The organism is Streptomyces sp. SP17BM10 (assembly GCF_036322405.1).
Classification (GTDB): Bacteria; Actinomycetota; Actinomycetes; order Streptomycetales; family Streptomycetaceae; genus Kitasatospora.
This window is the reverse complement of sequence record NZ_JAQYXB010000675.1, coordinates 164,408-274,760: the sequence shown is the minus strand read 5'-3', so window position 1 is coordinate 274,760 and position 110,353 is coordinate 164,408. Positions and strand designations below refer to the sequence as shown.

At 74.7% G+C, this 110,353-nt stretch carries 104 protein-coding genes and 2 pseudogenes (2 of these 106 cut by a window edge); 67 read left to right on the top strand and 39 right to left on the bottom strand.

Features of this window, described 5'->3' with window-relative positions; translation table 11 throughout:
• A protein-coding gene (locus tag PUR71_RS37045) for an AfsR/SARP family transcriptional regulator (protein WP_329931650.1) crosses the window boundary here: on the bottom strand, nt 1-509 show its 5' end (the start). It extends 2,374 nt beyond the left edge of the window; the window shows 509 of its 2,883 coding nt (coding positions 1-509); the start codon lies at nt 507-509; its stop codon lies off the left edge, out of view.
• A 269-nt stretch (nt 510-778) separates the two neighbouring features.
• Here PUR71_RS37045 and PUR71_RS37040 point away from each other — a divergent pair, with 269 nt between their 5' ends.
• Nucleotides 779-3,529: an AfsR/SARP family transcriptional regulator gene (locus tag PUR71_RS37040; RefSeq protein WP_329931649.1), complete on the top strand. Its 2,751-nt coding sequence runs from the start codon at nt 779-781 to the stop codon at nt 3,527-3,529.
• A gap of 297 nt (nt 3,530-3,826) precedes the next feature.
• On the top strand, nt 3,827-6,214 hold the full coding sequence (locus tag PUR71_RS37035; protein ID WP_329931648.1) for an ATP-binding protein: 2,388 nt from the start codon (nt 3,827-3,829) through the stop codon (nt 6,212-6,214).
• A gap of 77 nt (nt 6,215-6,291) precedes the next feature.
• Here PUR71_RS37035 and PUR71_RS37030 read toward each other — a convergent pair whose 3' ends face one another.
• Complete coding sequence (locus tag PUR71_RS37030; RefSeq protein ID WP_329931647.1) at nt 6,292-7,566, bottom strand: serine hydrolase domain-containing protein; 1,275 nt, start codon at nt 7,564-7,566, stop codon at nt 6,292-6,294.
• Between the two features lie 357 nt (nt 7,567-7,923).
• Between PUR71_RS37030 and PUR71_RS37025 the strand changes: the two genes are divergently transcribed.
• The 3 genes from PUR71_RS37025 (at nt 7,924) to PUR71_RS37015 (ending at nt 10,741) form a co-directional block, all read left to right on the top strand.
• Nucleotides 7,924-8,931, top strand: a complete 1,008-nt coding sequence (locus PUR71_RS37025) for a phospholipase D-like domain-containing protein (RefSeq protein ID WP_329931646.1) — start codon at nt 7,924-7,926, stop codon at nt 8,929-8,931.
• Between the two features lie 154 nt (nt 8,932-9,085).
• Nucleotides 9,086-10,000: an alkaline phosphatase family protein gene (locus PUR71_RS37020; RefSeq protein ID WP_443077705.1), complete on the top strand. Its 915-nt coding sequence runs from the start codon at nt 9,086-9,088 to the stop codon at nt 9,998-10,000.
• Between the two features lie 150 nt (nt 10,001-10,150).
• Entirely contained in the window at nt 10,151-10,741 is a 591-nt protein-coding gene (locus PUR71_RS37015) for a hypothetical protein (protein WP_329931645.1), read from the top strand.
• Between the two features lie 9 nt (nt 10,742-10,750).
• Here PUR71_RS37015 and PUR71_RS37010 read toward each other — a convergent pair whose 3' ends face one another.
• Nucleotides 10,751-11,824, bottom strand: a complete 1,074-nt coding sequence (locus tag PUR71_RS37010) for a hypothetical protein (protein WP_329931644.1) — start codon at nt 11,822-11,824, stop codon at nt 10,751-10,753.
• Nucleotides 11,825-12,025: 201 nt separating this feature from the next.
• Here PUR71_RS37010 and PUR71_RS37005 point away from each other — a divergent pair, with 201 nt between their 5' ends.
• Nucleotides 12,026-12,472 (top strand): hypothetical protein, encoded by a 447-nt coding sequence (locus PUR71_RS37005; protein WP_329931643.1) that lies wholly within the window; start codon nt 12,026-12,028, stop codon nt 12,470-12,472.
• A 103-nt stretch (nt 12,473-12,575) separates the two neighbouring features.
• Here the strand turns inward: PUR71_RS37005 and PUR71_RS37000 are convergent, their stop codons facing one another.
• The gene (locus PUR71_RS37000; protein ID WP_329931642.1) at nt 12,576-13,538 is read right to left on the bottom strand and encodes an alpha/beta hydrolase; all 963 of its coding nucleotides are present in this window, start codon (nt 13,536-13,538) and stop codon (nt 12,576-12,578) included.
• Nucleotides 13,539-13,604: 66 nt separating this feature from the next.
• On the opposite strand from PUR71_RS37000, the gene PUR71_RS36995 reads away from it, so the two are divergent.
• Nucleotides 13,605-14,114 (top strand): hypothetical protein, encoded by a 510-nt coding sequence (locus tag PUR71_RS36995; protein WP_329931641.1) that lies wholly within the window; start codon nt 13,605-13,607, stop codon nt 14,112-14,114.
• Nucleotides 14,115-14,183: 69 nt separating this feature from the next.
• Here the strand turns inward: PUR71_RS36995 and PUR71_RS36990 are convergent, their stop codons facing one another.
• Complete coding sequence (locus PUR71_RS36990) at nt 14,184-14,681, bottom strand: signal peptide protein (protein ID WP_329931640.1); 498 nt, start codon at nt 14,679-14,681, stop codon at nt 14,184-14,186.
• Between the two features lie 239 nt (nt 14,682-14,920).
• On the opposite strand from PUR71_RS36990, the gene PUR71_RS36985 reads away from it, so the two are divergent.
• The 4 genes from PUR71_RS36985 to PUR71_RS36970 all read left to right on the top strand — a co-directional run bounded on the left by PUR71_RS36985 (nt 14,921) and on the right by PUR71_RS36970 (nt 18,220).
• On the top strand, nt 14,921-15,736 hold the full coding sequence (locus tag PUR71_RS36985; protein ID WP_329931639.1) for a hypothetical protein: 816 nt from the start codon (nt 14,921-14,923) through the stop codon (nt 15,734-15,736).
• A gap of 76 nt (nt 15,737-15,812) precedes the next feature.
• Nucleotides 15,813-16,568, top strand: coding sequence for a YcnI family copper-binding membrane protein (locus tag PUR71_RS36980; protein WP_329931638.1), 756 nt, complete (start codon nt 15,813-15,815; stop codon nt 16,566-16,568).
• Between the two features lie 102 nt (nt 16,569-16,670).
• Nucleotides 16,671-17,294, top strand: coding sequence for a TetR/AcrR family transcriptional regulator (locus tag PUR71_RS36975; protein ID WP_329931637.1), 624 nt, complete (start codon nt 16,671-16,673; stop codon nt 17,292-17,294).
• 116 nt (nt 17,295-17,410) lie between these two features.
• On the top strand, nt 17,411-18,220 hold the full coding sequence (locus PUR71_RS36970) for a class II aldolase/adducin family protein (RefSeq protein ID WP_329931636.1): 810 nt from the start codon (nt 17,411-17,413) through the stop codon (nt 18,218-18,220).
• A gap of 104 nt (nt 18,221-18,324) precedes the next feature.
• Here the strand turns inward: PUR71_RS36970 and PUR71_RS36965 are convergent, their stop codons facing one another.
• On the bottom strand, nt 18,325-18,795 hold the full coding sequence (locus PUR71_RS36965) for a nuclear transport factor 2 family protein (protein ID WP_329931635.1): 471 nt from the start codon (nt 18,793-18,795) through the stop codon (nt 18,325-18,327).
• A gap of 100 nt (nt 18,796-18,895) precedes the next feature.
• On the opposite strand from PUR71_RS36965, the gene PUR71_RS36960 reads away from it, so the two are divergent.
• Nucleotides 18,896-19,471, top strand: coding sequence for a TetR/AcrR family transcriptional regulator (locus PUR71_RS36960; RefSeq protein ID WP_329931634.1), 576 nt, complete (start codon nt 18,896-18,898; stop codon nt 19,469-19,471).
• An 86-nt stretch (nt 19,472-19,557) separates the two neighbouring features.
• On the opposite strand, the gene PUR71_RS36955 is transcribed toward PUR71_RS36960, so the two are convergent.
• From PUR71_RS36955 to PUR71_RS36945, 3 genes are all read right to left on the bottom strand, one after another.
• On the bottom strand, nt 19,558-21,411 hold the full coding sequence (locus PUR71_RS36955) for a phospholipase C (protein WP_329931633.1): 1,854 nt from the start codon (nt 21,409-21,411) through the stop codon (nt 19,558-19,560).
• A gap of 306 nt (nt 21,412-21,717) precedes the next feature.
• Entirely contained in the window at nt 21,718-22,977 is a 1,260-nt protein-coding gene (locus tag PUR71_RS36950; RefSeq protein ID WP_329931632.1) for an ROK family protein, read from the bottom strand.
• 132 nt (nt 22,978-23,109) lie between these two features.
• Nucleotides 23,110-23,988, bottom strand: a complete 879-nt coding sequence (locus PUR71_RS36945) for a chitosanase (protein ID WP_329931631.1) — start codon at nt 23,986-23,988, stop codon at nt 23,110-23,112.
• A gap of 254 nt (nt 23,989-24,242) precedes the next feature.
• Here PUR71_RS36945 and PUR71_RS36940 point away from each other — a divergent pair, with 254 nt between their 5' ends.
• Complete coding sequence (locus PUR71_RS36940) at nt 24,243-24,674, top strand: ribonuclease domain-containing protein (protein WP_329931630.1); 432 nt, start codon at nt 24,243-24,245, stop codon at nt 24,672-24,674.
• Between the two features lie 110 nt (nt 24,675-24,784).
• Nucleotides 24,785-25,000: a hypothetical protein gene (locus PUR71_RS36935; RefSeq protein ID WP_329931629.1), complete on the top strand. Its 216-nt coding sequence runs from the start codon at nt 24,785-24,787 to the stop codon at nt 24,998-25,000.
• A 3-nt stretch (nt 25,001-25,003) separates the two neighbouring features.
• On the opposite strand, the gene PUR71_RS36930 is transcribed toward PUR71_RS36935, so the two are convergent.
• Nucleotides 25,004-26,290, bottom strand: a complete 1,287-nt coding sequence (locus tag PUR71_RS36930) for a DUF5685 family protein (protein ID WP_329931628.1) — start codon at nt 26,288-26,290, stop codon at nt 25,004-25,006.
• 486 nt (nt 26,291-26,776) lie between these two features.
• Here PUR71_RS36930 and PUR71_RS36925 point away from each other — a divergent pair, with 486 nt between their 5' ends.
• The 3 genes from PUR71_RS36925 (at nt 26,777) to PUR71_RS36915 (ending at nt 29,766) form a co-directional block, all read left to right on the top strand.
• On the top strand, nt 26,777-27,340 hold the full coding sequence (locus PUR71_RS36925; protein WP_329931627.1) for a helix-turn-helix domain-containing protein: 564 nt from the start codon (nt 26,777-26,779) through the stop codon (nt 27,338-27,340).
• Nucleotides 27,337-28,836 (top strand): MFS transporter, encoded by a 1,500-nt coding sequence (locus PUR71_RS36920; RefSeq protein WP_329931626.1) that lies wholly within the window; start codon nt 27,337-27,339, stop codon nt 28,834-28,836. The genes PUR71_RS36925 and PUR71_RS36920 overlap by 4 nt, the downstream gene beginning before the upstream one ends.
• A 243-nt stretch (nt 28,837-29,079) precedes the next feature.
• Nucleotides 29,080-29,766: an alpha/beta fold hydrolase gene (locus PUR71_RS36915; RefSeq protein WP_329931625.1), complete on the top strand. Its 687-nt coding sequence runs from the start codon at nt 29,080-29,082 to the stop codon at nt 29,764-29,766.
• Nucleotides 29,767-29,784: 18 nt separating this feature from the next.
• Here the strand turns inward: PUR71_RS36915 and PUR71_RS36910 are convergent, their stop codons facing one another.
• The 3 genes from PUR71_RS36910 to PUR71_RS36900 all read right to left on the bottom strand — a co-directional run bounded on the left by PUR71_RS36910 (nt 29,785) and on the right by PUR71_RS36900 (nt 33,365).
• Nucleotides 29,785-31,011 (bottom strand): sensor histidine kinase, encoded by a 1,227-nt coding sequence (locus PUR71_RS36910; RefSeq protein WP_329931624.1) that lies wholly within the window; start codon nt 31,009-31,011, stop codon nt 29,785-29,787.
• A 35-nt stretch (nt 31,012-31,046) separates the two neighbouring features.
• Entirely contained in the window at nt 31,047-31,619 is a 573-nt protein-coding gene (locus tag PUR71_RS36905; protein WP_329931623.1) for a hypothetical protein, read from the bottom strand.
• A gap of 291 nt (nt 31,620-31,910) precedes the next feature.
• Complete coding sequence (locus PUR71_RS36900) at nt 31,911-33,365, bottom strand: DUF2252 domain-containing protein (protein WP_329931622.1); 1,455 nt, start codon at nt 33,363-33,365, stop codon at nt 31,911-31,913.
• Nucleotides 33,366-33,474: 109 nt separating this feature from the next.
• On the opposite strand from PUR71_RS36900, the gene PUR71_RS36895 reads away from it, so the two are divergent.
• Nucleotides 33,475-33,891, top strand: a complete 417-nt coding sequence (locus PUR71_RS36895) for a DUF2809 domain-containing protein (protein ID WP_329931621.1) — start codon at nt 33,475-33,477, stop codon at nt 33,889-33,891.
• Between the two features lie 7 nt (nt 33,892-33,898).
• Here PUR71_RS36895 and PUR71_RS36890 read toward each other — a convergent pair whose 3' ends face one another.
• Nucleotides 33,899-34,681, bottom strand: a complete 783-nt coding sequence (locus PUR71_RS36890; protein WP_329931620.1) for an SGNH/GDSL hydrolase family protein — start codon at nt 34,679-34,681, stop codon at nt 33,899-33,901.
• Nucleotides 34,682-34,887: 206 nt separating this feature from the next.
• Between PUR71_RS36890 and PUR71_RS36885 the strand changes: the two genes are divergently transcribed.
• Nucleotides 34,888-35,841: a 4Fe-4S domain-containing protein gene (locus tag PUR71_RS36885; RefSeq protein WP_329931619.1), complete on the top strand. Its 954-nt coding sequence runs from the start codon at nt 34,888-34,890 to the stop codon at nt 35,839-35,841.
• Nucleotides 35,842-36,007: 166 nt separating this feature from the next.
• Nucleotides 36,008-36,835, top strand: a complete 828-nt coding sequence (gene ddaH / locus PUR71_RS36880) for a dimethylargininase (protein WP_329931618.1) — start codon at nt 36,008-36,010, stop codon at nt 36,833-36,835.
• Here ddaH and PUR71_RS36875 read toward each other — a convergent pair.
• The 5 genes from PUR71_RS36875 to PUR71_RS36855 form a co-directional block, all read right to left on the bottom strand.
• Nucleotides 36,822-37,484: a LutC/YkgG family protein gene (locus PUR71_RS36875; RefSeq protein ID WP_329931617.1), complete on the bottom strand. Its 663-nt coding sequence runs from the start codon at nt 37,482-37,484 to the stop codon at nt 36,822-36,824. The two genes, ddaH and PUR71_RS36875, sit on opposite strands and share 14 nt — an antisense overlap.
• Nucleotides 37,481-38,905 (bottom strand): lactate utilization protein B, encoded by a 1,425-nt coding sequence (locus PUR71_RS36870; protein ID WP_329931820.1) that lies wholly within the window; start codon nt 38,903-38,905, stop codon nt 37,481-37,483. The genes PUR71_RS36875 and PUR71_RS36870 overlap by 4 nt, the downstream gene beginning before the upstream one ends.
• Before the next feature lie 17 nt (nt 38,906-38,922).
• Nucleotides 38,923-39,684, bottom strand: a complete 762-nt coding sequence (locus tag PUR71_RS36865) for a (Fe-S)-binding protein (RefSeq protein ID WP_329931616.1) — start codon at nt 39,682-39,684, stop codon at nt 38,923-38,925.
• A 115-nt stretch (nt 39,685-39,799) separates the two neighbouring features.
• On the bottom strand, nt 39,800-40,984 hold the full coding sequence (locus tag PUR71_RS36860) for a globin domain-containing protein (RefSeq protein ID WP_329931615.1): 1,185 nt from the start codon (nt 40,982-40,984) through the stop codon (nt 39,800-39,802).
• A 90-nt stretch (nt 40,985-41,074) separates the two neighbouring features.
• The gene (locus tag PUR71_RS36855; protein WP_329931614.1) at nt 41,075-41,518 is read right to left on the bottom strand and encodes an RrF2 family transcriptional regulator; all 444 of its coding nucleotides are present in this window, start codon (nt 41,516-41,518) and stop codon (nt 41,075-41,077) included.
• A 301-nt stretch (nt 41,519-41,819) separates the two neighbouring features.
• Between PUR71_RS36855 and PUR71_RS36850 the strand changes: the two genes are divergently transcribed.
• The 3 genes from PUR71_RS36850 (at nt 41,820) to PUR71_RS36840 (ending at nt 45,334) form a co-directional block, all read left to right on the top strand.
• Nucleotides 41,820-43,469 carry a YVTN family beta-propeller repeat protein gene (locus PUR71_RS36850; RefSeq protein ID WP_329931613.1) on the top strand — a complete coding sequence of 550 codons (1,650 nt, stop codon included), beginning with the start codon at nt 41,820-41,822 and terminating at the stop codon, nt 43,467-43,469.
• 93 nt (nt 43,470-43,562) lie between these two features.
• Entirely contained in the window at nt 43,563-44,198 is a 636-nt protein-coding gene (locus PUR71_RS36845; RefSeq protein WP_329931612.1) for a helix-turn-helix transcriptional regulator, read from the top strand.
• Nucleotides 44,199-44,203: 5 nt separating this feature from the next.
• Nucleotides 44,204-45,334 carry an aminotransferase class I/II-fold pyridoxal phosphate-dependent enzyme gene (locus tag PUR71_RS36840; protein WP_329931611.1) on the top strand — a complete coding sequence of 377 codons (1,131 nt, stop codon included), beginning with the start codon at nt 44,204-44,206 and terminating at the stop codon, nt 45,332-45,334.
• 76 nt (nt 45,335-45,410) lie between these two features.
• Here the strand turns inward: PUR71_RS36840 and PUR71_RS36835 are convergent, their stop codons facing one another.
• Nucleotides 45,411-45,833 carry a hypothetical protein gene (locus PUR71_RS36835; protein WP_329931610.1) on the bottom strand — a complete coding sequence of 141 codons (423 nt, stop codon included), beginning with the start codon at nt 45,831-45,833 and terminating at the stop codon, nt 45,411-45,413.
• 298 nt (nt 45,834-46,131) lie between these two features.
• On the opposite strand from PUR71_RS36835, the gene PUR71_RS36830 reads away from it, so the two are divergent.
• From PUR71_RS36830 to PUR71_RS36820, 3 genes are all read left to right on the top strand, one after another.
• The gene (locus PUR71_RS36830) at nt 46,132-46,893 is read left to right on the top strand and encodes a serine/threonine protein kinase (RefSeq protein WP_329931609.1); all 762 of its coding nucleotides are present in this window, start codon (nt 46,132-46,134) and stop codon (nt 46,891-46,893) included.
• Nucleotides 46,890-48,371, top strand: coding sequence for a serine/threonine-protein kinase (locus PUR71_RS36825; RefSeq protein WP_329931608.1), 1,482 nt, complete (start codon nt 46,890-46,892; stop codon nt 48,369-48,371). The genes PUR71_RS36830 and PUR71_RS36825 overlap by 4 nt, the downstream gene beginning before the upstream one ends.
• Before the next feature lie 120 nt (nt 48,372-48,491).
• Complete coding sequence (locus PUR71_RS36820) at nt 48,492-49,595, top strand: calcium:proton antiporter (protein WP_329931607.1); 1,104 nt, start codon at nt 48,492-48,494, stop codon at nt 49,593-49,595.
• An 87-nt stretch (nt 49,596-49,682) separates the two neighbouring features.
• Here PUR71_RS36820 and PUR71_RS36815 read toward each other — a convergent pair whose 3' ends face one another.
• The gene (locus PUR71_RS36815; RefSeq protein WP_329931606.1) at nt 49,683-50,717 is read right to left on the bottom strand and encodes an LPXTG cell wall anchor domain-containing protein; all 1,035 of its coding nucleotides are present in this window, start codon (nt 50,715-50,717) and stop codon (nt 49,683-49,685) included.
• Nucleotides 50,718-51,165: 448 nt separating this feature from the next.
• On the opposite strand from PUR71_RS36815, the gene PUR71_RS36810 reads away from it, so the two are divergent.
• From PUR71_RS36810 to PUR71_RS36800, 3 genes are all read left to right on the top strand, one after another.
• Nucleotides 51,166-52,104, top strand: coding sequence for an ABC transporter substrate-binding protein (locus PUR71_RS36810; RefSeq protein ID WP_329931605.1), 939 nt, complete (start codon nt 51,166-51,168; stop codon nt 52,102-52,104).
• Nucleotides 52,105-52,245: 141 nt separating this feature from the next.
• Complete coding sequence (locus PUR71_RS36805) at nt 52,246-53,565, top strand: geranylgeranyl reductase family protein (RefSeq protein ID WP_329931604.1); 1,320 nt, start codon at nt 52,246-52,248, stop codon at nt 53,563-53,565.
• Nucleotides 53,566-53,679: 114 nt separating this feature from the next.
• Nucleotides 53,680-54,327: a TNT domain-containing protein gene (locus PUR71_RS36800; RefSeq protein ID WP_329931603.1), complete on the top strand. Its 648-nt coding sequence runs from the start codon at nt 53,680-53,682 to the stop codon at nt 54,325-54,327.
• Between the two features lie 226 nt (nt 54,328-54,553).
• On the opposite strand, the pseudogene PUR71_RS36795 reads toward PUR71_RS36800, so the two are convergent.
• A pseudogene (locus PUR71_RS36795) lies at nt 54,554-54,784 on the bottom strand (GNAT family N-acetyltransferase); the annotation flags it as partial.
• Nucleotides 54,785-54,966: 182 nt separating this feature from the next.
• Between PUR71_RS36795 and PUR71_RS36790 the strand changes: the two are divergent.
• Nucleotides 54,967-55,545 carry a GNAT family N-acetyltransferase gene (locus tag PUR71_RS36790; RefSeq protein WP_329931602.1) on the top strand — a complete coding sequence of 193 codons (579 nt, stop codon included), beginning with the start codon at nt 54,967-54,969 and terminating at the stop codon, nt 55,543-55,545.
• A gap of 151 nt (nt 55,546-55,696) precedes the next feature.
• Here the strand turns inward: PUR71_RS36790 and PUR71_RS36785 are convergent, their stop codons facing one another.
• A complete protein-coding gene (locus PUR71_RS36785; RefSeq protein WP_329931601.1) occupies nt 55,697-56,716 on the bottom strand; it encodes a hypothetical protein in 1,020 nt (339 codons plus the stop codon).
• Nucleotides 56,717-56,951: 235 nt separating this feature from the next.
• Here PUR71_RS36785 and PUR71_RS36780 point away from each other — a divergent pair, with 235 nt between their 5' ends.
• The 4 genes from PUR71_RS36780 to PUR71_RS36765 all read left to right on the top strand — a co-directional run bounded on the left by PUR71_RS36780 (nt 56,952) and on the right by PUR71_RS36765 (nt 58,739).
• Nucleotides 56,952-57,395 (top strand): HAD family hydrolase, encoded by a 444-nt coding sequence (locus PUR71_RS36780; RefSeq protein ID WP_329931600.1) that lies wholly within the window; start codon nt 56,952-56,954, stop codon nt 57,393-57,395.
• A gap of 67 nt (nt 57,396-57,462) precedes the next feature.
• The gene (locus PUR71_RS36775; protein ID WP_329931599.1) at nt 57,463-57,855 is read left to right on the top strand and encodes a hypothetical protein; all 393 of its coding nucleotides are present in this window, start codon (nt 57,463-57,465) and stop codon (nt 57,853-57,855) included.
• On the top strand, nt 57,855-58,154 hold the full coding sequence (locus tag PUR71_RS36770) for a PRC-barrel domain containing protein (protein ID WP_329931598.1): 300 nt from the start codon (nt 57,855-57,857) through the stop codon (nt 58,152-58,154). The genes PUR71_RS36775 and PUR71_RS36770 overlap by 1 nt, the downstream gene beginning before the upstream one ends.
• 3 nt (nt 58,155-58,157) lie before the next feature.
• A complete protein-coding gene (locus PUR71_RS36765) occupies nt 58,158-58,739 on the top strand; it encodes a type 1 glutamine amidotransferase domain-containing protein (RefSeq protein ID WP_329931597.1) in 582 nt (193 codons plus the stop codon).
• Nucleotides 58,740-58,764: 25 nt separating this feature from the next.
• Here PUR71_RS36765 and PUR71_RS36760 read toward each other — a convergent pair whose 3' ends face one another.
• Both PUR71_RS36760 and ligD read right to left on the bottom strand, forming a co-directional pair.
• On the bottom strand, nt 58,765-59,616 hold the full coding sequence (locus tag PUR71_RS36760; RefSeq protein WP_329931819.1) for an ATP-dependent DNA ligase: 852 nt from the start codon (nt 59,614-59,616) through the stop codon (nt 58,765-58,767).
• A 54-nt stretch (nt 59,617-59,670) separates the two neighbouring features.
• Nucleotides 59,671-60,549: pseudogene (gene ligD, locus PUR71_RS36755) on the bottom strand (non-homologous end-joining DNA ligase); the annotation flags it as partial.
• Between the two features lie 162 nt (nt 60,550-60,711).
• Between ligD and PUR71_RS36750 the strand changes: the two are divergent.
• Nucleotides 60,712-61,725 (top strand): helix-turn-helix domain-containing protein, encoded by a 1,014-nt coding sequence (locus tag PUR71_RS36750; RefSeq protein ID WP_329931596.1) that lies wholly within the window; start codon nt 60,712-60,714, stop codon nt 61,723-61,725.
• A 33-nt stretch (nt 61,726-61,758) separates the two neighbouring features.
• Here the strand turns inward: PUR71_RS36750 and PUR71_RS36745 are convergent, their stop codons facing one another.
• Both PUR71_RS36745 and PUR71_RS36740 read right to left on the bottom strand, forming a co-directional pair.
• On the bottom strand, nt 61,759-62,193 hold the full coding sequence (locus tag PUR71_RS36745) for a VOC family protein (RefSeq protein WP_329931595.1): 435 nt from the start codon (nt 62,191-62,193) through the stop codon (nt 61,759-61,761).
• A gap of 38 nt (nt 62,194-62,231) precedes the next feature.
• Entirely contained in the window at nt 62,232-63,131 is a 900-nt protein-coding gene (locus PUR71_RS36740) for an AraC family transcriptional regulator (protein WP_329931594.1), read from the bottom strand.
• 159 nt (nt 63,132-63,290) lie between these two features.
• Between PUR71_RS36740 and PUR71_RS36735 the strand changes: the two genes are divergently transcribed.
• On the top strand, nt 63,291-63,725 hold the full coding sequence (locus PUR71_RS36735; RefSeq protein ID WP_329931593.1) for a CBS domain-containing protein: 435 nt from the start codon (nt 63,291-63,293) through the stop codon (nt 63,723-63,725).
• A 193-nt stretch (nt 63,726-63,918) separates the two neighbouring features.
• Here PUR71_RS36735 and PUR71_RS36730 read toward each other — a convergent pair whose 3' ends face one another.
• Nucleotides 63,919-64,542, bottom strand: coding sequence for a DinB family protein (locus tag PUR71_RS36730; protein ID WP_329931592.1), 624 nt, complete (start codon nt 64,540-64,542; stop codon nt 63,919-63,921).
• A gap of 221 nt (nt 64,543-64,763) precedes the next feature.
• On the opposite strand from PUR71_RS36730, the gene PUR71_RS36725 reads away from it, so the two are divergent.
• A complete protein-coding gene (locus PUR71_RS36725) occupies nt 64,764-65,333 on the top strand; it encodes a hypothetical protein (RefSeq protein ID WP_329931591.1) in 570 nt (189 codons plus the stop codon).
• Nucleotides 65,334-65,394: 61 nt separating this feature from the next.
• On the opposite strand, the gene PUR71_RS36720 is transcribed toward PUR71_RS36725, so the two are convergent.
• Nucleotides 65,395-65,790 carry a transglycosylase family protein gene (locus PUR71_RS36720; protein ID WP_329931590.1) on the bottom strand — a complete coding sequence of 132 codons (396 nt, stop codon included), beginning with the start codon at nt 65,788-65,790 and terminating at the stop codon, nt 65,395-65,397.
• A 542-nt stretch (nt 65,791-66,332) separates the two neighbouring features.
• On the opposite strand from PUR71_RS36720, the gene PUR71_RS36715 reads away from it, so the two are divergent.
• The 15 genes from PUR71_RS36715 to PUR71_RS36645 all read left to right on the top strand — a co-directional run bounded on the left by PUR71_RS36715 (nt 66,333) and on the right by PUR71_RS36645 (nt 81,778).
• Nucleotides 66,333-66,845: a universal stress protein gene (locus tag PUR71_RS36715; protein WP_329931589.1), complete on the top strand. Its 513-nt coding sequence runs from the start codon at nt 66,333-66,335 to the stop codon at nt 66,843-66,845.
• Nucleotides 66,846-66,903: 58 nt separating this feature from the next.
• Nucleotides 66,904-67,440: a hypothetical protein gene (locus tag PUR71_RS36710; RefSeq protein WP_329931588.1), complete on the top strand. Its 537-nt coding sequence runs from the start codon at nt 66,904-66,906 to the stop codon at nt 67,438-67,440.
• 51 nt (nt 67,441-67,491) lie between these two features.
• Nucleotides 67,492-69,000, top strand: coding sequence for a MocR-like pyridoxine biosynthesis transcription factor PdxR (pdxR, locus tag PUR71_RS36705; RefSeq protein ID WP_329931587.1), 1,509 nt, complete (start codon nt 67,492-67,494; stop codon nt 68,998-69,000).
• A 196-nt stretch (nt 69,001-69,196) separates the two neighbouring features.
• The gene (locus PUR71_RS36700; protein ID WP_329931586.1) at nt 69,197-69,706 is read left to right on the top strand and encodes a hypothetical protein; all 510 of its coding nucleotides are present in this window, start codon (nt 69,197-69,199) and stop codon (nt 69,704-69,706) included.
• A gap of 198 nt (nt 69,707-69,904) precedes the next feature.
• On the top strand, nt 69,905-70,714 hold the full coding sequence (locus PUR71_RS36695; protein WP_329931585.1) for a DUF1963 domain-containing protein: 810 nt from the start codon (nt 69,905-69,907) through the stop codon (nt 70,712-70,714).
• Between the two features lie 382 nt (nt 70,715-71,096).
• Entirely contained in the window at nt 71,097-72,503 is a 1,407-nt protein-coding gene (locus tag PUR71_RS36690) for a family 2B encapsulin nanocompartment shell protein (protein ID WP_329931584.1), read from the top strand.
• 972 nt (nt 72,504-73,475) lie between these two features.
• Nucleotides 73,476-73,724, top strand: coding sequence for a hypothetical protein (locus tag PUR71_RS36685; protein ID WP_329931583.1), 249 nt, complete (start codon nt 73,476-73,478; stop codon nt 73,722-73,724).
• 118 nt (nt 73,725-73,842) lie between these two features.
• Nucleotides 73,843-74,616: a bestrophin-like domain gene (locus tag PUR71_RS36680; protein ID WP_329931582.1), complete on the top strand. Its 774-nt coding sequence runs from the start codon at nt 73,843-73,845 to the stop codon at nt 74,614-74,616.
• Nucleotides 74,617-74,880: 264 nt separating this feature from the next.
• Nucleotides 74,881-75,564 carry a class I SAM-dependent methyltransferase gene (locus PUR71_RS36675; protein WP_329931581.1) on the top strand — a complete coding sequence of 228 codons (684 nt, stop codon included), beginning with the start codon at nt 74,881-74,883 and terminating at the stop codon, nt 75,562-75,564.
• Nucleotides 75,561-76,232: a histidine phosphatase family protein gene (locus PUR71_RS36670; RefSeq protein ID WP_329931580.1), complete on the top strand. Its 672-nt coding sequence runs from the start codon at nt 75,561-75,563 to the stop codon at nt 76,230-76,232. Before PUR71_RS36675 ends, PUR71_RS36670 begins: the two co-directional genes overlap by 4 nt.
• A gap of 180 nt (nt 76,233-76,412) precedes the next feature.
• On the top strand, nt 76,413-77,450 hold the full coding sequence (locus PUR71_RS36665; protein ID WP_329931579.1) for a DUF5954 family protein: 1,038 nt from the start codon (nt 76,413-76,415) through the stop codon (nt 77,448-77,450).
• A 396-nt stretch (nt 77,451-77,846) separates the two neighbouring features.
• Complete coding sequence (locus PUR71_RS36660) at nt 77,847-78,554, top strand: hypothetical protein (protein ID WP_329931578.1); 708 nt, start codon at nt 77,847-77,849, stop codon at nt 78,552-78,554.
• A gap of 109 nt (nt 78,555-78,663) precedes the next feature.
• The gene (locus PUR71_RS36655; RefSeq protein ID WP_329931577.1) at nt 78,664-79,239 is read left to right on the top strand and encodes an ImmA/IrrE family metallo-endopeptidase; all 576 of its coding nucleotides are present in this window, start codon (nt 78,664-78,666) and stop codon (nt 79,237-79,239) included.
• An 11-nt stretch (nt 79,240-79,250) separates the two neighbouring features.
• Complete coding sequence (locus PUR71_RS36650) at nt 79,251-80,582, top strand: MAB_1171c family putative transporter (RefSeq protein WP_329931576.1); 1,332 nt, start codon at nt 79,251-79,253, stop codon at nt 80,580-80,582.
• Nucleotides 80,579-81,778: a cytochrome P450 family protein gene (locus PUR71_RS36645; RefSeq protein ID WP_329931575.1), complete on the top strand. Its 1,200-nt coding sequence runs from the start codon at nt 80,579-80,581 to the stop codon at nt 81,776-81,778. The genes PUR71_RS36650 and PUR71_RS36645 overlap by 4 nt, the downstream gene beginning before the upstream one ends.
• A gap of 83 nt (nt 81,779-81,861) precedes the next feature.
• On the opposite strand, the gene PUR71_RS36640 is transcribed toward PUR71_RS36645, so the two are convergent.
• Entirely contained in the window at nt 81,862-83,316 is a 1,455-nt protein-coding gene (locus PUR71_RS36640) for a lytic transglycosylase domain-containing protein (protein ID WP_329931574.1), read from the bottom strand.
• Between the two features lie 474 nt (nt 83,317-83,790).
• On the opposite strand from PUR71_RS36640, the gene PUR71_RS36635 reads away from it, so the two are divergent.
• Both PUR71_RS36635 and PUR71_RS36630 read left to right on the top strand, forming a co-directional pair.
• The gene (locus tag PUR71_RS36635) at nt 83,791-84,216 is read left to right on the top strand and encodes a hypothetical protein (RefSeq protein ID WP_329931573.1); all 426 of its coding nucleotides are present in this window, start codon (nt 83,791-83,793) and stop codon (nt 84,214-84,216) included.
• Nucleotides 84,217-84,234: 18 nt separating this feature from the next.
• On the top strand, nt 84,235-84,564 hold the full coding sequence (locus tag PUR71_RS36630) for a hypothetical protein (protein ID WP_329931572.1): 330 nt from the start codon (nt 84,235-84,237) through the stop codon (nt 84,562-84,564).
• A 24-nt stretch (nt 84,565-84,588) separates the two neighbouring features.
• Here PUR71_RS36630 and PUR71_RS36625 read toward each other — a convergent pair whose 3' ends face one another.
• Entirely contained in the window at nt 84,589-86,163 is a 1,575-nt protein-coding gene (locus PUR71_RS36625) for an alpha/beta hydrolase (RefSeq protein WP_329931571.1), read from the bottom strand.
• 269 nt (nt 86,164-86,432) lie between these two features.
• On the opposite strand from PUR71_RS36625, the gene PUR71_RS36620 reads away from it, so the two are divergent.
• Nucleotides 86,433-87,374 carry an NAD-dependent epimerase/dehydratase family protein gene (locus tag PUR71_RS36620; RefSeq protein ID WP_329931570.1) on the top strand — a complete coding sequence of 314 codons (942 nt, stop codon included), beginning with the start codon at nt 86,433-86,435 and terminating at the stop codon, nt 87,372-87,374.
• Here the strand turns inward: PUR71_RS36620 and PUR71_RS36615 are convergent.
• Nucleotides 87,364-88,194: a methyltransferase domain-containing protein gene (locus PUR71_RS36615; RefSeq protein ID WP_329931569.1), complete on the bottom strand. Its 831-nt coding sequence runs from the start codon at nt 88,192-88,194 to the stop codon at nt 87,364-87,366. The two genes, PUR71_RS36620 and PUR71_RS36615, sit on opposite strands and share 11 nt — an antisense overlap.
• Before the next feature lie 29 nt (nt 88,195-88,223).
• On the opposite strand from PUR71_RS36615, the gene pdxR (PUR71_RS36610) reads away from it, so the two are divergent.
• Nucleotides 88,224-89,696, top strand: coding sequence for a MocR-like pyridoxine biosynthesis transcription factor PdxR (gene pdxR, locus PUR71_RS36610; protein ID WP_329931568.1), 1,473 nt, complete (start codon nt 88,224-88,226; stop codon nt 89,694-89,696).
• A 203-nt stretch (nt 89,697-89,899) separates the two neighbouring features.
• Nucleotides 89,900-90,742 (top strand): SAM-dependent methyltransferase, encoded by an 843-nt coding sequence (locus tag PUR71_RS36605; RefSeq protein ID WP_329931567.1) that lies wholly within the window; start codon nt 89,900-89,902, stop codon nt 90,740-90,742.
• An 80-nt stretch (nt 90,743-90,822) separates the two neighbouring features.
• On the opposite strand, the gene PUR71_RS36600 is transcribed toward PUR71_RS36605, so the two are convergent.
• On the bottom strand, nt 90,823-92,763 hold the full coding sequence (locus PUR71_RS36600) for an autotransporter (protein ID WP_329931566.1): 1,941 nt from the start codon (nt 92,761-92,763) through the stop codon (nt 90,823-90,825).
• A gap of 389 nt (nt 92,764-93,152) precedes the next feature.
• Between PUR71_RS36600 and PUR71_RS36595 the strand changes: the two genes are divergently transcribed.
• The 3 genes from PUR71_RS36595 to PUR71_RS36585 all read left to right on the top strand — a co-directional run bounded on the left by PUR71_RS36595 (nt 93,153) and on the right by PUR71_RS36585 (nt 95,279).
• The gene (locus PUR71_RS36595) at nt 93,153-94,304 is read left to right on the top strand and encodes a glycoside hydrolase family 3 N-terminal domain-containing protein (RefSeq protein WP_329931565.1); all 1,152 of its coding nucleotides are present in this window, start codon (nt 93,153-93,155) and stop codon (nt 94,302-94,304) included.
• Between the two features lie 381 nt (nt 94,305-94,685).
• Nucleotides 94,686-95,033 (top strand): ArsR/SmtB family transcription factor, encoded by a 348-nt coding sequence (locus tag PUR71_RS36590; RefSeq protein WP_329931564.1) that lies wholly within the window; start codon nt 94,686-94,688, stop codon nt 95,031-95,033.
• Nucleotides 95,034-95,135: 102 nt separating this feature from the next.
• Nucleotides 95,136-95,279: a DUF6126 family protein gene (locus PUR71_RS36585; RefSeq protein ID WP_329931563.1), complete on the top strand. Its 144-nt coding sequence runs from the start codon at nt 95,136-95,138 to the stop codon at nt 95,277-95,279.
• 36 nt (nt 95,280-95,315) lie between these two features.
• On the opposite strand, the gene PUR71_RS36580 is transcribed toward PUR71_RS36585, so the two are convergent.
• Nucleotides 95,316-97,709, bottom strand: a complete 2,394-nt coding sequence (locus PUR71_RS36580) for a cytochrome P450 (RefSeq protein ID WP_329931562.1) — start codon at nt 97,707-97,709, stop codon at nt 95,316-95,318.
• Between the two features lie 711 nt (nt 97,710-98,420).
• Nucleotides 98,421-98,645, bottom strand: a complete 225-nt coding sequence (locus tag PUR71_RS36575) for a hypothetical protein (protein WP_329931561.1) — start codon at nt 98,643-98,645, stop codon at nt 98,421-98,423.
• 211 nt (nt 98,646-98,856) lie between these two features.
• On the opposite strand from PUR71_RS36575, the gene PUR71_RS36570 reads away from it, so the two are divergent.
• From PUR71_RS36570 to galE, 4 genes are all read left to right on the top strand, one after another.
• A complete protein-coding gene (locus PUR71_RS36570; RefSeq protein WP_329931560.1) occupies nt 98,857-99,297 on the top strand; it encodes a hypothetical protein in 441 nt (146 codons plus the stop codon).
• 183 nt (nt 99,298-99,480) lie between these two features.
• Nucleotides 99,481-101,703 carry an RICIN domain-containing protein gene (locus tag PUR71_RS36565; RefSeq protein ID WP_329931559.1) on the top strand — a complete coding sequence of 741 codons (2,223 nt, stop codon included), beginning with the start codon at nt 99,481-99,483 and terminating at the stop codon, nt 101,701-101,703.
• Nucleotides 101,704-101,807: 104 nt separating this feature from the next.
• Nucleotides 101,808-102,455, top strand: a complete 648-nt coding sequence (locus tag PUR71_RS36560; RefSeq protein ID WP_329931558.1) for a hypothetical protein — start codon at nt 101,808-101,810, stop codon at nt 102,453-102,455.
• A gap of 118 nt (nt 102,456-102,573) precedes the next feature.
• Nucleotides 102,574-103,596 carry a UDP-glucose 4-epimerase GalE gene (gene galE, locus PUR71_RS36555; protein WP_329931557.1) on the top strand — a complete coding sequence of 341 codons (1,023 nt, stop codon included), beginning with the start codon at nt 102,574-102,576 and terminating at the stop codon, nt 103,594-103,596.
• Nucleotides 103,597-103,638: 42 nt separating this feature from the next.
• On the opposite strand, the gene PUR71_RS36550 is transcribed toward galE, so the two are convergent.
• Together PUR71_RS36550 and PUR71_RS36545 are read right to left on the bottom strand one after the other, a co-directional pair.
• Nucleotides 103,639-104,313 carry a lytic transglycosylase domain-containing protein gene (locus PUR71_RS36550; RefSeq protein WP_443077704.1) on the bottom strand — a complete coding sequence of 225 codons (675 nt, stop codon included), beginning with the start codon at nt 104,311-104,313 and terminating at the stop codon, nt 103,639-103,641.
• 73 nt (nt 104,314-104,386) lie between these two features.
• Nucleotides 104,387-104,593 carry an antitoxin gene (locus PUR71_RS36545; RefSeq protein ID WP_329931556.1) on the bottom strand — a complete coding sequence of 69 codons (207 nt, stop codon included), beginning with the start codon at nt 104,591-104,593 and terminating at the stop codon, nt 104,387-104,389.
• Nucleotides 104,594-104,863: 270 nt separating this feature from the next.
• Here PUR71_RS36545 and PUR71_RS36540 point away from each other — a divergent pair, with 270 nt between their 5' ends.
• Together PUR71_RS36540 and PUR71_RS36535 are read left to right on the top strand one after the other, a co-directional pair.
• Nucleotides 104,864-105,487: a DUF6542 domain-containing protein gene (locus tag PUR71_RS36540; protein ID WP_329931555.1), complete on the top strand. Its 624-nt coding sequence runs from the start codon at nt 104,864-104,866 to the stop codon at nt 105,485-105,487.
• Nucleotides 105,480-107,072 (top strand): LCP family protein, encoded by a 1,593-nt coding sequence (locus PUR71_RS36535; RefSeq protein ID WP_329931554.1) that lies wholly within the window; start codon nt 105,480-105,482, stop codon nt 107,070-107,072. Before PUR71_RS36540 ends, PUR71_RS36535 begins: the two co-directional genes overlap by 8 nt.
• 149 nt (nt 107,073-107,221) lie before the next feature.
• Here PUR71_RS36535 and PUR71_RS36530 read toward each other — a convergent pair whose 3' ends face one another.
• The gene (locus PUR71_RS36530) at nt 107,222-108,487 is read right to left on the bottom strand and encodes a DUF6777 domain-containing protein (RefSeq protein ID WP_329931553.1); all 1,266 of its coding nucleotides are present in this window, start codon (nt 108,485-108,487) and stop codon (nt 107,222-107,224) included.
• Nucleotides 108,488-108,916: 429 nt separating this feature from the next.
• Here PUR71_RS36530 and PUR71_RS36525 point away from each other — a divergent pair, with 429 nt between their 5' ends.
• Nucleotides 108,917-110,266 carry a streptophobe family protein gene (locus tag PUR71_RS36525; RefSeq protein WP_329931552.1) on the top strand — a complete coding sequence of 450 codons (1,350 nt, stop codon included), beginning with the start codon at nt 108,917-108,919 and terminating at the stop codon, nt 110,264-110,266.
• Between the two features lie 12 nt (nt 110,267-110,278).
• Here PUR71_RS36525 and PUR71_RS36520 read toward each other — a convergent pair whose 3' ends face one another.
• Nucleotides 110,279-110,353, bottom strand: partial view of a DUF1304 domain-containing protein gene (locus PUR71_RS36520; protein ID WP_329931550.1) — the final stretch only. 300 nt of this gene lie beyond the right edge of the window; only the last 75 of its 375 coding nucleotides appear in the window; its start codon lies beyond the right edge, outside the window; it ends in the stop codon at nt 110,279-110,281.

The following is a 110,353-nucleotide window of genomic DNA, read 5'->3' as shown; positions in this document are numbered from 1 at the left end:
AGGGCCGCGGTCCGGGCCTGTTCCAGCTGGCCCGCGACGGTGCCGCGCAGCGCCGTGTCCGGCAGGTCGGCGAGCGCCGGACCGCGCCACAGCCGCAGCGCCTGCTCCAGCAGCGCGATCGCCTCGGCGAGCGCCGCACCGGCCTTGGGCGCGCTGGCGCCGGTCGCCTCGGCCAGCGCGGCGGCGCGGGCCGCCAGGTCGTCGAAGCGCAGCGCGTCCACGAGTTCGGCGGGCCCGGTCAACAGGTAGCCGGGTGCCCGGGTGTGGAGCACGAAGGGCCCGGCGGCGAGCAGCTTGCGCAGCGCGGCCACGTGTCCCTGGAGCGCCGCCCGCGCACTGGCCGGCGGCCAGTCGTCCCAGAGGAGTTCGCAGAAGGCGTCCACCCCGACGACCCGCCCCAGGTGCAGCGCGAGCAGTGCGAGCACGGCCCGCCGCTGCGCGCCCTGGAGCGCGACGAACCCGCCGCCCCCGGTCCCCAGCTCCACCGGACCGAGGAGTCGAATTCCCACGCGCCGCCCCACCTTGCCCCACGACTCCCGGGCCGGTCGGTCCCGGGGTGGAGCAGTGTAGTCAACGTGGGCGTCGCCCCGATCGCTCATCGAACGGGACCGGACGGATCCGAACCGAACCGGCCGAGAAGCGAACATGATGGCACGAACCGGCCGGAACTCGCACCGGTGCGGAGCCCGGCCCATCCGGCCTATCCTCGGACGACTCGATCCACCCGCAGACGATCCACCCGCCGGCGAACGAGCCGATCAGCCAGACGAGGGGCCGCATGCGCATCGACCTGCTCGGACCGGTCGCCGTCCGGCGCGACGACGGAACGCTCGTCACGCCCTCGGCGCCCAAGCGGCGCGCCCTGCTCAGCGCACTCGCCGTCCGGCTGAACCGGGTCGTGGCCACGGACGAACTGATCGAACTGGTCTGGGACGGCGCGGCGCCGCCCACCGCCCGCGCCGCGCTCCAGGGCCATGTCGCCGTGCTGCGCCAGGCGTTGGGGGAGGAGCAGACCGCGGACGGCGGCGGCGAGCGCCTCGCCCTCGGCACCCGCGACGCCGGCTACGTGCTCACCGGCGAGCCCGACCGGGTCGACCTGGTGCGCTTCGCCGGCCTCTGCGAACGCGCCGGGATCCTGCACCCGGACGGCCGGCACGGCTCGTTCGGCCCGTACCACCCGCAGGGCCCGGACGACGCTCCGGTCCCCGACGGCCCGCCCGCCGACCCGGCGCTCCCGCTGCTGCGCGCCGCCCTCGACCTGTTCCGCGGCCCCGCCCTCGCCGACTGCGGCTCAGCCCTGCTGCGCGAGCGCACCTCCCCGTACGTCACCGACCTGCGCCTGCTCGCCCTCGACCGGCTCGCCGACGGCCTGTGCCGCCAGGGCCGCGGCGGCGAGCTCGTCGCCGAGCTCACCGAGGCCGTCACGGCGCACCCCACCCGGCAGGGCCCGGCCGCCCGGCTCGTCACCTGCCTCGACCAGGCCGGCCGGCGCGAGGAGGCCGCGGTCTGGTACGGGCGGCTGGTCGCTCGCCTCGACGGCCCGCCCCACCCCGAGCTGCGCCGCGCCGGCGAGCGCCTGGCCCGCCCCAGTGCCACCGTGGCCCCGCCGCGCCCGAAGGCAATACCGTTCCAACTCCCGCCCGCCGACCGCCGGTTCGTCGGCCGCGCGGCCGACCTGCGCCGCCTCGACGACGCCCTCGCGCCGGCCCGCGGCGGGCGGCCCGTCCTCGTCACCGGCGCGGCCGGCGTCGGCAAGACGGCCCTCGTCCAGCACTGGGCGCACCGGGCTGCCGAGCGGTTCCCCGACGGCCTCCTCCACGCCGACCTCGACGGATTCGGCGAAGCCGGGCCCCGGGACCCGGCCGAGGTGCTCGCCGAGTTCCTCACCGCCCTCGGCGAACCGGCCGTCCCCACCGGGCTCGGCGAACGCGTCCAGCGCTACCGCGAGCTGCTGGCGGGGCGCCGGGTGCTGGTGCTCCTCGACGACGCCCGCTCCGCGGAGCAGGTGGCACCCCTTCTGCCGGCCCCGCCCGCCGGGCTCTCCGAGGATGTGTCCGTCACCGTCGTCACCAGTCGCCACCGCCTGCGGGACCTGGTCGTCCGCGAGGGCGCCGTCCCCCTGCCGGTCGACGCGCTCACCCCCGACGACGCGGCCGCCCTGCTCGCCCGCACCCTCGACCCCGCCCGGCTCGCCGCCGAACCCGCGGCCGCCGCCGAACTCGCCGAACGCTGCGACCGCCTGCCGCTCGCCCTGCGCCTCGCCGCCGCCCGGCTCGCCGCCCGCCCCGGCTGGGGCCTGGCCGACCTCGCCGCCGAACTCGCCGACGACCAGGCCGCCCTGGCCACCCTCACCGGCACCGGTCGCGGGCCGCTCGGCATGGCCGCCACCCTCGACCGGACCCACCGCGCGCTCGACCCCGCCACCGCCCGGCTGTTCACCCTCCTCGGCCTCCACCCCGGCAGCGAGATCGCCGCCGCCACCGCCGCCGCCCTCGGCGACCTGCCCGCCGCCGAGGCCCGCGCCCACCTGGCCCGCCTCGACGCCGTGCACCTCCTGGAGGAGCACGCCCCCGGCCGCTACGCCCGGCCCGCCCTGGTCGGCCGCTACGCCGCCCGGCAGGCCGCCGACCTCGGGTGTGACGAACGACTCGCCGCGCTCGACCGCCTGATCGACCACTACCTCGAGGCGACCGCCGCGAGGTCCGCCGAGGGCGGGGACGGCGCGGCCTGGTTCCGGCGCGAGGAGGGCGCCATCCGCGCCGTCGTGCTCTGCGCCGAACAGCACGGGCGGACGGCCGCGGCCTGGCAACTGGCCCACCGCGCCGCCGCGCTCTACGAACGCGCCGCCCACGGTCTCGTGGCCGGCGAAGGAGCCGAGCACGACCGCGCCCGGTGGCGTGCCACGACGGAGGCCGGTCTGCGCGCGGCCCGTGCCGCCGACGACCCGGAGGCCGTGGCCCGGCTCTCCACCGACCTCGCCGTCCTCCTCGTCGAGCGCGGCGCCCACCGCACCGCGGGCGAACACCTCGACCGGGCCGTCAGCGCCACCGCCGACCCGCTCCTGAGCCTGTGCTCCCGGGCGCGCGTCGCCCGCGCGCTGGCCCGCGCCGGACGGCACGACCGGGCCGTCCCGCTGTTCACCGACGTCGTCGCGGCCGCTCGCGCCCCCGAGACGGCGCACCTCCTCGCCGCCGCCCACATCGACCTGGCCGACGCCCTCGTCCTCGCCGGCTCCCCGGCCCAGGCCCTCGCCCACGCGGACGAGGCCGTTCGGCTCGCCGCCGCCCACACCGCCGACGCCGTCCGCGCCACCCACATCCGGGCCCGCGCGCTGCACGCCCTCGGCCGCGTCGGCCTGGCCCTCGACTGCGCCGAACTGGCCGTCGTCCTCGGCCGGACACTCGCCGACCCGGCGCTCCAGGCCGACTCGCACGCCCTGCTCGCCGACCTCCTGGCGACCCTGGGCCGCACCGGCGACGCCGCCGCCGCCCGCCACCGCGCGGACAGCCTGCTCTCGGGCGCCGCCTGAGCCTTCCCCGCCCCCGGGTTCCGCCTCTCCGCGCACTTCCGCCCATTCCAATTCCGCCCCCACGTAGTTCCGCCCCGACGCGAACAGGCAGAACTACCGGCAGTTCTGCCGCCGCCCCCGCGCGCCCGCCCGGCCGGGCGCCCGGTGGCCGTTCCGCCCCCGTCGGCCCTCGGCACACGCACTGACCAGCAGTGCCGTGGCACCGGGGCCGCGTGAAACCGTGCATACTTCTGCCTGCGTGTAGTGGTTGAGGCACAAACGGTGGCAGAAGTACGGGCGGGGTCAGGGGTGGGGTCGATGAGGGACGCGGTCGTCGAGGGCGAGGAGTTCTCCGGACTGCTGGCCGGGTACCGGGTGCGGGCGGGGCTGACGCAGGAGGAACTGGCGGAGCGCTCCGGCGTGAGCCTGCGGGCCCTCGGCGACATGGAGCGCGGCCGCACGCGCGGACCGCAGCGCCGCACCGTGCAGGCGCTCGCCTCGGCGCTGGGCCTCGGTGCGCCGGACGCCCTGGCCCTGGAGCGGGCCGCCCAGTCCGGACGCCCCCGCGGCACCCGCACGACGACCGTCCCCGTGCAGGCCGGCCCGTCCGCGGCCAAAGCCACCAGGGCCCCCGAGCCCGCATCCGCGGCCCCCGCGACCCCTGCGGCCCCCGCGACCCCTGCGGCCCCCGTGCTCCCCGGCGCCCTCGCCCTCCCCCGTGACATCGCCGACTTCACCGCCCGCGCGGACGCCCTCGCCCGCCTGGACGAGCTCGTACGGGACGACGACCCGGCCCACCCCCGGGTGCTGCTGGTCAGCGGTCAGCCGGGCCTGGGCAAGACCGCGTTCGCCCTGCACGCCGCCCACCGCCTGGCCGACCGGTTCCCCGACGGCCAGCTCTCGCTCGACCTCGCCGGCATGGCCCCGGCCCCGCTGGCCGCCCGGGACGCGCTCGGCCAGGTCCTGCGCGCGCTGGGCGTCGACGACGGGGCCGTCCCCGCCGGCACGGAGGAGCGGGCCGGACTCTTCCGGGCCCTGGTGCGCGAGCGCCGGCTCGTCCTCGTGCTGGACAACGCCGCCGACGAGGCGCAGGTCCGCCCGCTGTTGCCCGGCTCGGGCCCGGCCCTGACGATCGTCACCAGCCGCAACGCCCTGCCCGGCCTGGAGTCGGTGCACCGCCTGCGCCTGGACGCCCTCGCGCCCACCGAGGCGGCCGCGCTGCTCGCCCGGATCGCCGGCCGGGAAAGGATCGCCGCCGAACCGGACGCGGTGGCAGAACTCGCCCGCCTGTGCGGCTACTTGCCACTCGCACTGCGGATCGCCGGCCAGCGCCTGGTGGCGCGCGAGCAGCTGCCGGTGAGCCGCCTGGTGCGGCAGCTCGCGGCCGAGGAGAACAGGCTCGACCTGCTGGAGACGGGGGACCTCGCCGTCCGCCCGGCCTTCGCCCTGTCCTACCGCCGGTTGCCGGCCGAGTCCCAACTGGTGCTTCGCCGCTGCGCGTTGACCGCCGGGCCGGACTTCACGGCGGCCGTCGCCGCGATGTACGCGGGGCTGTCCGCGGTGCGCACCGAGCGCTGTCTGGAGGAGCTGACGGACGCCGGGCTGGTCCAGCTCACCACCCCGGAGCGCTACCGCCTGCACGACCTCGTCCGCCTGTACGCGGGGGAGCGGCTCACGGCCGACGAGAGCCCCGAGGAGGTGCGCGCCGCCGAACTGGCCGCGGCCGGGCGAGTGCTGGCTCGCGCGTCGGCGGCGGGTCTGCGGTTCGTGCCGGACAGCGACGGCGAGCTGCCGTCCGGTGACCCCGATCCGGCGACGGCCCCGGAGACGATCGCGGACGCGGCGCGCTGGCTGGAGGAGGAGCACCCGGAGTGGCTGGCCGCCATGCACCGCGCGGCCGGGGCGGGCCGGCACCGCGAGGTGGTGGACACCGCCGAGGCGATGCACTGGTTCTCGGACCGGTTGCTGAGCTGGGACATCTGGGGCGAGGTCTTCCAGCTGTCCGTCGACTCCGCGCGGGCCCTCGGCGACCGGCAGGCCGAGACCGTCCACCTGAACTACCTGGCCTGGACGTACGTCACCTGCCTGCACCGCTACCAGCGCGGCATCGAACTGGCCGGCGAGGGCCTGGAGCTGGCCCGCTCCCTGGGCGACCGCGAGCAGGAGGGCTGGGCGCTGACCTACCTCGGCAGCGGACTGCGCCGGCTGCACCGGCACCAGGAGGCCACCGACAGCTACCACCGGGCGGCCGACGCGTTCGCGTCCGTGGACAACCGGGCCGCCAGGATCGGACGGCTGGTCACGCTGCGCGGCGCCGCCAACTGCCTGCGCGACGCGGGCCGCGCGGAGGAGGCGGTGGAGTCCCGCCGGCTGGCGCTCGCGGGGGCGCTGGAACTGGTGGAGCGCTGGGAGACGCCGCTGATGCACTTCCTGGCGGGGATGACGGCCTACGAGCTGGGCCTCGACCGCGCGGCCCTCAAGCAGTGGCCGGCCGCCGAGAAGGCCCACCGCCAGGCGCTGACGCACTTCGAGACGATCGGCCGCCCGGACAGCATGACGAAGACGCTGACGGAGCTCGGCACGGCCCTGATCGAGCAGGGCCGCGCCGACGAGGCGCGTGAGCTCCTCACCGAAGCGCTCACGGACCTCAGCGCGGACGGCCGGCCAGGCCGTCGCCGGCCGGGTGCGGCGGCCGTCACGGGCTGAGGCCCGGCGCCCGTCACGGGCCGGGGCCCAGCGCCCGTCATCGCTCGGGCGCTGGGCCCGTCACCGCACGGCCTGCCTCAGATCCGGCTGTCCTCGACCGCCGGGATCGTCGTGTCGGTCGCGGCCGGGGCGGTGTCGCGCGGCACCGCCGAGCGGACGGTGGCCCGCGGCGAGGCGGCGGCCGGCTTCTTGCCGCAGAACGCCGGCTCCAGCGCGCCCATCAGGCCCTGCGTCACCGAGCCGTTGTTGGAGGCATTGGCGAACACGACGACCGTGCGGTGCCCGTCCGGCGTGGTGAACGACTGGGTCTGGTAGCCCTGGACGATGCCGCCGTGCCCGTACACGTCGCCGCAGCTGAGCGAGATGCGGCGCAGCCCGAGGCCGTAGGAGATCTTCGCGCTCGGGGTCGCGATCGCGGCCTCCATCTGGCGCAGCGAGTCGTCGGAGACGAGTCCGCCGGAGCTGCCCGCCATGAGAGCGGTCAGGAAGGTGTCGAGGTCCTCGGCGGAGGAGGTGACGCCGCCGGCGGCCCAGAGCCAGGAGGCGGTCTGCTCGGTGGAGTCGAGCAGCGGCTTGGTGCGGTCGTCGTTGGTGAGGTAGCCGGTGACGTGGGCGCCGCGGATCTTCGGGTCGGGGACGACGAAGGAGGTGTCGCGCAGGTCCAGCGGGTCGAGGATGCGCTCCTGGAGGACGTCGGCGTAAGGGCGGCCGGTGAGGTTCTCGACGGCGAGGCCCATGAGCACGAAGTCGGTGTTGGAGTACGCGTACTTGGTGCCCGGCGTGTACTGGATGCCGTGCTTGACGGACATCGCGACGAGGTCGGCCGGGGCGTAGACGTTGGTGCGGATGCGCGCCTCGAACGCGGCGGTGGTCTCCTCTCCGGGCTGCTCGAGGAGGTCGTTGGTGTGGTCGTAGATACCGGCCCGGTGCTCCATGACCTGGCGGCCGGTCATGGTCCAGCCGTCGGGCAGGGTGCCGGCCGGGAGGTAGTCGCGCAGCGGCTTGTCGAGGTCGATGAGGCCCTGCTCGGCGAGCTGCATGACCAGCACGGAGGCGAACATCTTGCTGTTGCTGCCGACCCGGAACCGCCAGCCGGCCTTCATCGGGGTGCCGTCGAGGGAGGCCTTGCCGACCGTCAGCGTCCGGTCGAGCGACGGGTCGCCGTGGTCGCGGACGACGGCGAAGGCGCCGGGCGCGCCCGCCTTCATGGTGGTCTGCAGGGCGGCGAGCACCGCGGCGGTGTCGGGTTCCGGCGCACTCGGGGTGCCCTGGTCGGCGGCGGCCTGGGCGGCGCCGGTCGCGATCAGGACGACACCGGCGGCGGCCACGGCCAGGGGACGTAGGAGCCTCATCTTCGCCATGTTCCTCTGTTCTCCGATCGGCTGACGCGGCGTCCGGCCGCGTCGTTCGAAGATCCACTATCGCTGTCCGGGGCCGCCGTCGCAATGTGAGCGATCGGTGAACGCGGTCGCCTCCACAATCCGTTTCCCGAACGGCGGTCAAGGTTTTACCTGCTGGGATCTACTCGCGTAAACCAAGGGGCCGCATGCTTGTTCGGCACACCTCAAGCACCGTCGAGCACCGTCGAGCTGCCCCGAGCGCACGTCCAGCACCGTCGAGCTGCCCCGAAGACCTCAAGCGCCCTGTGCGCACGTCCCACACGCCCGTGTGCCCCCACACCGTCCCCACCTCACCGACGTGGAGTCCGCATGCCCCTGTCCCGCATGCCCCTGCCCCGCACGGCCCGCCGCGCCTGCGCCGTCCTGCTGTCCGCCGCCGCGGTCGTGCCGATAGCCGGCACCGCCCAGGCCGACACCGTCGCCGGCACGTACGCGGCCGTGGTGTTCCCGGACCAGAACCACACCCTGGTCTACGACTTCATCGACTCGGCGACCAGGTCGGTCGACGTGACGATGTACGAGCTGCGCGACACCGCCGCGGTGAACGCCCTGATCGGCCGGCAGCGGGCGGGCGTCAAGGTGCGGGTGATCCTGGACGCCAGGCACACCTCGGTCAACGGCGCCGCCTACTCCGCGCTCAAGGCGGCGGGCGTCGGCGTGACGTACTCCTCGTCGGCGTACGTCTACACCCACCAGAAGACCGTCACCGTGGACGGCTCCAAGTCCCTCGTCCTGACCGGCAACCTGGACTCCACCTACTACTCGTCGAGCCGCGACTACGGCGTCTTCGACTCCGACGCCGACGACGTCGCCGCGATCGAGCAGGTCTTCGCCGCGGACTACGCGAAGACCTCGATCACCCCGCCGGACGGCGACAACCTGGTCTGGTCGCCCACCGACTCGCAGGACCGCCTGCTCGCGCTGATCAACGGCGCGCAGACCTCCCTCGACGTGCAGGAGCTGGAGTTCGGCGACCAGGCCCTGGTGGACGCCGTCGCCGCCGCCGCGAGCCGTGGCGTCACCGTGCGCGTGGTCGGCATGAACCCCGACTCGTACGGCAGCTACTTCGACGAGGTGACGACGGCCGGCGGCTCGATCGTCACGTACTCGTCCACCACGGGCCTGTACATCCACGCGAAGGCGATCGTCGCGGACCACGGCACGTCGACGGCCAAGGTGTTCGCCGGCTCGGAGAACTTCTCCGACAACTCGCTGAACAACAACCGCGAGCTGGGCCTGATCACCACCGACTCCGGCGTGCTGAACACGATCGAGTCGACCTTCGCGACCGACTTCGCCAACGGCCAGCCGTACTAGACCACGTCCGGCCGATCCGGCCGATCCGGCCACCCCGCACGTTCCGCACGTCCCGCAGCAGGAGCACAGAACAAACCGTAGGGCGGCCGCCCGGCCGCACCGCCGCCGGGCGGCCGCCCGCCGGACCCGTTCCCATCCCCCGTGAGGACCTGTCATGCCCGAGCTCGCCATGCCCCGCCCGCGCACCGGCCTGCGCACCCGCCCGCGTTCTCGCCGCACCGCGACCGCCGTCGCCTCGGCGACCACCCTCGTGGCCGCCTCCGCCGGACTGTGGGCGGCCACCGCGCCCGCCGCGCAGGCCGCCGCCCTGCCCGCCCCCGACCACGTGATCGTGGTCGTCATGGAGAACCACGCCTACACCCAGGTCATCGGCAGCAGCAGCGCGCCGTACATCAACTCCCTGGCCAAGGGCGGTGCGACGCTCACCCAGTCGTACGCGATCACGCACCCGAGCCAGCCGAACTACTACGCGCTGTTCTCCGGCTCGACGCAGGGCGTCACCGACGACAGCTGCGTGACCGTCGGCGGGCTCCAGGCGCCGAACCTCGCCTCCGAGCTGACCGCCGCCGGGAAGACGTGGGGCAGCTACAACGAGTCCCTGCCCGCGCAGGGCAGCACGGTGTGCAGCAGTGGCAACTACGCGCAGAAGCACAACCCGTGGTTCGGCTTCGGCAACGTCGCGCTGAACTCGGCCCGTACCTTCGGCCAGTTCCCGACCGACTACACGACCCTGCCGAAGGTGTCCTTCGTCGTGCCGAACCTGTGCAGCGACATGCACGACTGCTCGGTCAAGACCGGCGACACCTGGCTCATGACCAACCTCGGCGCCTACGCCACCTGGGCCGCGAGCCACAACAGCCTGCTGCTCGTCACCTTCGACGAGGACAACCGCCTGGCCGGCAACCGCATCCCCACCATCGTCTCCGGCGCCCACGTGGCTCCCGGCAGCACCACCGCCACCACCTACAACCACTACGACGTCCTGCGCACCCTGGAGGACCTGGCCGGGCTGACGACCCACGCGGGCAACGCGGCCAACGGCAACGACATCGCCGGCATCTGGAACTGACCATCCGTCCGGTTCGACGACAGGGGGCCGGCACCACGCGGTGCCGGCCCCCGTCCCCCCCCCGCACCCACAGCTGCCGCGCCCACGTGGGCCGTGAGCCGGGTGCCACCGACTTTCCTCGCCGAGGGCGGGCCGTGGTAAGCATGGCGCGTGCGCTTCGAATCCGTTCCGATGCCGCCGGCCGTCGAGGGCCGGCCCCGTGATGGGCGTGGGTATCCCGTCCCGGCGATCACTCCGTGGGAAGAGGGTGAGCCGCAGTTCGCGCTGACCGACTACGGCCGCAGCGCGAACTGCGCGCTGGAGCGGCGGTGCTCGGTGTGTGACGAGCTGATGCCGCAGGGGCCGGTGTGGCGGGTGGTCGGGGCTGCGGAGAGTGCGGCGATCGCGGAGGCGCTGGCCGCCGGGCGGCCGTACCGGAACCTCGCGCCGACGATGGAGGGGCCGGGGCACCGGGCGTGCATGCTGTACGCCTCGATGGTCTGCCCGTACCTGGCCCGGCCCAACGCCCGTCGGCGCACCACGGCGGACGGCGCCCCGGACGGTCTGACCGCGGCCGTCGTGCGGGGCACCGCGCGCGGTGGTACGGGTGCGGTGGTGGGGTACGGGGACTACGAGTACGGGGTCACCGCGACCCGGGTGCTGTTCCGCTTCCTCGACGTGGTCGAGTACCTCCCGCACGAGAACGCGGACGAGCACCTGCCCGAGCTGCGCGCCGAGTTGGCGCGCAGCTCGGCCGGCTGACGCCGTCGATCACGGCCGGAAGGCCGGCAGGCCCTTGAACGTCGAGACGGGGGTCGGGGCGGCCGAGCCGTCGGCGGGGAGGGTGCTGATCCCGTCCGGGGTGCGGACGGCGATGGTCTTCCCGTCCGGGGACCACGCGGGCTCCGTGTAGTCCGTGGTGGCCGACGGGGTGAGGTCCTTCTCCTTGCCCTGGTTCTCGGCGTCCTTCGAGAACAGGTGGTCGTGCCCGTTCACGGAGCGGACGAAGACGACCTGCTCGCCGTCGGGGGAGGGGGCCGGCTGCGAACCCTTGCCCAGGTCGCGGGTGTTGGGCCGGATGTAGTCGTCGTAGATGTACACCTCGCCGCCCGGGGTGTTGGCGTACGCGACCTGGCCGCGCTTGCCGCCCGCGTTCGACCAGGTGTTGCCGGTCTTGGGCGGCTGCGGGATGGGAGGGCCGCCGCCCTCGGAGCTGGCGGGCGTGAGCTCCTGGGGGGCGGTGCCGCCCTTGACGGGGACCGTCTGGAGGGTCAGGACGTTGCCCTTGGACGCGGAGAACACGATGTTGTTGAAGTGCTCCAGGAAGCCGGGGCTGTTCGTGACGCTCGGGCTCGGCTCGGCGTGCTGCCAGCTCGGGTGGGACCAGGTCACGCCGCCCGGGTTCTTGGCGAGGACGACCTTGTCGCTGCCGTCCGGGTTGGCGGTCACGAGGTCGCCGTCGCCGTTGATGAACGCGGCGTGCTTGCCGTCGGGGGACCACGCGAGGTCGCGCACGACGGTGCCGAAGTCGACGGTGGTGCCGTTCATCACGACGGTCTGGGTGCCCGTGCTGATGGTGAGGTGGTTGGCCGCGCTGGTGCCGTTGACCTCCTTGGCGCCGCCGGTGCTGCCGGTGCTCCCCGCGCCGCCGGAACCGCCCGTGCCGCCCGTGCCCGCGCCGCCGGTCCTGCCCGGCGCGGCCGTGCCGGGGGCGGCGGTGGGCTCGGGGCCGTTGCCCGTGTCGTTGGGACCGCAGGCGGAGACCAGAACGGTGCCGGCGGTGGTCATCAGGGCTATCGCGGCGACGGTGCCGAACCGGTTGCGGACTGCGGTGCGAACGGACATCTTCCAGGTCCCCCTCGTGCGTTGCTCGTTTACCAGGAGGAGCCTCGCAGCCGCAGGTCCGCGCCCCGTCGACGACGTGTCACAGCCGTGGAACAGCCCCACCGGCGGGGAACTCCGCGATATCGTCCTTGTCGGAACGCGGCGGGGCCGTGACGGCCTGCCACGTCCGACCGTCTGTCCGGACCGGGAGGGGAGACCGCGATGACCGCCGCCCGCAAGCCCGCCGAACTGCTCGAGTTCTCCGACGACCTGCACGTCGAGGACATCGACCCGCTGCGGACGTTCCTGGCCGCCAGACTGAGCGAGATCGTCGCGGCGCAACCCGACGGCAGTGACGCCCACTTCGCCGCCGAGCGCCTGGAGCAGATCACCTCGGCCGACTGCATCCAGCTCGCGGACCTCCTGGTGGCCTGGGAGATCGTGCTGGAGGAGGGGCGCACGGAGGAGCCGGGCGAGACCCAGCGGCTGCGCCAGGACGTGTCCATCTGGTGGGCGCGACTGTGCCGGACGGCCGACCGCTTCCGCGACCACCCGGACCACAATCCCCGGTGGCGCCGACTGGACTACATGAACCTCTGGCACGCCGAGTTGATGGCGAGCCTGACGGACGCGGCCGGCGGCGTGTACGGGGACGGCGCCCATCCCTGATTCCCACCCGGCCGCCCTGATCCACGCCCCGGCCCCCTGATCCAGGCCCCGGCCACCGCTGGTCCACGCCCCGGCCGGCCCGCGTCACGGCCGGCCCGCCGTTTCACCGCCCGAGGATCCGCCGCAGCCAGCGCGTCCGGGCGTCGAGGGCGTCCCGGCTGAGGGCCGCGTGCGGCGCGAGGGTGTCGAAGCCGTGGAACGCCCCCGGCCAGACGTGGAGTTCGGCCGCGCCGCCGGCCCGCCAGATCGCGTCGGCGTAGGCCACGGCCTCGTCCCGGAAGGTCTCGGCCGACCCGACCTCGACGTAGGCCGGGGGCAGGCCGGTGAGGTCGGTCGCGCGGGCCGGGGCGGCGTAGGGCGGCAGGTCTGCCGCTCCGCACCGCGCGCCGAGCACGGCCTGCCAGGCGGTGGCGTTGGAGGTGCGGTCCCAGGTGTCGCGGCCGGCCAGCTGATGGCTGGAGTGGGTGTCGCCGCGGTCGTCGAGCATCGGGCTGAGGAGTAGTTGGCCGATCGGCACCGGCCCGCCGCGGTCGCGGGTGAGCAGGGCGAGGGCCGCGGTGAGCCCGCCGCCCGCGCTCTTGCCGCCCAGGACGACGCGCTCGGCGTCGAGGCCGAGCGCGTCGGCGAGTTCGGTGAGGTGGAGGAGCCCGGCGTAGCAGTCCTCGACGGCCGCCGGGTACTGCGCGCCGGGTGCCAGACGGTACTCGGCGGAGACGACGGCGAGCCCGAGCGGTTCGGCCGTCTCGCGCAGCAGGCGGGGCAGGACGGACCACGCGTTGCCGGAGATCATCCCGCCGCCGTGCAGGTAGTAGAGGACGGGCAGCGGCCCGGCGAGCCCGGTGGGCCGGGCCGTCACCAGCCGAACCTCGGCGCCGTCCCACGCCACCGGCGCGCGCAGTTCGGTGACCTCGAACCGGCCGCCGTCCCGCAGCCGTTCGGCCGTCGGCCGGGGCCGGGAGGCGGCGTCCCGCGCCTGCCAGGCCGCGAGCCCGGCGGGTGTGAGCGGCTCCGGTGTGCCGACGGCCGCCAGCGCGGCGTGCAGCTCCGGGTCGAAGGCGACACCCATGAATGAACCCCCTCGTCGTGGTAACTTTTGTTACCCGGAAACGACTTCGTGAACTACGGTTGTCGCATGATGATGCCTGAGGTCACCCGAGAAGAACAGGCGGCACTCGACAAGGCGCTCTGCGACGCCCTGGACCCGCTGGCCACGGCCATCCGCGCCCGGCGGAGCGGGCTCGCACAGGACCGCATGTGGGACGCGGACCCGGCGGAGGTGGCGCTGTCCGTCCTCGCCGCGTGGAAGGTGGTGGACGGAGCGGTGAAGCGGCTGACGGCGACGGCGGCCGGCACCGCCGGTTCGTACGGGGCGAGTTACGAGCAGCTCGGCGCCGTGTGGGGCATCACCCGGCAGGGCGCGCGGAAGAAGTGGCCGGACGCCATCCGGCGCCCGGCGCAGGAGCAGGGCGTGCTCGAACTCTTCGGCGGGACGGCCAGGTTGGTCCAGGCGCCGGGCGGCGGCTGGGGCTGGACGGCGACGGGCGCCGACGGGGTGTCGGGCGCGGCGGAGGACGGGGCGCACCACGTGAGCGCGGAGGTGGCCGCCGCCCACGCGGGCGCCTTCCTCAGGGAGCACACCTGACCGCGGGGCGTAGGGCTGTCGGACGCCTCGGGCCGTGGGCCCCGGGTCGTGGACCCAGGGCCGTGGGCCTCAGGAGTACAGCGCGATCCGCGGTTCGACGGTGCCGTGGGCCGGTGCGAGGACCGTGAGCCGGTAGTGCTGGGTGAGCGTGTGGTGGCCGTGCAGGACGATCTTCGCGGAGGTGAGGCTGGTGAACAGCGTGCCGGTCTGGCTGCCGAGCGGCACGACCCGCCACCGCCCGTCGGAACCGAGCAGTTCGAGCCTGATGTCGGACGTGACGAGGAAGGGGCCCTGGTCGGGCGACTCGACGAGGACCTGCGGGGCCACCGTGCGGTCCGTCGGGGAGGGGTTGCGGTAGCTCACGGTGAACCGGTGCGGCGTGCGATCGCTCGGCAGCGGGCTGGTCGGCAGGTTCACGAAGCCGACCGGTGACGCGGTCGCCGTCGCCGCCGGCGGGGGAGCGGAGGCCACCGCCTGCCCGGGGGCGACGAACGCGATGGCCGGGAGGGCGGCGAGGGCGACGGCGGTCAGGACCGGGCCTCTGCGGGGGATCCTCCTGGTGGGCATGGCGCCTCCTTCGATCTCGACGGCACGCCCCGGTGACCGATGGGGATCCGCGGGTGCACGGACGGTCGCCGCACGGGCGGGCTGTACGTATCCACGGTGCACGCGAACGGCATCCGCCGCATCCGCCGGGGGCGCGACCTGCTGCGGAGGCCGTCGAAACCCGTGGGTCCGTGTCGCGATGTGCGGAGTTCGGACGAACCGGCCCGGCGCTCGGACGGCGGTGGCATGATGTCCCGGCCATGGCTGCCTCCCGACCCGAGGCGCTGCCGACACCGGTGCGCGCCGCCGCGCTCGACCTTCGTGTACTGAGGGCCCTGCCCTTCGCGACGGTCTGCGTCGTGCTGGCCGCGGCCGGGCACGGCTTCGCCTCCGGGAGCTCGATCGCACCGCGCGTGCTGGCGCTCGGTTGGGTGCTCACCGGTGCCTTGGCGGTGTTCGGCGCGCGGCGGGAACGCTCGGCGCGGGCGATCGTCGGGGGCTTGGCGGGCGCGCAAGGGGGCTTGCACGTGCTCTTCCACGCCGCCCAGGCCCCGCACGGCGCCCAGGCCTCGCACGCCGTCCCGCCGAGGGTCGACGCGGACGGCGTGCGAGGCATGCCCGGGATGAGCGGCATGCCCGGGATGAGCGGACACCCCGGCGCCGCGATGGCCCACGCCATGACGGGCGCCGGCGCAGTGGTTCCGCACCCGGCCGTCGCCGTGACGCACGTCGCCTTCTGGTGCCATGCGACGCTCCTCGGCCTCGGTCCGGCCATGCTCGCGGCGCACCTGGCCGCGACCGTCGCCGCCGGCTGGTGGCTGCGGTGCGGGGAGGCGGCCGTCTGGACGCTGGTCCGGCTCGCGGCCGGCACGGCCTCGGTCGCCGTGCGGGCCGGCGCCGGCCGACTCCGCGGCGTCCTGGCCCTGTTCGCGGCGCTTCGCGACGGGCTCGGCGGCCGGACTCCGGCAGGCGTCGTGCGTCGGGTGCCGGTGGACGGTTGGAGGGCGCGGGCGTGCTCTGCGCTGCTCCGGCACGTGGTGATCAGGCGTGGTCCGCCGGTGGGTGCGGCCGTCTGACGGGATGCTCCCGTCGTTCGTGGCCGTCCGCCCGCCCCTGACCACACCCATGCCTTCCCTGGAGAAGACACCACCGATGAGAGCCTCCTCCGCGATCCGCCTCGCCGCCGCCTCCGCCGTGGCCGCCACGGCCGTGCTGGCCGGCGCCACCGCGGCGTCCGCGCACGTCACCGTGCAGCCGTCCAGCGTGCCGAAGAACGCGACCGACCAGACCTTCGCGTTCCGGGTGCCCGACGAGGACGACAAGAACAGCACCGTGAAGGTCGAGATCGACTTCCCGGTCGACCACCCCGTCCCGTCCGCCCTGGTCGCGCCGGTACCGGGCTGGACCGACACGATCACGACCACCAAGCTCGCCACCCCGATCCACACCGACGACGGCGACATCACGGACGTGGTGCAGCGGATCGTCTGGACCGGCGGCCAGATCGCCCCCGGCCACTACCAGGACTTCACGGTCGACCTCGGCGCGCTGCCCGACGGCACGGACAAGGTCGTCTTCAAGGCGCTCCAGACCTACGGCGACGGGAGCATCGTCCGCTGGATCGAGGAGCCGCAGGACGGGCAGCCCGAGCCGAAGAACCCGGCCCCGGTGCTGCGCCTGACCGCGGCGACCGCCGCAGAGGCCGCGACGCCGGCCGCGGCACCGGCGGCACCGGCGGCACCGACAGCCCCGACGGCTCCGGCCGCTCCGGTGACTCCGGTGGCGGCGAAGGCGGCCACCAGCGACTCCACCGCCCGGGCGATCGGCATCGCGGGCGTCGTCCTCGGGGCCCTCGGCGTGGCCGCGGGCCTCCTGCTCGGCCGTCGCCGCCCGGGCCCGAGCGCCTGACCGTCACGGGCCGGTGCGGGCACTCCCGCCCGCGCCGGCCCACCGGTCGGCCCGCCCCGGTGATCGATACACTCGTGCATCCGATCCACTTCCGGAGGTCAGATGCCCAAGGGCACCACCAAGCGCCGCCCCGTGACCCGAGCCGCGCTGCTGGAGGCGGCGCTCGCGGTCTTCGCCGAGCACGGGTTCCAGGCCGCGACGATCGAGCAGGTCTGCACCCGGGCCGGCTACACCCGGGGCGCGTTCTACTCGAACTTCGGCAGCAAGGAGGAGCTCTTCCTCGCCCTGTTCGACCAGCACAGCCAGGAGATCCTCGACCGCCTCTCCGAGCTGGCCGACGCGCTGCCCGCCGGGGACTTCACCCTCGCCGAGTTCGCCGGGCGGATCGCCCGGATCGACCCCGCCGAGCGGGACTGGTACCTCGTGAGCACCGAGTTCACGCTCCTCGCGATCCGCGACCCGCAGGCCGGCTGGGTGCTCGCCCGCCACGACGCGCGGCTGCGGGCGGAGCTGGCCCGGGGCCTGACCGCCCAGCTGGAGCGGGTCGGGCTGCGCCTCACCGTGGACGCGGAGGAGCTGGCCCGGTTGCTGATCGCGATCCGCGAGGGCGGGCTGGCGCAGAGCTACGTCGAGCCCGACGTCCTGCCGCCCGGCGAGCTGGAACGCCGGTTCCTCGGGACGATCCTGGGCGCCGTGACGGAGGCGGCCGGGCCTGCGGCCAGCTGAGGGACTTTCCCGGAAAACGACTCCTCCACGGGTCCCATCCGATGCATCGACGTATCGGATACATGCTCGTATCATCTCGGGGGAAGGCACTCGCACCGCCACTCCGGGAGGACGCCATGACCACCCCGCTGCCCGACTCACTCGCCGCCGTCGTCGGCCCGATGCCGCAGGGCGTCACCTTCCCGCTGCCGCCGACCTTCGACTCCGTCGAGGCCGAGCGCCAGTACCGCAAGGAGCAACTGGCGGCCGGCTTCCGGCTGTTCGGCCGCTTCGGGTTCTCCGAGGGCGTCGCGGGCCACATCACCGTGCGCGACCCGGAGAACCCGCAGTGGTTCTGGGTCAACCCGTTCGGCATGAGCTTCGGCCAGATCAAGGCCTCCGACCTGATCCTCGTCGACCACGAGGGCAACCTGCTGCACGGCAGCCGCCCGGTCAACAAGGCCGCGTTCGTCATCCACTCCCAGGTGCACGCCGCCCGCCCCGACGCGATCGCCGCCGCGCACTCGCACTCCCTGCACGGCAAGGCCTTCTCCAGCCTCGGCATCCCGCTCGATCCGATCACCCAGGACGCCTGCGCCTTCTTCGAGGACCACGCCGTCTACAGCGACTACCGGGGCGTGGTCAACGAGCTGGAGGAGGGCAAGCGGATCGGCGCGGCCCTCGGCCCGCACAAGGCCGTCATCCTGCAGAACCACGGCCTGCTGACGGTCGGGCAGTCCGTCGCCGAGGCGGTCTGGTGGTTCGTCACCATGGAGCGCTCCTGCCAGGCGCAGCTGCTGGCGATGGCCGCCGGCACGCCCAGGCTGATCGACCGCGAGACGGCGCTGCGCACCCGCGAGCAGATCGGCAGCTCGCTGGCCGGCTGGTTCCAGGCCCGCCCGCTGTGGGACCAGATCACCGTCTCGGACCCGGACCTCTTCGACTGAGCCGGATCCCCTGGTCAGCCCCCCTCGGTGTCGGTCATCTCCAGGTACGTGACGATCTTCTCCGTGCGCCCGGGCTACGACCCCGCCGTTCGCGCGCCCGGGTGTCAGAGGCCGAGGTCGGTCAGGCCGGGGTGGTCGTCGGGGCGGCGGCCGAGGGGCCAGTGGAACAGGCGCTCGTCCTCGGTGATCGGCAGGTCGTTGATGGAGGCGTGCCGGTGGGCCATCAGGCCGTCGTCGTCGAACTCCCAGTTCTCGTTGCCGTAGGAGCGGTGCCACTGGCCGGAGTCGTCGCGCCACTCGTAGGCGAAGCGGACGGCGATGCGGTGGCCGTCGTGCGCCCACAGCTCCTTGATCAGGCGGTACTCGTGCTCGCGTGCCCACTTGCGGGTGAGGAAGGCGGTGATCTCCTCGCGGCCGGTGACGAACTCGGCGCGGTTGCGCCAGCGGCTGGCGGGCGTGTAGCCGAGGGCGACGCGCCGGGGGTCGCGGGTGTTCCAGCCGTCCTCGGCGGCGCGGACCTTCTCGTGGGCGGTCTCCGTGGTGAACGGGGGCAGGGGCGGGCGCTGAGCGGACATGCGTGACCTCCTGGAGGGGTTGCGACGTGGCGAGAACGATCGTTCTCGCCATGTCGGCTACTCTAGGAGAACCAACGTTCTCACGCAAAGGGCACGGCAGATGGACCACGACGCCACGCGCACCGGCATCCTCGACGCGGCCGAGGAGCTGTTCTACGCCCAGGGCATCCAGACCGTCCGCATGGACGCCGTGCGCAGCGCCTCCGGTGTCACCCTGCGCCGCCTCTACCAGTACTTCCCGTCCAAGGGGGAGCTGGTCGAGGCCTACCTGCTGCGTCGCGACGGGCGCTGGCGCGAGGAGCTCGCCGCCCACGTGGTCGGGGCCGCCGCCGGCCCCGGTGGCCGAATCCTCGCCGTCTTCGACTGGTTGGCCGACTGGTTCGCCCAACCCGACTTCCGGGGCTGCGCGTTCGTCAACGCCTTCGGTGAGCTGGGCGCCACCGCGCCGGAGGTGGCCGCCGCCGCGCGGCACCACAAGGACGAGTTCGCCGCCTACCTCGCGGGCCTCGCCGAGGCCGCCGGCGCCCCGCCCGCCACCGGCGCGCACCTGACCCTCCTCGCCGAGGGCGCCATCACCGCCGCCGCCATCCGCGGCGACGCCACCCCCGCCGCCGAGGCGAAGGGGGCCGCCCGCGTCCTGCTGCGGGCGGCCGGGGTCCAAGGGGTCGAGGTCTGAGAGGTCGGTATCCGAGACGGAGGGGGCCCCGGACGCACGACACCGCCGGGCCCAGGGGGCCCGGCGGTGTCAGGACGGTGCGGGGATCAGGCGCGGCGACCGCGCTTGCGGCGGGCGAAGACCACCGCGCCGGCGCCGAGCGCCACGAGGGCCGCGGCGGCGGCCGCGAGCGGCATGGTGGTGGAGGAGCCGGTGGCGGCGAGGGCCGGGCCGCTGGTCGAGGCGCCGGCGGCCGCGGTCGCGGCGGAGGTGCCCGCGGCCGTGGTGCTGCCCGCGCCGGTGGTGGCGCCCGTGCCGGTGGACGGCGTGCCGGCGGCGGTGGAGGAGCCGTCGGTCGGCTGGCCGGTCGGGGTGGTGCCGGCGGGCTGGCCGGTGGCCGGGTCGAGGATCAGGGTGCCGGCCTGGGCGTTCTTGAAGTCGAGCATGCCCTCGATGGACCCGGCGCGCTCGTCGAAGGAGGCGTCGCCGATCCGGCCGGTCTTCCAGTTGTCCTCGACGAAGCGCAGGACGGAGGTCTGGTCGGTCTGGGTGTGGTCCACGAAGTTGGACTTCGAGTACGGCGAGACGACCAGCAGCGGCAGGCGGGGGCCGTAGCCGCAGCGGTCGGCGTAGCCGCCGGCGCCCGCGTCCTTGCCGCACTGGCCGACGCCGCTCAGGCTGTCGTTGACCTTGTCGCCGGAGCCGTTCACGGGCTCGACGAACTTGTGGTCGTACCAGCCGTCCGAGTCGTCGTAGGCGATGATGACGGCGGTGGAGGCCCAGTCCTTGGACTTCTGCAGCTTGTTGACCGCGTCGACCACGAAGTGCTGCTCGTCCAGCGGGTCGGAGTAGCCGGCGTGGCCGTCCTGGTAGCTGGCGGCCTTCAGGTAGGAGACGGCCGGCAGGTTGCCGTGCTGGAGGGCGGCGTCGAAGTCGGACAGGTCGTACTGGTGGTTGGCCTGGCCGTTGTGGCCGATCTCGTCCACGGTCTTCGGAGCCAGGTGGCTCGGGTTCGCGGTGGACTTGTAGTACTGGAAGGGCTCGTGGTGCGGGCTGTAGTCGACGGACGAGCCGCCGACGACGTTGGTGTGGGAGGTGCCGCAGACGGACTTGCCGTCCTTGGTGGCGGTCGGCTTGAAGCCGCCCTGGAACCAGCCCCAGGAGACGCCCTTGTCGTTGAGCAGGTCGCCGATGTTCTTGCCGGTCATGACCAGCTGGTTGTGCGCGGTGCTGGAGCAGTCGTCGTAGCCCGGGTCCGGGTCGTTGATGACGGTGCCGACGCCGTCGGCGTCCGGCGAGGCGACCGCGTAGGCGTCCGTGGTCTTCTGACCGGTCTTCGGGTCGACCGCGTAGCCGCCGTGGGTCTGGCCCGTGATCAGGTTGATCGCGCCGGGGGTCGACGGGCCGTACGTGGTGCCGAAGGAGTTGTCGCTCATCGCGAAGCGCTGGGCGTAGTTCCAGTATCCGGTGACGGTGTTGCCGTCGTAGTAGTCCATGACCAGGCCGGGCTGGGTGAACATCGGGGCCTTGCAGCTCTCGACGTTCGTGTGCTCGACGAACTTGTCCATCTTGCCGCCGTCGACGGCGAGCTGCTCGTCCTTGTACGTGTGGTCCTGGTCGCAGGTGACGGCCTGCGTGGGGGCCAGGCGCTTCGGGTTCATCGCGTTCGGGTTGTGGTGCAGCAGGTCGTCCCCGAGACCGTCCACCTTCGGGGTGTCCGGCTTGGCGGTGAACTTCACCTTGTCGTCGGCGGTGTTGGCCGCGTTCGGGTAGGTGCCGAAGTAGTGGTCGAAGGAGACGTTCTCCTGGAAGATCACCACGACGTGCTTGATCGGCGTGGCCGTCTGCGGCTCCTCCGCGGCGAAGGCCGCGGGGGTGCCGCCGAGGGCGGTGAGGGACATGGCCCCGACGAGGCCGGCGCCGTACCGGAGCCACCGGTTGCGGGTGGGGACTGCGTGCATGCTGTGATCCTCGAACATGTCGTCAATGAGTTGGGTCGCGCGGGGCGAGCAGTCGGCTCTCCGGCGGCGGCCAAGACGCTAAAGGGAACAGATGAACGTGGTTCCCGGCCGCAGGTTACCGGACAGTAAACCAGAGACGTCCGTCAGGGTGACCATGGTTGACGGCCAACTGTCTTTTCTTGGGCAGCGGTTGACGATTCCTTGACCTTGTCCTCGGCTCGTCGGTTTCTCTGCCGTCCAGCATGCGTACGGCGGAGCCTTCTTCTGTGCGGGAACGGGCACGGCCGGTGGCCGGGGCCCGTGCGCTCAGGAGACGGCGGCCGTCCGCCGCTCGAAGACCTCAGGGCGGGCCGCCTCCAGCGCGGTCGCGACGGCGCCGAGCAGGACGGCGTCCTGGCCCAGCCGGGTCGCCTCCAGGCGGGGGCGCATCGGGGAGCGCCCGTGCAGCGCCTCCTCCAGCGGGCGCAACAGCAGGTCGGCGCTGCGGCCGATGCCGCCGCCGAGGACCACGACGTCCGGGTCGAGCAGCGCCGCCACGACGGCGAGCGCGTAGCCGAGCCGGTCGGCCTCCAGCCGGACGGCCTCCGCGGCGGCCGGGTCGCCGGAACGGGCCTCGGCGAACACCTTCTCCGCCGACAGCGGTCTGCGCATGCCGAGCCCGAGGGCGGTGCGCACCACCGCGTCGGCGGAGACGGTCTGTTCGAGCGTCGGGTCGCTCTCCGTGCCGGGCGGGACGTCGCAGCCCGGCAGGCGCAGCAGGCCGAGTTCACCGGCCGCGCCGTGGGCGCCGGTGAGCAGCTCGCCGTCCTTGACGACGCCGACGCCGAGACCGGTGCCGACGAGGAGGTAGACGAAGAGCCGGCTGCCCCCGCCGGCGCCGTAGGTGTACTCGCCGACGGCGGCCAGGTTGGCGTCGTTGGCGACGGTGACGGCGCGGCCGCTGCCGAGGCCCTGCGCGATGCGGTCGAACAGGCCGGGCCGACCCCAGCCCGGCAGGTTGGCGGCGAGCTGGACGCTGCGCCGCCGTTCGTCCCACACGCCGGGCGAGCCGGCGACGGTGTGGGCGATGCCGGCCGGGGTGAGCCCGGCCTCGGCGATGGCCTCCTGCGCGGCGGCGACGGCGGCGTCGGCCACCGCGTTCGCCGAGCGGCCCCGGTTGGGCAGGTCGCGGCGGGCGACGATCCGGCCGGACAGGTCGGCGACGGCCACCCGCAGCCGGGCCCGGCCGATGTCGAGCCCGAGGACGTGCCCGGCGGCCGGGTCCGCCTCGTACAGGACCGCCGTGCGGCCCCGGTCGGGGGCGAAGCGGCCGGCCTCGCGGGCCAGGCCGGCGAGTTCGAGGGCGGCCAGCGCGGCCGAGACGGTGGGCTTGGACAGGCCCGTGTCGCGGGCGAGCTGGGCCCGGGAGAGCGGTCCGTGCACGCGCAGCCGCTCCAGGAGCAGCCATTCGTTGTTGCTGCGCAACCGCTGCCGGTTCCAGGTCTGTTGACCGGGCAGCGACACCGGGGTGGGCGGGGAGGGATCGCGTGGGGCCCGGTCGGCCGTTCTCCGTCCTGCTGCGTTCATTCGGCCGATGGTATGGCACCGTCCGGCCGCGAACGAGCGCGGGCGGGGCGCGCTCGGGAGGCCGGGGCCGGTGGTGGCGGGGACCGGGGTCCCCCGCCACCACCGGTGGTGTGACGGGCCGTTGCGGGTGCGTCAGCTGATCGTGTAGCTCGACCCGAAGGCGGTGACGGTCAGCGGGCCGTCGAGGTTGTCGTTGCCGGTCGCGGCTATCCGGCGCAGGCACTCGACGCGATCGACGGACTTGCGCCACTCGTCGGCCGTCGAACCGTTGGCCGGGTTGGTGAGGTCGTCGATCCGGACGTCGAAGAACGCCGAGAGCCAGGCGCTCTCCCCGGCGCTCGACGGCGGGCCGGCCTTGTCGTTGGTGCGGGCGATCAGCGCGGGCAGCGCGTCGTACTCGCCGCCGTTGCCGTGCTGTATGGAGGCGTCGTACAGCTCGGCGCGGGCGAGCGCGGTGGTGAGTCCGAGCCGGTCGGCCTGGCTCATCGCGGGGGAGAAGTAGCGCTGGTCGACCTGGTCGTCCTGGACCTGGCGGAAGGCCGGGTCGTCGGCGGCCTGCTGCCACGCCGCGATGTAGTCGGCCTCGGGCAGCCCGCTGGTGTCGCCGCTGCCGGCGGCGGCGAGGCGCTCCAGCTCGGGGATGAAGCGGGCCAGCGGGTTGTCGGGGACGGCCGCGGTGTAGGCGCGGACGACCTTGAGCGCGTCGCCGTCGTTGGTGGTGAAGCCGGCGCGTCCGGCGGTGACGCCGCGGCCGTCGTTGATGTTCTCGGCGTAGCCGTACTGGATGACGGTGGTGCTGTTCTCGAAGATGCTGACCAGCTGGTCGGCCCGGCGGCGCTGGTCGGCGGTCATGCCGCCGGCGTCCAGCGGGCGGGCGGCGGTGGCTTGCGTCGCGGACACGGTGGTGCTGCTGGGGGCTGCGGGCGAGGCGGTGGCGGCGCAGGCCGGGCCGGCGGCCAGGGCGACCGCGGTGGCGACGACGGCGAGGCGGGGGACTCGGTCAACGCGCATGGCTGTGCTCCGATTCTCCGTGGGTTTCCCGTGGGGTGGGTGAAGCGCGAGCTCGCGGCAGCAGACTAGGGGCCGGCGACGGGCCGGGTCCATAAGGTAAGTAAACTTTCCTAATAAATTTCTGGGAGGATCCTGTGGGCGCCCCGGAAGGCGCCGGGGCCCGGCGCGGCCAGTTCCCCCGCAGGAGTGAGCGCGCGCCGCCGCCCGGCGTGGTCGCCCAACTCCCGCGCACCGCACGCGGTACTGCTTGCCGCATGACCAGACCCCGACGCTTCGCGAAGGCCGCCCTCGCCCTCGCGCTCGCCGTGATCCCCACCGTCGCCGTCCCCGTCGCCGCCACTGCGGCATCCGCGGCGGTCATCCAGCCGCCGCAACCGGTCGGAGCCTTCCCGCCGCAGGTCGGGCGCGCCTGCCGGATCTGGGCGAGCCTCGGCTGGCCCGCCCGCCAGGCTCCGGTCGACTACCGCATCTACGGCCCCGAGTACATCCGCGGCAGCAGCCCCTACGGCAACCGCGGCGGGGACCTCCCGGCGGGCGGCGACTACCACGAGTACGACGTCAACACCCGCCCCGCGCCCACCGCTTCCCGCGATGCGGAGCGCCTCGTGCGCGACGAGAGCACCTCGCGGGTCTGGTACTCCGCCGGCCACGACGCCAATTTCCGTGAGATCTCCGGGGGTTGCTGAGCCCTGCCCCGGAAGCGCCGCGGGCGCCCTGCTCGGGTCGGCGAGGAGGGCGCCCGTCGGTGGCGCGTGCGTTTATCGCATGTTGATCACGCCGTCCTAGCGTCTGCCCCATGGACGAGAGCACGGCCGAGCGGCCGGGTGACGCGGGGCGGCTGCCCGAGGCCCTGAGGACCGAGGCCCCGATGACCGAGGCCCTGACGACCGGGACGCGGTTGACCGGGGCCCGGCTGACCGCACAGGACGCGGACCGTTTCCGTCAGTTGCTGACGGGGCTGGAGAACTCCCTGGCGGCGGACCGCGTGGCGGCGGTGCGGCGGGACGGCTGATGGTCAGTTGCAGCCGCAGTCGCACCCGTCACAGCCGCAGTCGCAGCCGTCGCACCCGTCGCCGCAGCACTGGCAGCACTGGCAGCAGTCACCGCACCCGTCGCAGCCGCTGCAGTCGCAGGTGTCGCAGCAGTCGTGCCGCTCGCAGAAGGCCTTGCGCGGCTCCCGGCTGAACGGGTCGTTGTGCTCGCAGCACATCAACTGGCACGTGCAGGCCATCAGCGCCCACACCGCGCAGCCGGCCAGCAGGTTGCGCGGCTGCGGCGGCTTGGGGCCGACCGGGGTGAAGCCGGGGCCCTGCGGGATCCACGGCGGTACGGGCGCCTTCTCGGACTCCCGGCGCGGCGGCGCGTCCTGCGGGTGCTCGGCCGAAGCGTGCGCGGCGGAGGGGCCGCCGCCGGGCGTGCGGGTGCGGCACGCGGCGGTGTGCCGGGCCGAGCCGAAGACCCGGTCCACGGCCGCCTCCGTCTCGTGCGCGAGCAGGACGTGCACCAGCGCCCGGTCCGTCAGCTCGACCTCGCGCAGCGCCAGCCGGATGCCGTGGACGGCGTCCCGGCACAGCCGTTCGGCCTCGGCGCGGTCGGTTCCGGTGGCGGTCAGCGGGTTCCAGGCGCCGCCCGCCGCGTCGGCGTCCTGGTCCTCGGCGGCGTCGAGGAGGTGGGCGAGCCGGCCGAAGAGCCGGCCGGCCTCGGCGAGCGCGGCCGCGTTGCCGGGACGTCCGGCGAGGACGGCGGTGTGCGCGAAGGCCGCCGAGGTCGCGCTCTCGGTGGGCTCGGTGACCAGCAGGACGGACCCGCCCGGGCGCAGCGCGCGCTCCAGCTCGCCCTGCCGGGAGGCCGCGTCGAGCAGGACGGCGGTGTCGAAGCCGACCGCCGAGGCGCTGCCCGCGCTCTGCCGGTCCCAGCGCCGGGTGACGGCCCGCGCCCCGGCCGCGACCGGTCGGCGGGCGAACACGCCGTCGCGGTCCTCGACGTGGTCGCGGATCTTCACCGAGGCGAGCGCGAGCGAGACGGCGGCGGCGAGCCGGGCGCCCTCGCCCTTGGCGACGGAGGCGGTGCGCATCCCGCGCAACGGGCAGGGCCCCGCGGTGCGGCGCCAGGAGGAGTCGTCGCGGGCGCTCTGCGCCTCGACCAGCACCGAGATGATCAGACCGTCGTAGTTGGTGGCGGTCCGGGCGAGCTGACCGTGGTCGTCGCGCAGCGCGAGGCACAGCCCGCACAGGTGCGCCATCCACGAGCTCTGGAGCCGCTCGGACAGCCGGTGCTTGCACGGTCTGATGATGCCGAACATGAATCCCCCTCGCCGCTCGGGCCTCTGACCAGCCCCGATCCGGCCGACATCATATGATCAGCGGCCCCGCCGGGCCGAGGGGTCGCACGACATCCGCACACGCCGGCTCCCCGGGCCGGGCTCCAGGACGGTGCGGTGCGAGGACCCGAACCGCTCCCGCTGGGCGCGCAGTTAAGCGGCCGTCTCCTGGACCGATCCGATGAGCGCGATCGGCAGGTCGGGGGCCTCCTCCCCGGTGAGGTGCGGAAGGCCGCCGCGGTGCGGCCGGGTGCGGCCGAGGTGAGCAGGTCGACGCCGAAGCGGAACGGGTGGGTCATGGGCACTCCTCGGTTGGTTGGGGGCCGCGCCGGTCGTCGGATGACCGGCGCCGGAGGCCGGTTCAACACTCTTCGCCGCCGGCGCCCGCGAACCCCCGCGAGGAAACTCTTCGTCCAAGGGCCCGCACGACAGGAAACCGCGTCCCAGATCCGGGATAGCATCGCGGATATGGGAATCGAGACGGCCGCCGACGAGCGGCTCGCCACCAGGCTCGCCGAGCTGCGGGTCGAACGCGGTTGGACGCTGGAGGAGTTGGCGCGTCGGGCGGACGTCAGCCGCTCCACGCTGTCGCGCGTCGAGCGGGCCGAGGTCAGCCCGACGGCCGCGCTGCTCGGGCGGCTCTGCGCCGTCTACGGGCGGACCATGTCCCGGCTGCTCGCCGAGGTCGAGTCCGCGCCCGCCCGGTTGGTGCGGGCCGGGGAGCAGCGGATCTGGCGGGACGCGACGAACGGCTTCGTCCGACGTTCCGTCTCCCCGCCGCACAACTCGCTGCGCGCCGAGATCATCGAGGGCCGCCTCCCGGCCGGCGCCGACATCGTCTACGACCGCCCGTGCGTGCCCGGCCTGGAGCACCACCTGTGGGTGCTGGAGGGAGAGTTGGAGCTGACGGTCGACGGCGAGCCGCACCGGCTCGGCGCCGGCGACTGCCTGCGCTACACCACCTCCTCCAGCCGCTTCCGCAGCCCCGGCCCCGGCGAGGCCCGCTACGCGCTCGTGGTGGTGGAGGCGTGAGCGCCGCGGACCACGCGATAGCGAAGGCGCCCCGCGAGCGTTTCGACGCCGCCGGGCGCCGCGTCCTGCTGGTCTGCGTCGCGGGCGGGTTCACCACCCTGATCGACCAGTCCGTCCTCAACACCTCCATCCCCGCACTGCGCGAGAGCCTGCACGCCCAGCCCGCCCACCTGCAGTGGATCGTCGCCGGGTACTCGCTCGCCTTCGGCCTCGCCCTCATCCCCGGCGGGCGGCTCGGCGACGTCCTCGGCCGCAAGTGGTTCTTCGTCACCGGCCTCGCCCTGTTCACCCTCGTCAGCGTCGTCTCCGCGACCGCCGCCGATCCCGGTGTGCTGATCGCCGCCCGGCTGGTGCAGGGCGCGGGCGCCGGACTCGTCAACTCCCAGATGATCGGCACCCTCCAGGACGTCTTCGAGGGCCAGCTGCGCGCCCGCGCCCTCGGCATGTACGCCGTCACCGGCGGGCTCGCCTTCGCGCTCGGGCCGCCGGTCGGCGGCGCGGTGCTGGCGGCCGTCGGCCCCGAGCACGGCTGGCGGCTGACCTTCCTGCTCAACGTGCCGTTCGGCCTCGCCACCGTCCTGCTCGCGGTGCGCCACCTGCCCCGGCCGCGGCCCGGCGCCCGCAACGCGAACCTCGACCTCGTCGGCCTGATGCTCGTCGGCGCGCTCACGCTCGCGCTGATGCTGCCGTTCGTCCAGCCGCCCGCCTGGACCGGCTGGCTCGCGTTCACCGCCGTCGCCGCGCTCCTGCTCGCCGCGCTCGTGTGGTGGCAGCGCCGCTACGCTCGGGCCGGCGGCCACCCGCTGATCCACCCGGCGCTCACCCGCTCCGCGCCGTACGCGCTCGGGACGGCCACGGCGATGGCCCAGTTCGGCTCCTCGCTCGCGGCCGGTCTCGTGCTCACGATGTTCCTCCAGGACGGCCTCGGGCTCTCCCCGATGGGCGCGGCGCTCGTGGCGCTGCCGTCGGCGGTCGCGATGGGGGTCGCCTCCGCGCTCGCGTGGCGGGTCGTCCAGCGCTTCGGCCGGCGGACCGTCACGGCGGGCATGACCGGTTCCGCACTCGCGATGCTGCTCAGCGGCCTGGTCGCGCACTGGGCCCCCGCCGCCGTCCTGCCGTGGCTGCTGGCCCTGCTCCAACTGCTCGGCGGCGCGTCGGTCGGCCTGATGGGCGCCACCAACCAGTCGTACGTCCTGCGCCACGCGCCGCCCGAGGCGGCCGGGGTGAGCGGCGCGATCCTGCAGATGGCCCAGCGCATCGCGGCGGCCGTCGGCGTCTCGGCCCTGTCCGGCGTCTACCTGCGGGCCACGGACGCGGGCGGCGGCCACCGTTCGGCGTACCTGTACGCGAGCCTGGTGTGCGCGGCCCTCGCCGGGCTCGCTGCCCTGGCCTCGGTCCTGGCCGGCCGCGCCACGGCCCGCGAGGCGGCGGCGAACGCGGGCGGGGCGCCCGAAGTGACGCGGACCGTGAGCCGAGGGGAAGCACCGGCCCGGTGAACGGGTGGGCGCGGACGGGCCCGCCCGGCGAACGGGCGGGCCGCCGTCGCCGGGTTCGGGGCCGTCGCGGGCGTCCGGGACCGCCGGGCTGCCGGCCTCCTGGGCGCGTCGTGCGGTGGCCCGGTGAGCGGGTGGGGTCCGAGGCGCCCGGATCCGGAGCCGGCGAGCAGCGGTCCGGCCCGGCTGTCGGCTGTGGGCGAATATCTGCCTGCCGACGGTCCGACCCACCGTACGGTGAGCGGCATGACGGACGTTCGGATCCTGGACCTGCCCGCCGTGGCGATCGCCTGCCGCGAGAGCGGCCCGTTCGGCGGGCCGCCGTTGGTGCTCCTGCACGCCCTCGGTGAGCGGGCCTCGGACTGGGACGGCGTCCTGCCCGCGCTCGCGCCGGGGCACCGCGTGTACGCGCTCGACCTGCGCGGCCACGGGGACAGCGGACGCGCCGCCGTCTACAGCCTGGAGGCGATGCGCGACGACGTCCTCGCCGTGCTCGACGCGCTGGGGCTCGACCGGGTGGATCTGGTCGGCCACTCGATGGGCGGTGTGGTCGCCTACCTGCTCGCCCAGGCGCGGCCGGAGCGGGTCGGACGGCTGGTGCTGGAGGAGGTCCCACCGCCGTTCCCGCGCCCGGCGAGCGCCGTGCCGGACGAGCCGCAGGAGCCGGTGGACTTCGACTGGGCGGTGGTCCGGCCCCTCAAGGCCCAGGTGGACAGCCCCGACCCGGCCTGGCGCGAGGGCCTGCGGCGGATCACCGCGCCGACCCTCGTGGTGGCGGGCGGCCCGACGAGCCACGTCTCGCAGGAGCGGATCGCCGACCTGGCTGCCCTCGTCCCCGACTGCCGCACCGTCACCATCGACGCCGGCCACCTCGTGCACGCCTCCTGCCCGGCCGAGTACGTGGCCGCCGTGGCGCCCTTCCTGGCACTCTGACGACGGAGGCCGTTCGCGCTACCCGGCCCGCTCCGCCGCCACGGCTCCCGGGGCGAGCGGGAGCGTCGCCGTGACGCGGAAGCCCGAGCGGTAGGGCGTCGCGGACAGTTCGCCGCCGAAGAGGGCGATGCGTTCGGCGAGGCCGATCAGGCCGTGGCCGGTGGACAGGTCGCGGCGGGTGGCGGTGAGGTGGCCGGCGCCGTCGTCGACCACGTCCAGGCGCAGCACGTCGGCCCAGGTGATCCGCACCTCCGCGTGGCTGCCCGGGCCCGCGTGCTTGGTGATGTTGGTGACGGCCTCCTGCACCAGCCGGTAGGCGGTCAGGTCGACGCTCTCGTCGAGATGCGCCGGACTCCCGTGCACCTCCAGGTCGATCAGCACGCCGGCCCGGCGGACGTCCTCCAGCAGCGGGGCGAGGTCCGCGAGGCCCCGGCGCCGGACGCCGTCCTCGACGGAGGCGTCGGCGGTGCGCAGGAGGCGCAGCAGGCGGCGGAGTTCCGCCATGGCGCCGCGGCCGAGGTCCTCGATCCGGCCGAGGGTCTCCTCGGCGCGGGGTGGGTCGGCGGCGGCCGTGGCGCGGGCGGTCTCGGCCTGCATGACGATGACGGCGACCGCGTTGGCGACGATGTCGTGCAGCTCGCGGGCGATCCGCACGCGCTCGTGGGTGACGGCCAGGCGGGCGCGGGCGAGCGCGAGGCGGTCGTGGTCGGCCGCGGCGGCGGTGGCCCGGCTCCAGCGGCCCACGCCCCAGGCGGCGATGGTGAGCGGCAGGTAGAACGCGAGGGCGGTGACGAGTGCGGCCGTCCGGTAGCCGGGTGAGCCGAGGCTGGTCAGGATGTCCGCGGTGTCGAGGCCGACGGGCACGGCCGTGACGGCCAGGGCCGTGAGGGCGGCCGGGCGACGGCACTGCCGGGCGACGGTGTACAGGGCGACGAGGATGCCGAAGTACGGCGTGAAGTGGAAGTCGGTGAGGATCGTGAGCACGCTCGCGCCGACGGCGAGGGCCCAGACGGTGAGGTACACCGCCATCGGCCACCGCCGCCGGAACAGCAGCGCGACGGCCTCCGGCAGGGCGAAGGCGGCGAGCACGAGGTGTGCGGGCCACCTGGTGCCGGGCGCGATCGGGGCGCCGAAGAAGAAGGCTTCGGGGACGATGACCGCGAGGGCGAGGGCGGCGTCCTGCACCCGGGCGGACCGGATCCACCGGCGGGTTCCGGCACCGGCCGGGGCCTGTTGGGGTTCCATCCGGTCCGGCTCCTTCCCTCAGCCGCCCGTGCCGGTCAGCACCTGGGCGGGCAGTTGACGCTGATGCAGCAGATGCCGGCGGCGAAGACCGAGACGTCGCCCGCGGCGAAGCCGGACCACCAGTCCTCACCGGATGCGGATCCGGCCCCGGACGCCGGGCCCGGGGCGGACGTCGACGGCGGACGCGTGAGCGGGTAACCGAGTTCGGCGAACACGGCCCACAGGTCGCCGCCGTGGCGCCGGATGCTGTCGACGAGCCCGTCCGCGGTGGTGCTCGCCGCCGAGGGTGCCTGGCGGGACGACGTGGCGAGCGAGAGGACGGCGGCCGCGGCCCGGACGCCGTCCACCGCGACCGCCGCCAGGCTGACGCCGGCCACCCGGAGCGTCTCCACGCCGCCACCGTCGCCGTGGTCGCCGTCGGAGGCGGGACCGACCCGCACGAGGTAGCGCTGCCAGGGGTCGCCGACGGTCTGCGGCGGGTCGGGGACGAGCACGCTGCGCGGCCCGGCGAGGATGCCGTGGGCGAGGGCCGGGCCCGCCGTGCCGCCGGGCCCGATGAGGTGCACGGTGGCGTCCACCGCGGGGGACTGGGTGGAGTGGTCGTTCATGGCGGAGTCCTGGGGTGAGGGTGCCCGGGACGGGCACCGGTCGAACGCGCGTCCGGTCCAGTCCTAACCCGCCCGCTCCCGGGCCGCCGCCAGGGGGCGACCGCCCGGGTGAGCCCTCGGGCGCCGCCCCCGGTGCTGCCGGGAGCCCCCCGGGGCGGTCGTCGTTCGCGTACGTGGCATGCCTCCACCATGGGCCGCCCACGGTCCCGGGCACCTGAGGCCCGCGCCCCGGAACGGTCCCGGTGACCCGGTACGGTCCCGGTCACCCACGGCGGCCGTCACCCGAGGAGCTCAGACCCCCGGCTCCGACGGCAGCCGCCCGCTGCGCACCGCCGCGACCAGTTCCGCGTGGTCGGCCTCGGTGCGGTCCGCGTACGCGACGGCGAAGCCGGCGACCGCCTCGTCCAGCGCCTCGCTCTTGCCGCAGTAGCCGGCCAGCACGCCCGGGTCGGCGGTGTGCGCGTGCGCCCGCGCGAGCAGGGCACCGGTGATCCGGGCGTAGTCGTCGAGCTGGTCGGGCAGCAGGGCGGCCGGGTCGACGCTGCCCTTGCGGTTGCGGAACTGCCGCACCTGGTAGGGCCGTCCGTTCACCGTGGTCCAGCCGAGCAGGGGGTCGCTGACCACCTGCATGTGCTTCTGGCCGAGCACCACCCGGCGGCCCTCGTGCGGCTCCGGGTCCGTGACGGCGAAGCCCGCGCGGGCCAGGTGGGGCAGGAGCACCGACGGGCGGGCCTCCTTGACCTGGAGCACGAGCGGCTGGTCCCGGTGGTCGGTGAGCAGCACGACGTACGAGCGGGTGCCGACGCTGCCGGTGCCGACCACCCGGAACGCCACGTCCTGCACCCGGTGGCGGGCGAGCAGGGTGCGGACCTCGGCGGGCACGGTGTCGACGTACCGGCCGAGCGATTCGGCGACCGCCGCGGCGAGTTCGCACGGCAGCTCGGTGAGCACCGGGGGAGCGGCGGTGAAGCGCCGACCGCCGTCCGCCTCGCGGACGGTGCTCCTGGCGGCGAACCGGGCGCTGGTGTTGCCGAGCGCCTTGGCGCCGACCTTGCGCAGGACGTCGGCGAGATCGTGCGCCTCGGCGAAGGAGACCAACTGCTCGTCGGCGACGGCGTTCCAGGCGTCCAGGGCGGGCAGCTTGGCGAGCGTGCGCACGGTGCGGCGGTAGGCGCCGGCCACGTGGGCGGCGGCCTGGCGGGCGGTGGTCTCGCTCGCCCCGGTCTCCCGTCCGGCCAGCACCAGGCTGGTGGCGAGCCGCTTGAGGTCCCACTCCCAGGGGCCGGGCACGGTCTCGTCGAAGTCGTTGATGTCCATCACGAGTTGGCCGCGGGCGTCGCCGTAGAGGCCGAAGTTGGCGGCGTGCGCGTCGCCGCACAGCTGGGCGCGGACGCCGGTGACGGGGGTGCCCGTGAGGTCGGCGGCCATCAGTCCGGCGGAGCCGCGCAGGAAGGCGAACGGGGTGGCGGCCATCCGGCCGACGCGGAGCGGGACCAGCCGGGGCAGCCGGCCGGCGTTGGAGGCCTCCAGGGCCTCGACCGCGGTCGGCCGGTCGGCGGCGGGGGCGAAGAGCGCGTGCTCCTCGCGCGGCACCCGCCGGCGCAGCGCCTTGCCGCGCTCGCGGGCGCGGGTGTCGTGGTGCCGGGCGAACCCGGGGACGGCGAAGCGGCGCGCTGCGCGGTCCGTGCCGTCGACCGCCCCACCCGTCCGCTCCGGCCGCGTCACCTGGGTCGTTACCTGCGCCATCGTTCCCCGCCTTCTCGTTCGCTCCCCCGCCCGGCGACGTGCGCGAACGGCCTGCCAGTGGAGTGACGTTCGAGCGGAAGCGGTGGTTCCAGCACGTAGCATCGGTCGGGTGAGCGATCTACGGGGGAGCCTGCGCGTGCGGGCGGTGGCGGTGGTGGCGGCGGGGTCCGCGGTGGCGGCCGGACTGGGTGTCCGGGCGTTCGGCGGCGGGGAGTTCGCCAAGTGCGCGGGGGACGCGCTCTACACCGTGCTGGTGTACGTCCTGGTGGTGTTCGTCGCGCCCCTGGTGCGCCCGGCCCGCGCGGCCGTCGTGGCGGCGGCGCTGAGCTGGGCGGTGGAGTTCTTCCAGATCACCGGCGTGCCGGACGAGCTCGGCCGGCGCAGCACGCTCGCCCGGCTGGCCCTCGGCTCGACGTTCAACCCGCCGGACCTGTTCTGGTACCTCGTCGGGGCCGCGGCGGCGTACGCCGCGCACCGGGTGCTGCGGCCGGGGAAGGCCGTAGCACCGCGGTGGCAGCGGATGTGACCGACCGTCAGAGGGGCAGCAGGTCCGGGCGCTTGGGCTCCACGTGGTCGCCCGAGGACTCGCCGCGCAGGCGTCGGCCGACCCACGGGATCAGGAACTCGCGGGCCCACTGGATGTTCTCGCGCCGCTGGTCGGCGGCGGTGAGGTGCGGCGCGGCCGGCCACGGCGCCTGCGGGTCCTCGTCGGTGCGCAGGCCGAGCGAGTTGGCGGCCAGCAGGGCGACCCGCTGGTGGCCCTCGGGGGACAGGTGCAGCCGGTCCTCGCTCCAGGCGCGGCGGTCGTGCACCGAGCGGAGCGACCACAGGTCGGCGACCTTGCAGCCGTGCCGGTCGGCGACGGCGCGCATGTGTCCGTTGTAGGTGGCGATCTTGCCGCGCAGGTGCTTGAGCAGCGGGACGTCCTTGGTGTCGAAGCCGGTGCAGATGAGCACCGTGCCCGCGGAGTCCACGAGTCGGGCGACGGCCCGCTCGAAGCGCTCGGCCACCTCGTCCGGGTCGCTGCCGGGGCGCAGGATGTCGTTGCCGCCGGCGCAGAAGGTGACGAGGTCGGGCTGGAGGCGGCGGACCTCGGGCACCTGCTCGGCGGCGATCTGGTCCAGCAGTCGCCCGCGCACCGCGAGGTTGGCGTAGCGGAACTCGCCCTTCGGCTTGCTCACCGCGAGCATCCCCGCCAGGCGGTCGGCCCAGCCGAAGAAGGCGCCGTCGAGCCCGGGGTCGTTCAGGCCCTCGGTGAAGCTGTCGCCTAGGGCGGCATACGAACTGATGTCAAGGGTCTCCTGGAGATTCGGCATGAAGAAGATAGTTCACCCAATCAAGTGACCTACGCCACCGTAGGTGACCCTCATCCCGACGTGACGTCGGCCACGTTGGCAAACCTCCTGGTGATCAGGCGCGTTCGCGAAGCACAAGACGCCCGCCCCCTTCCGGTTTCCGGCCCGCGCGGACGAGGGTGGAGGTGCGCGGCCGCCCGGCCGCCGTCACCCGCTCGGGAGCCTCCATGACCACGACCCCTCCCTCCGGCGTGCCCGGAAACCGGACCGCCGACGACCGGACCGCCGACGACCGACTCGCCGACGACCAGACCACCGACGACTGGACCGTGGACGACCGCTGCTTCAACTGCGACGTGGCCCGTCAGCTCGCGCCCGGCCTGATCCGCGAGCGCGACGGCCGCTCCGAGCTGGTCCGGCAGCCGCGGGGCGAGGCCGAGCGCCGGCAGCTGTACGCGGCCGCCCACGCCTGTCCGACCCGCTCGATCCGTCCCGCCGGCGGCCGGCTCGAACCGGGCACCGACCCGTTCCCGCTGGTCCTCGACGACGGGCTGCTGCTGCTCGGCCACAACTCCCCGCGCACCGCCGGCGCCAACTCCTACCTCCTGCGCCGCCCGGACGGGTGGATCATGGTCGACACGCCCCGGTTCGCCGAGTCCCTCGCCGCCCGCTACGAGGCCCTCGGGCAGGTCTCCGACGTCTTCCTGACGCACCGCGACCACGCCGAGCACGGCCGCGCCTGGGCCGACCGGCTCGGCGCCCGGCTCTGGATCCACGAGGGCGACCTGGACGCCGCCCCCGACGCCGACCGGGTGCTGCGCGGCACCGACCCCGTCGAGGTCGCCCCGGGCGTCGTCGCGTACCCCTTCCCCGGCCACACCCGCGGCAGCGTGCTCTACCTCGCCGACGAACGCCACCTCTTCACCGGCGACACCCTGCACTGGTCCCGCACCGACGAGGACATCGCCGTGTTCGAGACGATCGTCTGGCACTCGGTCCGGGAGCTCTCCGCGTCGCTCGACCGCACGGTGGACGCGTTGCGCTTCGAGTGGCTGCTGCCCGGCCACGGCGAGCGGCGCCGGATGCCCGCCGACGAGGCCGCCCGCCGGCTGCGCGCCGTCGCCGCGCGCTGCCGGACGCTGCGCCCCTCCCCGGTGGACTTCGCGGTGGTCCGCTGGTGACGGTGGGCTGGTGACGCTCCGCCGGACGGTGCGTGTGCGCCGGGGCTCGCGCCGGTTGCGCGGGGGAGTGCGCCCGGCGGGGGCGGCTGCGCGGGTGTGCGGACGGCGCTGCCTGGGCAGCCGCAACTGGACCCGAACACCCTTGCTGTTCAAGGACGGTAGAGACATGCCACGTCAGTACCCGGAGCGCACCGCCCGGCCGCGGCGCTACCTGATGTGCCGGCCGACGTACTTCACCGTGGACTACGCGATCAACCCCTGGATGGACCCGGGCCAGCCCACCGACACCGCCCTCGCCATCCGCCAGTGGGAACGCCTCTACTGGCTCTACCGCCGCCTCGGCCACACCGTCGAGCTGATCGAGCCGGTGCCGGGCCTGCCCGACATGGTGTACGCCGCCAACGGCGCGACCGTCCTGGACGGCCGGGCGCTGGTGGCCACCTTCCGCTACCCCGAGCGCGCCCCCGAGTCCTCCGCCTACCAGGACTGGTTCCGCGACCGCGGCTACCGGGAGGTGCGCCGCGCCGGGCACGTCAACGAGGGCGAGGGCGACCACCTGGTGGCCGGGCGCCGGGTGCTGGCCGGCACGGGCTTTCGCACCTCGCGCGCCGCGCACGCCGAGGCGGGCGAGGTGTTCGGCGTGCCGGTGACCACTCTCACCCTCGTCGACCCGCGGTTCTACCACCTGGACACCGCGCTGGCCGTCCTGGCCGACGACCACGTCATGTACTACCCGGAAGCCTTCGACGCCGACAGCCGGGCCGTGCTGCGCGCCCTGTACCCGGACGCGGTCCTGGCCGACCGCGCCGACGCCGAGGTCTTCGGCCTGAACGCCGTGTCGGACGGGCGGCGGATACTGCTGCCGGAGGCGGCGAAGAACCTGGCCGGGCGGCTCGCGGGCGAGGGCTACGAGCCGATCCCGGTGGACGTCTCGGAACTGCTCAAGGGCGGCGGCGGGGCGAAGTGCTGCACGCTGGAGCTCAGGCCGGCGTGACGGGCCCCGCCGTGACGAGCAGCACGTCGAGCGCGCGGGGCCCGTGCACGCCCTCGACCCGGTCGAGCTCGATGTCGCTGGTCGCGGACGGCCCGGAGATCCACGTCTGCGGCAGCGCCGGGTCCAGTCGGGGCAGCGCGAGCGGTACGGACGCGACGACCTGCTCCGGCGCGCGCACGACGCAGACGTGGTGGTCCGGGACGAGCGTCAGCAGCCGCCGGCCCTGACCGGGGCCGGTGTCCAGCACGATCGTCCCGGTCTCGGCGATCGCGAGCGCACAGCCCGTCACGACGCTGTCGACGGCGTCGAGGCGGGCGGCGGTGAGCGTGCCGTCGTCGATCAGGCGATCGAGTTCCAGCCCGGTCAGCCAGTCGGCCGGGAGGTCCGGTGGCAGGGCGACCGTGCGGGCGCCGCGGTCCGCGAGCAGGCCGGCGATGCGCGCGGGCAGGTCGACCGTGGTGCAGCGGTGGACGCGGGCCCGGTAGTCGGCGAGGTTGTGGTGCAGGAGGTCGAGCAGCGCCGCGGGGTCGTCCGGGGCGTGGCTCCTCAGGTACTCGCGGACCGGCGGTTCGTCCGGCGGGCCCGGCTCGCCGAGGGCGGCGCGGATCCGGCCGAGGATCAAGTCCCTGGAACTCGCGGACGGGCTCAAGGTCGGTTCTTCCTCCACCAGTCGCGGAACGGTTCGGCGGGCACCTGCGGCAGGTCCCGGGTGTCGGTCCAGGCCCGGCCAGGACCGGGCAGGCGGCGCGGGTGCAGGGCGCGGGTGCGGCCGGCCAGCCGTTCGGCGGCGGTGAGCAGCGCCGGGTGGTCCAGGACGTAGCCGGCGGCGGCGACGGCGGCCCGCTCCAGCGCGTGCCCGCGCTGCCCGGCGACCCGTTCGCGCAGGTGGACCAGGACCTCGGGGATGTCGATCGCCACCGGGCAGACCTCGTAGCAGGCCCCGCACAGCGAAGAGGCGTACGGCAGGGAGGCGTCGACCGGGCTCGCGGTGCCGCGCAGTTGGGGCGTCAGGACGGCGCCGATCGGGCCCGGGTAGACCGAGCCGTAGGCGTGCCCGCCGGCCCGCTCGTAGACGGGGCAGACGTTGAGGCAGGCCGAGCAGCGGATGCAGCGCAGCGCCTGGCGGCCGACCTCGTCGGCGAGCACGTCCGTACGGCCGTTGTCGAGCAGGACGAGGTGGAATTCGGACGGGCCGTCGCCGCTGGCCCCCTTCGAAGGACCCAGCCCGGTCCACAGCGACGTGTACGGGTTCATCCGCTCGGCGGTGGAGGAGCGGGGGAGCAACTGGAGGAACACCTCCAGGTCCCGCCAGGTGGGCACGACCTTCTCGATGCCGACGACGGAGATCAGGGTCTTGGGGAGGGTGAGGCACATGCGGCCGTTGCCCTCGGACTCGACGACGACGAGGGTGCCGGTCTCGGCCACCATGAAGTTGGCTCCGGAGATGGCGACCTCGGCGCGCAGGAACTTCTCCCGCAGGTGCAGCCGGGCGGCCTCGGCGAGTTCGGCGGGGGTGTCGGTGAGCCCCTCGGGCGCGGGGCGGCCCCACGCGGCCATCCGCTCGGCGAAGATGTCGCGGATCTCGGCCCGGTTGCGGTGGATCGCCGGCACCAGGATGTGCGAGGGCCGGTCGTCGCCCAACTGCACGATGAGCTCGGCGAGGTCGGTCTCGTAGGCGGTGATGCCCTCGGCGGCGAGTGCCTCGTTGAGCCCGATCTCCTGGGTGGTCATGGACTTGACCTTGACCACTTCGCGCTTCTCGGTGTCGCCACCCCCGGTGGCGTGGACGAGGTCCGCGACGATCCGGTTGGCCTCGTCGGCGTCGGCCGCCCAGTGCACGGTGCCGCCCGCGGTCGTGACGGCCTCCTCGACCTGTAGCAGGTAGTGGTCGAGGTGGCGCAGGGTGTGGTCCTTGATCGCCTTTCCGGCGGCGCGCAGTCCGTCCCAGTCGGGGAGTTCGGCGACGGCGCGGGCGCGCTTGTCGCGGATGGTGTGGGTGGCGTGCCGCAGGTTGGCGCGCAGCCGAGCGTCGCGCACGGCCCGTCCGGCGGCCTCGGGGAAGGCCGGCATGCCGAGGAAGACGCCGCTCACGGGGCCTGCCACGGGTCCTGCTCGGTGCTGGCCAGGATCTCGGCCAGGTGCAGCGGGCGCAGGGTGCGGCCGCGGCGGCGGAGCATGCCGCCGAGGTGCAGGAGGCAGGAGTTGTCGGCGCCGCACAGCACCTGGGCGTCGGTGCCGAGGGCGTTGGCGAGCTTGTCCTCGGCCATGGCCGCCGAGACGGCCGCGTTCTTGACGGCGAAGGTGCCGCCGAAGCCGCAGCACTCCTCGGCGCCGGGCAGTTCGCGCAGTTCCAGGCCCTTGACGGCGCGCAGCAGGCGCAGCGGCCGGTCGCCGAGGCCGAGGACGCGCAGACCGTGGCAGGAGGGGTGGTAGGTGACGCTGTGCGGGAAGTACGCGCCGACGTCCTCGACGCCGAGCACGTCGACGAGGAACTCGGTGAGTTCGTACACCCGGGGCGCGAGCCCGGCGGCGGCGTCGGCGAGCGCGGTGCCGCGGCCCTCGGCGGCGGCCTTGGCGCCGATCCGGGGGTAGTTGTCCCGGACCATGGCCGCGCACGAGCCGGAGGGCGTCACGACGTGGTCGTAGGCGGCGAAGGCCTTCGCGGTCCGGTGCACCAGCGGCTCGCAGGCCTGCCGGTAGCCGGTGTTGTACTGCGGCTGCCCGCAGCAGCTCTGCTCGGACGGGAAGTCGACCGTGACGCCCAGCCGTTCGAGCAAGCGGACGGTGGCGATCGCCGTGCTGGGGAAGAGTGCGTCGTTGACGCAGGTGGCGAACAGCGCTACCAGCAAGCCGTTCTCCTTCCGTGGGCGGCAGGACCGGGCGGTCCGCCGGGATCGAGTCCGGCGAGCCGCCCGGATGATGTCACATCAGATGACGTCGTGTCAGGTGCAGCGCAGTGACGACTCAGGCGCCGAGCCAGAGGTCCGGGCCGAAGACCTCGTAGTGGATGTCCGCGGCCGGCACGCCGGCGGCGAGCAGTTGGCCGCGCACGGCGCGGAGGAAGGGCAGCGGGCCGCACAGGTAGGCGGTGGCGCCGGCCGGGATGTCGACGGTGGTCAGGTCGACCAGGCCGGTGCGCTCGGCGGGCCACTCGCCGAGCGGGCGCTCGTAGAAGACGTGGGCGGTGGCGTCCGGCAGTTCGGCGGTGAGCCGGGCGAGGTCGGCGCGGAAGGCGTGCGCGAGCTGGTCGCGATCGCCGTGGACCGAGACGACGGTGCGGGTCGAGCCGGCGTCGGCGAGGTGGGCGAGCATCGCGGTCATCGGGGTGTTGCCGATCCCGGCGGAGACCAGCAGCACCGGGCCGTCGCCGTCGGCGAGGGCGATGTCGCCCATGGGGGGTGAGACCTGGACGAGGTCGCCGGCCCGCAGGTGGTCGTGCAGGTGGCCGGAGACCTCGCCGCCGGCCTCGCGCTTGACGCTGAAGCGCAGGGCGCCGGCGGCGGTGCCGGAGAGGCTGTACTGGCGGATCTGGTGGGCGCCGTCGGGCAGGGTGGTGCGCACGGAGACGTACTGGCCGGGGCGGCCGGCGGGCGGGGCGCTGCCGTCGGCCGGGCGGACGAGGTAGCTGGTGACGTCCTCGGTCTCCTGGTGGCGGGTGACGACGGTGTACGGGCGCCAGAGGTCGGCCGGGTCGCCGTCGGGGCCGGCGGCGTCGGCGCGCAGGCGGTCCTCGATCGCGATGAGGGCGTTGGCCATCAGCCAGTAGACCTCGTCCCAGGCGGCGGCGACCTCGGGGGTGACGGCCTCGCCGAGCACCTCGACGATGGCGGCGAACAGGTGCTCGTGGACGACCTTGTACTGGTCGTCGGAGATGCCGATCGACACGTGCTTGTGCGCGATGCGGGCCAGCATGGCGTCCGGTCGCTGGTCGGGGTGCGCGATGAGGGCGGTGGCGAAGGCGGCTATCGACCCGGCGAGGGCCTGGCGCTGGGTGCCGTTGGCCTGGTTGCCCCGGTTGAAGAGGTCGCGCAGCAGCTCGGGGTGCGCGGCGAACAGCCGGTCGTAGAAGCGCGGGGTGATGTCGCCGATGGCGGCGCCCACGACGGGCAGGGTGGCCTCGACGACCTTGGCGTTCTTGGCGGACAGCATCAGGCTCGCTCCAAACTGGTATCTGAGATGCATATTAAAGGGCGTGCCGGAGTACGCCCCGGAGGGGTGGCCGATCGGTAGGCGGGTCGGTCAGTCGGTGGGTCTGGTGGACAGGCTCAGCAGCACCGGCCCGGTGGGGGAGGCCACCAGGTCGTCGATGCAGAGCGGGTCGAGCGTCGCGAAGAAGGCCTCCTGCGCGGTGCGCAGCGCCCCGCGCAGCCGGCACGCGGCCCGCAGCGGGCAGGGCGGGTCGTCCTCGCAGCCGACGACGTCGCCGATCCCCTCCAGCTCGCGGAGCAGGAGGCCGAGCGATCCGGTCCGCCCGGCGAAGGTGAGCAGCAGCCCCCCGCCCCGGCCGCGTCGCGCCTCGACCACGCCGAGGTGCTGCAGCCGGCTGACCACCTTCGCCGCGTGGGTGTACGGCACGCCGACCGCCTCGGCCACCTCGCGGGTGGTCGGGTTCGCCCCCTCGTCGAGGACGGCCAGCCGCATGGCGATGCGGAGGGCGATGTCGGTGCTCTTGGTCAGCCTCACGTTCGGAACGCTAGCGAATGCGACTCCGGAACTCCAATTTCCTGCACGCGCGGGCCGGGGTCGATCAGGACCGATCGGCCGCCGGGCCCTACGCGCCGGGGCCCGGCGGTGCCTTCGGGTTCCGGGTGTCTCTTACCGTCCTCGCGCCGAACTTTCGGTCGAATCTGAACAGTTGGCGACATTAGTGGTCACTTCCTGACGGGTGATCGGAACGGCTTCTACGCTTCGTGCGGCTCCGGACACGGAGCGGATCGGCGCCCGCGGCGTCACCCCCCTCACCCGACATTCCTGGAGAGAATCCGTGAACACACGTCGTGCAGCGCGGCGTCCTTGGACGATCGCGGCCGCGATAGGCGCGGCCACCGCCGCGCTGCTGACCCAGCCCGGCACGGCGCAGGCCGCCGCGCCCGCGCCCGTCGTCACGGCCACCGTGCAGGTGGCGCCCTACCCGGCCGGGCTCGCGCTCACCCCGGACGGCGCCCGGGCGTACGTGACCAGCCAGAGCAGCGGCGCGGTGAGCGTGATCGACACCGCGAGCAACACCGTGACCGCCGGCTTCACCGACGGCACCGGCTCCTACGCCGTCGCCCTCTCGCCGGACGGTCACCGCGCCTACCTGACGCACCACCTGGACAACACCGTCAGCATCGTCGACACGGCCACCGACACCGTCGCCGCGACCGTCCCGGTCGGCATCCAGCCGTGGGGCCTCGCCCTCTCGTCGGACGGCTCGCGGGCGTACGTCGCCAACGCCGGCGCCAACACCGTGAGCGTGCTGGACACGGCGGCGAAGACGGTCACCGCGACCGTGCCGGTCGGCGCCGAGCCGCACGGGCTCGCCGTCTCGCGGGACGGCAGGAAGGTGTACGTCGCCGCGTCGAGCGGCCAGGCGGTGAACGTGATCGACACCGCGAGCAACACGGTGAGCGCCACGGTCCCCGTCGGTCACGGCGCCTTCGGCCTGGCCCTGAGCCCGGACGGCACGAGACTGTGGGCCGCCAACGGCGACGACAGGACCGTCAGCGTGATCGACACCGCCACCAACGCGCTGGTCTCCGCGGTCACCGTGGGCGCCAACCCGTACGCCGTCGCCCTCTCGCCGGACGGCTCCGCGGCCTACGTCTCCAACTACACCGACAACACCGTCAGCGTCGTGGACACCGCGAGCCTCGCCGTCACCGTGACCGTCCCGGTCGGCGCCGCCCCCTACAGCCTCGTCGTCAGCGCCGACAGCCGACGCGGCTACCTCGCCGATTTCACCGCCGGTGCCGTCAGCGTGCTGAACTTCCCGCTGCCCGTGCCCGTCGTCACCGGGATCACCCCGGCCGGCGGCTCGCAGGTCGGCGGCACCACGGTCACGATCACCGGCACCGACCTGGCCGGGGCGACGGCGGTGAGCTTCGGCGCGGCCGGCAACGCCGCCTCGTTCAGCTGCACCAGGACCAGGTGCACCGCGACCGCCCCGGCCACCACGGTCACCGGCCCGGTGGACGTCCGGGTCACCACGCCCGGCGGCACCAGCGCGGCCGTGGGCGCGGACCGCTTCACCTACGCCGCCGCCAGCGCCCACCTGGGCGTCGCGCTCGCCGCCATGCCGGTCACCGGCGTGGTCAGCGGCCGGGTCGACTACACGATCACCCTCACCGGTCAGGGTCCCGACCCGGTCACCGCCGCCACCGTCGGCGCCGCCCTGCCGCCCGGCCTGCCCGCGACCTCCGGCGACTGCGCGATCGCGAACGGGCAGCTCACCTGCACGCTCGCCGCTCCGCTGGCCAAGGGCGCGACCACCACACGGCACTTCTCGGTCGGGCTCGGACTCTCCAGCGGCGTCCAGAACTTCGCCGTCACGGTCGCCCGCACGTCCGGGACGCCGACCGACCCGTCGCCCGCCACCGCCCGGGACAGCCGTAGCTGCACGGCGGTCTTCGCGCTGGTGGTCACCTGCGGCTGATCCGTCCGGCCGACGAGGGCTCCGCCATCGAGGCGGGGCCCTCGTTCGCCTCGCCGCTGGACGGAATGTCCAGACTGGACGTACAGTCCAATCATGCCCGCCGAAACCCCCGACCCGCGCCTGCGGACCTGGTCACCGGTCTGCCGCGCGGTGGCCCTGCTCCTCGGGCCCTACGCCGAGGTGGTCCTGCACGACGCCGCGACCGACACCGTGCTCGGCATCTGGAACCCGATGACCGCCCGCGCCCCCGGTGACCCGTCGCTCCTCGGCGAGCTCGACGACCTCGAACCGGCCGCCGACGGCGTCTACGGCCCCTACGAGAAGCTCCTGCCCGACGGCCGCCGCCTCTCCTCCGTCAGCGCCGTCCTGGCGGACGACGCCGGGCGGCCCCCGGTCGTGCTCTGCGTCAACCTCGACCGCGGCCCGCTCGAACAGGCCGCCGCCCTGCTGGCCGGCTTCGCCGCCCCCACCGCCCCGCGCCCGGAACCCCTCTTCGAACGGGACTGGACCGAGCGGATGAACGACGTCATCGGCGGCTACGTCCGCGCCCACGGCCGCCCGCTCGAACGCTTCGGCCGCGAGGACCGCCTCGCCGTCCTGCGCGAGCTCGACGCCGCCGGCGTGCTCGCCGTGCGCCGCGCCGTCCCCGCCGTCGCCACCGCGCTGCGGGTGTCCCGCTCGACCGTCTACACCCTGCTGACCGACCTCAAGCACGAGAGCGAGGCCTGAGAAACATGACCAGGCTCCCCGACTTCCGCCTCGAAACCTACTTCTCCCGCTGGGAGTTCACGGCCCGCCACCACCTCACCGCCTCCGACGCCGAGACGATGACGATGGCCGAACTCCTCGCCCTCGCCGGCCCCGAGGACCGGAAGGCCTGGGACACCCTCGCCCTCGGCTACACCGAGACCTTCGGCGACCCGGAGCTGCGCCGCGCGATCGCCGGCATGTACGAGGAGGTCACGGCCGATGACGTCATCTGCTTCGGCGGCGCCCAGGAGGGCCTCAACCTGGCCATGCAGGTGCTCCTCGAACCGGGCGACCACGCCGTGGTGATCACCCCCAACTACCAGTCGGCGGAGACGGTCCCGCTCTCGATCTGCGACGTCACCGGCGTCGCCCTGGACGAGCGGCAGGACTGGGCGCTCGACGTCGACGCCGTCGCGGCCGCGCTGCGCCCCACCACCCGGGTCGTGTCGGTCAACTTCCCCAACAACCCGACCGGCGCGCTGATCGACCCCGCCGACCTGCGCCGCCTGGCCGAACTCTGCGACGAGCGCGGCGTCCACCTGTTCTCCGACGAGGTCTACCGCGGCCTGGAGCGCGACCCGGCCCGCACCCTGCCGCAGGCCGCCGACCTCTCCGGGCGCGCCCTCTCGCTCAACGTCACGTCCAAGTCGCTCGGCCTGCCGGGCCTGCGGATCGGCTGGATCGCCTGCCGGGACCGGGAGTTGCGCTCCCGGCTGGAGCGGGCCAAGCACTACACGACGATCTGCAACTCGGCGCCGAGCGAGGTCCTCGCCCGGATCGCGATCAAGGCGCGCGAGTCGATCCTGGCCCGCAACCGCGCCGTCATCGACGCCAACCTGCCGCAGTTCGACGCGTTCTTCGCCGAGTTCGCCGACCTCTTCGAGTGGCGCGCCCCCGAGGGCGGCTGCGTCGCCTACCCCCGCTACCTCGGGGCGGACGGCGTCGAGGAGTTCTGCACCGGTCTGGTCGAACAAGCGGGCGTCCTGCTGCTGCCCGCCAGCATGTACCGCTCGGAGCTGACGCCGACCCCGGCCGACCGCTTCCGCGTCGGCGTGGGCCGCCGCGATCCGGGCCCGGCGCTGGAGGCCTTCGCGAACTGGCTGCGCACGCGGTAGCGGCCGCACAGCGGCGGGCCGGCCGCCGGGAGGGTGGTCCCGGCGGCCGGCCCTGGGCGACCGTTCGGTCGGCGTCTCAGCCGGCGAACGGGTGCGTACAGGTGGTGATCTGCCTGGCGACGTCCAGCGCCGGGCCGGCCGTGGCGCAGACCATCTTCAGGTCGGTGGTGACGACGCGCGGGGTGACCGCCTTCGCGGAGCCGAAGCGGACGGTCGCCGCGCTCGCGACCGTCTCCCACGGGCTGCCCCACGCCTTCTGCGTCCTGACCTCGACCTGGACGACCGTCAGCTGGCCCGGGTCGGCGGAGACCCGGGCGACACCGGTGATGCCGGTGGTGTCCGCCTCCTGCCAGACGCACGGGCTGTTGAGCACGGTGGCGCACGCCACCGGGTGGTTCTCGGACGTCGCCGTGACGGCCGTGGCGGCCGTGGCAGGTCCGGCGGTGAACGCCGCTATCCCTGCCATCGTCGCCAGCACAGCTGCGATCCGAGCGCGCATGATCTCAACCTCCTTGAAAACAAAGGGAATCTCACGGAGCGAGATGAGTGTTGCACGGATCGTGGCCATGTTTCGTGTGTGTTACGTCACACTCATGGTGACCATTCGGCTACGCGCAGCGATGTCGTGGCCGGATGTTCGACGTGCGGACATGTTCGCGTCGGGAAGACTTGCCATGCGGATGTGATGGGGCTTCAGTGAAACGTGCCGGTCGCGTGCCGGTTCACTCGTCCGGGTGGCGGCTTGCCGCGGGGCCGGATCGGACGGATACCATCGACCCGACCCACGGAGGTGGCGCGTGGACACGGTCATCGTGCAACTGCCCGACCGGGCAAAGGCGGTGGCGCCCGGCGGGCGGCCCGGACTCCTGCGGATGGGACCGGGCGAAACGGCCGTGTTCGGGCGCGGCGAGCCCGGCCGGGCCGTCCCCATCCCGCTGCCCGACCAGGGCGTCTCCCGGCGGGCCGGCGAGATCACCGCGGCCGAGGACTACTGGCGGCTGTCCAACTTCTCCGCCACCGCCACCTACGTCGTGGAGAACCTCGAAGGCGCCGGCGAGCACGTCAAGGTCGCCCCCGGACGGCTCGGCGCGCCCGTGCCGTTCGAGTTCTCCCGCGTCCTGCTCCCCGCGCTCGGCGAACCCGCCTCCTTCAAGGTGTTCGCCCCGCAACACGCCTACCTGGAGGGCGAGTCGGACGGCATCGACGGCGAGCGCACCGTCAGCCCGTTCGCCCTCGACCCCACCGCCAAGTACTTCCTGGTGCTGCTCGCGCTGTGCGAACCGCGCCTGCGCTCGCCCTCCGCCGCCACCGTGCCCGGCGCCACCGACGTCGTCACGCGGCTGCGCGCCCTGCCCTCCTGCCACGGGCTCACCCGCTCGGCGGTGAACTACCACATCGACTACCTGGTGTTCACGAAGCTGCGGCTGCGCGAGCCCTTCGACGACGACCGCGGCGGCGGCAAGCGCGAGGAACTCGCCTCCCTCGCCCTCAAGTTCGACCTCGTCCGGGAGGAACACCTGGCCCTGCTCCCGCCCCGACACCCGGCCGCCCGGCCGTGAGCCCCGCCCGGCCCGAGCACCGGCCGATCGACGTGCCGGACGGCTACCGGGTGGCCGGATACCGGATCGGCGAACTCCTCGGCACCGGCGCCTGGGGCAGCGTCTACGCCGCCCACGGCCCCGACGGCGCCCCGGCCGCCGTCAAGCTCCTCGGCCCCGCCCGGCTCAGCCCCGGCCAGCGCGGCGCCATGGCCCAGGTCGCCCGCAGCGAACTGCGCTTCAGCAGCCGCGCCGACCACCCGCACCTGATCCGCACCCTCGCCGTCGCGACCGTCGACGACCCCGCCCACCCCGCGCTCGACGGCGCCCTCGCCCTCGTCATGGAACGCGCCGCCCGCAGCCTCCAGGACGTCCTCACCGCCGCCGGCCCCGGCCGGCCCGTGCCCGGCGCCGACCGCATCCTCACCCAGGTCTGCGCCGGCCTCACCCACATGCACCGCGCCGGGTGGGTCCACGGGGACCTGAAACCGGCCAACATCCTCCTCATGCCCGACGGCACCGCCAAACTCGCCGACTTCGGCCTCACCGCCGAACTGGAGGGCACCCACGCCTACGCCCCGCCGCTCGGCTCGCCCGACCACGTCCCGCCCGAGTGGTGGTCCGAGCGCACCGGCGCGCGCGGCGTCGCCCTGCGCCCCAGCGCCGACGTCTGGGCCTTCGGGGTGCTCGCCCACCAGGTGCTCACCGGTGGCCTGCACCCGTTCCTCGGCGCCACCGCCCGCGCCCGCTCGCTCGCCGCCCAGGCCTACGCCCGCGGCGCCGCGCCGCTGCGACTGGACGAGGCCCTGCCCGGGCGCTGGCGCGCCGCCGTCACCGCGTGCCTGGCCGCCGACCGCGAGGAGCGGGCCCGCGCCGACCTCGCCGGGCTGGTCGCCGCCGCCACCGCCCGCACCGGCGCCCGCAGGCTTCGCCGGGCGACGCTCGCCGGGCTGGGGGCCTGCCTCCTCGTCGTCCTCGCCCTGACCGGCCGCCCCGAGCCGAGCGCCGCCGCGCCGCCCGCCGCGCCCCCGCCGCTGCCCGGAGCGATCCCGGCCGGATCCGACGTCCCGCTCGCCTACCGCGGCATGATCGAGGACGCCGCCCGGCGCTGCCCCGAGCCCGAGATCACCCCGGCCCTGCTGGCCGCGATGCTCAAGGCCGAGAGCGGCTTCGACCCGAACGCCGCCCGCCCCGAGACCGGCGAGTACGGCATCGCGATGTGGACGCCCTCGGTGTTCACCGCGTGGAGCAAGGCCGCCGCGCACCCCGGCCCCAAGGACTACATGAACCCCGGCGACGCGATCGCCGCCATGGGCAACTACGTGTGCTGGCTCGACCAGCAGATAAAGCACCACGGCTTCACCCGGGACCTGCCCGCCCTCGTCACGGCGGCCTACCGGACGAGCGACAAGACCGTGGCCGCCGCGGGCGGCGTCCCGGACCGGGTCCGGGCCCACGTCGACCGGGTGCTGGAGTACCTCCACGACTACGGCGGGTAGTCCGGCGAGGCGGGACGGGGCGAGGCGGGACGGGGCGGGTCGGGACGGGGCGGGTCACGATCCCCGCCGGACCGGCGCGGGCACCCGGCCCGGCCACGCTCCGTCTGGGATCCTCGCGGCATGATCACGAAGTTCCGCGTGGGCGCCACGCAATGGACCGTCGTCGTTCCGGTGCTGGCCTTCCTCGTCCTGGTCCTGACCTGGCAGCGCGACCTGCCCGGCTGGGTGGTGGGCGTCGTCGCCTGCTTCCTCGCCGGTGCGGTGCTGTCCGCCGTGCACCACGCCGAGGTCATCGCGCACTGGGTCGGGGAGCCGCTCGGATCACTCGTGCTGGCGGTGGCCGTCACGGTCATCGAGGTCGCGCTCATCGTCACGCTCATGGCCGACGGCGGCGACAAGGCCGCCACCCTGGCCCGGGACACCGTGTTCGCCGCCGTGATGATCACCTGCAACGGCATCCTCGGGTTGTCGATCCTGGTCACGGCGGTCAAGTACCGCACCGCCGTCTTCAACGCCGAGGGCACCGGCGCGGCCCTCGGCTGCGTCGCCACCCTGGCCACCCTGAGCCTGGTGCTGCCGACCTTCACCACGAGCTCCCCGGGCCCGCAGTTCTCCACCACCCAGCTCGCGTTCGCGGCAACCGCGTCGATCGTGGTCTACGGGCTGTTCGTGGCCACGCTGACCGTCCGCCACCGGGACTACTTCCTGCCGGTGACGGCCGAGGGCCGGGTGCTCGCCAAGGAGGAGGACCACGCGGCCCCGCCGACCGTCGGCTCCGCCGCCGTCAGCCTGCTGCTGCTCGGCGTCGCGCTGGTGGCCGTGGTCGGCCTCGCCAAGGGCGTGTCACCGACCATCGAGTCGGCGGTGGCCTCCGCCGGCCTGCCGTCCTCGGTGGTCGGCGTCGTCATCGCGCTGCTGGTCCTGCTGCCGGAGACGATCGCCGCGCTGCGGGCGGCGCTGCGCAACCGCGTGCAGACCAGCCTCAACCTCGCCCTCGGCTCCGCGCTCGCCAGCATCGGCCTGACCATCCCGGCCGTGGCGATCGCCTCCACGTGGCTCGGCGGTCCGCTCCACCTCGGCCTCGACCCGGCCCACATGGTGCTGCTCACCCTGACCGTCGTCGTCGGCACCCTGACCGTCATCCCGCGCCGCGCGACTCCCCTCCAGGGCGCGGTGCACCTGGTGATCCTGGCCGCCTACGTGGTCCTGGCGGTGAATCCGTGAGGCGCCGGTGCTCGCGGCCGGAGCAGGGGAGCCCCTGGCGCCGCCCGGTGGGGCGGAACCAGGGGCTCACCGTTTCCGGGGCACCGCTCAGGCGGTGCGGCGGCGGCGGGCGTAGACGAGGGCGGCGCCGCCCACGACCAGCGCGGTGCCGGCGCCCGCGTACAGCAGGGTGCCGTCGCTACCGGTCTGGGCCAGCTTCTGGCCGTCCGAGGCCACGGCGCCCTTGATCGGGGTCGGGACGCTGACCTTGGCCGGGACGACCAGCGGCTTGGCCGGGTTGACCGCGGTGGGGGTCGACGGGGTCTGCACCGGCACGGTGGCGGTCGGCGCGGGGGCCGACGGCGAGCCGCTGGGGGCGGTGGACGGCGCGGTCGACGGGGCACCGGTGGTCGGGCCGCCGGCGGCCGGGGTGGTCGGCGCGGCGGTGGGCGACGGCGACTCGGCCGGCTTGGTGGCCGGGGTGGTCGGCTTGTCGGAGGGCTTCTCGCTCGGCTTGTCGCTCGGCTTGTCCGAGGGCTTCTCCGACGGCTTCTCGGAGGGCTTGTCGCTGGGCTTGTCCGAGGGCTTCTCCGACGGCTTGCCGCTGGGCTTGTCGCTGGGCTTGTCCGAGGGCTTGCCGGTGGGCGGGGTGCTCGGCACCGAGGTCGGGCCCTTCGACGGGGTCTTGCCGCCGCAGTCGACCTTGAAGACCTTGTGCTTCGGGTTGTCCAGCGCCGGGTCGTCCTCCGGGATCTCGCCGTTGACGAGGGTCACGGCGGCCCAGTAGAGCTTGTACTGGCCGTCCGGCAGGGTGATGTCGTCGGTGCGGACGTCACCCTTGGCGTCGACCGGCAGGTCGCCGTACGCGACCAGCTGCTCGTCGTTGCCGTGGACCGAGACGATGGTCCAGATGATGTCCTGGTTGGCGTCGAAGCCGAACGAGTCCAGGTAGAAGGTGCAGACCTTGGGCTCGTTGCGGGTGTCCTCCTGGCCGGTGGCGGCGTCGTGGATCTTGACGGTGCCGTTGTTGCCGGGGACGTTCTTGCCGCCGGGAGCGGCGTGGGCGGCGGGGGAGAGCAGCAGGAGCGCGGCGGCGGTCGGGACGGCCACGAGCGAGCGTGCGGCGGTGGAGCGGATCTGCATGGTGTTCCATCGGGTGTGGCAGGCCGGGACGAGCCTGCACGGCGGGGAGGGCGCCGTCGTCGGTAATCGGCCACGTGGCCGAAAACGTACGACGGGAGGTGGGCAAAAGTTCCCTCACCCGGAAATCCCACGCAAGCAGCGTTTGCGTCACTTGTCCGATATCGCCGAGAACTTCCGACTAGTCCGTTACAACGATCGGATCACCGGGTTGTGGTGAAGCGGTGTCCGTCCCGCGATGCGGTCCGTCCTACGCGCTCCCGGCGCGGGGTGCGAGGATGATCCGCGACCGCCCCCGACGGCGGACCTCCGCCGAGCGGCCGCCCCCGCGACCCCCGGGCGGCCCGACGAACCGGGCACACGGCGACGAGGTCCGCACTGCGTACCCCGGCAGCCACTCCGGCGCGGCGTCTCCCTGCCCGCATTCCTCCTGCGAAGAAGACGCATCGCGATGCACCGCACCCCCAGCCCTGCCCACTGCCCCTCCGTCCACGCCCTCCCGCTGCGCGCCGCCGCCGTCCTCGGCGCCGGCGGCCTCCTGCTGACCGGCTGCGGCGGCGCCGCCGACCCCGGCGCCCAGGCCGACCTGCGCGCGAGCCTCCCGAAGGCGGTCAAGGCCGCCGGCGTCCTGCGGATCGGCTCCTACCTCCACTACCCACCGGTCGACTTCCGGGACACCGACGGCAAACCGGCCGGGCTCGACCCGGAGATCGCCGCCGCCGTCGGCGACTACCTCGGCCTGCGGGTCGAGTTCACCGACCTGCCGTTCGAGCAGCTGATCCCGGCCGTGCAGGCCAAGAGGATCGACCTGGCGATGTCCGCCGTGATCGACACCAAGCAGCGCCAGCTCGGTGCCGCCGACGACGGTCACCAGACGGATCCGGGCGTCGACTTCGTCGACTACTTCACCACCGGCACCTCGATGGTGGTGAAGGCCGGCAGCCAGCTGTCCCTCACCACCGTCGACGACCTGTGCGGCCACACCGTCGCCGTCCAGCGCGGCACCCTCCAGGACGAGTTCGCCACCCGGCAGCAGAGCGCCTGCCCGCGCGACGGCAAGCAGCTCAAGGTCGACCGCTTCGACAGCGACGACCAGGCGCTCGCCGAGGTCGCGAACGGCACCGCCGTCGCCGACCTGAACGACTACCCGGTGGCGCAGTACAACACCACCACCCCCGCCCGGACCGGCAAGTTCGAGGTGGCCAACACCCACTTCCTGCAGTCCGGCCCGTACGGCATCACCGTCGCCAAGGACGACAGCGCGCTGCGGGACGCCGTCTCCAAGGCGCTCGACCAGGTGATCCTCGGCGGCGGGTACGACAAGATCCTCGCCAAGTGGAACGTCAGCACGGGCGCCGTCGCCAGCACGGTCGTCAACGGCGGCCTCTGATCCGGTGGCCCGGTCCCGCCCCGGTGGCCGGTATTGACCGGTCGTCGGGGCGGGACCGCGTGTCGGGCGGCGACGGGCGGCCGCGTTCCCTATCGTCGGGTCCGCCGACCCAGCCGCCGATCAGACCCGTTGGAGTGCGCGATGCCCGGACCGGAGCAGCAGTCGACCGCCCCACGAACCGGCCCCGGCCCCGCCCGGACGGAGCACTGCGCGGACGTCATCGTGGTCGGCGCGGGCCCGTCCGGCTCCACCGCCGCCTACCACCTCGCCCGCACCGGGCTCGACGTGCTCCTCCTCGAGAAGGCGGCCTTCCCCCGCGAGAAGGTCTGCGGCGACGGCCTGACGCCGCGCGCCGTCAAGCAGTTGACCGACCTCGGGATCGACGTCTCCGAGGAGGCCGGCTGGCTGCACAACCGCGGGCTGCGCCTGGTCGCCGGCCGCCGCACGATCGAGTTCGACTGGCCCGAACTCTCCGCCTTCCCCGGGTACGGCGCCGTGCGCCGCCGCGCCGACTTCGACGAGCTGCTCGCCCGCCGCGCCGCCGCGGCCGGCGCCCGGCTGGTCGAACGGGCCAACGTGGCGGGACCGTTGGTCGACGAACGCAGCGGCCGGATCACCGGCGTCACCGCGAAGCTCGGCGAGGACCGCAAGCCCGTCAGCTACCACGCCCCCGTCGTGGTCGCCGCCGACGGCAACTCCACCCGCCTCTCGCTCGCCATGAAGCGCTACCGCCGCACCGACCGCGCGATGGGCGTCGCCTACCGCACCTACTTCACCACCCCGCGCCACGACGACCGCTACCTGGAGGCCTGGCTCGACCTGCGCGACCCCACCGACCCCGGCCGCCGCCTCCTTCCCGGCTACGCCTGGGTGTTCGGCATGGGCGACGGCACCGCCAACGTCGGCCTCGGCGTGCTCGACACCGCCGGTGTCGACCTCGACTGGCGCGACCTGCTGCGCCGCTGGTGCGAGGACCTCCCCCCGGAGTACGCGTACGCCCCGGACGCCGTCACCGAACCCGTCCGCGGCTCGGCCCTCCCGATGGGCCTCAACCGCCAACCCCACTACGCCGACGGCCTGCTGCTCATCGGGGACGCGGGCGGCACGGTCAGCCCGGGCACCGGGGAGGGCATCGCCTACGCGATGGAGTCCGGCCGCTACGCCGCCGAGACGATCGTCCAGGCGCTCGCCCGCCGCACCGACCGCGGCCGCGAACTCGCCCTGCGCGCCTACCCGCAGGCGCTGCGCTCCGCCTACGCCGGCTACTTCGCCGTCGGCCGCCTCGCCGCGGACCTGCTCGGCCGCCCGAAGGTGCTCGCCGCGGCGGGCGCGGCCGGCCTGGGGCGCCCGGCCCTGCTGAACATCGTCTTCCGGCTGATGGTCAACCTGACCGAGCCGAACGCGAAGGACGCCCTCGACCGCCTCCTGCACCTGATCGGGCGGGTCGCCCCGGGGCGGTAGGAAGCGGATTGGCCGAAAGGAGGGGGTTCGACAGGGCATTCATGCCATCCGATTGACGGATGATCAGATGATCCGCTTGCCTGGTGCCGAATCCCCCCTGACGACGGAGACACCGTGCGCCTTCGCCTGCTCGTCGCGCCGCTCGCCGCGGCCGCGGCCCTGATATCCCCGACCGTCCCGGCCGTCGCCGCCGACCGGGCCACCCCCGCCGGGGAGTGCTCCGCCGCCTTCCGGCACGGCGACGCCCGCCTCGGCCCCGAGGACCTGCCGACCAGCGGTCCGGTCGGCGAGCAGGTCGACGGCTACCGGCCCACCGGCGGCGCGAGCGACCGGGACTTCCTCGCCCGGTACTGGGACGCGGCGGCCAACGGCGGCCAGGGCGGCTGGACGTACCCGCCCGCCAACGGCTTCGTCACGCTGCCCGACGGCAGCCCGGTCGAGTTCGACCTCACGCTCCACCGGGGCCAGGACATCGACCGCTACGGCAGCGAGTACGGCGGCTTCCTCGCCCCCGAGGGCCTGCCCTACGAGAACCGCGCGATCCCGCCGCAGAGCCTCGACGGGAACCCGGCGGCCGGCTGCAACTACCACGACTACGAGGTGGTCAAGGAGTTCACCGTGCACGCCGGCCCGATCGCGCCGTGGTTCGACCAGCCCGGCTGGGGCCTGCAGTACCAGCTCGACGGCGCCCTCGTGCCGGGCGGCCCGGCCAAGGTGAACGTGCTCTGGCTGGTCGACAACGGTTACCTGGCCCGGATCTGAAGCCGCCGGAGGTCACCAGAGGTCGCCGGCGCGCCAGTCGCAGGTCAGGGGGCCGGTGAGGTCCAGGGGGGGCGGTGCCCGGCAGGACGAACACGCCGCCCTCCTCGTCCGGGGACGGCTGGTCGCCGCCGTGCCGGGTCGCCGCCGACAGGGGGCCGCGCCACTGCTGCCAGCCGCGGTTGCCGTAGAACTCGGCGGCCCGGTCCGAAGCGCTCAGCGCGCCGAGCTCGTACGCGCCCTGGACCAGGCCGGCGACCGAGCCCATCAGCACCGAGCCGTGCCCGTGGCCCCGCCGGTCGGCCCGGACGGCGACGCCCTCGACGTAGCCGGTGCGCAGCTGCCGCCCGTCGTGCCGGAACACGCGCGGCACGACGGCCGCGTGGCCGATCAGGACGCCGTCCTCCCGCAGCAGCGCGTGCACGCCGCCGAGTGCGTGCTCCCAGTCGGCCTCGGTCATGCCGGTGCCGAAGACCTCGAACAGCAGCGCCCGCGTCTCGTCCAGCGCGGACGCGTCCAACTCGGCCGTGCGGGCCGTCAGTAGCTCGATCACCCGCCGATCCTCGCACGGCCGGGGCGCCGCGTCGGCCGGCGCGGGAAAACCGCTGGCGGGGTGGGTGGGGAGCGGGATAGGAAGGCCTGATGAGCACCGAGCAGCGGACCTTCCGGCGGAGCGTCCTCGACCTCGGGGACGCCGTGCTCCGCCCGTGGGGCCACGCCCTCGACCTCCCGGGCGGCACCGCCTTGGCCCTCGTCGCCGCCGCGGCGGACCCGGTGATCGACCGCTGGAACCCGCTGGGCACCGCCGACCCGGCCGCAGCCCGGGCATACCTGGACCGCTGCGACGCCGCCTGGACGGAGGGCCGCACCGGCGCGTTCGCGATCACCGACGCCGCCGACGGCACGCTCTGCGGCAACGTCGCCCTGTACTGGCGCGACCGCGAGGACGGGCTGGCCATGATCGGCTACTGGCTCCTCCCCACCGCCCGCGGCCGCGGCCTCGCGGCCCGCGCCGCCACGGCCGTCGCCCGCTGGGGCGTGGAGACCGCCGCCGCGCGCCGCCTCGAACTCGCCCACGCCGTCGGCAACGACGGCTCCTGCCGGGTCGCCGAGCGCGCCGGCTTCCGGTACGAGGGCACCCTCCGCGCCTCCTTCCGCTACCCCGGCCGCGACTACAACGACGAGCACCTCCACGCCCGCCTGGCCGGCGACGCCTGGTGACGCGCGGACCGGCCCGTCCTCCCGGACGCTCGTGCGGCGACCCGTTGCCGGCGGTCGACGGGGACTGTGGCCGGGGCGCGGCCGTTGACGGGTCGTCCGCGCAGGTCGTCCGCGCAGGACGTCCGCGGGGCACGGCTGCGGGGGGACACGCCTAGCGTCGGCCGCGGGCCTCGGCGTACACCTCCAGCAGCCACGGCTCGCGGACGGCCGGGAGGCGTGCCAGCGTGCGCAGGAGCAGTTCGCGGTCGGGGCGGAAGCCGGACGGCGGGCTCGGCGGGAGGGGGTCGTCGCGCTCGACGCCCGCAGGGAGACCGCCCGTCGCCGGGATGCGGGCGCCGTCACCGGGGAAAGCCAGGTGGGCCCAGACCTCGGCGTCCAGGGGCACGGCCGGGGCGGTGCCGCCGGGCCGCCACACCTCGCCGGTCAGCGGGTGCCGGGGGACGAGGACGACGTCCGCGCCGGGTGCCGGCAGCCCGGGGCCGGCCAGGGCGAGCGTGCGCACCGGCGGCCCGGGCGGGAGCAGCGCGTCGAGCGCGGGGCCGAAGACGGTGGTGAGGAGCCCGCCGGGCACGGCCACCCGGGCGCCGGCGGAGGCCGCCAGCACGTGGGCCAGCGCGATCCCGACGGCGGCCTCCCACCGCGGGCTCCAGCACCCGGTGGGATCGATCGGCGGGATCCCCGCCCACTCCCAGCCGGCGCCGGGCGCCGGAGGGCCGTCGACGGGCAGCCGGAGCACGGTGCCGGGTGCGAGCCAGACGGCCTGCCAGCGGTAGCAGTCGTCGATCCGGGTGCCGACCGGCAGGCCGCACCCCGCGCAGGCGAGGTTCGGGCCGAGTCCGCCGGCGGAGCCGCAGCAGCCGTCGCAGCGCTCCGGGATCACGACCGTGCCGCGGGTGTCGCCCGGGGCCAGCAGGACGTGGCCCGCCGGGCCGAAGGACACGGCGTCCACCGGTGCGTACACCCCGCGTGCCGCCGCCCCGTCCGCTCCCGTCTCCCCCCAGGTCCGCCACGGCGGCCCGTACGGCTCGGGGTCGACGGCATACGTGCCGGGCTCCATCAGCGGCGGGAGGTACCTGTCCCCGTACTCCTGGTGGGCCTGCACCGGCAGGGCGACCCGGGAGACGGGCGCGGTCAGTTCGGCGCCGCACCCCGCGCACGCGAACACCGTCACGCAGCCTCCCCCCTCCATGGCTCTGCGGAGTATTCCGGCTCCCCGACGGGGTGCCAAGCGGGTTTCCGCCACCCGCCGGGGAAGTCGGTCCGGCCGACCACCCGCGCACGCCCCGGGGCCCGGAATCCGGTGGCCGGCCGGCAGCGCGCCCGGTGGGGCGGAGGCCTAACCTGGAAGGGCGCGTTCCGTGCGCGGCCCACGTCCGCACACGGTTCCGGAAGGGAAACGGTGGCCCATGACCGTGGTCTCGACGGCACTCTTCGGCACCGACTGGCGCTTCGCGCCGACCGGCGCCGCGGACCTGCTGCGCGAGTGCGCCGCCCGGGGCTGGACGGTCGTGCTGACCGGCCCGGGCCCCGCCGGCGCGCCCGCCCTGACGGTGGCCACCCCCGGGAGTGAGCCCGAGCGGGCCGCCCTCGGCCTCGTCGGCGGCGGTGCCGACCACGCCGTGTACGTCGCCGGCAGCGTCCGCGAGGTCCTCGCCGCCCGCCGCGCCGGGCTGGTCTGCCTCGCCCTGGAGTGCGGCCGGGACGACGCCGCCGACCTCCGCGCCGCCGGCGCGACCGAGGTCCACCGCGACGCCGCCGCCCTGCTGGGGGTACTGGACGACAGCCTGCTCGCGCGTCCCCGGGCCTTCGGGCCCGTCGGCGCGGCAACAGGCCGTCCCGGCGGCGGTTAGCGCAGGCCCGTACCGGGCAACCGCCGGGTACGAGCACGTCACCGGAAGTTTGTCGGAGGTGACCGAGATGGACGGACCCTCGCTGAGCGGACGGGAACGGCGGCTCCTCGAGGAGATCGAGTCCGGGTTGCGCCAGGACACCCGCCTCGACCGGAAACTGAGCACCATGGGCGCCAAGCGGCGGCGTCGCGTGCGCACGGCCCTGCGCCGCACGGCCCGCCGGATCCCCGCCGGGGTCGTGGTGACCGCCCTCGTCATGACGGCGATCTGCCTGAGCGTCGGGGTGCGGACCCCGACCGTCGCCGTGCTCACCGCGCTCGGCGTGGTCTGGGCGGCCTCCCTGGCCGTCGCCGCCGCCGCGGCCGTCCTGCTGCGCCGCCGCGCCGGCGCCCGGCGCCGCGACCCGCTCGACCGCCCGGAGGGGCGCGAGCGCCGGCCCTGGCACAAACCGGAGGTGTGATGACCACCGACCTGTGGGAGTACCGCCCGGGCTCCCACCTCTCCGCCGAACTCGGCCTGGCCGGCTACGAGGTGGAGGCGACCGACGGCCCGCTCGGGCGCGTCGAGCAGGACGCCGGTGACCACCTGGTGGTCGACGCCGAGTCCTGGGTGCCGGGCTCCCGGGTGCTCGTGCCGGTCGCCGTGGTCGCCCGGATCGACCACCTGGAGCTCGTCGTCCACCTCGACTGCCCGCGCGCCCGGGTGAGTTCGGCCCCGCCGCCCGCGGTCGTGGACGTCCTCGGGCACCGCCCGGGGTGAACCGTGCGCTGGCCCGCCACGACGCTCACCGGCCGGACCGTCGCCTTCCTCGTCGCGCCCTACGGCGTGGAGGAGATCGAACTCACCTCCCCCTGGCAGGCGGTGGCCGAGGCCGGGGGCACGCCGCGGCTGCTCTCCACCGCGCCGGGCCGGGTCCAGGCCGTCCGGCACCGGGCACCGGGTGACACCTTCGCGGTGGACGCGGTCGTCGCGGACGCGGAGGCCACCGCCTACGACGGGCTCGTCCTGCCCGGCGGCGTCGCGAGCCCCGACCACCTGCGGCAGAACCGCGACGCGGTCGCCTTCGTGCACGCCCACTGCGCCGCGGGCCGTCCGGTCGCGGCGATCTGCCACGGGCCCTGGACCCTCATCGACGCGGGCGCCGTCCGAGGCCGCACCCTCACCTCCTGGCCCAGCCTGCGCACCGACCTCGTCAACGCCGGCGCCCACTGGATCGACGCCGAGGTCCACGTCTGCCACCAGGGCCCCGGCCCCCTGGTCACCAGCCGCAAGCCCGCCGACCTGCCCGTCTTCGAGGACACCTTCGTCACCGAGTTCGCCCACGCGACGGAGCGGCGGAAGTGACCGGGGCGGCCGCCGCCCTCAGCCGTCAGTCCCCCCTCAGACGGACGTAGGTGGCGCTGGGCGGCCGGGCGGTGACGGTCAGTTCGGTGCGCAGGGGGGTCGTGAGGGGGTGGACGGTGCCGTGGGTGGGGTCGTGGACCGGCGGGGCCAGGTGGGGGTGGGCGGCCTCGGCGATCTGGGCGGCCTGGACGGCGGTGAGCCGCGGGGTGGTGAGGAGGACGCGGCCGTCGTCGAGTTCGACCACGAGGGCGTGCGGGCGGTTCGCCGGGCCGGTGAGGGCCCGGACGAGCGCGTCCACGGTGTCGGTTCGGCGGTACTTGACCCAGACCCGGCCCGCGCCCTGCGCCCGGTACGCCGAGCCGGCGGCTTTGCAGACCAGGCCCTCCACACCGGTGGCCGCGAGGCGCTCCATCCAGTCGAGGGCCTCCGCGCGGTCGGTGGTGGCCATGACGGGCTGGATCGGCGGCGGGACGTCCGCGAGCGCGGCGAGCAGCAGGCGGCGGCGGTCGGTGAGCGGCAGGCGGCGCACGTCGCGGCCCGGGAGGGCGAGGACGTCGAAGGCGATCAGGCCGAGGGCGACGTCGTCGCCCGCGCGGGCCTGGCGGGTGCGCAGCAGTTCCTCGAAGGCGAACCGGCCCGCCCGCCAGGCGACGAGCTCGGCGTCGAGCACGAGTCCCTCGGGCAGCCGGGCGACGGCCGCGGCGATCGGCGGGAACTCGGGGGCGAGGTCCCGTCCGCTGCGGGACTGGAGGTAGGCGGGGCGGTCGCCGCGGGCGAAGGCGAGGCAGCGGAAGCCGTCCAGTTTGAGCTCGTACTGCACGCCCCCGCCGCCGAGCCCGTCCGGCGGCGGGACGGCCGGGACGGCGGCCGGGCGCATGACGTCGACGGGCGGGCGCAGCACCTGCCGGCCGGGTTCGGGTGCCGGCGCGGCCGGGAGGGGCCGGGCGAGCTCGGGGTCGAGCAGCGGGGCGAGGAGGTCGCCGTGGGCGGCGAGCCGCTCCGGGACGTCGGCGAGGGTGAAGACCAGGTCGTCCTCCGAGTCGGCCCCGGCGAGTTCCTCCCAGGTGACCGGGGTGGACACGGTGGGCAGCGGGCGGGCGCGCAGCGTGTACGGGGCGGCGGTGGTCTTCTTGGCGTTGTTCTGCGACCAGTCGACGAAGACCCGTCCGGCCCGGCGGGCCTTGGCCATGGTGTGGACGACGAGGTCGGGGTGGTCGGCCTCCAGGGCGGCGGCCAGCGCCTTCGCGTAGGTGGAGACGCGGGCGCTCGGGGTGGGTTCGAGCGGGACGAGCAGGTGGAGGCCCTTGGAGCCGGAGGTCTTGGCCCAGGCGGCGAGCCCGTCCGCGGCCAGCCGCTCGCGCAGCAGCCCGGCGACCGTCCGGCAGGTGAGGACGGTGGCGCCCTCGCCCGGGTCGAGGTCGAGGACCAGCCGGTCGGCGAGGCCGGGGGCGGCGGCGTGCCACTGCGGGACGTGCAGTTCGAGGCAGCCGAGGTTGGCGGCCCACAGCAGGGCGGCGCCGTCGTCCAGGACGACCTGGCGCAGGTCGCCGCTGTCGCTGGGCACCTCGGCGGTGCGGATCCAGCGCGGGGTGCCGGCGGGCGGGTTCTTGGCGATGAACACCTCGGCCTCGACTCCGTCGGGGCAGCGCAGGAAGGAGACCGGGCGGTCGTGCAGGTGGGGGAGGAGGGCGGTGTGGACGGCCGCGTAGTAGCTGAGGACCTCGCCCTTCAGGGTGCCGGTCCGCGGGTAGTAGACCTTGTCCAGATGGGAGAGCGCGAGCGTGCGCCCGTCCACGACCATCTGCGGCATGGGTCGCCTCCGAAGCCGTCGGTGTGGCCCCCGGTGCCAGTCTGCCCGGGGTGCGGGGCGGGCGCGAGCGTAGCTTTCCGTGTACGCCCTCGCACGGTCGGTGGGGGCGGTTATGCTGCCGACGGTTCGCGAACTGACGCTGCGTCAAGGGGGATCGGGGCGATGGTCGGTGACTGGCGGGCCCTGCCGGCGAGGCTGGGGCCGCAGGAGCGGGAGCTCGTGGTGGGGTTGCGGGCGCTGAAGGACGGCTCGGGGCTGACGCTCGCCGAGCTGGCGGCGAAGACGCACTACAGCAAGTCGTCCTGGCACCGGTGGCTGAACGGGGAGCGCGTGGTGACGCAGGCGGCGCTGGCCGCGTTCGGCGCGCTGGCGGGGGCGCCGGCGGAGCGGTGCGCGGCGCTGGAGGCGCTGCGGGTGGCGGTGTCCGGGGCCGGGGCGTCGGAGGCCCGGCCGGAGGGGGAGTCACCGGGGGCGGCGGGCTCGCCGGGGACGGCGTGGTTACCCGGGGCGGCCGAGCCGCCGGCGCGCCCGGAGGAGCCCGGGTCCGCGGCCCGGCCGCGGCGGACGTGGTGGTGGGCGGCGGCGGCCTCGGCGGCCGGTGTCGCCGCGGTGGCCGCCGCCCTCGCCCTGAACGACGGCGGCTCCGAGCGCCGTCCGGAGGCCGCCTCGGCGACGACGGGCACCGACCGGGCCACCGCGCAGGCCACCGCGCTGTGCGAGGCGGCCGGATGCGTCGGGAAGGACCCGCAGGCGAGCGGCTGCGGATCGGACGCGACGACGATCGCGACCGCCAACGTGCGGCAGATGACGATCTACGTCCGCTACAGCCACCGCTGCCGGACGGCCTGGGCGAAGTTGACCGACGCCACGGCGGGCTACCGCGCGACGATCACCAACTCGGCCGGGCAGAGCCAGACCGCACTGGTCCACTGGGGGTACGACGCGTACTCGCCGATGGTGGACGCCTCCCAGAACGACAGCCGGATCCAGGTCTGCGGCGATCAGCCGGACAACAGCCGCAACTGCACCCCGGTGATCATGGACCCGGCGACGGCGCCGGTGGTCGCGGTCCCGACGCCGGCGGCGTCCTCGGGCGACTCCCCGACGCTGGCTCCGGCACCCGGTCCGACGCCTGCCCCGACGCCTGCCCCGACGCTCGCTCCGACGCCGCAGTGACGCCGTCCCGCAACCGGTCGACGGGTGTCGCGGCTATCCGTCGGAGGACGGCCGCGGGGAGCCCGGGTAGGTGCCGAAGTACCAGCGGTTGCCCTCCGGGTCGGCGGCGGCGAAGTCGCGCGAGCCGTAGTCGGTCTCGTGCAGCCCGGTGGTGATCCGGGCCCCGGCGGCGACGGCCCGCGCGTGGACGCCGTCCGGGTCCGCCGTGACCACGTACGCGCTGAACGTTCCCGGGCGGCCCGGCCACGCCTCGGTGCCCGCGGGCGCGTCCCGCTCCGAGCCGAGCATCACGCCGCCGCCCTCGGGCCAGGCCAGTTCGGCGTGCGCGACGAACTCGCCCTCGCCGTACGCCACGACCTCCTCGAAGCCGAAGGCGTCGACCAGGAAGCGGATCAGGGCGCGGGCGTCGTCGGCGCGCAGCGTGGGCCAGACCTGCGGGGCGGGGGTCTTCGTGTCGGTGGTGTCCATGGCTGCCTCCTGCGGTGGTGGGTGCCGGTCCGTCGCCGTCACGCCTCCCACTCTGCGACCGGGGCGCCCGCCCCGCCTTGGACGTTTCGGAACCGCTTCTCCTCCGGCCCCTCCGCCGCCAGCCACGCGCTCGGCGCCGCCCCGGCCAGCGCGCGGAACTCGCGGGCCAGGTGCGCCTGGTCGAAGTAGCCGCAGCGCGCCGCGAGCTCCGCCAGCCGGGGCGGCGGCGAGCCGGCCGTCAGCAGGTGCCGGGCCCGGTCGAAGCGGATCACCCGGGCGGCGGCCTTGGGCGTCAGCCCGGTCTCGCGGCGGAAGCGCTCCTGGAGGTGCCGCGCGCTCCACCCCGTCTCCCGGGCCAGCGTCGCCACCGCGAGGCCGCCGCCGCTGCGCCGCAAGGCCTGCCAGGCCCAGCCGACCTCCGGCGGCACCTGCCCGGACGGGCGGGCGGCCCGCACCAAGGCGCCGTCCAGCAGGGCGAAGCGCTCGTCCCAGGTGGCGGCGGCGCGCAGCCGCTCCTGGAGCCGCGGGCCGAGCCGGCCGAGGACGTCCTCCGCCGGGAGGTCGATCCCGGCGAGCTCCCCGGCCGGTACTCCGAACAGCGCCCTGGCGGCCAGCGGGTGCACGGCGATCTGCACGCCCGACTGCCGGCCGTCGTGGGTGATCAGCGCCGGCGCGGTGTGCAGGCCGCCGAGCAGCGTGGCGTAGGCGTCGGGCCGCTGCGCCGGGTCGGGGTGGGCGGCGAGGACCAGCGGCTCGTCGAGGGTGAGGATGAACGTCAGGTAGGGGGAGGGCAGGCCGCGGTGCACGGCGGGCGCGATGCCGCGCTGGCGGTAGCCGGAGTACCAGGCGACGTACGGGCGCAGCGCCGTCGCGGGCCTGGCCCGGACGGCCTCGTCGACCACGTCCTCGTGCGCGGGTCCGGCGGCTTCCGTCGTCACCCTCCCAGTATCGGTGGCCGGGGTCGCGGGCGGGCGGGATGTTGCTTATGGTGATCGCACGGTCGCATTGCGGGTGCGCGGTGCTGCCGGTGGGGGAGCGAGCGGGGGGAACTGCCGGGGGGAACGACCCTGGGGGGAAACACTCACGAAGGAGTCCCCGTGACCACTGCCCGAGAGATCATGCACACCGGCGCTCAGTGCATCGGCGAGCACCAGACGCTCGCCGAGGCCGCCAAGATGATGCGCGACAAGAACGTCGGTGCGCTCCCGATCTGCGGCGACGACCAGAAGCTGAAGGGCATCATCACCGACCGCGACATCGTCGTGCGATGTCTCGCGGAGGGCAAGGACCCGGCCACGATGACGGCCATGGACCTCGCCGGGCACCTGCACTGCGTGCGGGCCGACGACGACATGGACACGGTCCTGCGGAAGATGGAGCAGCACCAGATCCGGCGCATCCCGGTGATCGACGGCGAGCGGCTGGTCGGCATGATCAGCGAGGCCGACCTGGCGATGGGCCGGCGTGACGGCCACCGCCTGACGGACCAGCAGATCCTGGAGTTCATGGAGGGCGTCTACATGAAGGCCTGACCGGGCCGGACGTCTCCGAGACGGCGGGTCCCGTGCGAACGATCGCACGGGGCCCGCCGTCGGCGCGTCCCGGGGCGACGGTGGGGCAGGTACGAGCCGTACGTCGTCACCGGTATCGACGGCCTGCCCGCGCTTCCCCGTCCCCCCTGCCCGCGCTTCCCGTCCCCCTGCCCCGCGCCCGGCCTGAGCCCGCTCAGCCGCGCTCGGAGTAGCGGTAGAGGTCGCGCAGGAGGGCGATCTCGGCGCCGTGGTGGAGGAGTTCCTGGTTGACCCACCAGACCACGTCCAGGAAGGGCTCGTCCGCGTCGCCGCCGTAGGGGTAGGTGCTGTGGCCGACGGTGTCGAGTGCGGCGTCGTCGGCGGCGAGCAGGGTCTCGCGCCAGGCGTCCGCGGCGGCGTCGAAGGCGGCGACCGCGGAATCGGCGTCGCCGCGGACGGGGAAGGCCTCGCGGGTGAGGGAGCGGGTGCCGTTCGTGTGGTCGGCGCGCAGCAGGAGCAGTTCGGTGAGGTGGGTCAGCCGCCAGGCGAGGGTGGTGAACGGCGGAGGCTCGGGGTGCGGGGCCCCGGCGGTGTCCCGGCCCCACTCGCCCGCGCCGACCAGCATCGTCGCGCGCTCGCCCGGTCCGTCCGCGTGGCGCCGCACCGACCAGCAGCCGGGCACCGGCTCCCAGCGGTACTCGTCGTCCGTCAGCGGCCCGACGGCCACCTCCGTGCCGTTGCCGCTGTCGACGGCGGGCCCGGCGAGCCGGTCGCGCAGGCGGGTGCGGGCGAAGTCGAACTCGGCCAGCAGGGGGAGGAGTCGGGGCGGCAGGGGCATCGGAACGGCTCCGGTGGGTGGCAGGGGCGGACAGTCCGCACCCTGCCACACCCGCCCGGGGGACGCGACCGGATTTGCCGCTCGCCGACGATCACCCCTCGCTCCGGCCAACGGGATTCCGGCGGGGGGAAGTTGGACGGAAATCGGCTAACCGGCTCGGTGGTAGCGGCGGTACTGTGCGAATTGGCGAGCATCCGTCAAGGCCGGCGAGGGGGCGTGCCATGGGGGGCGGACGGCAGAGCCTGGCGCGGGGGTACTTCCTGCGGGAGGCGGCCGGGTTGCAGCGGGCGAACACCGGGGGCGCTCGGCGGCTGGAGCGGATTGTGTTCCCGGGGGCGGGCGTCGTGGTCGTGGGCACGGCCTGGACGGAGGTGCGGCTCGGCGTGGGCGTCTCGCGGGACGAGTTGTTCGCGGCGCTGGGCGGGGAGGCCGCGGGGTGGGCGGAGCCGGACCGCGGGGCGGGGTCGCGCCTGCCGGTGTCGGCCCCGGCGCCGCCGCTGGCGGTCTACGCCGACCTGCTGGACGACCTCGGGGACCTCGTCTTCACCCTCAGCACCTACCCGGCCGACGTCGGGCGCCCGCAGGCGGCGGCGCGGCTGGACGCGGTGCGCCTGGTGGACGGGGTGACGGCGGTGGTGCAGGTGTGCGCGCCGGGCGGCACGCACCGGATCCGGATCCCGCTGGATTCGGGCGTCCCGCTGGTGGCGCTGCCGCTGGCGATCGCCGAGCACCTGCTGACGGCGGGAGACGGCGCGGACTGGGACTACCCGGTGGAGGAGCACGGGGAATAGGGAACGCGACGAGGCCGCCGCACCCGCGATCGGGTGCGGCGGCCTCGGGAGCCGTGGGGGCTTACTTGCCCAGACCGGCCTTGACCGAGCAGACCGGCCAGGCGCCGGGGCCCTGGGCGGCGAGGACCTTCTCGCCGACGGCGATCTGCTGGTCCTTGGTGGCCAGGTCGGCGCGCGGGGCGAAGGAGGTGCCACCGAAGGCGGCCCAGGTGCTGGAGGTGAACTGAAGGCCGCCGTAGAAGCCGTTGCCGGAGTTCACGGCCCAGTTGCCGGTGGCCTCGCACGCGGCGACCTTGTCCCAGACGGTGGCCGGCGCGGCGGAGGCGGTCGTCGCCGTGACGAGGCCGGCCACCGGCAGGGCGAGGACCGCCCCGGCCATCAGAGCCATCCGGACGCGGTTGCGGCGCTTCGGGGTGGCGATGGCGGTGGCAGCGGCGGTCTCGTGACGGAAAGTCATGCGGTTCCTTTCGGAGGTTCTGCGAGCGCGCGGAACCAGGCCCTCGGAAGGCCGTCGGTTTCGGGGACACGCACTCGCGTGGTTCGGCACCGTTCCGGCTCCCGGCTGGTGAGGCCCGGTGGAGCGGCGTGCTCGGTGCAACGGGTTCGAAGGTACGGGGGCGGTCGTGGCGGTTTCAAGGATTGAGGGATCAAGGCAGGTCAGCGAGGTGTTACCGGGCGTAAGAATCAAGGAATTCGCCGGTTTTGGGGCCTTTTGCCCACATTTCCAAGATCAAATGGCCCGCCGAAGTGGTCCGGGCCACTCCGCGGGCCCTGTGAGGCCGCGCACACCGTCGACGGGGAGTGAGGGCCCGCGCGCTCCCGGTGCCGGATCCGCCGCCCCCGGTCAGCCCCCGGGTGGCCCGCACCACAGGCCTCACCCGGAGTGCCCCGTGTCCTCACTCCCGGTGGCGGGCATAGCCTCGGGCGCATGAGCGAGCGGCGAATCACCGGAAGGCGCGCACGGGCGAATGCCCATGGCGAGCGGAGCGAGGCGGGCGCATGAGCAACGACAGCGGTGCGGAGGCCCTCGGCGGCGCCGAGGAGCCCGGAGCGGCGGTCGCACCCGCCGGGTTCGAGCTGGGGACGGACGGACCCAAGGTGATCCTGGCCGGGCTGGACGGCTCGGACTCCTCCTGGCGGGCCACCGCCTACGCGGCCGGCCTGGCCCGGCGGCAGGGCGCGACCCTCGCGGTGGCGTACGTGCAGCCGGTGCTCGGGGCGGCCACGGCGCTGGCGGGGGCGGCGGTGGAGGAGACGACGCAGGAGATCGCCGAGGAACTGCTGGCCGCCCTGCGCGACGCCGAGCAGCGGATGAAGGACGTGTGGCGGGTGGAGTGGCACTTCCTGACCATGCGCGGCGACCCCTATACGGGGCTGGCCAAGCTCGCGAACGAGCTGCGGGCCGACGCCGTCGTGGTCGGCGCCTCCGAGCGGGCCGGGCACCGGGTGATCGGTTCGGTGGCCGTCCGGCTGGTGAAGGCGGGGCGCTGGCCGGTGACCGTCGTCCCGTAGGGCCCGCGGCGGGCCCCGCGCCGGGGCCCGCCGCGGGGGCCCGCTAGGCTCCGCACCCATGATCGAGATCACGGGGGTCCAGGCGGAGCCTGGCGGCAGCGTCACACTGACGTTCGAGGACAAGCGCTTCACGGTCGCGCCGGAGGAGACGGGGTGGGACTGGCGGGGGATCTTCCTCGCCGGGTTCGGGATCTTCATGCTCCTGGCACTGGTGTCGCTGTTCGGCTTCGGCTACCTCATCAGCAAGGCCCACCTCGCGAAGCTGGAGACCGCGAACGCCGTCTTCTTCTTCTCGTGCTTCGGGCTCTCCCTGTTGTCCGGCGCCCTGTCCTGGCTGAGCGAGCAGATCATCGACTTCTTCGGCAGCGGCAACCCGACGACGTACACGCTCGCGGTCGAGCGCATCGCCGGGATCCAGTACGAGCAGACCGACCCGCAGGGCGGCCTCCGGGCCACCGTGCGCACGGCGGACGGCGACGTCGTCCGGCTCGGCGCGGCCGGCGCCAAGGGGCCGGAGCTCTACCGGGCGTTCGACCGGATGTTCCGGCCGGCCGCGCCGCAGGACGCAGCGGCCCCGCAGTACGGCGTGCGCTGAGCCGGGGCCGCCCAACGGGCGTGCGGCACGGCGGAGATAGGGTGCGTGACCATGACGGACACGCCGGTCACGCACCCCCGCCAGCCCGCCCCCGCCCACCAGCGGACCGACCCCGCGCACCGGACCGGCAGTGACCTCCACCTCGACCTGCCGGCCGCCGGCGGCCGCAGAGCCGCCCTGATGACGGCGCTGCGCGAGGCCATCCGCAGCGGGCGGCTCGCGCCCGGCACCCGACTGCCGCCCTACCGCACGCTCGCCGCCGACCTCGGCCTCGCCCGCAACACCGCCGCCGAGGCCTACGCCGAACTCGTCGCCGAGGGCTGGCTCACCGCCCGCCAGGGCTCCGGGACCACCGTCGCCGAGCGCGCCGAGCCCCTGCCGACGGTCAGGGCCCGCCGCCCCTCCGTCCGCCCCGGGCCCGTCCACGACCTGCGCCAGGGGCAGCCCGACGCCGCCTCCTTCCCGCGCTCCGGCTGGCTCGCCGCCGGCCGCCGCGCCCTGACCGCCGCGCCCAACGAGGCGTTCGGGCCCGGCGATCCGCAGGGACGGCGCGAACTGCGCACCGTCCTCGCCGACTACCTGGCCCGCGCCCGCGGCGTGCGCACCGACCCCGACCGGATCGTCATCTGCTCCGGCTTCGCCCACGCGCTGCGGCTGCTGTTCGACGGCGCGGGCGCCGTCCTGCCCGCCGGGGACAACGGGCCGCTCGCCGTCGAGGGCTACGGACTGCCCTTCCACCGCGGGCTGCTGGCCCGCGCCGGGGTCACCACCGTGCCGCTCCCGCTGGACGAGGACGGCGCCAGGACGGCCGAATTGACGGGTATCCGCGGACAGAGCGGGAACCGGGGCTTCCAGGACGTCCGGACGGTCCTCCTCACCCCCGCCCACCAGTTCCCCACCGGCGGACCGCTGCACCCCGTCCGGCGCGCCGCCGTCGTCGACTGGGCGCGCGGGCGCGGCGGGCTCGTCCTGGAGGACGACTACGACGGCGAGTTCCGCTACGACCGCCAGCCCGTCGGCGCCGTCCAGGGCCTCGACCCGGAGCGCGTGGTCTACTGCGGCACCGCGAGCAAGAGCCTGTCGCCCGCGCTGCGCCTCGGCTGGATGGTGCTGCCCGACCACCTGGTCGACCGGGTGCTCGCGGCCAAGGGCGAACGCGAGGGCTGGGCCAGCGCGTTGGACCAGCTGACCCTCGCCGAGTTCATCGACTCCGGCGGCTACGACCGGCACGTGCGCGGGATGCGCCGCCGCTACCGGGACCGCCGCGACCGGCTGGTGGCGGCCCTCGCCGGGAGCGTCCCGCACGTCGCCGTCTCGGGCATCGCGGCCGGTCTGCACGCCGTGCTGCGGCTCGCACCCGGCACCGAGCGCTCGGTGCTCAAGGCCGCCGCCTACCGGGGCCTCGCCGTGGAGGGGCTCGCCGACTACCGGCACCCGGGGCTCGCGGCGCGGGACACGCCGGCCGCCGACGGACTCGTGGTCGGCTACGCGACCCCGCCCGACCACGCCTACCAGGCGGCGCTCGACGCGCTGTGCGACATCCTGCCGCCGCCGGCCTGAGCGGGGCTCCGAGACGCGTCCCGACGGGCCCCGCGAGGCACCCGGCCGGGCGGCGGGCAGGATACGGTGCCGGGCGACGGCGCGGGGCGGAAAGCGTGCGCAATGGCCCGCCGCGTCCGCCCGCCCGTCGTCACCCGGTACCGGCCCGGGCGGAGGCGGGCAACGCAAGCGGTACCGCCCCCTACGCTCCATGGACATGCGCAGAACACATCTCAGCCGTTCCGCTCTTGCCGCGGTCCCGGCCGCCGCCGGCCTGCTCCTGTCCGCGGCGCCCGCCCACGCCGCCGCGCCACTGCCGCTCACGGCCGTCGTGGACCGGGCGACGACCACCCCGGGCGGCTCGTTCACGCTCACGCTGACGCTGACCAACCCGTACGACACGCCGATCCAGTTCGTCTACCAGAGCGTCCAGCCGACGTACCCGACCACGCTGGAGCCGGGCCTCATGTTCACGGCCACCGGGTGCGGCACCCAGATCAACGGGTGCAGCGAGAACGTGCACGGCGGCATCGCCCGCTACGACGTGCCGCTCGCGCCCGGCGCCTCCAGCAGTTTCACCGTGACCTACACCGTCGACAAGGACTCGGCCTGCGGACCGACGACCCGCATCGACCTCTACACCTACCTGTACTACGAGTACAACGCCGGCCTGTCCAACAACTCCGGCATCGTCGACATTCCCGGCACGCAGGTGCCCTGCGCCTGACACTTTTGCCCTAACTCCTTTATCCGTCCCCCGGATCATCCGTTCCCCGGATCCCTGCGAACCGCCCGACCTTCCCCGATCTCTCCCGTACCCCCAGAGTCTCCCGTCAGGTGCCGGCCGCCCCCGTACCGGCACCTGACGGGCTGTTCGCGTGCCCGCGTCCGGCCGTTGTCGGTGGCGGGTGGCAGGCTTGTGCCCATGTCCGAACCGCTGCGCACCGCCCCCGCCGCCGACCTGCCCGTGCCGATGCCGTCCGGCGTCCACGCCGCCATCCGGGAGCGGGCCGGGGAGCGCATCGCCCCGCTCGTGGAGCGGCTGCTGCGGTCCTCCCTCGCCCTGGCCCCGGCTCCCTCCGCCGGGGACGGCGACGCGCCGGCCGAGGGTCCGTCCGCCGGCCTGCTCGGCGGCCAGGCCGCGCTGCCCGCCGACGTCGAGTGGCCCCACCACGACGATCATCCGATGCAGCTCCTCGCCCAACTCGACTGCGCCGGGCTGGCGCAGGCCCACCGCGCCACGGGCCCCGGCGACGCGTGGCCGCTGCCGGCCGACGGACTGCTGCTGTTCTTCCACGACGACCTGTTCTCGGACTACGCCGGCCACGGCTGCCGCGTCCTGCACGTCCCGGCCGGGGCGCCGCCGCGCCCCGAGCCGACCGGTCGGAGCGACTTCGCGCCGCTCGCCCCAGTGCCGCTGCGCGCGCACTGGGCGCTGTCCGCGCCGTCGTACCAGGACCGCGAGCTGGAGGACCTTTTCCCCGAGGACTTCATGGTCGCGCTCGACCTCGCCTCCGACTTCCGCGACCACCTGCCCGGCCCCCACGTCCGGGTGCTCGGCTGGTGCGACACCGACACCGGGCGGCACGAGGGGCACCGTCCGCTGCTCCAGGTCGAGGCCTCGGCGGCCGGCGCGCACTGGGGCGAGACGGTCAACGTCTCCTTCTGGATCACCGACGAGGACCTGGCCGCCGGGCGCTTCGACCGCGTCCGCCACGGCATGGAGGTGGCCTGACCGCGGGCCCGCGCCCGAATCCACCGCACCGCCACGCCGGAACCGGCGTGGCGGTGCGTCGTGTTGACGTCGAACCCACCCGCCGGGCTCCGGCACACGCGGATCCGCGTGGCGAACGGACGTTTGGCAGGCTTTTCTCGCGGAGCGGGCGGATCCGGATCAGATTCACCCTATCGGGGGGCACTCGGCCGCCGTACGGGCCTGGTCGGGCCCCGGTGATCTAGGGTTCCGGGTGGGCCGCCGGGAGACGGCGCCCCCGATTGCGCAGACTTCGCCAACACCCCCACCAGTACGCGTATCTGATGATCCGTCATGGCTGCCGCCAGGACGCTTCGGCCTGACCCGCCCGCGTGATTCGACCAGATGAAGGAGACCCCTGCCGATGCCCGTCGACACCAGCCCGGAGACACAGCAGGCACAGCGGCAGTCCCTCGCCACAGCCGCTGCCCGCAATCTCGCGACCACCACCAAGTCCGCACCGCAGATGCAGGAGATCACCTCCCGCTGGCTGCTCAAGGTGCTCCCCTGGGTCGAGGCCCACGGTGGTGCCTACCGGGTGAACCGGCGCCTCACCTACACGGTCGGCAACGGCGTGGTCGAGTTCATCAAGACCGGCTCCGAGGTCCGGGTGATCCCCCGCGAGCTCGGCGAGCTCGCCCTGCTGCGCGGCTACGAGGACGACGACGTGCTCACCGCCCTCGCCGACCGCTGCGAGCAGCGGGACTTCGGCCCCGGCGAGGTGCTCGTCACCCAGGGCGAGGCGGCCGACCGGATCTACCTGATCGCGCACGGCAAGATCAACAAGATCGGCACGGGCAAGTACGGCGACGAGACGGTCGTCGGCGTGCTCGGCGACGGCGACCGCTTCGGCGACGACGCCATCCTCAACCCGGACGCGGTCTGGGAGTACACCGTCAAGAGCGCCACCGCCGGTGTCGTCCTCACGCTCAGCCGCCGCGACTTCGAGCAGATCCGCGACAACGCGCCGAGCCTCCAGGAGCACCTCCAGGAGTTCCTGACCCTGCCGCTGCAGGCGCAGAACGAGCGCGGCGAGGCCGAGATCGCCATGTCGGCCGGCCACCACGGCGAGCACGAACTGCCCGGCGCCTTCGTGGACTACGAGCTGAAGCCGCGCGAGTACGAGCTGAGCGTCGCGCAGACCATCCTCAAGGTCCACACCCGTGTCGCGGACCTGTACAACCAGCCGATGAACCAGATCGAGCACCAGCTGCGGCTGACCATCGAGGCCCTGCGCGAGCGGCAGGAGTTCGAGATGATCAACAACCCGGAGTTCGGCCTGCTCAACAACGCCGACTTCGACCAGCGGATCCAGACCCACTCCGGCCCGCCCACCCCGGACGACCTGGACGAGCTGCTCAACCGCCGCCGCGACCCCGACTACCTGCTCGCCCACCCGCGGGCCATCGCCGCGATCGGCCGCGAGCTCAACGCCCGCGGGATCTACCCGCACCACGTCGACCTCGGCGGGCAGCAGGTGCCGGCCTGGCGCGGGGTGCCGATCCTGCCGTGCAGCAAGATCCCGATCACCAAGGAGAACACGAGCTCGATCCTCGTGATCCGTACCGGCGAGGACAACCAGGGCGTCATCGGCCTGCACCAGACCGGCCTGCCGGACGAGTACCAGCCGTCGCTGTCGGTCCGCTTCATGGGCATCGACGAGAAGGCGATCATCTCCTACCTGGTCAGCGCCTACTACTCGTGCGCGATCCTGGTGCCGGACGCGGTCGGCGTCCTGGAGAACGTCGAGATCGCCCACGGCCGCCACTGAGCGCCGGGCGGCCGACGACGGCCGCCGGACCGCCGCGAGCGGTCGATTCCCGCTCCCGAAGACGAGCTGAGACCGTAACCGGTCCGCTCGAAGATCGTTTGACCAGATGACGGACGGCCCGCCCCCGACGGCGGGCCGTTCGCCTGACGGGGGGCGGCGGGCCCGGGGTCCGCACGACGCGTGCCGGTCCCGCCGCGCCCCTCCGTCGGCTTTCCTGCCCCAGCACTCTGCCCGCAACAGCGGTGTGCTTTCCCGACGATCCGAGAGGTGGGTGGATCCATGCCGCAGCCCCGGCAGCCCCGGCAGCTCCGACGGATACCGGTGGACGGCCGAGGACGCGCCGCCCGCGGGCGCACGGCGCGGGTGGCCGGTGCGGCGGTGGGCGTGGTGGCCATGTGCGCGCTGCTGAGCGGCGCGTCGGCCTCGGGCGCCGTGCGCCACGGCGGGGGACACCCGTCCGGGCCGGTCCCCGACGTCTGCGTCTGCACCGGCACGGACGTGTCGGTCGACGTCGGGCCGGACGGGCACGACGTGAGCGTCGGGGTCGGCGTGGACGTCCAGGTGCACTGGCACCACCCGTGCCGGCCGCACCACGATGACGACGACGATGACGACGACGCGGGCCAGGACGGTCGAGGCAGGGACCACGGCGGCGACCACGGGGACCACAGGGACCACGGGCACCACTGGGGACACCACCACCATGCGTGCCCGAGCCCGACGCCCACGCCTACGCCGACACCCACCCCCACGCCGACCCCGACTCCGACACCCACCCCGACGCCCACGCCCACGCCGAGCGCCACACCCCCGCGCCCGACGCACACGCCGGCGCCTCCGCCCCCGTCGTCCGCACCCCCGCCGCCGCCCCCATCTGCGCCGGCCCCGCGGCCCTCCGCCCCGGCCGTCCCGCAGACGCCGCGGCCGGCGCCCCCCGTGCCCCACCCGGCACCGTCGCCCAGCCCGGCCGCGGTGCTCCCCAACCCGGCCGCGAGCCCGTCGGCGCCCCCGCCTCCGCCGACCCCGGCGTGGCCGGCCCCCGCGCCGCAGGTCCGCTTCCACGTGCCGGTCAACCAGCCCCTGGCGGAGGCCCCGGTGCACCACCGCACCGCCAAGACGACCACCACGATGCTCATCGTGACCGTGCCCGCGGTGATCGCGGCGGCAGCGCTGCGCCCGGGCCGCGGCGGCGGGGGCCGAGGCCGGTCGAGCGGTTCCTGACGGTTGCCCGCCGCCCCCCTGACACCCCCCCTGAACCACCCCTGGGCCCGGACCTTTCGCGTCCGGGCCCCACCCCGACGTTCCCCGTCATCGACCAGAGCCAGAGAAGGGAGTCCCCATGGACGAGTGGGTCGCTTTGGCCATCGCCATGGCGGCGGCGTGCGCCGTCGTCGTGGCGATGGTCGTGCTACGGCACCGCCGGGTGGGCACCGTGAAGCACGACGAGACCCCGGACGTGATCGAGTACATCACGATGATGATCGGCGTGGTCTACGCGATCGTCCTCGGCCTCGCGATCGCGGGCGTCTGGGAGGCGCGCGGCAGCGCCCAGGACGGCGTGTTCCGCGAGGCCCAGTCGCTCCAGGAGGTGAGCGACCGGGCGGTGGTCTACCCGGCCGAGGTCCGCGACAAGATCCGGGCCGACGTGGACGCCTACGTGACGTACGTCGTCCAGGTCGAGTGGGACTACATGCGCGACCACGGGAACGTCTCCGACAAGGGCACCGAGCTGCTCGCGCAGGTGCGTTCGGACGTCGCCACGCGGCAGCCCGCGAACGAGCTGGAGGCGCAGACCTACCAGCCCGTCATGGACCGGATCGCCGCCGCCACCGACGCCCGCAACGCGCGCGGGCAGAACGCCGGGCCGACGATGCCCGGGGTGGTCTGGTTCGGGCTGATCGCGGGCGGGGTGGTCACCTTCGGCATGCTCTTCGCGCTCCAGATCCGGCGCACTGCCCGGGAGTTGGTCCTGGCCGCCTGCTTCAGCGCGCTGATCGCGTTCCTGCTGTTCATGATCTGGGACTTCGACGACCCGTTCGGTGGGAGCGTCCGCGTGACCACGCAGCCGTTCACCGATCTGTTCCCCCATCTGAACCTGGGCGGCGGGGACTAGGCACCACCGGACGGGGAGGGGCCGAGCGGATCGATCCGCTCGGCCCCTCCCCGTCCGGTGGCGGACGGTCAGTGCGGGCTGCCGTCCGTGGAGTTCGGCAGCGCACGGCAGGCGTCGTCGTTCTCCAGGGAGAAGGCGAACACGCGGCCAGCGCCGGGCCACTCCGGCGGGCCTCGTCCACCGGCCGGACCCTTCCCGGGCGCGTCTTGCGCGGACCGGTAAGTTGACCGGTACCTCGCAGGGCCGCCGAACGGAGGACTCGCCATGGACAGCCAGGACTGGGACGACCGCTACGCCGCGAAGGAGCTGGTGTGGGGCGCCGATCCCAACCTGTGGGTCGTCCGCGAACTGACCGGCCACGCGCCCGGTCACGCCCTGGACGTCGCCGCCGGTGAGGGCCGCAACGCGATCTGGCTGGCCGGCCAGGGCTGGGACGTCACCGGGCTGGACTTCTCCGCCGTCGCCGTCGAGCGCGCCGAACGGCTCACCGCCGAACTGCCCGACGAGGTCGCCGACCGGCTCACCTGGCGGCACGACGACGCGCGCACCTTCGACCTGCCGGCCGGCGGCTACGACCTCGTCCTGGTCGCCTACCTCCAGGTGCCCGCCCGCGACCGCCGCGCCGCCCTGCGCCGCGCGGCCGACGCGCTCGCCCCCGGCGGCACCCTGCTGGTGATCGGGCACGACCTGCGCAACCTCGCCGAGGGCGTCGGCGGGCCGCAGGACCCGCGCGTCCTGTACGGCCCGGAGGACGTCCTCGCGGACGTCGCCGACCACGGCCTGACGGTCGTCCGGGCGGAGCGCGTCCTGCGCCCGGTCGGCGGCGATCCCGGGCACAAGGGCCAGGGCAGGGGACAGGACGGAGGCCAGGACGGGGGCCGGGACGGCGGCGGGGGCGGCGCCACCGCCGTCGACCTGCTGGTCCGTCTGGAGCGGGGTGCCGCGTGACCCCTCCGCTCTCCCGCCGCATCCTGCTCGCCGGCCTGACCGCGGCCGTGCCCGTGCTGCTCACCGGCTGCTCGTCGAACTCCGAGTCCGATGCCAAGAAGTCGGCCAAGGCCGCGAACGCGATCGCCGCCCGCGCGAGCGACCCCGGCGGCGACGCCTTCGTGATGATCGTCCGGCACGGCGAGAAGCCGGCCGGCAGCACGCCGGGCCTGGACGAGAACGGCAAGCACGACGGCAAGTCGCTCACCGAGCGCGGCTGGTCCCGGGCGAAGGCACTGCCCAAGCTGTTCGACCCGCCGGCCGCCGGGCTCCGCACGCCCGCCCGGATCTACGCCGCCTCCGACCAGGGCCCCCTCGCCGGCGCGCACCGGATGCGGCAGACCGTCGCCCCGCTGGGCGCCGCGCTCGGGCTGAAGGTCGACACCACCTACGCCGAGTCGCAGGAGACCGAGCTCGCCGGCGCCGTGCTGACCGGCGCCCAGCCGGTGCTCATCAGCTGGGAGCACGGGCGCATCCCGCGGATCGTGGAGGCCCTCGGCGCGACGGGCAGCGGCGCGCCGGCGGTCTGGCCGGACCGCTTCGACCTCGTGTGGGTGTTCTCCCGGACGGCCGGCGGGCCGTGGGCGTTCCAGGAGGTGCACCAGCACCTGCTGGACGGCGACTCCTGAGGCCCCGGGCGGCCTGATGCTCGACGGCGACGGCGGAGGCGGAGGCGTGGCCGATCGAGGCGCGGTCGGCGGCGGACGAGGAGCGGAGTAAGGCCGAAGGGTCCCACAACTACCGCGCGTGCGAGGGAAGTTCAACCAAGGACGCCCCGGACGGCGGCCCGCCGCGCTACCACTGGCCGCATGGACGACGACGTGGTGCCCATTCCCGACCACCTCACCATCCGGGTCACCCACACCGACGACCCGGTCTCCGCCGTGGCCGGCCTGGAGGCGTGGGAGTCGCGCGAACGCTATCCGGACCTGCTCATGATGCCGCCGGTCTTCGGCTCGCTCGAGCGCACTCCCGAGGGGGCCTGGCGGATCCTCTGCTTCCACGCGGGCACGCCGCAGGGCGCCCGCGACGACCTCGGGCACGTCTTCCGCTGCTGGGCGCACGGCGAGCCCGGCGGCCGGTGGGCCGCCCCCTGGGACATCACCGACGCCGAGCGCGCCGCCTACACCGCCGCGTACGAGCGGCTGGAGTGGGAGAAGCTCGACGAACTGGCCGTCGCCGGACGGCAGTACCGGGTCTTCCGCGCCGAACAGGTGCTGCGCGGCGGCCCCGAGGGCGTCGAACCGCCGCGCCCCACCGACCCGGACCCGGCGCCGGTCGGGCGGGGCCACCGGGCGCCGTCCCGGGTCGACGGCTTCGTGATCGACCCGGCCGCGGCCGTCTCCCTCGTCGACGGCATCGTCCGGCTCGACCTCATGACCCTGGTGCCGAGCGGCCGTTCGATCACCGAGGAGGTCCGCGAGGACGCCAGGCTGGCCTCCGCGCGTCACCCGAACGTGTTCGTGCTGCCCGCGCACTGCGCCGTCGCCGAGCGGCGCGACGGGCGCTGGGGCCCGATGACCGGCGCCTGCGAGACCCCGCAGGCCGCCCGCGACACCCTGGCCGCCTACCTGCGCGAGTTCGCGCCGATGACCGACCCGGGCCTCGGCGAGGAGGAACTCGCCGCCTACGCGGCCGCGGCCGACCGCCTGGACGCCCTGCGGGCCAACACCGTCGAGGCCGCCGGGCGCCGCTTCCAACTCGTGCGCGTCGAACCGGTCGTGAGGCTCGGCCCGGACGGCCCGGAGCGGCCCCGCCCGTCCGACCCCGACCCGGATCCGCCGATCATGGCCCAGGCCGCCCGGGACCGTGCCGTGGGGCTGGTGCCCGACGACGAGCGGGACTGAGGCGGGGCCGGACCGCACGCGCACGTGTGCCGGGGTGGAGGGGAACCCCCGTCTCCCCTCCACCACCGGAGTCCGTGGTCCAGGTGCGGTGCCGGCCACCCGAGCCCGTGGGGTGGCTGCGGGTGGCCGGCGGCGCATGCAATGCGCGCATGCGGCACCTTCGTTCGCCGACCGGACGGAGCCGGGACCTGCCCCCGTGTCGCGGCTGGACGGCCCCCGTGTACGTGCCCGTCCACGCCTTGCAGGTCCTCACCGTCCGGCGCGGCGTTGCGACCGATCGTGCATACACGGACCCCGGTCTGTCAAGGATGCTTGATGGGAACGCCATTCAGTCGACCACTCGTCACGTATGATTGACAGCGCAGGACCCGACACCGCGAAGGAGTGCACAGGAAGATGGCCGAGGACACCGCGGCTCACCGCCGGACCATCGCGGAGCGACTCACGCACCTCATGAGCACCGGGCACCCCGACGGCACCGGCCCACGGGACTACCACGCGGTGGAACAGGCCAGCCAGGAGTACGCGGAGCGGTACCCCGGCAGCCCCACGATCAGCCGTCAGACGGTGCACAACCTGCGCAACGAGCGCGTCGCGAACCCGGGCATCAACAGCCTGACCGCGCTGGCCAACGTCTACGGCGTGCCGATCTCGTACTTCCTCTCCGAGGGCGAGGCCGGCAACGGAACGCCCGCACCGGACCCGGACATGGTGCTCCAGCGCCTCGACGGCATCCTCAAGGTCCTCCAGCCCGACACCGCCGCCGCCCTCGACGACGCCGCCCGCGTCGCCGTCCTGACCGCCAGGAACTGCCCCATCGGCCGCGACGCCCTCGACGGCCTGCGGGCCGGCCGCTGGGACGAGCGGCTGCGCCTGCCGCTGGACGAACTCGCCGCCAGGATCAGCCTCCCGGCCGGCTACTTCGTCGACCACCGCATCCCCGCCGCCGACCCCAACGACCTGCTGCTGCTGGGCGCACTGAAGGCCCAGGGCGCCAGAGGGATCGCCCTGCGCCAGGTCGCGGGGCTGCCGGAGGACGCCTTCCAGGCCCTGTCGCCCATGCTGGACCTCCTGAGCAAGGCCGATCCGCGCCGCCGCATGTGAACGGGACCCGCCCGGCGGGACCGGGCGGGCCGATTCGTTAGGCTCCCCTTCACGCCGTCCCCGACCGAGCGGTAAGGGGGAGCCCGATCAGCGTCCGGGGGATCGCGTGGTGTTTGTCCGATGGAAGCAGAACGAACGCCTCTGGGGGCCGGAGTTGAACGACAAGGACCTGCGAAAGCACTGCGCCGACGTGGTGGCCCGGATCGACCTCCCGAGCCCCTTCAGCATCAACTCGCTCGTCGACAGCGTCGAACGGCAGCGCGGGCGCGGCATCTCGCTCGTCCCGATCCCCCTGCCGGTCCGTCAGGGCAGCCCCTGCGGCCTGTGGGTGGCCACCGACGACGTCGACTACGTCCTCTACCTCGCGGACACCAGCCGGGCCCACCAGGAACACATCGTCATGCACGAGCTCGGCCACATGCTCCTCGGCCACGGCTTCAGCGAGGCCGACCAGGACGAGGCCGCCCGGCTCCTGATGCCCACCCTCGACCCGCGCTTCGTGCAGTCCGTCCTCGCCCGCTCCGTCTACACCTCGCAGGAGGAACGGGCCGCCGAGTACGTCGCCTCCCTGCTGCCGCTGCGGGCGGGCCGCGCGCCCTCCCGCACCCGTCAGGAGGACGTGAGCCCCGGGATGGCCAACCTCGTCCGGCACATCGGCGCCGCCCTGGAGCGCAATTCACGCTAAGGTCGAGACCCGTGCTGCTGCTCACCGTCGTCTACGCCGTACTCGCGGTCATCACCTGGACCGCCTTCTTCTACAAGGTCCGCGACCTCGTGCGCGACTGGCGCAACCGGGAACTCCAGATCCTGTGCCTGTCGATCGCCACCTTCGCCGCGCCGTTCGTCCTGGCCTCGCCCCACGTCTACATGGGGATCGACCGCCTCCTCGGCGTGCCGAACATCGCGACCCTGATCATCTACGTCTGCGTGGCGGTCTGCGTCTCCGGCTTCATCGCCCTGCTGGTGTCCTGGTCCTCGGCCCAGAGCGGAATGAGGGCCCGTCACTGGGTCGGCGTGGGCTACTCGCTGACGACCATCGCCGCGATGGCCGTCTTCTTCTTCCTCGGCAACGTCGACGGCGTCGAGCACCCGGTGGACTTCGACGTCACCTTCGCCGAGGTGCCCTACATCTCGGTCTTCCTGCTCAGCTACCAACTCCTGTTCACCACCAGCATGGTGATGCTCATCGTGCTGTGCCGCCGCTACGCCGCGGCGGTCGACCGCCCCTGGCTGCGCCGGGGCCTGCGCACCGTCGCCCTCGGCGCGTTCTTCGGCCTCGGCTACGGCGTGCCCAAGATCCTCAACATGCTCTGGGACCAGGTCGCCACCTCGCCCCTGCACACCGTCAGCAGCATCGCCGCCCCGCTGTCCGCGAGCGTCTCGGCCCTGCTGTTCTCCGTCGGCTTCACCATGCCCGCGTGGGGCGAGGGACTGGACCGCCTGCGCGAGCTCGCGGTCACCTACCGCGCGTACAAACGCCTCTACCCGCTCTGGCACGACCTCGCGACCGCGTTCCCCGAGCTCGTCCTGCTCCCGCCGAACGACCGTCAGCAGCCCTGGTCCGCCAGGGCGCTGCTCACCCGGCCGGCCATCGGGATCCGCGAGGGCCGGATGACGCTCGCGCCCCGCGGCGGCGACCAGGCCGACAGCCTCCGGGACCTCGACCTGCTCGTGGCCCGCCAGCGGGTGGAGATCCGCGACGCCCAGCTCCGGCTGCGCCCCTACTTCACGGACACGGCCGCGGAAACGGCCCGCGAGCTCGCCCGCGAGCGGGACCTCGCCCCCGACGACGTCGAGGCCGCCGTGGAGGCCACCCAGGTGAGCGTGGCCCTGCGCACGCACGCCGCCGGGGCGCCCGTGCCGTCGCAGGCCCCCGGCCGCCACGAGCCCGCGGCCGTCGACCCGGCCGAGGAGGTCGCCTTCCTGGTCAAGGTCGCCGTCGCCTACAAGACCTCCCCGATAGTCGCCGCCGTCACCGAACGCTTCGGCGCCGCGGGGACCTTCGACACCGGGGTCACCGCCTCATGACGGACGCCGCCCCGCCGTCCCACGGGACGCTGTTCGGCGGGGAGTTGCTGACCGACCCGCACGCGGGCTACGCGCACCTGCGCGCGACCTGCCCGGTCGTCCGCACGACGACGCCGGACGGCGCCCCGGTGTGGCTCGTCACCCGCTACGAGGACGTGCGCGCCGCACTGGCCGACCCCCGGCTGTCGCTGAGCAAGGCGACGGCCACCAGCAGCGGCACGCACGGCGCCTCGATGCCGCCCGCGCTCGACGCGCACCTGCTCAACATGGACCCGCCCGACCACACCCGGGTCCGCCGCCTGGTCGCGCCCGCCTTCACCGCCCGCAGCGTGGCCCGGCTGCGCCCGGCGATCGAGCGCCGCACGGCGGAGCTCCTCGACCGCTTCGAGGGGGGGTCGGCCGACGTCATGCGGGACTTCGCGACGCCGCTGGCGCTCACGGTGATCTGCGACGTGCTCGGCATCGCCGAGGAGGACCGCCGGGACTTCCGGACGTGGACGGACGCCCTGCGCTCACCCGCGCCCGACGCGGCACTCGCCTCCCGCCGGGCCCTGAAGGACATGCACGGCTACCTGGTCGGCCTGATCGCCGGCAAGCGGGAGCGGCCCGGCGACGACCTGCTCACGCAGATGGTCTCGGCGCACGAGGACGGCGACCGGCTCTCCGGGCCCGAGCTCGTCGCCCTCGCCTTCCTCCTGCTGTTCGCCGGGTACGACAACAGCGCGAACCTCGTCGGCAACGCCGTGCTGGCGCTCCTGACCCACGAGGAGGCGCTGGGCGCCGTGCGGTCGGGCGGGCTCGCCGTCGGCCGGGTGGTCGACGAGGTCATGCGCTGGAACAGCCCGTCGATGCTGGCGTCCCGGCGCTTCGCCCGCGAGGACCTCGACCTCGGCGGCGTCCGGATCGCGGCCGGGGAGCGGATCTGGATGTCCCTCACCTCGGCCAACCGGGACCCCGAGCAGTTCGAGGACCCCGCGCGGTTCGACGTGGGCCGGCCCGAGGGCGGGCACCTCGGCTTCGGCCACGGCGTCCACTACTGCCTCGGCTCGGCGCTCGCCCGGCTGGAGGCCGAGACCGCGGTCGGGGCGCTCGTCCGCCGGTTCACGTCGCTGCGGGCGGCGGACCCGGACGCGGGCGTCACGTGGTGCGCGTCCTTCCGCAACCGGGGGCCGCTCGAACTGCCCGTCACCTGGTGACCGTCACCGGTCCGCGAACAGCGCTCCGCCCCGCCGAATCCGGAACTCGGCGGGGCGGAGCGCTGTTCGCGGCTGGGCCGGTGTCAGTGACCGGACGGGGTGGCCGACGGGGAGGCGCCCGCGCTCGGGGTGGTGGCGGTCGTCGGCGCGGCGCTCGGGGTGGTGGTGGCGGTCGGCGTCGCGGTGGCGCAGCCGGGGCCCGTCGGGGTCGCGCCCGGGGTGGGCGTGCCGCTCGGCGTGGCCGTCGGGGACGGGGTGGTGGTCGGCGTCGCCGTCGCGGACGGGGTGCCGGTGGGCGTCGCGGTGGCCGTGGCCGTCGGGGACGGGCAGGCGGTGGGGGTGCCCGTGGGCGTGCCGGTCGGGGTGGCGGTGGGCGTGGCCGTCGGGGACGGGCTGCCGCTCGGGGTGGCGCTCGGCGAGGGCGAGCCGCTGGGCGTCGGCCGCGGGTCCGCGGTGGGCGTCGGCTGGCCGGTCGGGTTCGGCTGGCCGGTCGGGTTCGGGGTGCTCGTCGTGGTCGGGGTCGGCGGGACGGGCGCGGACGGCTGCGCGCTCTGCGAGGGCTGCGGCTGGACCGGCGTCGTCCCGGTGCCCGTGGTGGCGCCCGTGGTGGTGTCGGCGCCCGTGCCCGGCAGCGGGAACAGCGGCAGGGGCGGCAGCGGGGGGAGCAGCGGCAGCAGCGGGACCGGCCGGTCCGGGGTGGGCGTGACGGTGCCGCTGCCGAAGTGGGCCATCCAGTTCTTGACGGTCCGCAGGTACTCGCCCGAGTGGTTGTAGCTCAGGATCGCCTTGTCGAGCTGCGCCGGGTCGGCGAGGTCGCGGCCGTCGGCGCACAGGTAGCGGCCGGCCGCCTCGGCGGCGTCGAAGATGTCGTTCGGGTCGGCCTTGCCCTTGCCCTGGGTGTCCACGCCCCAGGTGGCCCAGGTCGACGGGATGAACTGCATCGGGCCGACCGCGCGGTCCCAGCGGGTGTCGCCGTCGTAGCGGCCGCCGTCGGTGTCGGCGATCGCGGCGTTGCCGCCGGTGCCGTCGAGCACCGGGCCGAGGATCGGGCGCAGCGTCGTGCCGTTGGCGTCCACCTGGCCGCCGTCGGCCTGGCCGGACTCGACCTGGCCGATGCCGGCGAGCAGCTGCCAGGGCAGGTGGCAGCCGGGGGAGCGGGTGGCGAGCGAGGCCTCGGCCTGCTTGTAGGCGGCGAAGACGGTGGCCGGCAGCGAGGCGCCGGTGGCGGCGAACGGGCCGGCCCCGGGCAGGCCGGGGATCGCGCCGGGCGGCTGGGGCAGCGAGACGGTGCCGCCGCCGTCGGCCGGCGAACCGGTGCCGAGGCCGGGGATCGTCGGACCGCCGGAGGTGAGGGCGGTGGCGCTGTCGCCGGACGGCGCGGTCACGGAGTCGGCGGCGGCGACCGGGGCCAGCCCCAGGCTGGTCATCTGGGAGCCGGTCAGGGCAGCGAGCGCGGTGAACGCGGCCGCCGTCCCGGTGACCCGCTTGCTCAGCCGCACCTTTCGCCCGTTGTCCGCGCTGACGAACCTCGCCGCCATGCCGTGCCCCTCCCCGTGTGCCTGTCGATCGTCCCGCTCAACGGACGGGTGGTCATCATCGTGCCTGCCGGTCCATGACGATCCCGCCCCCGGGATGATTAGTATCACGACGATCCGACCGCACCCGAGGGTCCGGTGCGCATCCCGGGCCGCTCCGCCGCGTTGACGCCGCACGTCCCGGCCGGGCGCGGCAGTTGGGAAGGGCCCGGTCGTGCGCGCACCGGCGCGGGCCGGCGCGGCCGTGGGGCGGACCGGCGGTCCGGGTCACGGGGCGGTGCGCGCGCGGCCTTCCGGGCGCCCCGGCGCCGCCCACCGGCCACCTCTCTGACCAGCCGGGATCGCGGTGGGCGCGGGGTGGCCCTCTACCAGGACGGGCGCCGCGGCGTCAGCTCCGGGCCCCAACTGGTCCCTGGACGGGTGATGTTGTGAGGAAAGTGGGCATGCCAGGAGGGGCGGACCGGCATGCTGTGCCCCGTGACCGTGCGGACAGAAGCGCAGATGTGGACGGAGGCCCCGATCGTGAGCGCGAACCTGCCGGAGGCCGTCGCCGAGGGACCGGTCCTGCCGGCTCCCCCGAGAGTGGTGGACGACCTGGCCCGCGACCTGAGCCAGGCGGCGGCCGCCGTCCGGGCGGTGTCGCGGACCGGCCGCAGCGGGGGCGACGTCGCCGTGGCCGCGTACACCGCCGTGGTGTGCACCGGCCGTTCGGCGGCGCGGGCGCTGGAGGAGGCCGCCGCGTGGTGCCGCCAGGCGCCCGGGGCGGAGGTGCACTCGCTGGCCTGGGCCCGGGTGCCGGGGCACCGCGACGACGTCCACGAGTACCGCGTCACGCTGGCCGTCAGCTTCCCCGACGAGGAGACCGGGGAGTACTGCGGAGACACCCACCACGCCCCGCGGTGAAGCCGTACGATGACGGCCATGAGTCCTGTGGATGCGAACGATCTGGCGAACTCGTCCTTCGCTTCTCCCGCCGAACCCGCCGAACCCGCCGAACCATCAGAGTCCGCCGGGTCCGCCGCCGAACCGCGCGAGCTCTCGACCGCGGCCGCCGTCTGCGCCACCGTCCTCGCCGTCGTCGCCGGTGCGGCCGTGATGCTGGCGTTCTTCCACTGGCTGGGCTGGAGCATCCCGGTGCTCGGGGTGCTCGTCGCCAAGCTCGGGATCAAGCTGACCGTCGGCGGGGTGGCCGGGCTCGCCGCGGCGGCGGCCTGGCTGCGCGCACGCAGGGGCGGCGCCGACCGGACGTGACGTCCGGCCGGCGCCGCGCCGGGGTCAACCGGCCTGAGGGGACGGGCAGGTGAGGTCGTGCTCGGGGGCCCGGTCGTCCAGCAGGTAGCGCTCGACGACGTCCGTCACGCAGGAGTTGGCGGTGGGGTACTGGCCGTGGTCGCCGTTGCCGGTGACGGTGACCAGCCGTGAGCCGCGCAGCGCGCGGTGGGCGCCGAGGGCGGCCTCGTAGTACGTCGCCGGGTCGTGCACCGAGTTGAGCATGACGGTCGGCGGCAGGTTCGCGCCCGTCACCTTCACGTGCGGGGCGTGGGTCTTGGGCCAGGAGGCGCAGACGGCGCTGAAGGCCAGCGTCCGGGCGCCCGCGAGCGGGTAGCGGGCGGTGTTCTCGGCGCCGCGCTCGACCCAGGTGTCCAGGTCCCTGGTCCACGGGGTGTCGGAGCACGTCACCGAGAAGTACTCGGCGAGGAAGTCCGGGCTGAGGTAGTGGCCGAACACCTGCCCGGCCACGGCCCTGGCCGCCGCGTCCGCCTTGTCCCAGTCGTCGACGGCCGCCAGCCCCTGGGCGAGGTAGGGGAAGTTCGCCTCCTCGTAGATCACCCCGATCGCGCCGTTGTCGAGCTGGTTCGGGCCGATCGTCACCGACCCCGCGACGATCGGGCTGTCGTGCAGCGCCGCGCGTCGCTTCTCCCAGCGGTCCTCGACCTCCTGCGGCGTCGAGCCGAAGTGGTAGGTGCTGTCGCGGGCGGCGAGCCACGGCACGAAGTCCTCGTCGAAGCGCCGCTGGAAGCTCATCGGCTGGCCGAGCTCGAACTCCTCCCACGTGCCCTCGAAGCCGATGTTGCTGTCCAGCACCATCCGCTCGACCCGGTGCGGGAACAGCGTCCCGTAGTAGGCGCCGATCATCGAGGCGTAGGACGGCCCGTAGTAGCTGATCCTCCGCTCGCCGAGCAGCGAGCGGAACAGGTCGAGGTCGCGGACGGTCTGCTCGGTGGTCAGGTAGGGGAGGAGGTCGCCGCTGTGCTCCTCGCAGGCGGCCACCAGGGTCCGGGCGTTGGAGACGACGCGGTCGATCGCTTCGGGGGACTGGTCGCGGTAGTCGCCCGCCATGAACTCCTGGAACTGCTCGGGGCTCTGGCACTGCGCCCGGGTGCTGCGCCCGACCCCGCGCTGGTCGAAGCTCACGATGTCGTAGGCGGCGCCGACCTTGGGGGCGTTGGTGGCCAGCCCGGCCGGTCGCGGCAGGCCCGAGGCGCCGGGGCCGCCGGCGGCCATGAGCAGGGTGCCCTTGCGGTGGGCCTGGTCGCCGGCGCGGTGGCGGGAGACGGCGATGGAGAGGTCGGCCCCGGCGTCCGGGTGGTGCCAGTCGCGCGGCACGGCCATCGTGGCGCACTCCAGGGCGGGCTGCCCGTCGCACGGCTTCCAGTCGAGTCGCTGCTGGGCGTAGCGGGTCGGCACGCGGACGGCGTCGCCCGGGTCACGGGCGTCGTTCGGGGCGGCACTGGCGGCGGTCGCGGGCAGGGCGAGCCCCGCCACCACGGCGGCGGCCACGGCGATGGCGGCGCGGCGGGTGCGGGAGGCGGCGGGCTTCGGAGCGGCGGTGTCGGTGACTGTCTTCACGTGGAAGATCCTGCCGGACCGGCGTCTGACGGGCGATCACGTGGGCATCCGTTTCCGGGGTGGTGCCAGGTACACCTCCGTGCCTGGGGCCGGCCCCCGGTCCGTCGTGCGGGGTGACGGAACGGCGGCCGGGCGCCGGTCAGTACGCCGCGGTGAAGCGGGTGCGGCGGCGGCGGGCGCTAAGGTGCCCGCATGAGCGAGCGGAGCGAGCGGATGATCAAGCGGGGCGCGTTTGGCGAAGCGGCCGCCGAGCGCAGCGAGGTGGGCGCATGAGCATTCACGTGGTGGTGGGTTACGGGCCCGCGGGGGCGGCCACGGCGCGGCTGCTGGCCGGGCGCGGACACGAGGTGCGGGTCGTCACCCGGTCGGGACGGCCCGCCGAACCCGGCATCGAGCACCTCGCGCTGGACGCCTCCGACCCCGCCCGGCTGGCCGGGGCCGCCCGCGGCGCCGTCGCCGTCCACGGCTGCGCCGCGCCGCCCCTGCACCGCTGGGCCGCCGAACTGCCGCCGCTGACCGACGCGCTGTGCGCCGCGGCCGAGGAGAGCGGCGCGGTGCTCGTCCTGCTCGGCAACCTCTACGGCTACGGCCCGGTGGACGGCCCCCTCACCGAGGACCTGCCGCTCGCCGCGACCGGCCGCAAGGGCCGGGTGCGGGCGCAGGTCTGGGAGAAGGCGCGGGCACTGCACGAGGCGGGCCGGATCCGGGCCGTCGAGGTCCGCGCCGCCGACTTCTTCGGCCCCGGAGTGACGGACCGCGGCCACCTCGCCGCCCGCGTCGTGCCCCGCGTCCTGGCCGGCCGCCCGGTTTCGGTCCTCGGCGACCCGGACGCGCCGCACAGCTGGACCTACCTGCCCGACGTGGCCGGCGCCTTGGCCGAGGCCGCCGACGACGAACGCGCCTGGGGCCGGGCGTGGCACGTTCCGACGGTCTCACCGGCGTCGGCCCGCGCGATGGTGGCCGGCCTCGCGGCGGCGGCGGGCACCGGCCCGATCACCGTCCGCCGCACGCCACCGGCCGTCCTCGGCCTCGGCTCGCTCGTCTCCCCGCTGCTGCGCGAACTGCGCGAGACGCTCTACCAGTTCGACCGCCCGTTCGTGATGGACTCCTCCGCCTACGAGTCCACGTTCACCCTGCGCGCCACCCCGCTCGACGAGCAGTTCCGCGCCACGGTCGAATGGTGGCGCGGGCGGAGTCGGGTCAGCGCTTGACCGCCACCGCCTTGAAGAACGTGTAGTGGAACGTCCCGCCCGGGTCCGCCGTGCGGTGCAGGGCGGTGACGCCCTCGTCGAACGCGGCGGGGGTGGTGAGGCCGGCGGACAGGGCGTCCTCCCGGACGGACTCGACCATGGCCACGAAGGTGCGGCGGGTGAAGCCCTCGACGAGGGACGGGCGGGACGCGTCGGCGTAGACCGTGCGCGGGCGGACGGTGACGTCGGAGAAGCCGGCGGCGGTCAGCAGCGGGTGCAGTCGGCGGCCGATGAGGGAGTCGCCGCCCGCGTCGGCCTGGAGGCGGACGAGGTGGCCGACGGCCGCGCGGGCGGCCGGGCTGTCCGGGTGGAAGAACGCCGAGCCGTGGTCGCCCTCGATCACCGTGATCGTGCCGCCCGGGCGCAGCACGCGCCGCAGGGCGGCCAGGCCGGCCGCCGGGTCGGCGAGGTGCTCCAGCACGAAGCACACGAAGACGTGGTCGAACGTGCCGTCCGGGAAGGGCAGTTCGTGCAGGTCGCCGTGGTGCCAGACGACCTCGGCGGCGGGTGCGTGGGCCGCCACCCGGGCCTGCGCCCGGGCCAGGGAGTCGGCCGAGATGTCGGCCGCCGTCAGCCGTGCGCCGGGGCTGGCGGCGAGCAGGTGCACGGTCTGGGCGCCCACCCCGCAGCCGGCCTCCAGGACCCGGCTCCCGGGCGGGTACGCGGTGCCCGCGTGCAGCAGGTCGGCGAGGGTGTTCGCCTGGTCGTCGAGGCGGCGGGCCTCGGTGGCGGAGTAGCCGTGGACGTAGGGGCCGTCGTGGGGTGCGGTCTCGGTGGTCATGCCCTCAACCTTCGGTTCACAATGGCCCGGTGAACAGGTCCATAGACGGCGCGTCCGAGAGGTCCAAAGACACCGACTTCCTCCAGCTCGACACCGCCGGGGCCCCGCCCGGCGGCCTCACCGACTGGCTCGCCCAGCGCCTGCGCGAGGCGGTCGCCGACGGCCGCCTCCCGGTCGGCGACCGGCTGCCCGCCACCCGCGTGCTCGCGGCCGAACTCGGCGTCTCCCGAGGGGTGGTGACCGAGGCGTACCGGCGCCTCGCCGAGGAGGGCCAGGTCGCCGGGCGGGGGAGGGGCGGCACCGTCGTCGTGGCGGCCCCCGCGCCGCCGGCCCCGCCGCCCGCGGCCCGGCCCGAGCCCCCGCTGTTCCGCCCGGACCCCGGGCCCGAGGTGTTCGACGCCCTGCGCGCCGCCCCCGCCCGGATCGACCTCTCGCCCGGGCGCCCGGACCTCGCCGCCTTCCCCCGCGCCGCCTGGCTGCGCGCCGAACGCGCCGTCCTCGACGGCCTGTCCGCCCACGACCTCGGCTACGGCGACCCGCGCGGCACGCCCGAACTGCGCCGGGCCGTCGCGCACTGGCTCGCCCGCAACCGCGGCATCCGCGCCGACCCCGACGAGGTCCTGATCACCGCCGGCACCGCCCAGGCCCTCGCCCTCACCGGCCAGGCGCTCGGCCGGGCGGGCATCACCGAGGTCGCCGCCGAGGACCCGGGCTCGCTCGGCGCCCGCCAGCACCTCGGGCACTGGCTCTCCGCGACCCCTCCCGTCCCGGTCGACACCGAGGGCGTCCGGGTCGACGAGCTGCGCGCAACCGGCGCCCCCGCCGTCCTCCTCACCCCCGCCCACCAGTACCCGACCGGCGTCGTCCTCGGCGGGGAGCGGCGGCGCGAACTCCTGCGCTGGGCGGGCGAGGGCGGGCTCGTCATCGAGGACGACTACGACGCCGAGCACCGCCACGACCGCCCGCCCGTGCCCGCCCTGCGCGCCGCCCTCCCGGACCGCGTCCTCTACGCGGGCAGCGTCTCCAAGCTGCTCGCGCCCGCCCTGCGCACCGGCTGGCTCCTCGTGCCGCCCCGCTTCCGCGAGGACGTGCTCGCCGCCAAGCGCTACGCCGACCTCGGCAACCCCGTCCTGCCGCAGCTCGTCCTCGCCCGGGTGATGGAGTCCGGCGCGCTCGAACGCCACCTGCGGCTCCTGCGCCGCCGCCACCGCCGCCGGCGGGACGCGATGATCGCCGCCGTCCGCGAGCACCTCCCCGGTGCCACCGTGCACGGCGCCGCCGCCGGGCTGCACCTGATGCTCACGCTCCCGGCGGACCTCGGCTGCACCGACACCGAGCTGGCGACGGCGGCGCTCGCGCACGGGGTCAAGGTGCAGCCGCTGTCGTGGCACGCGCGACTGCCGTACGCGCAGGGTCTGGTCCTCGGGTACGCGGCCGGCGGGCCGGGGGAGATCGCGGAGGGGGTGGCGGTGCTGGGGCGGTTGGTGCGACGGTCGGGGTAGCCCGGGGTGCGCGGCTACGGGCGGAGCGTTCCAGGTCTCGGCCAGGGCGGCGCCGGGGGCGGCCGATCGTGCTGCCAGGCCGGGGATCTCCGGGCCACTGGCGACCCGCTTTCCCGGCCTGTCACACTACTGATCACACGTCAAGTCGAATCGCCCCTTCCGGTCGTGGTGCGGCCGCGGGGAGAGAGCGGGGAACGGCCGCGATGAAGGTCGAAGATCTGGGCCAGGAGAAGTCGCTCAGTACCGGCATGCGCCAGGACATACCGCACAGTGCCCGCATGTACGACTGGTTCCTGGGTGGCAAGGACCACTTCGAGGTGGACCGACAGGCCGCGGAGCGCGTGCTCGCGGTGTTCCCGACCATGCGGATCGCGGTCTGGGCGAACCGGGCGTTCATGCACCGGGCGACGCGGACGCTGGCGCAACGGGGTCTGCGCCAGTGGTTGGACGTCGGCACGGGCATCCCCACCTCCCCGAACCTGCACGAGGTCGCCCAGTCGGTGGCTCCGGACGCGCGGGTGGTCTACGCGGACAACGACCCGATCGTGCTCGCGCACTCGCGCGCCCTGATGACCAGCACGCCGCAGGGACGGACGGCGTACGTCCACGGCGACGTGCGGGATCCGGACGCCATCCTCGGTGCCCCGGAGGTGGCGCGGACGCTCGACCTGGGGCAGCCGGTGGTGTTGTCGATGGTGGCGTTGCTGCACTTCGTCCCGGACCTCGGTGAGGCGCGCGCCATAGTGGAACGGCTCCTGGAGCCGTTGCCGTCGGGCTCGGCGCTGGTGCTCTCGCACGCCACCGCGGAACTGGACCCGGAGGGCGCGCCGATGGTCCAGGAGATCTACAACAAGGCGGGCACCACGCTGCGGCTTCGGCCCCGCGCCGAGTTCGAGACGCTCTTCGAGGGGCTGGAGCTGCTCGAACCGGGGGTGGTACCCGCACACCGCTGGCGCCCTGACGAGCTCGGCCCCGCCGACCGGTTGCCGGACGGCGTCACCGATGCCCAGGTGTCGTTCTACGCGGGTGTCGCCATGAAGGGCTAGGAGCGCCTTCTTCTGTGGCTCGTCACATCGCGTGGTCGCACGGTGATCCTCCCCGCGCGAAACGCGTTCGCGGGACGGTGTCAGCGGCCGTGCCGACGACGGCGGCCGGTGTGCCCACGCCTGCGCCGGATCCTGAGGGCAAGGAGGAGGACACCGGCCGCGGCTGCCAGGGCCGAGCCGACCGCAGCCGGCGTCTCCCAGACCGCGCCGCCCGCCCGCGCCGCGGCCGTGTCGGCGGTGGATCCCGCCGAGGCCGGGTCGCCGGCTCGGCCGGCGGGCTCGCCCGTGGAGGTTGCCGACGGCGAGGCGGTCTCGGTGGCCGCCGTCACGGCCGTCAGCTCGATGCGACCCGCCGTACGGGCGAGCGAGAAGGACGCTCCTCCCACGCTGAGGGTGTCGCCGGAGAGGGCGGCGTCCTGGGAGCCCACGGTGAAGCTCTGGGCTGCGCCCGGCAGAATGATCTTCGCGCCCGTGACGACCTCCACCGTGCGCAGCGTCGTCGACGTCGCAGCGCCGAGATCGAGGACCGCGGACGCATCGGTGAGGGCGACCCCGCTGGACGAGGAGAGCGATGCACCGGCCACCGCGAGCGTTCCCTTGGCCACGGTGGTGGCGCCGGTGTAGGAGGCGGCGGTCAGTGTCGTCGTCGCGGTGCCGTTCTGCGTGACCGATCCGGAGCCGGACACCGCCGGCAGGGTGACGGGCGTCCGGACGTTCTGAATGATCAGCGACCCGTTGTCGCTGATCGCGGAGAGAGTGCCCTTCGTGTAGAGACTGCCGTCCGCTCCTGCCGTCCCGGATCCGAGGCGCAGCGTGGCATCCCGCAGGATGGTGGTGGAACCGTCGTAGAACTGTGCCGCCGCGAAGGTCACGTCGTTCCCGGCCGTGCCGGCGATGACGATGTCGCCCGCCCCGGGAGCGGCGAGGGTGTCGTGGTACATCCCCCCGCCGATGGGCAGGCCGAGGGTGACCGGGCCGTTGTAGTCGAAGGTCAGCCGCGAGCGCTGCGACCTGGCGTGCAGGTTGATGTACGCCGTTTCGGCCGTGCCGGGCATGAAGATCTGGTGGGTGGTGCCGTCTCCCCACTGCACGTCGGCACCTTCGATGTTGGTGCCGCGCTTGTTCGACCGGTGGGCGACCGTCACCCAGTTGAGGTTGCCGTTGCTGAGCGTCGGCGAGGCCGGGTCGGTGTTGTCGCTGTAGCTGTAGGTGCCCGTCAGGACCACCTTGCTGCCGGGCCGGGAGTGGACGTTGACGTCGTTGCCGTATTCACGGCTGTAGAAGTTCTGGCGTTGGACGACCGTCTGGTTCAGCGGGGTGTCGATGATCCACGAGCCGCGGTTGAGGACGGCCTTGGCGTTCGGCAGGTCGGCCGCGCAGGTGGTGCTGGCGTAGTTGGCGCCGGTGCCGATGTCGAGTACGCCGGAGAAGGGGTTGCTTCCGCACAGTTGCAGCGTCCCCCACAGGTTACGGGGCTGGACGATCGTCCCGGAGCCGCTGATGGTGCCCAGATTGAACAGCCGGGTGAGCGACAGGTTCAGCGTGCCGTCCACCCGGATGTTGTCCTGGTTCTGCTGGTAACCGGGCGAGTTGTACGGGAAGGCGCCGATCAGGCCGGTGGTTCCGCCGTTGCCGTACTGCAGGGTGGCGCCGGCGTCGACGGTGATCGCCGGCCGGTCGGGGTTGCCGAGGACCACATAGGGGTGGTTCCCGCCGGGAATGCTGACGGACTGGCCCTGCTGGGAGCCGGGCAGCGTGAAGGTGCTGTCCTTGGTGGGGATCAGGGTGCCCGTACCGGAGACCCGCAACGACCCCTGCCCGCTGATCACCCCCGAGTAGGTGTGCGTCCCGGGCGGTACGTTCACGACGGCGTTTCCGCCGAGGACCACGTCGCTGTCGGCGAGGATCGACGAGGTGATGTCACCGTCGGCCGCGACGGCGCCGGTCGGCGCCAGGGCTACGGGCACGGTCGTCGCCGCCACGATCGCGGACGCCAGCAGTGCATGCCATGCGCTTTTCATCAGGGGGTGCTTCCTGGGTGCGGGCAGAGGAGGAGGCGGTGCCGGCGCTCTCCTCGGAGACGCCGGCGCCCGGTCGGGTCAACTGGTCACGCGGACGGCCAGCGGCCGTCCATGTGAGCCGGAGGCGGGGTCGCCGTTGCGCTCCCTGGGAGATTGTTAACGCTCACAACCCGCAGGACAAGAAGCCGGGTGGCTGTTGCCCGATTTTTGATCCGCCGCGCCCGCACGGGGTCGCGCCCGGGGTGGCCGAAGCATGACGACGGCGGCGGCACGTACCGTCATGCGGTCGTTGCGTTGGGTACGCTGACGCACCGTACGTGCTCTTCGCGTGCGGAGTCCGTCCTGTTCTTCTCGTCCCTGTTCCCGTCGTCCCCGTTCCGGGAGGCCCGATGTCCCAGCTCCGGCGTTCCGCCCGGCTCACGGCGGTGCTCTCGGTCCTGGCCGCCGTGCTCGGGCCGGTCGTCCCGGCCGGCTCGGTGCCGGTGCCGGCCCACGCGCCCGGCCCGGTGGAGAGGACCGCCGCCATGCCCTCCACGCTCGACTCCCGGCTGCTCGCCGGGCGCCGGATCGTCTACTCGTACGCGGGGCCGACGCCGTCGCCCGTGGTGCTCCGGGCGATCCGGGAGGGGCGGGCCGCCGGGGTGATCCTGTTCGGCGAGAACGTCACCAGTCCGGAGCAACTCGCGGAGGCCGTGGGTCGGTTGCGGCAGGCGGCGGCGCAGTCGCCGGTGGCCGAGCCGCTGCTGCTGATGACCGACCAGGAGGGCGGCATGGTCCGCCGCCTGCCCGGTGCCCCCGAACTCTCGGCCCGTGCCACCGGGCTGTCGCCGGACCCGCTCGCCGAGGCGGCCCGCTCGGGCGCCGGCGCGGGGGAGAACCTCGCCGAATCCGGCCTGAACGTCAACCTCGCCCCCGTGCTCGACGTCTACGACGCCCCGGGCAACTTCATCGACCGCCACGAGCGCTCCTACGGCCGGGACCCGGCCGCGGTGGGCCGGCTGGGCAGTGCGTTCGCCGCCGCGCAGCAGGGCGTCGGGGTCGCCGCCACCGCGAAGCACTTCCCCGGCCTCGGCTCGGCCGCCCGGGACGAGAACACCGACGAGCGCCCGGTCACCCTGCCGGTGCCGCTCGCCGAGCTGCGGGCCCGTGGCGAGGAGCCGTACCGGGCGGCGATCGCGGCGGGCGTCCGCCTGGTCATGGCCTCCTGGGCGGTCTACCCGGCGCTCGACGCCGAGCGCCCGGCGGGCCTGTCGCCCGCGGTCGTGCGGGGCGAGCTCCGCGAGCGCCTGGGCTTCGGCGGCGTCACGGTGACGGACGCGCTCGAAGCCGGGGCGCTCACCCCGTACGGCGACACCGGCGCCCGCGCCGTCGCGGCCGCCGACGCCGGCATGGACCTCGTGCTGTGCTCGGCCCGCGACCCGCAGCAGGGCGAGGACGCGGCCGCCGCCCTCGCCGCCGCCCTGGACTCGGGCCGGCTGGACCGGGCGGCCTTCGATGGCTCCCTGGCCCGCATCACGGGCCTGCGCGCCGCCCTCGACTGACGGCCGGCCCCGCCTGGGCGAGGACCACGTGGGCGGCGCCCGGCAGGTCCCGGCGCGGCAGGTCCCGGCCCGGCCGGGGGTCGGCCGTGGGGCCGGCCCTTTTTCTCGGTTCTCCCCTCCGGCAGCGGCGAATCTGCCTGTAGTGTTCTGATGAAACGTCATGTCAGCACCTGGGCGAGGGAGTTGGCGGCGTCATGGCCCGGCCTCCGCAACCGCGTTCGGGGTGGCCGCGCCTCCTTCGGGCCGTTCCGGTGCCGCCGCAATTCCGCGCCGATGCTGTGACGACTTGAAGAATTCTTCATCTCCAAGGATGATGCTCGACGGCCGTGCGATCCCGCACCCGGCCGTCGAGCCAGCCGCACACCAGGGAGGGAGCGGACGATGCCCGTCCCGCTGTACCAGGCCAAGGCGGAGTTCTTCCGCACCCTCGGCCACCCGGTCCGGATCCGGGTGCTGGAGCTCCTCCAGGACGGCCCCCGGCCGGTCCGCGAGCTGCTGGCCGAGATCGAGGTCGAGCCCTCCAACCTCTCCCAGCAGCTCGCGGTGCTGCGCCGCACCCAGCTGGTCACGGCGACCCGCGAGGGCAACACCGTCGTGTACGCGCTCAGCACCCCGGACGTCGCCGACCTGCTGCGGGCCGCGCGGCGGATCCTGACCGAGCTCATCACCGACCAGGGCGCGCTGCTCACCGAACTGCGCGCGCCCGGGGCGGTGCTGCCGGGCCGCTGAGGGCCCCGCGCCGCCGCACCGCCCGCCCGCCGCACCGCCCGCCGTCCCGTCCGGCCCCGCGCCCGGAGCGCAGACCGTTCCACCCGAGGAGAACCCGCCGCCATGAGCGAGAGCACGTCCGACAGCACGAGCGAGGAGAAGCGCCGCCGCAAGGCGATGCTCATCCGTGCGGGCATCTACATCTTCGCCACGCACCTGTTCGCCGGCTTCGTGCTGCTGCTGTTCGCGCTCGGCGGCCGCAAGTAGCGGGTGGCCGGGTGACGCCGTCCGCTGGTGCCACGGCTAGCGGTAGCGGCGGCTGGTGCTCGTCCAGGCCTGGGCGCCGTCGACGAGTTCCCGGGTGCCGTCGAGGTACCAGTCGCTCTCCGGGTGCCGCCGCAGCAGCTCGCGGCGCAGCAGCGCGCTCTCGTTGCGCAGCTGCGCGACCCGGGCCCGGACCGCGCCGACGGCCCGCATGCGGGTGCAGCCGCGCAGGCGCTGCAGCGTGAGCACGGTGTTGAAGGCGGCGGCGCCCTGGCGCTCCTCCCGCCGTAGCGAGTAGAGGTCGTTGATCAGCGTGGCGGCGTCGGCGGTGTGGGCGCGCAGCCGGTGCAGGGCGGGTTCGGCGTGCAGCGCGGCGGGGGCGTCGGCGCCGTGGACGCGTTCCAGTATGTTCATGAACGGGTAGAGGCAGCTGCCGTGGCGGCGCAGCCGCATCGTCTCGGCCAGGCCGAGACGGGGGACGGTGCCGTGGGCGCGGTGCTCGGCCTCGGCGGGGAAGGTCGCGAGGCAGGCCCGCCACTCGCGGGCGGCGCGGGCGCGCCACGCGGGGGAGGCCGATTCGCTCTGGCGATGCCACAGTTCGCGCCAGGCGGCGGTGAGCAGGTCGTCCCCGGCGGCGGGGGCGGCGCCGTCCAGCACGGCGATCAGCGGGTCGACGATGGCCCGCGCCCCGGCGGGCCGGCGGCCGGGTGCGCCGTCGAAACGGTCGTCGAGGATGGTGAACCAGCCGAGGACGTCGATCAGGAGGTCGAGGTCGGCGCCCCGGGTGCGCGGGTAGGCGTGGCCGATCAGCTCGGGCAGGGCGTAGGCCTGGTAGCGGGGGAGCTCGGCGGGGGTGAGGAGGCCGCGGTCGACGGCCCAGTCGGCGTGCCGGGCGGCCGCGGCGGCCAGCTCGGCGGCCGGGCGGGCGGGCCGGCGCACGGGCGGGCCGGCGGGCGGGGCAGCGGGCGAGGCAGCTGGGCACCGGACCGGCGCCGGCTCCGGCCGCCCCTGGCCGCCGTCGCGCGGGGCCAGCCGGACCCGCAGCCCCTGCGCCTGGACGGTCGTCCACACCACCTCGCGGGCCCGCGCCCCGGGCAGGGCCACCGGCCGCCAGCGGCGCAGGATCGCCGCTGCCGCGACGGTCAGCTCGGCCCACGCGAAGGCCTCGCCGATGCACTTGTGCTTGCCCGCCCCGAACGGCAGGTAGGACTGCCGGCCGGCGCCGCCGTCCTGCCACCGCTCGGGGCGGAAGGCGAGCGGGTCCGGGTAGCGGACCGGGTCGCGGTGCAGTGCGGTGAGGCTGTACAGCAGCTCGGTGCCGGCCGGGATCCGGTACGGGCCGAGCTCGACGGGCACCTGCGCGGTGCGCATCAGGAACGCGTTGGGCGCGTGCAGCCGCACCACCTCCTGGGCGACGGCGCGGGTGTACGTGAGGCGGGCGAGCGCCTCGGGCGTGGGGGCGGCGCCGGCGGGCAGGTGCTCGTCCAGCTCGGCGAGGACGCGGGCCTCCACCTCGGGGTGGCGCAGGAGTTCGTCGATCAGCCAGGTGAGGGTGGTGGAGACGGTCTCCGTCCCGGCGCCGAACATGGTGATCGCCTCGGAGCGGACGTCGGCCTCGGTGAGCGGGCGGCCGGTGGCGGGGTCGCTCGCCGCGCGCAGCAGGGCGGGCAGCGTGCCGGCCGGACAGCCGTCCGCCGCACGGCCGTCGACGGCCTGGTCGACGACGCGGTTGAGCACCCGGACGGCCGCGTCGAAGCGCCGGTTGACGGGCAGCGGGAGCCGGGCCATCGCCGGGTGGGGGTAGAGCGACTGGACGATCTGGCCCTTGACCATGTCCGGCAGCGCGCGGTGGAAGGCGAGCGTGGCGTCCTCGCTGAGCCGGGCGTCGAACAGGGAGCGGGTGACGATCTCCAGCGCGAGGTGGTTCATCTCCTTGGCCACGTCGAGGACCTGGCCCGGCCGCCAGCGGGCGGCCCGCTCCTCGGTGACCCGGTGCATGACGGCGACGTACCCGGCCATCCGGTCGGCGCCGAAGGCGGGCTGGATCACCCGGCGGCGGTCGCGGTGGGCCTGCCCCTCGGACATCAGCAGGCCGTCGCCGAAGGCCCTCTTGAGGGTGTCCTGGACGGCGCCGCGCGGGCAGTCGTGCGCATGGGCGACGAGCAGCGCGTGGACGAGCGCCGCGTCGGTGACCACGCAGACGGTGCGCGGGCCGAGCCGGATGCGGACCACGCCGCCGTGGTGGGCCAGCGCGCCGAGGAAGCCGAGCGGGTCGCGCAGCAGGGCGACGGCGTGGCCGAGGCCGGGGAGCGCGCCGGGGGCGAGCGGCGGGACGGCCGCGGGGGAGGGGGGTGGGGTGGGTGTCGGCGGGGTGGGTGTGGGTGGGGTGGGTGTCGGCGGGGTGGCCGGTCTCGGCGCCCCCGGTGTCGCCACCGTCCTTCTCGCCCCCGTCCTTCTCGCCGCCGGTGTGCTGCTCGTCGCGAGTGTCTTTGTCGTCAGGGTCATGACACTACCTCTCACCAGATGGGCCGGTGCGGCGGTACCGCGGGATGCGCCGTCGCGTCGGCCGGGATGCGGGGCCGGTCGGCACGGCGCACCGCGTGCGTCCTTCCCAGAGGGCGCACGCCATAGGAAACGCGCCGGTCGGACGGGCGTTGCGCCGCGCGCGGGCGGATCACCCCAACGGGCCAGCGACGACACCCGGCCGCGCGTTCCCGACGGCCGCCCGCGCGGCTGCCGCGACCTGCGGTGGCGACGGTGCTCCGGCGTGCCCCGACGTATCCCGGCGTGCCCCGACGTGCCCTGCGGGCAGGGTCTTTCGGCCCTCGCCGGTCCGCCACTGGCGGGTCCAGCATGGTGGCGGACAAGGAGGTTCCCTGATGACCCGTCTGCACCACCGGCCCGCGCTCGACGTGCGCGTCGAGATCCGCGGCCAACTTCCGCGCGGGGACGCCGAGTACGTCCGAGTCCCGGGCGCTGGAGTCGGTCGCCGGGCTCGGCCCCGCACGCGCTCGGCCCCGGTGCGGCTCGCGGGTGCGCGTGACCGCGGCGCCAGCCGGCCCGGCGTGGCGCAGGCCGTCGTGGAGCACGTCCAGACCGGTCCGGTCCGGGTGCAACTCGCCGTCGCCACAGCCCGGGAGGCCGTCAGTCCTGGCGCTGGGCGGCGGGCTCGGGCGGCTGCGGGCGATTCGGGCCAGGGGCGGCACCGTCCGCGGGACCGTCGCCCTCGATGACCACCCGGAGCCGGCGCCGTGCCCCGATCTCCGCCGCGCGGCCCGGCAACCCTGGCTGACCGGGCGGCCGTTCGTCCTCCACCCCGCCCCCGGCGACGGCCGCGGCCGGGTGCTCCACCGCCGCTGCCACGGTCACGACGGCCTCATCGCGCCCGCGCCGCACGGGGGTTGACGGGATGGCGGCCGGCAGCGCAGCGGTCGCCGGGACGGCTCGGTGTGATCTTCGCCGTGCGTACACGAAGCCGAGGGCCGGGAGGTGAGCGCGGAACGGCCGCGGGGCAGGGATCGCCCGCACGCCGCTCCGCCACCGAACCGGTCCGACGCCACGAGACGGGAACTGGGATCAAATGGACTGCGACGACGAGGTCATGGTGACCGTCCGGATCAGCGCCGCCGAGCGGGCCCTGCTGCGCTCCCTGGCGCGCGACCGCGGCGGCGACGTCTCCGACGTGGCGGTGGACGGCCTGCTGGACGTCATCCCCGCCCTGGACGGCGACGCCGCGGCCCTGCGGCTGCGGCGCGTGCTCGCCCGGCCCGCGCCCTGCGCCGTGACGCTGTGGCTGCCCGCGCCGGTCGCCGACCTCCTGCCGCTGCTGGGCGCGCGGATCTCCCGGACGGGCGGCCCGGCGGCGGGCCCGGCGAGTGCTGCGCTGTCCGCGGCCCTGCGGCTGTGGCTCGGCGGGGACCCGGCGGCGCTGGCCGTCGCCCTCGCCCGGCTGCGCTGCGGCCGGAACGCGGCCCGGCAGGATCCGGGCCCGGCCGTGCGACCGATCGTACACGCGGCCTAACGGAGTCTTATGCCCGCTGACGTGGGCTGATAACCCCGCTGAGGGCAGCCCGTTCGGGAGCCCCGAAGATTTTCGAAAAAAGTTTCTGTTATTCCCACCCGTCCCGTCCGGTCTCCCACGTGTCGGAAGGCCCGGCGCCCGTCACCACAGGGGCGCGGGCCGTCGCACGAGGAAAGGAACGCGATGGGACACCGCAGCACGGAGCTCCGTCGACGCAGGCGCAGGCGGTTCACCCGCAGGACGACGTTGATCGCCGCGGCCGTCGCCGCCGGACTGGTCGCCGGCGCGCTCGGCATCTCGGCGGCGCTCGAACCGTCGGGCAGCCGCACCAACGCCAGTGTCACGGCGGACGGTCCGGTCCTGGGCAACCAGGCGGGTGTGGTGTCCGACGACGGCAGCGGCGAGACCGGCACCGCCGAGGGCGCGACCCAGGCCCCGGCGCCCAAGCGCGACCAGAAGGCCGCCCCGATCAAGGAGATACCCAAGGACCAGCCCGACCGCGGCCTGGTCTACACCGGTCTGACGCTGCCCAACGGCGACCGCTGCGCCGGCTCGCTGCAGGTCTCCGACGGGCAGCTGTGCAGCCACGGCCCGGACGCCCCGCCGAAGGACGTCGACATCCACAAGGACGTCGCGCCGGTGGCCGCCGCGGCCGCCCAGGCACCGGTGCTCACCCCGGCCGCCAACGCCCAGCCCCCGGCCGCCGCCGACCTGTTGAAGGGCGCGGCGCCGGTCCTCGACGCCGGCCAGAAGGCGCTGCTGGGCGACCCGGCCGGCGCCCCGCAGCAGAGCACCCCCGCCGCGTCCGGCGGTTCGTCCGTGGTCTGCGAGGGCGACGGCAGCAGCGGCAACCGCATCCAGGTGGTGTACGTCCACGCCCCCGGCAACGACCGCTACGCCCAGTACCTGGCCTCCTTCAAGAAGTGGGCCGCCGACGTCGACGTCATCTACAACGCGAGCGCCCAGGAGACCGGCGGTGCGCGGCACGTCCGCTTCGTCACCGACTCCGACTGCTCCGCGTCCGTGCTGAACGTGCAGATCTCCGACGCGGCGCTCCAGGACTTCAACGCGAGCAACAACGCGCTCGCCGCGCAGGGGTTCAACCGCAAGGACCGCAAGTACATGATGTTCACCGACGCCAAGGTGTACTGCGGCATCGGCACCTTCGCGGGCGACGAGCGCCCCGGCCAGGACAACCTGAGCAACTTCGGCCCCTCGTACGGCCGGACGGACTCGGGCTGCTGGGGCGGGCACACCGCCGCGCACGAACTGGGCCACAACCTCGGTGCGGTCAACAACAGCGCGCCGAGCACCAGCAAGGGCGGCCACTGCGTCTACGACTACGACCTGATGTGCTACTCGGACTACCCGTACTACCCGCAGATGAAGCTGGTCTGCCCGGACCGCGCGCACTACGACCGGCTCGACTGCACCCACGACGACTACTACAGCACCGACCCGAAGCCGGGCAGCTACCTCTCGTCGCACTGGAACGTCGCCAACAACCGCTTCCTGATCACCGGCAACGGCGGCAGCACCGGCCCGAACCCGTCGCCGACCGCCACCCCCACGCCGTCCCCGACCGCCTCGCCGACCAGGACCGCGTCGCCGTCCCCGACGCCCGGCGGCGGCACGACCGGCTCGCCCTCTCCGACCGCGACCGCCACCGGTAGCCCGACCGCCACCCCGACCCCGACCACCACCCCCACCACCGGCACCGGCTCGCCCGACGTGACGGTCAGCCAGATCACGCAGAACTCGGTCATGCTGAGCTGGGCCGGCGTCCCGAACGCGGCCGGCTACGACGTCCTGCTCGGAGGCCAGAGCATCGGCACCGTCCGCGCCACCGTCGTCGGCCTGGTCCGCCTCGCCCCCGGCACCCAGTACAGCGTGGCGGTCGCCGTCCGCGACGCCGCCGGGTCCGTCGGCAAGCCGGGCCGCACCGTCACCTTCCGCACCGCCGCCGACGCCGGGCGTCCGCAGCCCGGCGCCCACTACACGATGGTCAACGGCCTGACCGGCCAGGCCGCCGACCTGTGGGGCAGCTCGATGAACGACGGCACCGTCGCGATCGCCTACCAGCGCACCGGCTACGCCAACCAGAAGTGGGCGTTCGAGGACGCCGGTGACGGCGCGGTGCGGATCAAGTCCGTCCGCTCCGACAAGTGCCTGCAGCTGGGCGGCGACCCGGTCGCCGGCCAGTACGTCGCCCAGCGGCCGTGCTCCGACGCCGCCGCCCAGAAGTGGCAACTGACCGCCTCCGGCGGCGGGTTCAGCCTGACGGCGGCCGGCACCTCGCTGGTGCTCGGGGTCAGCGACCGCTGGTACTACGGTGGTTGGCTGCTCGAGCTCCAGCAGCCGAACGGTCAGCCGTACCAGAACTGGTCGCTGCAGAAGACCGCCTGAGTCCCCTGAGGACCCCGGGTGCGGCCGCCACCACCTCCGGGTGGTGGCGGCCGCACCCGCACCCGTTTTCCCCGCACGCCCCCACCCCACGAGGAACCCCCGCCATGCGCACCCGAACGCTCCTCGCCGCCCCCGCGCTCGCCGTGGCCGCACTCGGCCTCGCCGCCCTCCCCGCCGCCGCCCACGGCGACACCGTCCACCTGGAGATCCCCGGCCAGCAGAACGGGCACGTGACCACCGTCGCCACCTTCGAGAACGACCGCGACCCGGTCGTCGACGAGTTCGCCGGCACGCTCGCCGCGACCTCCGGCGACGGCCGCTCGGCCGGCCCCTGGGTGCTCGTCCCCGTCCCGGGCCGCCCCGGGACGTACACCACGCGCGAGACGCTGCCCGCCGGGCACTGGAAGATCACCGTCGACTGCGCGTTCCCGTCGCTCGGGCACGGCGAGCGCGAACTCGACGTCGAGGCCGCCGCGATCACCGACCCGGCCCCGGCGATGACCGGCCCCGCCCCGGCCGGGCCGACCGTCCCGCCCACCACCCCGCCGACCGTCCCGCCGACCGTCTCACCCGTCGTCAGCAGCGCGGACGCCACCGCGAGCGTGTCCGTCGAGGCCGCCCGCGCCGCCGCGCCCGCTCCCCCCGAGTCCACCGACGACACGACCACCTGGGCCGCCATCGGTACCGCCGCCGCGGCCGTCGTCCTCGTCGCCGTCGGCTACCGGATGCGCGTGCGCGCCACCCGCCGCTGACCCCGCCGACGATTCCGGCGCCACGGTACGTGGGGGAACCGTCCGCTACGCGCCGCCGTCCATGCTCTCAAGACCGGCCGCCACCCGGCGGCCGGAGCGAGGAAACGGAGCGGAGCCCGTGAAGAAGGTCCTCATCACCGGCGGGGCGGGGTACATCGGCAGCACGGTCGCGTCCACGCTGCTCGACCGGGGAGTGACCCCGGTCGTGCTGGACGACCTGTCCAAGGGCCGGGCCGAATTCGTCGAGGACCGGATCTTCTACCAGGGCGACATCGCCGACGCCGACCTCCTCGACCGCGTCTTCGCCGAACACCCCGACATCGACGCCACCCTGCACTGCGCGGCCCGGATCGTCGTCCCGGAATCGGTGGCCAAGCCGCTGTACTACTACCGGGAGAACGTCGCCAAGACCGTCGAACTCCTCGACTCCCTCCAGCGCCACCACTGCACCCGCGTCGTGTTCAGCAGCTCGGCCTCCGTCTACGCACCGACCCCGGACGGCCGCGTCGACGAGACCTGCACCGTCGACGCCCAGAGCCCCTACGCGCGAACCAAGCAGATGATGGAGGGCATCCTCCGGGACTGGACCCGCGGCGAGGGCGCCGAGGACCAGCGCGTCATCACCCTGCGGTACTTCAACCCCATCGGCGCCGACCCGCAGCTGCGCACCGGCCTCCAGGACCTCCACCCCTCGCACGCCCTCGGCAAGCTGATCGAGGCCCACGACGCCGGCACCCCGTTCACCGTCACCGGCACCGACTGGGCGACCCGCGACGGCTCCGGCATCCGCGACTACATCCACGTCCAGGACGTCGCCGACGCCCACGTGGCCGCCCTCCTGCGCTTCGACGAGGTGATCGCCCCGGCCGCCGCCGAGCGCTACCGCGTCGTCAACATCGGCACCGGCGAGGGCACCACCGTCCGCGAACTGGTCGCCGCCTTCGAGGCCGCCGTCGGCACCCGCCTCGACGTCCGCGAGGCCGGCCCCCGCCCCGGCGACGTCATCGGCTGCTACGCCGCCACCGACACCGCCGAGTCCCTCCTCGGCTGGACCCCGCGCCGCACCGTCACCGAAGCCGTCACCGACGCCCTGGCCTGGCGCGCCAAGTGGACCACCCACCTGGCGACCACGGCCTCCTGACGGCGCGGGCCCGATCGCTGCGGCCTCCCGGGGGCGCCGGACTTACTTCACCGCGTCCGCCGACTTCTGCCAGTTGTCGTGGAGGCGGTCGAGGTAGGACTGAGCCTGCGGACCCGGCTTGGCGCCGCGGGCGAAGGCGAGCATGTTGGAGGAGCCGGTGTTGTAGCCGAGGGCGAGGAGTTCGTCGCGGGTGTAGGGGCCGGACGGCTTCGCGGGGAGTTGGTCGGCGAGGTCGCGCAGGTGCCAGGACTCGGCCTGGACGGCGAGGTCGCGGTCGTCGGGGAGCTCCTCCCAGCGGCGGGAGGCGAAGTCGCGGCCCTTCTTGGTGTCGTCGAACGCGGCGCGGTGCATGTTGGCGATGCCGAAGGAGGCGTCGGGCTTGCCGCGCTGCCAGGCGCGTTCGAGGTCGGGGTCGTGCGGCTTGTAGGACTCGTTGTAGAGGATCGCCATCACGAGCTGCGGGTTCACGCCCGCCTGGGCCGCGTACTCGCGGACGGGCTTCGCGTAGTCGGCGGGGTCGTAGTCCCGGAGGCGCGTCGGCGCGGGAGCCGACGAGGGGCCGGACGCGGCGGGGGAGGAGGACGTGGAGGGGCCGGAGGCCGAGGCGGACGGCGTGCCGGGGTGGTCGCCGCCGTGGATCATGCCCCAGCCGACGGCGACCACGAGGCCGACGGCGATCCAGCGCCCCCAGCGCGGTCCGTTCCGTTCTTCGCTCACCGCTGCCGGCCCCTCCCCGTTCGTCCGGAATTCCGTTCGATGTCCGTGCAGGTGGACGTGCGTCCGGCGGGTGCTACTCGCCCGGCTCCTGCTCGCCGTCGAGGTTGCGGAGGACGTCCTCGGCCTTCTCGACACCGGTGCCGATGGGGCCGCTGTACTCGCCGTCCGTCCGGTCGTCGATGGCGTCGCCGACCTCGTCCAGACCCTGCCCGATCACGTCGCCCTGCTCGCGGGCGAGGTCGGTGGCCTTGTCCGCGAGGTTCTTCAGGGTCTCAAACATGGTGACGCTCCGCTCCTCTGATGCGTTCCTGTTGATGTGCCGACGTGGCGGGGGGCATGATCGTTCGGATCATGACCATCCTAGCGACGGCCACCGGGTGGTCCGCCGGTGCGGATCGCGGCGGATGACTTTGCTGGAATGGGTTTGTATGCTCCAGTCCAACTTCTACAGCCCTGTAGAAATGGGAACCGCTGCCTGGACGGTCCGCGTCCCGGCACGCAGAGCGGCGCGCTCGCGCCGCGGCAGCCGAAACGATCGAGGGAAGTGCGCATGGCCGGGCAGCGGGCGAGAACGCCGTACCAGGAGGCCGGGCCGCGCCCCGACGACGCCGCCGTCCCCGCGCAGCGGTCACGCTCGGCGGGCGCGGGCGCGGGCGCGGGCGAGCAGGCCGCGGCAAGCGGCTCGCGCAGCCAGCGGGCGAACGCGGCCGCGCGGCGCAAGCAGCAGGCGCAGAAGCGCGGGAGCCTGGTGGCGGTCGTCCTGGCGATCGGCCTGCCGCTGGTCGGCGCCGTCGCGGACGAGCTGGGCGGCCCCGGCGTCGGCATCTTCTTCGCGGTCGCCGCCGTCCTCGGCACCGGGCTCGCGGCGCTGCTGTGCAGCCCGGCGGGCCGGTGGTGGGTGGTGACCGGCGCGCCGCTCGTGGTGCTGGTCACGGCCTCCGCCACGGAGTACGTGTTCAACGGTGACAAGTACCAGGACACCAAGCAGCTCGGCACGGGCGCGCTGCGCTGGGTCGTCGGAGCGTTCCCCGTGATGGCGGCGGCGGTCGCGGCAGCGCTCGTGGTGGTCGTGGTCAAGGCCGTGGTCGACCGGCGGCAGTCGGGGGGCCGGCCGCCGGAGGCCAGGGCCGGCGGCGGGACACCAGAAGGCAACCGGAGGAGTCGACGTGGCTGACCGCAGGACCCCGCGCGGGCGGGCCCCGCGCAGCGGACCGGCGCCGCTGGCGGTCGCCGCCCGCACGATCGCCTGCGCCGTCTCGGTGGCCGTGCTCGGGGCGAGCGGCTTCACGTGGTACGAGTACCGCAGTCTCGACGACGGCATGACCAAGTCCGGCGCGCTCGGCGAGGCGAAGAAGAACGCCCCGCCGCACCTCGACAAGTCGGTGAACCTGCTGCTGATCGGCCTCGACAGCCGCAAGGACATGGACGGCAACGACCTGCCGAAGCAGTTCGTCGAGGACGAGCTGCACGCAGGGTCGAGCGAGATCGGCGGGTACAACACCAACGCGCTGATCGTCCTGCACATCCCGGCGAACGGCGGCAAGGTCACCGCGCTGTCCATCCCGCGCGACGACTACGTGCAGACGGTCGGCGCGGACGGCAAGATGCACAAGATCAAGGAGGCGTACGGGATCGCCAAGGAGGCCGCCGAGGCGAAGCTGGCCAACAAGGGGCTCTCCAAGGCGGAGCTGGAGCGGCAGAGCCGCGAGGCGGGCCGCTCGGCCACCATCCAGACCGTGCAGAGCTTCCTGGATGTCCCGATCGACCACTTCGCCGAGGTCAACCTGATCGGCTTCTACGACATCGCCAAGGCGGTCGAGCCGATCCAGGTCTGCCTCAACCACCCGGTCGACGACCCGATCATCGCCCGCACCGCGAGCCACGAGGGCGGCGGCACCGGGCTCAAGCTGCCCGCCGGCATCAGCTCGCTGGACGCCGCCCAGGCGCTGTCCTTCGTCCGCCAGCGCCACCACCTCACCAACGGCGACCTCGACCGCACCCACCGCCAGCAGGCGTTCATCTCCTCGGTCGAGTACAAGCTCAAGCAGCAGGGCATCCTCAACGACTTCGGTCAGATGCAGAAGCTGTTCGGGGTGGTGAAGAAGGACGTCGTCATCGACAACGAGTGGAACATCCTCGACTTCGCCCAGCAGGCGCCCAACCTCACCGGCGGCAACGTCGAGTTCAACACCCTGCCGATCGCCGGCTTCAAGACGGTCGGCGGCCAGGAGGTCAACACCGTCAACCCGGACCTGATCAAGAAGATCACCCGGCAGCTCTTCAGCCGCGACCCGGCGCCCGTCCAGGCCGCGCCCGACGCCGGGGACACCGCCTCCCCGAGCGCCGCGCCCACGACGGCCGCGGCGACGCCGGCCAAGGACAAGGCGACCGTCGACGTCCTCGCGGTTCCGGCCGCCGGGCCGGGCGCGGCGGCCAACGAGTCGAAGGCGCTCACCGAACTCGGTTACCCGGCGGGCAAGGTGGGCGACGCGGCCGGCAAGTCGAAGACCACCACGGTCACGTACGGCAGCGGCGCCAGGGCCGACGCCCAGGCGATCGCGGCCCGCTACGGCGTCGCTGCGGCGGCGGCCACCGGCGTGCCCGCCGGGCACGTCGTCGTCACGCTGGGCAGCGCCCGCGCCGCCACGCCGAGCGCCGCGCCGTCCGCCGCGACCTCCGGCGATCCCGGCGACCCGGCGGCCGGCCTCCCGATGCAGGGACCGGCGGTCAAGGCGGGCGGGATCCCCTGCGTGGACTGACAGCCGGCGTTCTCGCGCGGCGGTGAACCCGAGTGCGGGCGGCGGAGGGGCAGGTGCTCGCGCCGGACGACACCCGGGTGCTGCCGCCCTGAGGCGTGCCGCTGCCACCGGCGGGTCCAACGGCCGGTGGCAGCGGGGGAGTCACGCGATCAGGGCGTCTTGGTCGTGGGGCAAGCGGGGAGCGTGGACGGTGTGGACGGTGGGGTGGTCGCGCACGTGGCCGTCGGCGTGTGGGGCGTGGTCGTCGAGGCCGTGGTGCCGGTGGAAGACATGCCCGCGGACGTCGTCTTGAGGGACGAGGTCGTCGTGGGCGGGCAGGTGGGCAGCGTGCCGGGTGTGGCGGCTGGCCGGCAGGTGGCCGTCGACGTCGGCGTGCCCGCCGAGGTGGACGTGGTCGAGCCCGAGGTGGTCGAGCCGGAGGTCGTGGACCCGGACGTCGTCGACCCCGAGGTGGTCGAGCCGGAGGTCGTGGACCCGGACGTGGTCGAGCCCGAGGTGGTCGAGCCGGAGGTCGTGGACCCGGACGTCGTCGACCCCGACGTGGTCGAGCCGGAGGTCGTGGAGCCAGAGGACGTGGAGCCGGAGGAGGACGTCGAGGACGTCGCCGCAGGCGTGCCCGGCTTCCAGGGCGCGGGCGGCGGGATCCACGGCAGCAGCGGTTCCGTCGGAGGTTCCACCTGCCGGTCGATCACTTCGAGCCGTCCGGTCAGGCGGGCGAACCAGCCGCCCGTCCGGACGTCGACCAGGATGATCTGGGTCACCGGCTGCGGCGCCGGAACGACGATGACCAGCGTGGTCGGCTGGAAGCCCTGCCACGGCTTGCCGATGTACTTCGCGTTGGCCACCAGCACCGGCGGCTTCAGCGGATTGCCGCACGAGCAGCGCACCCGGGGCACGCCCTGCGCGTCCACCAGGACGGCGGTGCCGGCCTGCAGCGCGGACTGGTACTCCGTCACCACGCCGCTCTTGTAGTTGTGGTTGGTCACCCGGGTGTCGACCCGCAGGTACGCCGAGGTGAGCGAGCGCAGGTAGGACGGGATCGAGCCCTGGGCGATGCCCGCGGCCGAGGCCCAGGCCCGGCCGACGTCACCGGTCGAGACCATCGAGATCAGCCGCTCGGTGTCGCAGCTCGGCTTGGACATCGTCCCGCCGTAGACCCCGCTCGAGGTCCCCTGCACGCTGTGCAGGACGGCCGGTGAGGCGCCGTGGCCGGGCTGCTGCGCGGGGGAGGTCACCGGGGTGGGGGCCGGCGCGCTCACCGGGGTGGTTTCCACCGATTGGGTGAACGGGTCGGGGCCCGGGTCGGCCGGCGTCTGCAGCGCGACCTCGTTGGCGGTCGGCACCATCTCGTTCTTGCTGCCGCCGCTCTGGTTGTTCACCACCAGCACGGTGGCCACCACGGCCGCGGCCAGCACCCCCGCGCCCACCGCGATGCCACGTCCGGAGCGCCACCACGGCCGGCGCGGCCCGGGGCCGCCGGTGGGCGGTCCGGACTGTCCCGGCGGCCCGGAGGGTGGTGGCGGGACGGAGGGTGGGCCGGACGGGCCGCCGCCCGAGAGCGGGCCGGACGGGGGGCCGACGGGCGGTTCGCTGGGCGGACCGGAGGGAGGCGGTTGGGAACTCATGGCGGCTCCGTTTCGTAGGCGGCCGGCGCAGAGGGCCGGCGGGGAACGCTCCTGCCGCTGGGTTCCATTTCTCCCCCCGCGCCCCGGATGTCGCAACAGCGGGCACGCGCCCCGTCGCCGTGCGTGCCCGCGCCGCTTCGGCCAGGCTGGAATCCGTCCGGCACCTCGCGGGAACCGCACCCCGCCGGAGCCCAGCCCGCAGGAACCACAGGAGGCGACATGCAGCAGGCCGCGACCGCCCCGGCTGGAGCGCCCGGCGCCGTGCGCGGCTGGCTGGACGCGCTGGCCGTCGTCCTGGCCGGGCTCGCCGCGATGGCGGCGGTGGCCGCGCTCGGTCTGTGGCTGGCCGGCGCGGACGACCTCCCGGACGGCGGGTTCCCGTCGGTGCTCGCCGCCACACTGGCGCTGGCCGTCGGGGGCTCCGTCCAACTGGACGGCGGCGCAGGTCAGTTCGCCGCCGTGGACGCCGGGATCAGCGCGATGCCGCTGTCCGTCGGGCTGGCCGGCGCGGTGGTGATGGCCGAGGTGTTCCTGCGTCAGCTGCGCTTCCGCGCGGTGACCGGCGGCAACGAACTGCTCGGCCGGATCGCGCGGACGGTGGTGCTCTGGCTGCTGGCCCTGGTCCTGCTCACCCTCGGTGCCTCGCACACCTTCACCGTCCCGCTCGGCGGCGGCATCGAGCAGGCCATCGGCAACGCGCTCGGCCTGACCCCCGAGGTGGGCTTCCACGCGGACGGGCCGACCACGATCGGGATCGGGCTGGCGTGGCTGCTCGTGGTGCTCGCCGGAACGTTCGCGGTGTCCCGGCGGGCGCCGCTGCCGCGCGCGCTGCTGCCCTACCAACAGGCCGTGCGCCCCGCCGCGTTCGCGCTCTGGACGGTGCTGCTCGGGTACGTCGCGATCGGTGCGGTGGTGGGCGTGGTGACGGCACTCGTGCACGGCAACGCCCGGGAGACGATGGCCGTCGTGCTGCTGGCCCTGCCGAACCTCGGCTGGATGGCGTTCGGCCTCGGGCTCGGCGCCGAGTGGCACGGCAGGCTCTCCGGGGCGCTCGGCCTGCCGGTGCCCGAACCGCTCGCCGAGGTGCTGCGCGCACCGGAGGGCCACGAGGCGACGGTGAGCCTCGCCACCCTCGCCGACCAGGACGCGCGCAGTTGGTGGCTGCTGCCGATCGCCGCCGTCCTGCTGCTCGCGGCCGGCTTCCTCGCGGCCCACCGATCGCCGAGGACCGTCCCGCTGTGGCAGCACGCCGTCCGACTGGCGCTGGCCACGGCCGTCGTGGTGGCCCTGATCGGGGCGTGGACCCGGGTGGACGCCGACTACGGGCTGTCCGTGCTCGGCGTCGGCGTGGGGGAGGGCGGGCTCGGCGGCCTCCTGGGATCCGTCCTCGGCAGCGCGGGCGGCCCCCTGGCGGGACTGGCCAACGGCAGCCTCACGCTCCATCCGTACCTGTGGACGGCCGTGCCGCTGGCGGCCGGCTGGGGGCTGCTGGCCGGTGGCCTCGGCGCGCTGCTCGCGGCGCGTGTGGGACGCCGGGGCGAGGTGCCGGAGGAGACCGGGGGCCGCTGAACCTGCGGGCCCTCAGAACGCCTCTGCCAGCAGGACCACCACCGGCGGCAGCGCCTGGGCGAGGGCGCCGCGCCAGACCTTGGGCTC

What these genes read in the sequence shown, in the direction of transcription:
- PUR71_RS37040 (WP_329931649.1), top strand. Translation starts at nt 779, where the DNA reads ATGCGCATCGACCTGCTCGGACCGGTCGCCGTCCGGCGCGACGACGGA.
- PUR71_RS37035 (WP_329931648.1), top strand. Translation starts at nt 3,827, where the DNA reads ATGAGGGACGCGGTCGTCGAGGGCGAGGAGTTCTCCGGACTGCTGGCC.
- PUR71_RS37030 (WP_329931647.1), bottom strand. Translation starts at nt 7,566, where the DNA reads ATGAGGCTCCTACGTCCCCTGGCCGTGGCCGCCGCCGGTGTCGTCCTG.
- PUR71_RS37025 (WP_329931646.1), top strand. Translation starts at nt 7,924, where the DNA reads ATGCCCCTGTCCCGCATGCCCCTGCCCCGCACGGCCCGCCGCGCCTGC.
- PUR71_RS37020 (WP_443077705.1), top strand. Translation starts at nt 9,086, where the DNA reads ATGCCCGAGCTCGCCATGCCCCGCCCGCGCACCGGCCTGCGCACCCGC.
- PUR71_RS37010 (WP_329931644.1), bottom strand. Translation starts at nt 11,824, where the DNA reads ATGTCCGTTCGCACCGCAGTCCGCAACCGGTTCGGCACCGTCGCCGCG.
- PUR71_RS37005 (WP_329931643.1), top strand. Translation starts at nt 12,026, where the DNA reads ATGACCGCCGCCCGCAAGCCCGCCGAACTGCTCGAGTTCTCCGACGAC.
- PUR71_RS37000 (WP_329931642.1), bottom strand. Translation starts at nt 13,538, where the DNA reads ATGGGTGTCGCCTTCGACCCGGAGCTGCACGCCGCGCTGGCGGCCGTC.
- PUR71_RS36995 (WP_329931641.1), top strand. Translation starts at nt 13,605, where the DNA reads ATGATGATGCCTGAGGTCACCCGAGAAGAACAGGCGGCACTCGACAAG.
- PUR71_RS36990 (WP_329931640.1), bottom strand. Translation starts at nt 14,681, where the DNA reads ATGCCCACCAGGAGGATCCCCCGCAGAGGCCCGGTCCTGACCGCCGTC.
- PUR71_RS36985 (WP_329931639.1), top strand. Translation starts at nt 14,921, where the DNA reads ATGGCTGCCTCCCGACCCGAGGCGCTGCCGACACCGGTGCGCGCCGCC.
- PUR71_RS36980 (WP_329931638.1), top strand. Translation starts at nt 15,813, where the DNA reads ATGAGAGCCTCCTCCGCGATCCGCCTCGCCGCCGCCTCCGCCGTGGCC.
- PUR71_RS36975 (WP_329931637.1), top strand. Translation starts at nt 16,671, where the DNA reads ATGCCCAAGGGCACCACCAAGCGCCGCCCCGTGACCCGAGCCGCGCTG.
- PUR71_RS36970 (WP_329931636.1), top strand. Translation starts at nt 17,411, where the DNA reads ATGACCACCCCGCTGCCCGACTCACTCGCCGCCGTCGTCGGCCCGATG.
- PUR71_RS36965 (WP_329931635.1), bottom strand. Translation starts at nt 18,795, where the DNA reads ATGTCCGCTCAGCGCCCGCCCCTGCCCCCGTTCACCACGGAGACCGCC.
- PUR71_RS36960 (WP_329931634.1), top strand. Translation starts at nt 18,896, where the DNA reads ATGGACCACGACGCCACGCGCACCGGCATCCTCGACGCGGCCGAGGAG.
- PUR71_RS36955 (WP_329931633.1), bottom strand. Translation starts at nt 21,411, where the DNA reads ATGCACGCAGTCCCCACCCGCAACCGGTGGCTCCGGTACGGCGCCGGC.
- PUR71_RS36950 (WP_329931632.1), bottom strand. Translation starts at nt 22,977, where the DNA reads ATGAACGCAGCAGGACGGAGAACGGCCGACCGGGCCCCACGCGATCCC.
- PUR71_RS36945 (WP_329931631.1), bottom strand. Translation starts at nt 23,988, where the DNA reads ATGCGCGTTGACCGAGTCCCCCGCCTCGCCGTCGTCGCCACCGCGGTC.
- PUR71_RS36940 (WP_329931630.1), top strand. Translation starts at nt 24,243, where the DNA reads ATGACCAGACCCCGACGCTTCGCGAAGGCCGCCCTCGCCCTCGCGCTC.
- PUR71_RS36935 (WP_329931629.1), top strand. Translation starts at nt 24,785, where the DNA reads ATGGACGAGAGCACGGCCGAGCGGCCGGGTGACGCGGGGCGGCTGCCC.
- PUR71_RS36930 (WP_329931628.1), bottom strand. Translation starts at nt 26,290, where the DNA reads ATGTTCGGCATCATCAGACCGTGCAAGCACCGGCTGTCCGAGCGGCTC.
- PUR71_RS36925 (WP_329931627.1), top strand. Translation starts at nt 26,777, where the DNA reads ATGGGAATCGAGACGGCCGCCGACGAGCGGCTCGCCACCAGGCTCGCC.
- PUR71_RS36915 (WP_329931625.1), top strand. Translation starts at nt 29,080, where the DNA reads ATGACGGACGTTCGGATCCTGGACCTGCCCGCCGTGGCGATCGCCTGC.
- PUR71_RS36910 (WP_329931624.1), bottom strand. Translation starts at nt 31,011, where the DNA reads ATGGAACCCCAACAGGCCCCGGCCGGTGCCGGAACCCGCCGGTGGATC.
- PUR71_RS36905 (WP_329931623.1), bottom strand. Translation starts at nt 31,619, where the DNA reads ATGAACGACCACTCCACCCAGTCCCCCGCGGTGGACGCCACCGTGCAC.
- PUR71_RS36900 (WP_329931622.1), bottom strand. Translation starts at nt 33,365, where the DNA reads ATGGCGCAGGTAACGACCCAGGTGACGCGGCCGGAGCGGACGGGTGGG.
- PUR71_RS36890 (WP_329931620.1), bottom strand. Translation starts at nt 34,681, where the DNA reads ATGCCGAATCTCCAGGAGACCCTTGACATCAGTTCGTATGCCGCCCTA.
- PUR71_RS36885 (WP_329931619.1), top strand. Translation starts at nt 34,888, where the DNA reads ATGACCACGACCCCTCCCTCCGGCGTGCCCGGAAACCGGACCGCCGAC.
- ddaH (WP_329931618.1), top strand. Translation starts at nt 36,008, where the DNA reads ATGCCACGTCAGTACCCGGAGCGCACCGCCCGGCCGCGGCGCTACCTG.
- PUR71_RS36870 (WP_329931820.1), bottom strand. Translation starts at nt 38,905, where the DNA reads ATGCCGGCCTTCCCCGAGGCCGCCGGACGGGCCGTGCGCGACGCTCGG.
- PUR71_RS36860 (WP_329931615.1), bottom strand. Translation starts at nt 40,984, where the DNA reads ATGCTGTCCGCCAAGAACGCCAAGGTCGTCGAGGCCACCCTGCCCGTC.
- PUR71_RS36845 (WP_329931612.1), top strand. Translation starts at nt 43,563, where the DNA reads ATGCCCGCCGAAACCCCCGACCCGCGCCTGCGGACCTGGTCACCGGTC.
- PUR71_RS36840 (WP_329931611.1), top strand. Translation starts at nt 44,204, where the DNA reads ATGACCAGGCTCCCCGACTTCCGCCTCGAAACCTACTTCTCCCGCTGG.
- PUR71_RS36835 (WP_329931610.1), bottom strand. Translation starts at nt 45,833, where the DNA reads ATGCGCGCTCGGATCGCAGCTGTGCTGGCGACGATGGCAGGGATAGCG.
- PUR71_RS36820 (WP_329931607.1), top strand. Translation starts at nt 48,492, where the DNA reads ATGATCACGAAGTTCCGCGTGGGCGCCACGCAATGGACCGTCGTCGTT.
- PUR71_RS36815 (WP_329931606.1), bottom strand. Translation starts at nt 50,717, where the DNA reads ATGCAGATCCGCTCCACCGCCGCACGCTCGCTCGTGGCCGTCCCGACC.
- PUR71_RS36810 (WP_329931605.1), top strand. Translation starts at nt 51,166, where the DNA reads ATGCACCGCACCCCCAGCCCTGCCCACTGCCCCTCCGTCCACGCCCTC.
- PUR71_RS36805 (WP_329931604.1), top strand. Translation starts at nt 52,246, where the DNA reads ATGCCCGGACCGGAGCAGCAGTCGACCGCCCCACGAACCGGCCCCGGC.
- PUR71_RS36790 (WP_329931602.1), top strand. Translation starts at nt 54,967, where the DNA reads ATGAGCACCGAGCAGCGGACCTTCCGGCGGAGCGTCCTCGACCTCGGG.
- PUR71_RS36780 (WP_329931600.1), top strand. Translation starts at nt 56,952, where the DNA reads ATGACCGTGGTCTCGACGGCACTCTTCGGCACCGACTGGCGCTTCGCG.
- PUR71_RS36775 (WP_329931599.1), top strand. Translation starts at nt 57,463, where the DNA reads ATGGACGGACCCTCGCTGAGCGGACGGGAACGGCGGCTCCTCGAGGAG.
- PUR71_RS36770 (WP_329931598.1), top strand. Translation starts at nt 57,855, where the DNA reads ATGACCACCGACCTGTGGGAGTACCGCCCGGGCTCCCACCTCTCCGCC.
- PUR71_RS36760 (WP_329931819.1), bottom strand. Translation starts at nt 59,616, where the DNA reads ATGCGCCCGGCCGCCGTCCCGGCCGTCCCGCCGCCGGACGGGCTCGGC.
- PUR71_RS36750 (WP_329931596.1), top strand. Translation starts at nt 60,712, where the DNA reads ATGGTCGGTGACTGGCGGGCCCTGCCGGCGAGGCTGGGGCCGCAGGAG.
- PUR71_RS36745 (WP_329931595.1), bottom strand. Translation starts at nt 62,193, where the DNA reads ATGGACACCACCGACACGAAGACCCCCGCCCCGCAGGTCTGGCCCACG.
- PUR71_RS36730 (WP_329931592.1), bottom strand. Translation starts at nt 64,542, where the DNA reads ATGCCCCTGCCGCCCCGACTCCTCCCCCTGCTGGCCGAGTTCGACTTC.
- PUR71_RS36725 (WP_329931591.1), top strand. Translation starts at nt 64,764, where the DNA reads ATGGGGGGCGGACGGCAGAGCCTGGCGCGGGGGTACTTCCTGCGGGAG.
- PUR71_RS36720 (WP_329931590.1), bottom strand. Translation starts at nt 65,790, where the DNA reads ATGACTTTCCGTCACGAGACCGCCGCTGCCACCGCCATCGCCACCCCG.
- PUR71_RS36715 (WP_329931589.1), top strand. Translation starts at nt 66,333, where the DNA reads ATGAGCAACGACAGCGGTGCGGAGGCCCTCGGCGGCGCCGAGGAGCCC.
- PUR71_RS36710 (WP_329931588.1), top strand. Translation starts at nt 66,904, where the DNA reads ATGATCGAGATCACGGGGGTCCAGGCGGAGCCTGGCGGCAGCGTCACA.
- pdxR (WP_329931587.1), top strand. Translation starts at nt 67,492, where the DNA reads ATGACGGACACGCCGGTCACGCACCCCCGCCAGCCCGCCCCCGCCCAC.
- PUR71_RS36700 (WP_329931586.1), top strand. Translation starts at nt 69,197, where the DNA reads ATGCGCAGAACACATCTCAGCCGTTCCGCTCTTGCCGCGGTCCCGGCC.
- PUR71_RS36695 (WP_329931585.1), top strand. Translation starts at nt 69,905, where the DNA reads ATGTCCGAACCGCTGCGCACCGCCCCCGCCGCCGACCTGCCCGTGCCG.
- PUR71_RS36690 (WP_329931584.1), top strand. Translation starts at nt 71,097, where the DNA reads ATGCCCGTCGACACCAGCCCGGAGACACAGCAGGCACAGCGGCAGTCC.
- PUR71_RS36680 (WP_329931582.1), top strand. Translation starts at nt 73,843, where the DNA reads ATGGACGAGTGGGTCGCTTTGGCCATCGCCATGGCGGCGGCGTGCGCC.
- PUR71_RS36675 (WP_329931581.1), top strand. Translation starts at nt 74,881, where the DNA reads ATGGACAGCCAGGACTGGGACGACCGCTACGCCGCGAAGGAGCTGGTG.
- PUR71_RS36665 (WP_329931579.1), top strand. Translation starts at nt 76,413, where the DNA reads ATGGACGACGACGTGGTGCCCATTCCCGACCACCTCACCATCCGGGTC.
- PUR71_RS36660 (WP_329931578.1), top strand. Translation starts at nt 77,847, where the DNA reads ATGGCCGAGGACACCGCGGCTCACCGCCGGACCATCGCGGAGCGACTC.
- PUR71_RS36645 (WP_329931575.1), top strand. Translation starts at nt 80,579, where the DNA reads ATGACGGACGCCGCCCCGCCGTCCCACGGGACGCTGTTCGGCGGGGAG.
- PUR71_RS36640 (WP_329931574.1), bottom strand. Translation starts at nt 83,316, where the DNA reads ATGGCGGCGAGGTTCGTCAGCGCGGACAACGGGCGAAAGGTGCGGCTG.
- PUR71_RS36630 (WP_329931572.1), top strand. Translation starts at nt 84,235, where the DNA reads ATGAGTCCTGTGGATGCGAACGATCTGGCGAACTCGTCCTTCGCTTCT.
- PUR71_RS36620 (WP_329931570.1), top strand. Translation starts at nt 86,433, where the DNA reads ATGAGCATTCACGTGGTGGTGGGTTACGGGCCCGCGGGGGCGGCCACG.
- PUR71_RS36615 (WP_329931569.1), bottom strand. Translation starts at nt 88,194, where the DNA reads ATGACCACCGAGACCGCACCCCACGACGGCCCCTACGTCCACGGCTAC.
- PUR71_RS36605 (WP_329931567.1), top strand. Translation starts at nt 89,900, where the DNA reads ATGAAGGTCGAAGATCTGGGCCAGGAGAAGTCGCTCAGTACCGGCATG.
- PUR71_RS36600 (WP_329931566.1), bottom strand. Translation starts at nt 92,763, where the DNA reads ATGAAAAGCGCATGGCATGCACTGCTGGCGTCCGCGATCGTGGCGGCG.
- PUR71_RS36595 (WP_329931565.1), top strand. Translation starts at nt 93,153, where the DNA reads ATGTCCCAGCTCCGGCGTTCCGCCCGGCTCACGGCGGTGCTCTCGGTC.
- PUR71_RS36590 (WP_329931564.1), top strand. Translation starts at nt 94,686, where the DNA reads ATGCCCGTCCCGCTGTACCAGGCCAAGGCGGAGTTCTTCCGCACCCTC.
- PUR71_RS36585 (WP_329931563.1), top strand. Translation starts at nt 95,136, where the DNA reads ATGAGCGAGAGCACGTCCGACAGCACGAGCGAGGAGAAGCGCCGCCGC.
- PUR71_RS36570 (WP_329931560.1), top strand. Translation starts at nt 98,857, where the DNA reads ATGGACTGCGACGACGAGGTCATGGTGACCGTCCGGATCAGCGCCGCC.
- PUR71_RS36565 (WP_329931559.1), top strand. Translation starts at nt 99,481, where the DNA reads ATGGGACACCGCAGCACGGAGCTCCGTCGACGCAGGCGCAGGCGGTTC.
- PUR71_RS36560 (WP_329931558.1), top strand. Translation starts at nt 101,808, where the DNA reads ATGCGCACCCGAACGCTCCTCGCCGCCCCCGCGCTCGCCGTGGCCGCA.
- PUR71_RS36545 (WP_329931556.1), bottom strand. Translation starts at nt 104,593, where the DNA reads ATGTTTGAGACCCTGAAGAACCTCGCGGACAAGGCCACCGACCTCGCC.
- PUR71_RS36540 (WP_329931555.1), top strand. Translation starts at nt 104,864, where the DNA reads ATGGCCGGGCAGCGGGCGAGAACGCCGTACCAGGAGGCCGGGCCGCGC.
- PUR71_RS36525 (WP_329931552.1), top strand. Translation starts at nt 108,917, where the DNA reads ATGCAGCAGGCCGCGACCGCCCCGGCTGGAGCGCCCGGCGCCGTGCGC.